The sequence below is a fragment of the Bradyrhizobium sp. USDA 4503 genome (assembly GCF_054055815.1).
In genome coordinates this window covers 5,081,175-5,191,244 of record NZ_JBSRXS010000001.1, presented here as the reverse complement: position 1 = coordinate 5,191,244, position 110,070 = coordinate 5,081,175, and the positions used below count along the sequence as shown (strand labels likewise).

Genomic DNA, 110,070 nt, shown 5'->3' with positions numbered 1-110,070 from the left:
CCCCACGGTGCCAACCCCGGATTTCGCGGAGCCTGTCATCGGGCGCGCGCTCGCGCGACCCGTTGGCTCCATCCGAGCTACCTCTTCACCTCCCCTTGGAAAGGGGAGGTCGCTTTGCTCGCAGAGCAAAGCGGGTGGGGATCTGCTCTCTCCACTTGCAGCAGAGCCCGCGGCTAACCCCCATCCCGACCTTCCCCCTTTCAGGGGGAAGGGGAAAGCACTCGTAGCCCGGATGGAGCGAAGCGTAATCCGGGAGCAGTATTACCTCATGGAGCGAACCCCGGATTTCGCTGCGCTTCATCCGGGCTACGAAATTATCGCCTTGCGGAATTACGTCGCACGCTGTTTCAGCAGGTCGTCCAGGTCCAGCCGTCGCGTGAACATCGCGAGCTTGCCGTCCGCGCTGCGCGGCCATTCGGCCTCGGGGCGATCCCAATAGAGCTCGACGCCGTTCTCGTCGGGATCGCGCAGGTACAGCGCCTGGCTGACGCCGTGGTCGCTGGCGCCGTCGAGCTCGATGCCGGCCGACAGCACCCGGTGCAGCGCGTCGGCGAGCGCCGGGCGGGTGGGATAGAGGATGGCGGTGTGGAACAGGCCCGTGGTGCCCGGCGGCGGCGGATGGCCGCCCTTGCTTTCCCAGGTGTTGAGGCCGATGTGGTGGTGATAGCCGCCGGCCGAGATGAAGGCCGCGTCCGCGCCCAGGCGCTGCTGCAGCTCGAAGCCGAGCACGCCGCAATAGAAGCCGAGCGCGCGCTCGAGATCGGCCACCTTGAGATGGACATGCCCGATCCGGGTGCCCGCGATGATGGGGGGATTCTCTGGCATGAGCGGACTCCGTTGACGTCAATGCCCCTGCCATCAGGGGCGAGGTTTCGCCACCTGATATAGTCCGGATTTGCCGACGCCGGAGCGTTCGATCCGGAAACGCAAGGTTTTAGAAAGGCGCCACGGTCCGCCGGCGTCTAGCAGAGCTCCGACAGCTCGCCGCCGGGCAGCTGGAACTCGAACGTGTTCAGCGTCATCGACACCATGGTGTAGTAGCCGCAGAGGCCGATCACCTCGACCAGGCCGCGCTGGCTCAGCACCTCGACCGCCTCGTCATACAGTGCCTTCGGCAGGCCGTGACCTTCGTGCAGCGCCTTGGCGACGTCGTAGATCACCCTGGCCTTGGGATCGTCGAACGTCGGCGTCCGGCGCACGCGAATGTCCTCGATGATCTTCGGGTCGAGGCCGCCCTTCAGCGCCAGGCGCTTGTGGGCATACCATTCGTAATGCGCGGTCCAGTGCCGCGCGGTGACGAGGATCGCGATCTCCGACAGCTTTGGGGAAAAGATCGTGTCGAAGCGCAGCACCTCGCCGAGCCGCGTCGCATGCCGTGCCATCTCCGGGCTGTTCAGCCAGGCCATCATCGGCGCCGGTGGCGCGCCGCGCTTGCCGGCGATCGACTCGTCGTAGGTTTCTTTCTGGGCGGCGTTCATTTCGCTAGGCGAAAGCAGCTTCAGCCGCATGTCCGTTTCCTCTTGTTTTTCAAGCGTTACCCCATCTCGGCGATACACCCGATCGCGCGCAGTGAGTAGCGACGCCAGAGCATGGCGCGGCCGCGAGGCATATTGAATTCGGCGGCTGCGTAGGTCTAAGGTCGAATCCAATTCGACGATTTTTTGACTGGAAACGCACCATGGCCGACCTCGAGAAATTCCGCGCGGAGACCCGCGCCTGGCTGGAGCAGAATTGCCCGGCGGAGATGCGCAAGCCGATGACCTCGGATGGCGACACCTTCTGGGGTGGCCGTAACACGAAATTCTCGTCCGAGGCGCAGCGCGTCTGGTTCGAGCGGATGTGCGACAAGGGCTGGACCGTGCCGCATTGGCCGAAGGAATATGGCGGCGGAGGCCTCGACGGCGAGGAGGCCAAGATCGTGCGCCAGGAGATGGCTGCGATCGGCGCGCGTCAGCCGCTGACCTCGTTCGGCATCTCCATGCTGGGACCGGCGCTGCTGAAATACGGCACCGAGGAGCAGAAGAAGGAGCATCTGCCGAAGATCACCGCGGGCCTGATCCGCTGGTGCCAGGGCTATTCCGAGCCGAATGCCGGCTCCGACCTCGCCTCGCTGCAGACCCGCGCGGTCGGCGACGGCGACGATTACATCATCAACGGCCAGAAGATCTGGACGTCCTACGCCAACTACGCCGACTGGATCTTCTGCCTGGTGCGCACCGATCCGGCGGCGAAGAAGCATGACGGCATCAGCTTCATCCTGTTCGACATGACCTCGAAGGGCGTGTCGACCAAGCCGATCCTCCTGATCTCGGGCTATTCGCCGTTCTGCGAAACCTTCTTTGACAATGTTCGCGTGCCGAAGTCGCATGTCGTCGGATCAGTCAATCGCGGCTGGGATGTCGCGAAATATCTGCTGCAGCACGAGCGCGCGATGATCTCCGGCATGGGCGAGCGCGGCGTCGGTCGTCCGCTCGGCCAGATCGCCGCCGACTCGGTCGGTGCGGACGCGCAGGGCAAGCTCGATGACGCGCAGCTGCGCAGCCAGATCGCGAGCTTCGAGGTCGACGAGGCCGCGCTCGCTGCCGCCGCCGAGCGCGCGGTCGATCTCGCCAAGGCCGGGCAATCGCATCCGGCGTTCTCCTCGGCGATGAAATATTACGGCACCGAGCTCAACAAGCGCCGCTATGAGATCCTGATGTCGGCCGGCGGCATCGATGCGCTGGAATGGGAGAGCGACCGCTCCAAAGGCGGCGCCCGCCCGCGCGCCTGGCTGCGCACCAAGGCCAATTCGATCGAGGGCGGCACCTCGGAGGTGATGCTCGGCATCGTCGCCAAGCGCATCCTCGATTTGCCGGGCGCGTGATCGCTGCACCGTCGTTCCGGGGCGTCGCGAAGCGGCGAACCCTAATGCGCAGTTGCGCATTGTGGAACCTCGAGATTCCGGGTTCGATGCTCTCGCATCGCCCCGGAATGACGAACTCAGACCGTTGCTTAGAACGTTAGATCGGATTTCCTATGGCCCTCGTCCTCACCGAAGAACAATCCATGCTGCGCGACAGTGCGCGCGGCCTTATCAGCGACAAGGCGCCGGTGGCGCATCTGCGCGGTCTGCGCGATGCCAAGGATGCCACCGGCTTCTCGCGCGAGCTCTGGAAGACATTTGCGGAGATGGGCTTCTCCGGCCTCCTGGTGCCGGACCAGTTCGGCGGTAGCGGGCTCGGCTGCGTCGAGGCCGGCATCGTCATGGAGGAGATCGGCCGCACCTTGATGCCGTCGCCGTTCCTCGCGACCTCGGTGCTCGCCGCCTCGGCGCTGTCGCGCGGCGGCAGCGAGGCGCAGAAGGCGCAGCATCTGCCGAAGATCGCCGACGGCTCGCTGCTGGCGGCGCTCGCGATCGATGAGGGCGCCAAGCATCGCCCGCTGCAGACCAAGTTGCAGGCCACGCGCTCCGGCAACGGCTTCAAGCTGTCGGGCGACAAGGCCTTCGTGCTCGACGGCCACACCGCCGACCTCCTGATCGTCGCGGCGCGCACGGCCGGCAGCGCCGGCGACAAGAACGGGCTGACGCTGTTCCTGGTCGATCCGAAGGCGAAGGGGCTCGCGGTCGAGCGCACCGCGATGGTCGATTCGCACAACGCGGCGCGCATCGTGTTCGACAATGTCGAGGTCAACGCCGACAGCGTGCTCGGCGAAGTCGATCAGGGCTTTGGGTTGCTCGAGGGCGTGCTCAATATCGGCCGCGGCGCGGTGGCGTCCGAAATGGTCGGCCTCTCCGACGAGGTGTTCGGCCGCACCGTGGCCTATCTGAAGGAGCGCAAGCAGTTCGGCAAGGCGATCGGCGAATTCCAGGCGCTGCAGCACCGTGCCGCGCAGCTCTACATCGATATCGAGATTACGCGCGCCGCTGTGTTGAAGGCGCTGCAGGCGCTCGACACGGACATCGACAAGGCGGCCACCGCGGTCGCGGTGGCAAAGGCCCGCGCCGGCACCACTGCGACGCTGGCCGTGCAGGAGGGCGTGCAGATGCATGGCGGCATGGGCATGACCGACCAGTTCGACATCGGCTTCTTCATGAAGCGCGCCCGCGTCTGCCAGGAGCTGTTCGGCGACAGCAACTTCCACACCGACCAGCTGGCGAGCGGCAAGGGGTATTGATCTTCGCCGCGTCATTGTTGCTACGCAACACGCTGTCATCGCCCGGCTCGCCGCCTTCGCTCAAGCTTCGGCGCGCCTGAAAGCGAAAGCCTCGTCGAAGCCTTGGCGTAGACGGGACCGGGCGTTCCAGTATTCCAGAGACGTCGGCGCTTGAGCCGAGAAGCCGCGGCGTACTGGATCACCCGCTTTCGCGCGGGTGATGACAGCGGTGAGGGCGGCTTGGCATAGGCTCGTCATTGCGAGCGAAGCGAAGCAATCCATCTCTCCACTTGTGGCGAAATGGATTGCTTCGCTTCGCTCGCAATGACGATGGAGAGTCTACCGGATCGGCGGCGCGTACTGGACGCCGCCGGCGTTCCAGAGCTGGTTCATGCCGCGCGGGATCTTCAGCTTGGAGTCGGCGCCGACGTTGCGGTCGTAGACCTCGCCGTAATTGCCGACATGGCGGATGATGCGCACCGCCCAGTCCTTGGTCAGACCGAGATCCTCGCCATAGCTGCCCTCGGTGCCGACCAGCCGCATCACCTCCGGCTTCTTCGACTTCAGCGCCTCGTCGATGTTCTTCGAGGTGATGCCGAGCTCTTCGGCGTTGATCATGGCGTACAGCGTCCACTTCACGATCATCATCCAGTCGTCGTCGCGCAAGCGCACCACCGGCGCCAGCGGCTCCTTGGAGATGATGTCGGCGAGGATCGTGTGGTCGCTCGGCTTGGCGAGGTTGAGCCGCAGCGCATAGAGCTGCGAGGCGTCCGATGTTAGCGTATCGCACTGGCCGGAGTTGTAGGCGTTCACGACGTCGTCCAGCTTGTCGAACTTCATCTCCGTGTACTTCATGTTGTTGGCACGGAAATAGTCGGCGAGATTGAGCTGCGTCGTGGTGTTGGCCTGCACGCAGACCTTGCTGCCGTTCAGGTCGAGCGCGGAATCGATGTTGCGCGAGCGTGGCAGCATGAAGCCCTGGCCGTCATAATAGGCGACCGCGGGGAAATAGAGGTCGTAATTGGTCTCGCGCGACATGCTCCAGGTGGAGTTGCGCGAGAGGATGTCGACCTTGCGGTTCTGCAGCTCCTTGAAACGCTCGCTGGCGTCGAGCGGAACGAACTTCGCCTTCGACGGGTCGTCGAAGATCGCCGACGCGACCGCGCGGCAGAAGTCGACGTCGAAGCCGGTCCAGTTACCCTTGTCGTCCGGGATCGAGAAGCCCGGCAGGCCCTTGTTGACGCCGCACAGCACGTCGCCGCGGCGGACGGTGCGCTTCAGCGTGCGGGTGTCGTAACGCTCATAGGTGATGGCGGCGGCCGCAACCAGCGCGGCGATCGCGAGCCCGATCGTCAGGCCGCCTCGAAATGTACGCATGGGTTCTCTCTCGCGAAGGATCGGGGAAATCAGGGCGGATATCGAAGGCGGGTAGAGATCAGAGTTCGGGCTTCTGCCGGATGATCACCTTGGTGCCGACCGGAACGCGGTTGTAGAGATCGGCGACGTCGTTGTTGACCAGGCGGAAGCAGCCGGAGGAAACGGCGGTGCCGATGGTGTCGGGCCGGTTGGTGCCGTGGATGCGGTAGACCGTGGTGCCGAGATACATCGCGCGTGCGCCGAGCGGATTGCCCGGGCCGCCCGCCATGAAGCGCGGCAGATAGGGCTGGCGTGCGATCATTTCCGGCGGCGGCACCCAGTCCGGCCACTCGGCCTTGCGGGTGATGCTCACCAGGCCCTGCCATTGAAAGCCTTCGCGGCCGACGCCGATACCGTAGCGGAGCGCGCGGCCATTACCCTGCACCAAATAAAGATGGCGCTCGGCGGTCGCGACGATGATGGTGCCCGGCGCCTCACTGGTCCGGTAATATACGACCTGCTTCTGCCATTCCGGGTCGAGCTCGTAGCCGTCGTCAGCAACAAGGCCGGGCTCGTCGGCGTCCGGGCGGTTTTGGGCGAAACCCTGCGACGTCGACAGCACGAGCGCGCCCGTCGCGATCAACATCCAGACCAGGTGACGAAACTTCGTCATTGAAAGCTCTCCTCGTTGGCACGCGGCCAAATGGTTGCTCCACCCGCAAATCAGGCAGCATCAAATCTCAGCGGCAGCTTGATGGCAAGCTTAGGGCCGCACCACAGGTATATCCCTGTAATGCTTCTGTTTTTTGTCATTGATTGTCGCGGCACGTTGCGCGGGCCGCCTCATTTCGGCGCGATCCAGAGTCGCAAGGCGAACGAGATCAGCGCCACGGTGCCGACGCCGCCGAGCCACAGCGCTGCGAACCACAGCAGGCGCTGACCGAGCGGCCGCTGATTCGAGCCCTCGGGCATCAGTGGTATCCGTGGCCGGGGCGCACCTTGCCGCGGAACACCCAATAGGCCCAGGCGGTGTAGCCGAGGATCAGCGGCACCAGGATCGAGACTCCGACCAGCATGAAGACCTGGCTGTTGGTCGGTGCCGCCGCCTGCCAGATCGTGATGCTCTGCGGCACGATGTACGGATACATGCTGATGCCGAGTCCGGCATAGGACAGCGAGAACAGCCCGAGCGTCAGGAAGAACGGCTGGTGGTCGTTCTTGTTGCTCAGCGCGCGCAGCAGCAGTGCGGTGACGGCGGCGACCGCGATCGGCACCGGCGCGGTGAGGATGATGTTGGGCCAGGCGAACCAGCGCTGGGTGTACTGCACGCTGAGGAAAGGCGTCGCGATGCTGACGGCGCCGATTGCGCCCAGCATCGCGACCAACAACATCCAGCTCAGATGATAGGCGCGGTCGCGCAACTCGCCCTCGGTCTTCATCACCAGCCAGGTCGCGCCGAGCAGCGCGTAGCCGATCACCAGCGCGAACCCGGTCAGGACGCTGAACGGCGTCAGCCAATCCCACCAGCCGCCGGCGTATTGGCGGCCCTCGACATGGATGCCCTGCAGGATGGCGCCGAGCGCGATCCCCTGCGCCAGTGTCGCAAGCAGCGAGCCGCCGGCGAAAGCGATATCCCATTTGTTGCGCGCCTTCTGGGTCCGCCAGCGGAATTCGAAGGCGACGCCGCGGAACACGAGGCCGAGCAGCATCGCGATCATCGGCGTGTAGAGCGCCGGCATCAGCACCGCATAGGCCAGCGGAAACGCCGCCATCATGCCGCCGCCGCCGAGCACCAGCCAGGTCTCGTTGCCGTCCCACACCGGCGCCACCGTGTTCATGATGACGTCGCGGTCGGTCTTTTGCGGAAACAGTGGGAACAGGATGCCGAGGCCGAGATCGAAGCCGTCCATCACGACATAGACGAACACGGCAAAGGCGATGATGAAGGCCCAGATCGTGGCGAGATCGATCATCGCGCGCCCTCCACGGCTGCGCCCGCCGCCGGCGTGATGCCGGCCGCGCGGGCCGGAAGATCCTTCGTCGGGCCTTGCTCGCCGGGATGCGGCGGCTGCGCCATCAGCCGCAGGATGTAGATCACGCCCGCGGTGAACACGGCGAAATAGACGATGATGAAGGCGATCAGCGACGAGCCCACCGCGGGCGCCGCCAGCGGCGACGCCGAATCGGCGGTCCGCAGCAGCCCGTAGACCGTAAACGGTTGCCGCCCGGTCTCCGTGGTGATCCAGCCCGCGAGCACCGCGATGAAGCCGGCGGGGCCCATCAGCACGGCGAAGCGATGCAGCAGCGACGACTGGTACATCATCCCCCGCCAGCGCATCAAAAGGCTGAGCAGGCCGAGCCCCATGATCAGGAAGCCGAGGCCGACCATGATGCGGAACGACCAGAAGGTGATCGGCACCGGCGGCCAGTTCTCGCGCGGCACGGTGTCGAGGCCGGCCAGCGGCGCGTCGAGCGAATGCTTCAGGATCAGCGACGACAGTTTCGGCACCTCGATCGCATACTTCACCTTCGCCTCACGCTGGTCGGGCCAGCCGAACAGGATCAGCGGCGCGCCGTCCTTGTGGCTCTGGTAATGGCCTTCCATCGCCATCACCTTGGCGGGCTGGTGCTCCAGCGTGTTGAGGCCGTGCTGGTCGCCGGCGAGGATCTGGATCGGCGCCACCAGGGTCGCCATCCACATCGCCATCGAGAACATCACGCGCGCTCCCGCCAGATGCTGGTCGCGCAGCAGATGCCAGGCGCCGACCGCGCCGACCACGAGCGAGGTGGTAAGGTACGCCGCCAGCACCATGTGCACGAGGCGATAGGGGAACGACGGATTGAAGATCACCTTGAGCCAGTCGGCGGCGACGAACTGGCCGTCGGCGTTCACGGCGTGGCCGGTCGGCGTCTGCATCCAGGAATTGGCCGACAGAATCCAGAACGCCGAGATCAGCGTGCCGATCGCGACCATCAACGTCGCCACGAAGTGCAGCCTGGGGCCGACGCGCTCGAGCCCGAACAGCATCACGCCGAGGAAGCCGGCTTCCAGGAAGAATGCGGTCAGCACCTCATAGGCCATCATCGGGCCGATCACCGGCCCGGTCTTGTCGGCAAAGGACGACCAGTTGGTGCCGAACTGGTAGGACATCACGATGCCCGAGACCACGCCCATGCCGAACGCGACCGCGAAGATCTTCAGCCAGTAATTGAACAGGTTGATGTAGACCTCGCGCCTGGTGGCAAGCCACAGCGCTTCCAGCACCGCGAGATAGCTCGCAAGCCCGATCGAGAATGCGGGAAACACGATGTGGAACGACATCGTGAAAGCGAATTGCGCGCGGGCGAGTACGACCGCATCCCAGCCTTCGAACATTACGCACCATCCGTCGTCGACCTGGCGTGGACCTTACCACGTCAGCTGTGACGACAAAGAGGGCGGATTGTCCGACTGGAGCGGGTTGAGTTTTGGCTGGATCGGCTTGGCGCGGTCCCGGTTCACCTCTTCCCGTCGGGGAGAGGTGAGCTTTCGACGCCGTTCCAGCTCAACCTGATTTCATCAGGCTTTAGCTGTTGGCATTGAGCAGCCGCGCGACGGTGCGGTCGATCTCGTCGTACTGTCCCTCGCCGGCGTGCTGGAACACGATCTTGCCGTTCTGGTCGATCACGTATTGCGCCGGCCAATACTGGTTGCGGTAGGCGTTCCAGGTCTGCGAATTGTTGTCCTGCGCCACCGGATAGAGGATGCCGTGCCGCTTCAGCGCCGCCTGCACGTTGGAGGCCGAATGCTCGAACGGGAATTCCGGCGTGTGGACCCCGATCACGACGAGGCCGCGATCCCGGTACTTCGAATAGAGCTGGGTGACGTGCGGCAGCGTGTTGACGCAGTTGACGCAGCCATAGGTCCAGAAATCCACCAGCACGACCTTGCCGCGCAGGTCGGCGAGCTTCAGTGGCTGCGAATTGAACCAGTTGCTGATGCCGACGATTTCGGGCGCGGTCTGGCTCTGTCCGGTCGTCATGGCGATCGCCCGCGGCACCGGCTGTGCCGGCGCGTCTGACTCGGTGCAGAGGCCGGGAATGACGGCGCCGCCGAGGCCAAGGCCCGTAACCAGAGCGGATACGGCAATCAAGCGCAGGGACATCGATATCTCCTTTGGGCTTACAGGCCGATCTGGCCGTTGGGATAGAACTGGGTCAGCCACGCCACGATCAGCGTGTCGTATTGCAGGTAGGACAGCGCGGCGAATGCGACGATCACGACGCCGAAGCCCTGCTGCAGGCGCGGCGCGATCCGCGCCATGCTGCGCGCGCGCGTGGTGACGGCCTGTCCGCCATAGGCAATCGCAAGCATCGGGATCGCGGCGCCGATCGCGTAGGTGACGAGCTGCAGGCTCGCCCACGCGGTGTCCTTCGAGGTCGCGACGATGGTCAGGATCGAGCCGAGCACGGGGCCGGCGCACGGCGTCCACACCAGGCCGAGCGTAGAGCCGAGCACGAAGCCGCCGAACAGGCTTTGCGACGGCGCGGCATGACCGAGGCTGCCCCCTTGTTTGGACGTGTTTTCTTGACGCGAACCGGTATCCACTTCGCTCGAAAACGCTTTGGTAGCGCCGGTGAGCCGGATCGACAGCCATTCGAACGGCGCCGGCCAGATCATCAGGAGGCCGAAGCCCGCGAGCAGCACGGCCGCGCCGGTCCGCAGCACGTTCGGATCGAAATCGAAGGCGCGCGTGATCGCGCTCAGCAGCAATGCCACCGCAGAGAATGACATCACGAAACCGAGCGCGATCATCGCGGGCCGCGCCTTGCCGGTCTGGCCTATCGATACCCCGAGCAGGATCGGCAGCACCGGCAGGGTGCAAGGGGCGGCGACGGTGGCGACACCGGCAAGCAGGGCAAGGGCAAGGCTGAGCATCGTCATCCGTCCATCAGAGCCCCGGCGCGCCAGAGGGCCGTGCCGGGTACGCCTGATGTTCTTCGCGAGGACGGTTTGGCCGTTACGGCGGGCCGGTCGCGGGCCGCGTCACGTCTGTGTGAGGCGAGGTGCACTCGGCTTCACGACGTCGCGCCAAATACAGAGCGACCCGGCTGGGGGGCATCCCGGCCGGGTCGTTGGAGGCTACTTGGGAGGTTAGAACGAAGAGGTATCGAAATCGGTTCAGTGGATTGGAGTTGGGGTTGCGTCGTTGGATATAGGTATAGAGGTCGCGTTTTTCCGGGTGATGTCGTCGATTGTTTCAATTGTTTCGTCGCCTGAATTTTTCGGCTTCGTGGACAATTGCCCGGGTCGCGTGATTTCCCTTTAAGATATTGAATTTGCAGTCTTTTATGCGGCGACGCTATCCACGCCGGCACCCCGCAGGAGGTCGGCGAGCTGCTTGCGGGCATAGAACATGCGGGTCTTCACCGTGCTCTGCGGGATCCCGATGATCTGCCCGGCCTCCTCGACCGACTTCTCATGGTAGTAGACCAGATTGATGATCTCGCGGTGAGCCGGCGACAGCTTGGCCACGCAGGCGCGGAGGATCTCGCTGGTGGTGGCGCGATCGAGCGAGGTTTCCGGCGTGTCGGCGCCGTCGGCGATCTCCAGCACGTCGTCCTGGTCGATGTCCTCATGCTTGCGCTGGCGTAGCGCGGTCAGCGCCTTGAAGCGGGCGATCGAGAGCAGCCAGGTCGAGACCTGCGAGCGGCCCTCGAATTGGGCCGCGGTGCGCCAGACGTCCAGGAACACCTGGCTCACCAGGTCCTCGGCCATCGTGGTGTCGCGCACCATGCGGAGCACGAAGCGGTAAACCCGGACGTTATGACGGGAATAGAGCGTGTGCATCGAGGTGCGGTTATTCTTGGCGATACGCGCGAGCAGCGTTTCATCCGAGGTCGCGCGAGCAGCGTCGATATGCTTCGTGGCTGCAGAGTTGATGGCGATGACGTTCGGCATGACAGGCTCCCAGTTCGCCGTTGGGCGGCGGTTCGTTGGGAGAATTGTTAGTTACGGCCCGTTTCCGGATGTCTGCGCGAAAAGCGGAAAATGGTTTCGTGAACGGGAGAATTGTTTCGTCGCCGGCCCGACTACGAAACATTCGGGACCAAAAAGCCAATAATTTCAATGCGAGGAAAATTCGAGCGGCCGGATTCCCGCCGTCGGAACGAATCCGGCTGTTATGACTTCTGGCACTGTCGGGGCTTATTCGGCCGCCTGCAGCGAGGGCGCCGCCTTTTTCGGGGCAATCCAGAACGCATCGGGCCGTTCGAACAGGAAATTGGCCCGCGCCGCCAGCGCCAGCCGCCAGATCACGAGCGAGCCGGCGACGCCGACCGCGGTCACGATCAGCGAGATCAGGCCGATGTCGTGGATGACGCCGAAGCGCAGCAAAAGGGTGCGTGATGCAGCCATCGGCAGGAAGAAAGCGAGATAGATCACGATCGAATGCTCGCCGCAGAAGCGCAGGAAGCCGAGCCAGTGCGCGCGCGTCAGCAGCGTGCCGGTCACGATGATCGCGCAGGCGCCGGCAAAGCCGAGTGCCAGCGAGACGACCGGCCATTCGCTCACCTCGAGCGCAACCAGGCCGCCATTGATCAGCGCCCAGAGCCCAAGCCCGAGCAGGGCAAGCGCAGGCCGTGCCCGCGCGCGGTCCGAGAGCGCGAACACGTAATCGGCGAGGACATAGCCGGTGTAGAAGTAGACGAAGCGGGAGCAGAACTCGTCGATCACGGTCCAGCCGGTCGCGACATGCGCGGTCTCCAGCGCTGCCGCGATCAGCCAGATCACGAGCGGGTGGACGTTGCGCGCGAGCTTGGCGACGACGAAGAAGATCGGCAGCAGATAGATGAACCACAGCGTGCCGAACGGCTCGATGAAGGACTCGAGGTATTGCAGCCCAACCTGGGCCCAACCGGTCTCGGCGGCCAGCGACGGCGCCTTGAAGCCGAACTGGATCGTCACCCAGAGCACGTAGAAATAGGCGAAGTGCATCACCTTGCGGTCGAGATAGGTGCGCCAGTCGCGATCGATCACGACCGACAGGAACAGGCCCGAGATCAGGAAGAAGTCCGGCATCCGGAACGGCTTCGCGAACATCACGACGTAGTGCATGAAGCCGGTCTGGTCGGCGGCCTTCTCGACCCCCAGCACCGAATGCATCATCACGACCATGATGATGCAGATGCCCTTGGCATAGTCGACCCAGTCGACGCGTCCGCTCGCGCCTGGGGCGGAACGATCTGTCGCAGCGGCTGTGCCGTTCGTGGTCATCTTTGTCTCGTTCCGGCGTGATCGTGCCTATCATCGGCCCGATCGGTTGCTTTCTCCTTTATTGATACAAATGGTGTGCCACCAAACCGGATCTTTCCGCGGGTTTCCCGTAGCCGGCGAATGGTCTAAGAGGCCGTGGAATCCAAGAGAAGAGACCGTTTGTTAACCATGGGACGCACCGGCCCGAGCGCCGCTGCGATGATGAAAGTCCTTGCCGCGCCAATTCGATAATCCGCTGCCGATCGACGCCGTGCTCGATGAGCTCGATCGCACGCTCGAGGGCCGCAACGCCGCGGTGCTGGTGGCGCCGCCGGGTGCCGGCAAGACCACGCGCGTGCCGTTGGCGTTGCTCGATGCACCCTGGGCGAGGGGCAAGAAGATCATCGTGCTGGAGCCGCGCCGCATCGCCGCGCGCGCCAGCGCGGAGCGGATGGCGAAGACGCTCGGCGAGCGTGCCGGCGAGACCGTCGGCTATCGCGTGCGCTTCGGCTCGAAGGTGTCGCGCGCGACGCGGATCGAGGTCGTCACCGAAGGCATCTTCTCGCGCCAGATCCTCGACGATCCCGAGCTCAACGGCGTCGCCGCGGTGCTGTTCGACGAATTCCACGAGCGCTCGCTCGATGCCGATCTCGGGCTGGCGCTGGCGCGCGACGCGCAGACCGGCCTGCGCGAGGACCTGCGGATCCTCGTGATGTCGGCAACGCTCGACGGCGCACGCGTCGGAAAACTGCTCGGCGACGCGCCGGTGGTCGAAAGTGAGGGGCGCGCCTTTCCGGTCGAGACCCGTTACGTCGGCCGCAAGGTCGACGCGCCGCTGGAGCGGCAGATGGCCGAGACGATCGCGACCGCGCTGCGTGCCGATGCCGGCTCGGTGCTTGCCTTCCTGCCGGGCGCCGCCGAGATCCGCCGCACCCAGACCTTCCTCACTGAGCGTGTGCACGACGCCTCTGTCGAGATCGTGCCGCTGTTCGGCGCGCTCGATGCCAGCGTGCAGGATCGCGCCATCGCGCCGGCGCCGAAGGGCACCCGCAAGGTGGTGCTGGCGACCTCGATCGCCGAGACCTCGCTGACCATCGAGGGCGTCCGCATTGTGGTGGACTCTGGCCTTGCGCGGGTGCCGCGCTACGAGCCAGACATTGCATTGACGCGGCTCGAGACCGTGCGGGCGTCGCGCGCCGCGGTCGATCAGCGGCGCGGCCGCGCCGGCCGCATCGAGCCCGGCGTCTGCTACCGGCTCTGGGACGAGCCGCAGACCGCGTCGCTGCCGGCCTACACCGCGCCCGAAATCCTCTCCGCCGATCTGTCCTCGCTGGTGCTCGACCTCGCGCAATGGGGCGTCAGCGATCCCGCGGGCCTTGCCTTCCTCGATCCACCGCCGGGACCGGCGCTGAAGGAAGCCAGATCGCTGCTGTCGGAGCTCGGGGCGCTCGACGGTGATGGCCGCATTACAGAGGAAGGGCAGAGCCTGCGCGCGCTGGCGCTGCCGCCGCGGCTGGCGCGCATGATCGTGGATTCCGCCCGCTTCGGTATGGGCGAGGAGGCGGCCGAGATCGCCGCGGTTCTGACCGAGCGCGGGCTCGGCGGCGACAGTGTCGATCTCGACGTCAGGCTCGACCAGTTCCGCCGCGACCGTTCGCAGCGCGCATCGAGCGCCCGCAGCATGGCGGCGCGCTGGGCCGCGCAGGTGAAGTCGGCGGTCGGCGAAGCGAAAGATCTCTCCATCGGCGTCATGCTGGCCTTCGCATTCCCGGATCGGGTCGCCAGGAACCGCGGCAATGGCAGCTTCGTGCTGGCCAACGGCCGCGGCGCCGCCGTCGAGCAGACCGCGGCGCTGGCGCGGCTGCCTTATATCGCGGTTGCCGAATTGACCGGCACGGCGGCGAGCGGCCGCATCCTGCTGGCGGCGCCGATCACCCAGGAGGAGATCGAGCAGCGTTTCGCCGACCAGGTCGAGAACGTGGAAGAGGTGACGTTCGACCGCGGCGCGATGGCGCTGCGCGCGCGGCGCCGGCGTTCGCTGCACGCGATCACGCTGTCGGAAGCACCGATGTCGCTGTCGCCCTCGGCCGAGACCGCGCGCGTCTTCGCCGACGGGCTCATCGCGGCCGGGCTCGACCGGTTGCCGTGGTCGAAGCACTCCAAGCAATGGCGCGACCGTGTCATGTTCCTGCGCAAGGCCGAGGACGAGAGCTGGCCCGATCTGTCCGACACCGCGCTCGCCGCGCGTGCCGACGACTGGCTGGTGCCGGCGCTCTACGACAAGACCGCGCTGAAGGACCTGTCCGCCGGCGACCTGTCGGACGCGCTGATGGCGTTGCTGCCGTGGGAATTGCGCGCGCGGCTCGATCGCGAGGCGCCGACGCATTTCGAGGCGCCGACCGGAACGCAGCTCGCGATCGATTACGAGGCCGAGCAGGGCCCGACCATCGCGGTGCGGCTGCAGGAGCTGTTCGGGCTCAACACCCATCCCTCGATCGCCAAGGGCGCGGTGCCGCTGGTGCTGGAACTGCTGTCGCCGGCACAGCGGCCGGTGCAGGTGACGCGCGATCTGCCCGGCTTCTGGCGCGGCAGTTACGCTGCGGTGCGTTCCGACCTGCGCGGCCGCTATCCGCGCCATCCCTGGCCGGAAGATCCCGCCAGCGCGATGCCGACCAGGCGCGTGAAACCGCGCGGCACGTGACGGGTCGCGAATCTCATGCATCGCCGTCATTGCGAGGAGCGATAGCGACGAAGCAATCCATCGTTCCGCGCATGCCGCACGATGGATTGCTTCGCTTCGCTCGCAATGACGGGCATAGACCCGCACCATCCGGGACGTAACGCTGGCGAGCGTCCGCAAACGGTGGTTAGATTTGCGCGCTGGGATGGGATCACGGGCTCGCAGTTTGGGGAGGTCACCGTGGAGATCAAGAACGCATCGCCGTCGCTGTACAACGAAGACTTGGCGCCGGCCAAGGAACGCAACTGGGGCGCCTTCAGCATCTTCAACGTCTGGACCTCGGACGTGCATAGCCTGTGGGGCTATTATCTCGCCGCCAGCCTGTTCCTGCTCTGCGGCAGCTTCGTCAATTTCATCCTCGCGATCGGCGTCGGGTCGCTGGTGATCTTCGTGCTGATGAGCCTGATCGGCAATGCCGGCGTGAGGACCGGCGTGCCCTATCCGGTGCTGGCGCGCGCCTCGTTCGGGGTCTGGGGCGCCAACATTCCAGCGCTGGTCCGCGCCGTCGTCGCCTGCTTCTGGTACGGGGCGCAGACCGCGGCGGCCTCGGGCGCGATCGTTGCGCTGCTGACGCGCATCGACAGCTTCAAGGCGTTCCACCAGTCCAGCCATATGCTCGGCCATTCCACGCTCGAGGTGATCTGCTTCGTCGTGATCTGGGCGCTGCAGCTCCTGATCATCCAGCGCGGCATGGAAACGGTGCGGCGCTTCCAGGACTGGGCGGGACCTGCGGTGTGGTTGATGATGCTGATCCTTGCGATCTATCTGTGCATCGCGGCCGGCGGCATCTCGCTCACCGCGCCGATCCCGCAGGACGTGCTGCTGGAGAAGACCAAGGAGGCTGGCGTACCCGGCGTGCCCGGCTCGTTCCCGGCGCTGTGCGCCGTCGCCGCGACCTGGATCACCTATTTCGCCGCGCTCTATCTCAACTTCTGCGACTTCTCGCGCTATGCGCCCGATGCAGCCGCGCTGCGCAAGGGCAATATCTGGGGCCTGCCGGTCAATCTGATCCTGTTCTCGCTGGTCGCCGGCGTCACCACGATCGCGGCGTTCAACGTCTATCACGAGGTGCTGCTGCATCCCGACCAGATTTCGGCGAAGTTCGACAGCTGGTTCCTGGCGCTGCTCGCGGCGGTCACCTTCGCGGTGGCGACGCTCGGCATCAACGTCGTCGCCAATTTCGTCTCGCCGGCGTTCGATTTCTCGAACGTGTTTCCGCGGCATATCGACTTCAAAAAGGGCGGCTATATCGCGGCGCTGATCGCGCTGGCGCTGTATCCGTTCGCGCCCTGGGAGGGCAGCGCCGCCTCGTTCGTCGGGCTGATCGGCGCGACGATGGGACCGATCTTCGGCGTCATGATGGTCGACTATTACCTGATCGCCAAAGGCCGTGTGAACGTGCCGGCGCTGTATCAGGAGAACGGCGAATATCGCTTTCAGAACGGCTGGAACGTCAGCGCGCTGATCGCCGCCGGCATCGGCGCGCTGTTCTCGTCGGTGCTGCCGAACTTCACCTCAATCCTTCCGGCGTGGTGGGCGGTCTATGGCTGGTTCTTCGGTGTCGGGATCGCGGGCACGGTCTATTACGCGCTGCGCGTTGCGATGCCGAGCCCGGTCGCCAGGACGGCCTGAGAGACGGCCTGAGGGCCGGAAATTGCGGCCCTCGTGGGCGACCGACGTCATTCGGCCGCCCCTTGGGGCTCGCATTAACCCTTCGCTCATCCTTTTCGCCAAAATGGCAGGCTCGTGCCGCCGCCCTCGCTCGCGGCGGGGCGGGCGGCGTGGTGAAATTGCGTGTTCGGTTTTCCGAGTATGGTGTCATGCGTAACCTGATGATTTTCGCGGCCATCCTGATCGGGCTGGGCACCTTCATGGCTCAGATGGCCAGCAAGATGTCGCCCGCCGCCGCGACCACCACAAAGCAGACCATGGCCCCAGCCGTCACGGTGGCGCAGGCCAGCGCCCGCACGCTCAGTATTGCGCCCGATCCTCGCGGTCACTTCGCGACCGACGGCCGGATCGACGGCCAGCGCATCAACTTCATGGTCGACACCGGCGCGTCGGTGGTAGCCCTGAACGAAACGTCCGCGGCACGCTTCGGCCTGCGTCCGGTGCCGGGCGATTACACCTCGCGCGTCACCACTGCCAACGGCACCATCAAGGCCGCGCGCGCCCGCATCGCCATGATCGAGATCGGCGGCCTCACCGTGCGCGACGTCGATGCCCTGGTGCTGCCCGACGAGGCGCTGTCGGAAAACCTGCTCGGCCTGTCCTTCCTGTCGAAGCTGAAGCGCTTCGAATATGCCAACGGCAAATTGTTGCTGGAGCAGTAAGGCCGATTGGCATCAAAGCCTATCCAAGTCTTCCGCTGGATGTCTTCCTCCGTGATGCGCATCGTCTCCTCAGAACGGCAGAAATTCCGCCGAAACTGAGGAAGGCGGACACACAAGTCGCCGCGAGGGAATTCAGTGCGCTGCTTGTTCACATTTTGGGAATGAGAGCGTAGTCGAGTCGATCTTCGCGACGGCGCGGCATTTGCGCCAGACGTTCGCGGGCAACGTCAGACCTGAGGCGCTTTCGCAGAGCGTCGCGCCGATCTCCCGCCGTGCTCACTGTAAATCCTTACTGCACTCTCTGATATAGCCGGGCGGGTCGTCGACATTCGGGCAGCGCACGACCTGAACGCAAAAGACTTCATCACCGTGTTTGAATATCGAGACTTTTCAACGCTCGCCTCTCTCCGTCGGTTTCCCGGTAATAGCTATGCCTAGGCCGGCATCGTCACCCGATAGCGACACCTCATCTTCCCCAAAAGGAAAAACGGATAGACACTCTTTCGGCACATCAATCCATTGCCCATTGTGTTCAATGCGCATCGACCGTTCCAAGCCTACCCCAAACCCCTTCTTTTCCAGGTTTCGGTCGCAAACTGCCTTGAGGGTGCGAAGTTCGATCTTCGCAAGATCCCCGCCTTGTTGATTTTTGAAAGTCAAAGTCACGACACCGGCTTACACCAGGGGCCCGAGTTTGCCTTGCATACCGTTGAATTGGCGAGCAGAAGGCATAAGGCTCCGGCGAGCACGAACATTTTCATCGGCATGACTCAATATTTGTATCGATTCCAATCAGGCATTCTCGACCCCGTTGGCTTGCCGTGAAGCCAATACAGATAGCTCCCATCCCAAGATCCAACCCACGCTCGATAATCCGGAGTTTTCTGCGAATAAGCCTTCGCATTGTCTAGATCTCCATCAATCTCGTGCTGATCATCCCAGTGCATGTGCCGACGTGCCACCGCACCGCTGTCGCCAAACCCCACACCACCGCCCAGCGCTCCGTCTTGGAATCCGCGCGCTATCTGATCGTAGTAATATAGTCCGCCGCGCTTATGATTTCCACGCCCAGTTCCGGGATAAAACCCCTGCTCTTGGTCTCTTCCGGGTAATATTGGGCACCAAGGTCTATCATTTCCTTACGGGCAGCGTCCCATGCGCGCTCCGCGCTCTCGAAACCGATCCCCGCATTGCGGCTCGGAAAGTCGCCACCTTCGGCGCCGCCAAAGCGCTTGATGCCAGCGACGCCACCCGATCCGCTGGGGCTGTTGCCAGTCGCCGGCCCGTTGACGCCGGGCTGACCGGCTGCTGTCGCAGGCTGCTGCGGCTGGGGTTGCGCTGGTTGAGTCGGTGTCGGCGGCTGCTGAATCTGCGCCTGTTGAGTTACGCCATCCGCGGCGAACGGGTCGTGGTCAACGGGAACGAGCGAGTAGTCATCGAAATCCGGCTGATGGTCCACCGGCACCAGAAAGTAATCAGGCATTGATCATCACCTACAGATATTGCGGGCATCTGCGGGCGAGCGCGTGCGGCGCGCCTCGCGGAGAGTGCTGGGTTGGCTTTAGATGTTTGAAGCCAAGTGCTTGAAGGATGGCTTGCGCAATGGCGCGGAAGTGTCGCTTCCGGTTCGGCTTGCAAATCGTCTTCGCCGGACGCCCGCCTGTCGGCGGGGGCGGCCTTGGCCGTCAGCCAGTTCGGCTCGCTGCGGTGGCCGATTTCGGCGCGCTGCTGGGTCGGAGCGATTAGCGGTCAAGCAGCGCGTAGGGCGCAACAGCGCGGCGTATTGCGCCGGCGTGCAAGTATTGGCCGACGCCAAATCTGGCGCAATTATTAGCCACCAGCCCCAGTCTCTGCTTTCGCCCGGCCCGCGCATTCGCTAAAGGCTGCGACGATGTTTTTCTGCATACGACCATAAGGCCGAACCATGTTTCCCAAGCCGAAATCCGCGCTGGTTCCGAACACCTATGCCTTCGAATCCGAGCCGATGGTGAAGCCGACCGGGTTTCGCGAGTACGACGCGCGCTGGCTGTTCAACAAGGAAATCAACCTGATGGGCGTGCAGGCGCTGGGCATGGGGCTCGGCGCGCTGATCGCGGAGCTCGGCGTCCGCCAGGAGATCGTCACCGGTCACGATTTCCGCGGCTATTCCGCCTCGATCAAATACGCGCTGATCTCGGGGCTGATGGCGGCGGGCTGCAAGGTGCATGACATCGGGCTCGCGGTGACGCCGATGGCCTATTTCGCGCAGTTCGATCTCGACGTGCCCTGCGTCGCCATGGTCACCGCCTCGCACAACGACAATGGCTGGACCGGCGTCAAGATGGGCGCCAACCGTCCGCTCACCTTCGGTCCTGACGAGATGTCGCGGCTGAAGGCAATCGTGCTCAACGCCGAATTCAACAACACGGCCGGCGGCTCCTATCAATTCCACGAGAATTATCCGGCGCGCTACATCGCCGACCTCACCAGCCGGCCGAAGCTGAAGCGCAGGCTGAAGGTCGTCGCGGCCTGCGGCAACGGCACCGCGGGCGCGTTCGCGCCGCAGGTGCTGGAGGCGATCGGTTGCGATGTGATCCCGCTCGACACCGAGCTCGATCACACCTTCCCGAAATACAATCCGAACCCCGAAGACATGGAGATGCTGCACGCGATCCGCGATGCGGTGCTGGCGCACAAGGCCGATGTCGGCCTCGGCTTCGACGGCGACGGCGACCGCTGCGGCGTGGTCGACAACACCGGCGAGGAGATCTTTGCCGACAAGGTCGGCGTCATGCTGGCGCGCGACATGTCGGCGATCAATGCCAACGCGCAGTTCGTCGTCGACGTGAAGTCGACCGGGCTGTTCGTGACCGATCCCGTCTTGCGGAAGCAGGGCGCGAAGACGGTCTACTGGAAGACCGGCCATTCCTACATGAAGCGCCGCACCAATGAGCTGGGCGCGCTCGCCGGCTTCGAGAAGTCGGGCCACTTCTTCTTCAACAAGCCGTTCGGCCGCGGTTATGACGACGGCCTGGTGTCGGCGATCGCGATCTGCGAAATGCTCGACCGCGCGCCCGGCAAGTCGATGGCCGACCTGAAGAACGCGCTGCCGAAGACCTGGTCGTCGCCGACCATGTCGCCGCATTGCGCCGACGAGGCGAAGTACGGCGTCGTCGACGCTGTCGTGAAGCACTTCGAGACGCTGAAGCAGAACGGCGGGAAGGTCGCGGGCCAGAACGTCCGCGACCTCGTCACCGTCAATGGCGTGCGCGTCACGGTCGAGGACGGCAGCTGGGGCCTGGTGCGCGCGTCCTCGAACAAGCCGGAGCTCGTGGTCGTGGTGGAAAGCCCGGTCAGCGAGCGACGCATGCACGACATGTTCGAGGCGATGGATGCCGTGCTGCGCACGCATCCCGAGGTCGGCGAGTATAATCAGAAGATTTGAGCTGGGTGCTCCTGGGTCGTCATTGCCGGGCTTGACCCGGCAATCCATCTCGGAAAAGCTTTCTTGAAAATCGATGGGCACGCGGGTCAAGCCAGCGTGCGACGGTCGGTGTCCGCAGCTTCACGCCGCCCGCAGCGAGGCCAGGAAGCGGTCCAGCTCGGTCTTCAGCCACTCCGATTGCGACGACAGGCCGTTGGCCGCATCGAGCAGTTGTGCGGTCGAGCTGCCGGCCTGCTCTGAGGCGCGGTTGACGTTGAGGATGCCCTTGTTGACGTCCCGCGTGCGATCGGCGGCCTGCTGCAGATTGCTGGAAATCTCGCGGGTCGCCGCGCCCTGCTGATCGACGGCGGCCGCGATCTCGCCGGAGACGTGGTCGATCTCCGCGATCGTGGTGCCGATGCTGCCGATCGCGCTGACGGCAGCACCCGTCGCGCTCTGGATGTCCTGGATCTGGGCCGAAATCTCCTCGGTCGCCTTGGCGGTCTGGTTGGCCAGTGCCTTGACCTCGCTTGCGACCACGGCGAAACCGCGGCCATGCTCGCCGGCGCGCGCCGCTTCGATGGTTGCGTTCAGGGCGAGCAGATTGGTCTGGCTGGCGATGCTCTGGATCAACGTCACCACCTCGCCGATCTTCTGTGTGCCGGCGGCAAGGCCTTCGACGACGCTGTTGGTGCGGCGTGCCTCGTCGGCGGCCTTGGCGGCGATCCGCGCCGAGCGCGTCACCTGCTCGGCGATGTTGTTGATCGAGGCCGTCAGCTCCTCGGTCGCGGACGCGACGGTTTCCACATTGCTCGAGGCCAGCGTCGATGCGGAGGCGGCGGCGGTGGCCTGGCGGATGGTTTCCGCGTTGCTGCCGTTCATCGTTGCCGACAGGTCCTGCATCGCGCTCGCCGCCACCGCGACGGCCTCGACGACCTCGCCGATCTTGCGCTCGAAGCCGGCGGCGAGCTCGCGCCGCGCGGCATCGCGATCGTGCTTGGCGCGTTCGGCCTCGATGCGCTCGGCGTTGGCGCGCGCCTCGGCGGCACCGGCGGCCTCGGCCTCCGCCGCCTTCTGCGCCGACGTCCTGAACAGTTCGGCAAGCGTGTGCGCGAGCCAGATCAACACGCCGGCCTCGATCAGCAGGATCACGGCGTGGAGAACGACGCGACCGAAATCGGCGCCGCCGGGATAGATCGCGGCCGGCAGGATGAAATTCAGCGTCAGGTGGTGCAGGGCAACCGCCAAAGTGCCGGCGACGATCGGCCGATAGTCGCAATAGGCGACGAGGCACGCCAGCGCGGCGAAGAAGTACATGTGCATGTCGACCTGCCAGCGGTGGCCCGCGAACTGGTAGACCAGCATCGACACGCCGGCCATCAGGGCCACAGCAACGATCAGGCGGGTTGAAACGCCGTTCCCCGAGACGCGCCACGACAACGTCGCGGCCAGCGCCATCGCGACCATGAAGCCGGCCGGCATCAGCCAGTCGGTGAGCAGCGTGATGCCGACGATGATCGCGATCGGAACGTGCAGCCAGAGCACCACGAGCAGGATCTTGCTGGCCGTCTCGCGCAGCGCGGCCATTTCATCGCCTTCGAAGGTCATCCCCAGCCCCCAGATCGTCATCCGCCGTGAAGCAGCCGGCGATCGCCTGCGGATCCATGGTCAGCAAGGCGCCGGCCTCGTACAGCCGGCCCAGCCCTCCATTGCGGTCAGGCCGCACCACCAGCAGGGCCGGGATCGCGGTCATCCGAACGATCGACGCATCGGCGGATGCGGCGGCCAGCAGCGCGCGCTCGGCGCGCCACCATGGCGGAAAGGCCACGGCCACCACGTCGCTGCCCGCACGCACCTTTAGCGACAGCGTTGCGACCGCGATCCAGCTCGCGATCAACAATGCGGCCGCGCCCAGCCAGGCAGGCCGTCGTCTCGCTGGGATGATCTCCCCCGGCTCCATCGCAGCAGGATACCGCTGCCGGCGCTAACTTCAGGTAAATACCGAACCGGCGAACTACCTGGGAGCGTATCGACCTATCGTGTGGGGTGTGCGGCGGCGCTTACGCCGCGGGCACCGGCAGCGCCGTCACCGACTTGATCTTCTCCATCGCGAAGCGCGAGGTGACGTTCTTCAGCGGCACGGCACTGATCAGCTTCTTGTAGAAGACGTCGTAGGCCTGCATGTCCGCGACCACGACGCGCAGCATGTAGTCGACGTCGCCGGCCATCCGGTAGAACTCCATCACCTCGGGCATGGCGCTGACGGCGTCGGCGAATTTGCGCAGCCAGGCTTCCGAATGGTCGGCGCTCTCGACCGAGACGAACACCGAAATCCCGAGGCCGATCTTGTTCTGGTCGACCAGCGCCACGCGGCGCAGGATCACGCCGTCGGCCTCCAGCCGCTGGATGCGCTTCCAGCACGGCGTCGACGACAGGCCGACCCGGTCGCCGATCTCGGCGACGGAGAGCGACGCATCCTCCTGCAGCACGGTTAGAATCTTGCGATCGATCGCATCGAGGCGGCGGCTGTTGTCATGAAGCTGAATGGCGACATCGGTCATAGAAGAAAGTTCCATATGGAGGTTCAATATCCCTCATATAGAGAAGAATCTTCCAAATCAAGCGATTCGTGGCGGCTCAGGCCGGCCTGGCGTCGGCGTGCTGACCCAAAAACTCTTCAACTTCAGTACGTTGCGGTGCGGCATAAGCACCCCCGAAGCGGGTGCATTTCAGCGCTGCAGCGGCCGAGGCGAAGCGGAGCGCGTCCCGTAGCGGCTGTTTCTCGGTGATGGCGAGGGCGAAGGCCCCGTGGAAGACGTCGCCGGCCCCGAGCGTGTCGACGGTATGGACCGGGAAGGCCGGGGTTTCCTCGAGCTCGCCGTTCTCGTTGAGCCAGATCGTGCCCATCGGCCCGCGGGTGCCGGCCAGGAAGGAGGGGGTGAGCTTGGCGAGCTTGTGCAGCGCCTGGCCGTCGTCGGTGACGTCGGCGGTCTCCTGCAGCGGCTCGCTGGAGAACACCAGGTGGGAGGAGGCGGTGAGCAGCCCCTCCCGCATCGACATCGCGCGGTCGACGTCGACCACCACGGGGATACCGCGCTTGACCGCCTCGGCGCAAAGCTCGGTGCAGAACGGCGCGCAGCGGCTCTCGGTCAGGATCGCCGCGCAATCCTCCAGCAAGAGTTCGGTCGGCGGCAGCTTGACCTTCCAGAGCTCCGGATCGCGGAAGGTGACGATGGTGCGTTCGCCGCTGTCGTCGATCATGATCGCCGAGATCGGGGTGACCAGGTTCGGCATGTGGATCAGATGATTGGTCTCGATGCCTTCCTGGGCGAGCTTGTCGAAGATGTAGCGGCTCGAGGTCTCCTGCGAATCGCCCATCGGTCCGCAGATCGAAGCGCGCCCGCCCAGGCGGACGATGCCGATGGCGGCGTTCAGCGCATTGCCGCCGCAGATCTCGTCGAAATGCGTCGCGTTCTCCTTGGAGCCGCGCGCCGGAACGCTGACGCGAAAGGTCAGGTCGCGCACCGGCAGGCCGATGCAGAGGATGCGGGGCGGGACTTTCGGGGCGCCGTTCTGAAAATTCATGCGGGGATCCGTCGCAATGGTTCCGTTACTGCCAGAACTGTGTCCAGCTTTAATCGGCAGAACGATGTCCGGTTCCCGCTATTTGTCCAACGGGTTCTGGTGATGCACCCAGCGGCCGAGCAGATGATGGGCAATCGCGAACGGATGCGGGCCGGCGAGCCCTTCGGGATGCTGGCGCTTCAGCATCAGCGACGCCTCGGCATGGTCGAACCAGCGCGCATCTTCCAGCTCGGTGCGGTCGACCACGATGTCCTCGTTGGTCGCGCGCGCGGTGCAGCCGATCATCAGCGATGACGGATAGGGCCAGGGCTGCGTCATGTAGTAATTGACGTCGGTGCAGCGGATGCCGGACTCCTCGAAAATCTCGCGCCGCACGGCGTCCTCGATGGTCTCCGCGGCTTCCACGAACCCGGCGAGGCAGGAATACATGCCGGGCATGAACTGCTTCTGCCGTCCCAACAGCACCTTATCGCCATACGTGACCAGCATGATCACCACCGGGTCGGTGCGCGGAAAGTGCTCGGCCTTGCAGCTCGGGCATTCGCGCTTCCAGCCGCCGTCCTTCATCGCCGTGCGGGTGCCGCAGTTCGGACAGAAGCCGTGGCGCTGATGCCAGGTCACCATCGATTTCGCCATCGCGATGGCCGAGAGCTGCTCGGGCGGCACCACGCCCTGCATCGCCATGCCGCGCAATTCGGTGATCGCGACGTCGGCGCGTCCGACCAGCTTCTCGGCCGCCTGCGGCGCGATCCCCATGCCGAAGATCGGCGCGGCGTTGCGCAACCCCAGGAAGATCGTGCCGGGATTGGCGCCGTAGCTGCGGGCTTCCTCCAGCGACAGCAGCGCGCGGGCGCCGCCGTCCTCCTGCTTCACGACCAGCGAGTCGCGATAGATCACATAGGCTCTGGCCTCGCGGTGGCCTTCCAGCGCGAACAGCTTCTCGTCGTTGGTGCGCAGATGCGCGGCGCGGTCCAGCACGTGGGTGACGAAGGCCGGCTGGCCGAGCGGAAATGAATCGAATGCAGACATTGAATGTTCAACCCAACCAGATCTTGCGGCGAAGCGCGCTGATGAAATTCTGCACTTCCTCGGCGTCATGCGCCAGCGGCGGCATCACGCCCCAAACGGGACGCGGCCATGCAGCGTCGCTGGTGCGGCGCGCGATGATGTGGACGTGCAGCTGCGGGACGAGGTTGCCGAGCGCGGCGACATTCAGCTTGTCGCACTTGGTGACCTCTTTCAGGGCCCGCGAGACGCGGGTGATTTCCGTCATCAGCTGCGCTTGCGCGACCTCGTCTAGGTCGATGATCTCGACCGCGCCGTCGCGCCGCGGCACCAGCAGCAGCCACGGATAATGCGCATCCTTGATGACGAGCACCTTGCACAGCGGCAGGTCGCCGATGTCGATGGTGTCTTTCTTGAGCTGCGAATGCAGCGACCAATTGGAGGCGGGCATGGGGGGCAAATAATGCCTTTCCGTGTTCCCAGACAAGCCCCGCAAAGCCAGCCTTACAAAGCCGGGTCAGGCCGCTTGCTTTCCGGCGGTTTTGGCCCCAAATAGGGATCGGGAGATTGGCGGTGGACGAGCCACTCGCCAACCGGGTCAGGTCCGGAAGGAAGCAGCCCTAACGAGGTCCGGATCGGGTCGCTCGTCAGTCTCCTACCTGTTTTTCCGAGCGAATCGCGCTGGAATGGCGGTCTCCGCGCCCGGCGCTCGATTTTGGCTCCTATCCGCACGCCGGCTGAAGAGACAATTCCCAAGTTGCGGATCGATGCATGAATGACGCTGGCGACCCCTCCCATCCGTCCGACGGCGCAGGCAAAGGGAGCCTTGACGGCGGTTTCGATCTCGGCGGCGCGCCGGACGCCGCAAAACCCTACCGCGTTCTTGCCCGCAAATACCGCCCCTCCAGCTTCGAGGACCTGATCGGCCAGGAGGCCATGGTGCGCACCGTCTCGAACGCGTTCGAGACCGGGCGAATTCCGCAGGCCTGGATCCTCACCGGCGTCCGCGGGGTCGGCAAGACCACCACCGCGCGCATCCTCGCCCGCGCCTTGAACTACGCCAAGCCGGACGGCTCGGTGCAGGGGCCGACCATCCACATGCCGGACCTCGGCATCCACTGCCAGGCGATCATGGAAAGCCGGCACATGGACGTGCTGGAGATGGACGCCGCGTCCCACACCGGGGTCGACGATGTCCGCCAGATCAATGACAGCGTGCGCTACGCGCCGGCCAGCGCGCGCTACAAGGTCTATATCATCGACGAAGTCCACATGCTGTCGACGGCGGCCTTCAACGCCTTCCTGAAGACGCTGGAGGAGCCGCCGGAGCACGCCAAGTTCGTGTTCGCCACCACCGAAATCCGCAAGGTTCCGATCACGGTGCTGTCGCGCTGCCAGCGCTTCGATCTGCGCCGCGTCGAAGCCGACGTGCTGATGAAGCATCTCGGCAACATCGCGGCCAAGGAAGGCGTCGAGGTCGAGCCCGAGGCGCTCGGCATCATCGCGCGCGCGGCCGAGGGATCGGTGCGCGATTCGCTGTCGCTGTTCGACCAGGCGATCGCGCATGCCGCGGGCAACGTAAAGGCCGACGCGGTCAGGCAAATGCTCGGCCTCGCCGACCGCACCCGCGTGATCGACCTGTTCGAACAGCTGGCGCGCGGCGATATCGCCGCCGCCTTCGCCGAATTCCGCGCGCAATATGACGTGGGCGCCGATCCGGTCGTGGTGCTGTCCGACCTTGCCGAGTTCGTCAATTTCGTCACCCGCGTGAAGTTCGTGCCGGGGACGGCCGACAATGTCGCGTTCGGCGAGACCGAGCGGGTGCGGGCGCGCGAGTTCGCCGCCAAGCTGTCGATGCGGGTGCTGTCGCGGATGTGGCAGATGCTGCTCAAGGGCATCGCCGAGGTGCAGACCGCGACACGCCCGGCCGCTGCCGCCGAAATGGTGCTGGTGCGGATTGCCTATGTCGCCGATCTGCCGACGCCGGATGAGGCGATCCGGATGATCGAGCAGAATGGCGGTGGCGCTGCGCCCGCGACGTCGGGTTCCGCCGCGTCGTCACCGTCACGCGGCGCACCGAGCTCGGCGATGTCGGCCATGCCGTCGGCGCCGGTGCGCACGCCGCAGGCCGCGCCGCGCGGCGATCTCGCCGCGCGTCCGCAGATGGCAGCGCCGGTCGCCGATGCCGCGCCGGCGCTGCGGATATCAAGCTTTCCGCAACTGATCGCGCTCGCCGGCGAGAAGCGCGACATCATGATGAAGAGTGCGCTGGAAGCCGATGTGCGGCTGGTGCGCATCGAGGACGGCCAGCTCGAGATCGCCCTCGAGCCGAAGTCGCAGCGCGCGCTGGTCACCGATCTGTCGCGCAAGCTCGAACTATGGACCGGGCGGCGCTGGACCGTGATCATCTCCAACGAGGCCGGCCAGCCCACGGTGCGCTCGCAGAACGAACTGGCGCGCAGCGAGCACCAGCGCGCCGCCGAGGCCGATCCGCGCGTGCAGGAGGTGCTGGCGCGCTTCCCCGGCACCAAGGTGGTCGAGGTTCGCCGCCTTGCCGCCGAGGTTCCGGTTTCGGATGCGTCAGGCGAAGACCCGATTGAAACTTCCGACAGCGACGACGATTGATATTTGGCTATAGGGACGCACGCATGGCTGATTTTCTCGGCATGATGAAGCAGGCAGCGCAGCTGCAATCCAAGATGCAGGAGATGCAGGAACAGCTCGGCAATGTCGAGGTCGAAGGCATCTCCGGCGGCGGCCTGGTCACGGTGCGCATGACCGCCAAGATGGAAGTGAAGGGCATCAAGATCGATCCGTCGCTGATGAAGCCGGAGGAACGCGAGGTGCTCGAGGATCTCCTGGTCACCGCGCATGGCGATGCACGCCGCAAGGCCGAGACCGCGATGCAGGAGAAGATGATGGCGCTCACCGGCGGGCTCGGCCTGCCGCCGGGATTTGGTCCGACTTAAATGGCTGCAAGCGTTGCCGGCCCCGAGATTGAACGCCTGATCCAGTTGCTGGCGCGGCTGCCGGGCCTCGGGCCCCGTTCGGCGCGGCGCGCGGCGCTGCATCTGATCAAGAAGCGCGAAGCCCTGATGACGCCGCTGACCGCGGCGCTGCAGGTCGCGATCGACAAGATCCAGGTCTGCAAGACCTGCGGAAACATCGATACACAAAACCCCTGCACCGTGTGCACCGATCCGCGCCGCGATCCCTCGATCATCGTCGTGGTCGCTGACGTCGCCGACCTCTGGGCGCTGGAACGCGCCAATGCGACCAATGGCCGCTATCACGTGCTCGGCGCAACGCTGTCGCCGCTCGACGGCGTCGGTCCGCAGGATCTCACCATCGATCAGCTGGTGGCACGCGCGCATGCGCCTGAGGTCAGCGAGATCATTTTGGCGCTCAATGCGACCGTCGACGGCCAGACCACCGCGCATTACATCACCGACCTGTTGTCGGAGGCCAATGTGCGGGTGACGCGGCTGGCGCATGGCGTGCCGGTCGGCGGAGAGCTTGATTACCTCGATGAAGGTACGCTATCTGCAGCCATGCGGCAGCGGACGCTGTTCTAGCGCGCGATGCTGGCGCCGAGCACGCGTCAGGCGCCAAGCGATCGGTCACAATCCGAAAAGATCGCACCAAAACAAAATGGTAGGGTGGATGCCGATTCGGGGACGGTCATTCACGCTCTGACGAATCAAGATACGGAACCACTGACAATGACGGCACACCGATTCGGCGTACGCTTGTTCGGCGTACGTTTGGGCTTTGCGCTTCTGACGGCAACGTTCGCCGCGCCTTGCGCGCTCGCGCAGCAGGCCGACGCCCCGCAGAAGCCCGGCAAGATGATCCACGCCGGCGACGTGCTGTCGGGAGAGCTCGGTGTCATGAAGGTGCGTGACGCCAAGAACCGCGGCAAGCGCGTCGCGACCTACCAGATCACCAGCGAGCCGCGCCGCCTGCCGCCGCCGAACGGTCTGTGCAATCTCGAGACCGGGCCGGAAACCTTCCAGCTGATTCCGACCAACGACGCCCAGGCCGCGCAACTCAAAAGCCTCTCCGGCAAGGAAATCTCGGTGAGGGTCGACGAAGTCGCCTGCGCCAAGGACGCCGGCGAGATGAGCGAAGCCATCGTCACAAAGTGGAGCGTAGTGGCGAAGTAGGATCGTGCCTCGGTTACGGTGTCATCGCCTGGATGCGCGGGTAATGACACCGCGCTGTTTCTTGAGTTGCGACCCATCCTCATCGTCGTCCTGGCGAAGGCCAGGACCCATAATCACCGGCCTTGCTTGTCGGATGGATCGTGGCCTCGACATCGCGCAACAATTCGCATTTGGGGTAATGGGTCCTGGCTTTCGCCAGGACGACGCGCGGAGAGAGTGGTTCCGCCGCTTCCCCGCTGAATTACGGACGCCTCCGGAATACAGGGCGGATTCACCCGGTCAAGCCGGGCTACAGGCGACTAAACCCGCACCGGCCCCAGCTCGTCGAAATGCCCGCGCCGCTGCAGCCAGGCGAGCAGGATCAGGCTCGGGATCGCGACCAGCACGCAGATCACGAAGAACATCTGCCAGCCGACGGCCTTGGCGACATAACCGGCGCCTGACGACAGATAGGTGCGGCCGACCGCGGCGAGCGCCGTGAGCAGCGCGTACTGGGTCGCGGTGTGCAGCGGATTGCGGCACAGCGCCGACAGATAGGCGACGAAGATCACGGTGCCGATCGCGCTGGTGAAATTCTCCGCGGTGATCGCAAGCGCGAGCGCCCATTGATCGACGCCGACATGGGCGAGCCAGGAGAATGAGAGATTGGCGACCGCCTGCAGCACGCCGCCGATCCAGAGGCTGGTCGCGAGCGAATAGCGCCGCGCCACGAAGCCGCCGGCAAAGCCGCCGATCAGGGTCGCGGCAAGGCCGACGCCTTTCACGATCGCCGCGTAATCGACCTTGGAAAAGCCGATGTCGATCACGAACGGCGCGGTCATGGTGCCTGAAAACGCGTCGGTGAACTTGAACAGCACCACAAAGGCGAGCGCCGCGAAGGCGTCCTTGCGGCTGAGGAACTCGGAGAACGCGCCGAGCGCGGCATGTAGCACGCGTTCGGCCGCGTTCTGCGCATGCGTCGCCGCCTCCGCGCCCTTCGATTGCGTCGGCTCGGTCGCCGCAAGCGCGGTGACGATGCCGATCACGACCAGCGCGGCCATCACCACATAGCCCCACATCCAGGCCGACAGGCGCACGAGGCCAGCGGACTCGAAGCCGCTGACGATGAACAGCGCGCCTGCGGTCGAGACCAGCATGCCGACGCGGTAGGCCGCGACATAGGACGCCATGCCGGCGGCCTGCTCGCTTTCAGGCAGGCTTTCGACGCGGAAGGCATCGACCACGATGTCCTGCGTCGACGATGCGGTTGCGACCAGCAGCGCGGCGAAGGCCGCGAACCACGGCGATCGCGCCGGATCGGCCATCGCCAGCACCAGGATCGCCGCGATCAGCAGCAGCTGCGAGAACAGCAGCCAGCCGCGGCGGCGGCCGAACATCTGCGTGAACAGCGGAACATGCAGCGCGTCGACCAGCGGCGCCCAGAGGAATTTCAGCGTGTAGGGCGTGCCGATCAGCGCCAGCAGCCCGATGGTGCCGAGATCGACCCCGGCCTCCTTCATCCAGACCTGCAGCGTCGAGCCCGACAGTGCCAGCGGCAGCCCCGAGGAGAAGCCCAGCAGCAGCACGATCAGCACCCGCGGCTGCAGATACACCGCAAAACTGTCGCGCCAGGAGGTGGCGGCGGGGGGATTCTTTTCCGATTGGGTCGCGGTCACTTCGGGCGCGGTCATGTCCCTCTGTTAGCAGATTCGACCGCAGCTGCCTTGGCTCCCTCTCCCCGCTCTTTCGCGGGGAGAGGGTTGGGGTGAGGGGCTTTCTCAGCGAATTATGACGGGTGCAATGTGCGGAAGCTCCCCCTCACCCGAAATTCGCGCGATGCGCGAATTTCGACCTCTCCCCGCAAGCGGGGCGAGGTGGCTACTCCCCTGCCTGCAGCTTGCGCGGGGCGGGGAACAGGTCGGGGGCGGGCTTGACGAAGCGGGGGACCTCGATCGGGGTCTCGGACTTGCTGAAGTCGAGTTCCTCGATCCGGCCGGCGCGTTTCTCGATCTTGTCGGCGGAGATCAGGATCTGCCTGACGTCCTCGTTCACCTGGCCGAAATGGGTCTGCAGCTTGAGCACGCGATCGCGCAGGCGGCCGAGGTCGTCGCCGAGATGCATCACCTCGTTGCGGATCTGGTCGGCGGCGTCGCGGATGCGGGCGTCCTTCAGGATCTGCTGCATCACCTGGATCGCCAGCATCAAGAGCGAGGGCGATACCAGCACGACGCGCGCGCGATAGGCCTTCTGGATCACGTCGTCGAAGCCGTCATGGATCTCGGCATAGACCGATTCCGACGGCACGAACATCAGCGCGGTGTCCTGGGTCTCGCCAGGGATCAGGTACTTCTCCGCGATGTCGCTGACATGCTTCAGCACGTCGGCGCGCAGCCGCTGGCTGGCGAATTTGCGCTCCTCGTCGCTGCGCGCATCGTGCAGCGCGGTCATGGCCTCGAGCGGGAATTTCGCGTCGATGCAGAGCGGGCGCTGGTCGGGCAGAAACACCACGCAGTCCGGCCGCTTGCCCGACGTCAGCGTGTACTGGAACTCGAACGAGCCCTTCGGCATGCCGTCCTGGACGATCGCCTCCATCCGCGCCTGGCCGAAGGCGCCGCGCGATTGCTTGTTGGCGAGCACGTCGCGCAGCGTCGTCACCTGGGTGGTGAGCTCGTTGAGGTTCTTGTGGGCGTGGTCGATGATGCCGAGCCGCTCGTGCAGCACGCGCAGCGAATCCATCGTGTTGCGGGTCGATTGCTCCATCGACTGGCCGACCCGGTGGGTCACCGAATCGAGCCGCTCGTTGACGGCGCGGGCCATCTCGGCCTGGCGGCCGGCCAGTGCCTGCGCCATAGTATCAACCTTGGCATCGACCCGCCCGGAGGATTCGCTCTGGGCCCGCAGCATGTCGGCGAGGCGCTCCTCCAGTTCGTCGGCGCGGATGGCCTGGGCCATTGCGAGTTCCGCGCCGCGCTGGCTGGCGCGTGCGATCACCAGCGCAATGGCGAACAACAGGATCAGCGCCAGCGCCCCAAGGCCGATCAAGGCGTCGGAGACACGGACGGGAAGGTCGCCAATCGTGAGGAGAATCTCGTTCATGCCGGCAGTTGTAGCCGATTCGCGGCCCGGCGCGAACGAAGAGGGAACGCTTATGGGAAATGCATCCCTGATTTTCCGGGTTAATGCGGAGTGAAGAAACGTGGTTAACGTTGTCCTAACGGGTTCCTGAGCGCATTGACCCCATGAAGTCAGCAGCTTAAATCGCCGCCATGGCATTAAGAGAAATTATCATCCTGCCGGACAAGCAGTTGCGGCTGGTGTCGAAACCGATCGAGAAGGTGACGCCGGAGATCCGCAAGCTGGCCGACGACATGCTCGAGACCATGTATGACGCGCCCGGCATTGGGCTGGCGGCGATCCAGGTCGCGCAGCCGCTGCGGCTGATCACCATGGACCTCGCCAAGCGCGACGAGAACGGCGAGACCACGGCGAAGCCGCGCGTCTTCATCAATCCGGAGATCATTGCGCGTTCGGAGGAGCTGTCGGTTTACGAAGAGGGCTGCCTGTCGATCCCCGAATATTACGAGGAGGTCGAGCGGCCGGCGCGGGTACGCGTGCGATTCACCGATCTCGACGGCACGGTGCATGAGGAGGATGCGGAAGGGCTCTACGCCACCTGCATCCAGCACGAAATCGATCATCTCAACGGCGTGCTGTTCGTGGACTATCTGTCGAAACTGAAGCGCGACCGCGTCTTCAAGAAATTCGAGAAGGCCGCCAAGCGCGCGGCGGAGTAACGCCGCATATTCTCGGAAGAAATCGATCGCATGCCTCTCCGCCTGATCTTCATGGGCACGCCCGATTTCGCGGTGCCGACGCTGCTGGAGCTCGTAGCCCATGGCCATGAGGTCGTGGCGGTCTACACCCGCGGGCCGAAGCCGGGCGGGCGGCGCGGCCTGCAATTGCAGCCGACGCCGGTCGAGCAGGAGGCGCGCCGCCTCGGCATTCCCGTGCTGACGCCGAAGACCCTCAAGACCTCGGAAGCGCTCGAGGAGTTTCGCGCGCATGACGCGGATGCCGCCGTCGTCGTCGCCTATGGCATGATCCTGCCGCAAGCCATTCTCGACGCGCCGAAGCTCGGCTGCTTCAACCTGCATGCCTCGCTGCTGCCGCGCTGGCGCGGCGCCGCGCCGATCAACCGCGCCATCATGGCTGGCGATGCCGCGAGCGGCGTGATGGTGATGAAGATGGATGTCGGCCTCGACACCGGGGACGTCGCGATGGCCGAGCGGCTGCCGATCACGGACAGCATGACGGCATCCGACCTGCACGATGCGCTGGCGCCGCTCGGTGCCGACCTGATGGTGCGCGCGATGGGCGCGCTCGGGCGCGGCGGCTTGCAGCTGACGAAGCAGAGCGAAGGCGGCGTCACCTATGCGGCCAAGATCGAGAAGGCCGAGGCGCGGATCGACTGGACACAGCCGGCGCATATGGTGCTGCGGCACATTCACGGGCTCTCGCCGTTTCCCGGCGCCTGGTGCGAGCTTGCCGGCGAAGGCGAGCCGGTGCGGCTGAAGATCCTGCGCTGCGAGCTGGCGAAAGGCTCGGGTGCACCGGGCGATGTGCTCGACGACAATTTCGCGATCGCCTGCGGTGACGGCGCGATCCGGATCCTCGAACTGCAGCGCGCCGGCAAGGCGCCGATGAAGGCGGCGGATTTCCTGCGCGGCACGCCGCTGAAGCCGCCTGCGCGACTCAGCTGATGCCCCGCTACAAGCTCACCATCGAATATGACGGCACGCCGTTCTCCGGCTGGCAGATCCAGGACACCGCGCCGACCGTGCAGGGCGCGCTGGAGGCGGCGGTCAAGGCGATCTGTGGCGAGAACGTGCGCGTCTATGGCGCAGGGCGTACCGATGCCGGAGTGCATGCGCGCGGCCAGGTCGCGCATTGCGACATCGCCAAGCATTTTCCGCCCGGCCGCTTTCGCGACGGGCTGAATGCGCATCTGCGGCCCAATCCGATCGGTGTGCTCGCGGCTGACATCGTGCCCGACGATTTCGAGGCGCGGTTCTCCGCGACCAGGCGGCACTATCTCTATCGCATCACCAACACGCGCGCGAACCTCGCGCTCGACATCGGCCGCGTCTGGCGCGTGCCGCGCGCGCTCGATGCTGACGCGATGCACGCCGCCGCGCAGCGCCTGCTCGGCAAGCACGATTTCACCACCTTCCGCGACACCGAGTGCCAGGCCAAATCGCCGGAGAAGACGCTCGATCAGCTCGACGTCACCCGTGATGGCGCCGCCATCAACATCGTGACGTCGGCGCGCTCGTTCCTGCACAGCCAGGTGCGCTCGATGGTGGGCTCGCTGGTGTGGGTCGGCGAGGGTCGCTGGAGCGCCGACGATCTTGCCGGTGCGCTCGCCGCCCGCAACCGCGCCGCCTGCGGCTCCGTGGCGCCGCCGGACGGGCTCTACCTGATGCGGGTGGATTACTAGGCGGTGTGAATGATCTTGTAGGATGGGTAGAGCGAGGCGAAACCCATCATGTGCGTCGCGATTCGAGGTAATGGGTTTCGCTGCGCTCTACCCATCCTACAGACTGTATCTGGTGCGAGTGGATACTAGTGGCCCCAATCCCTACTGTGCATGGGGTTGTTTTCGATGTTTTTGTCCAGCCGCGCGGCTGGCCTACCCGAAATACCGCTCCAGCACGCCCCGATAGATCCGCGTCAGCTTCTCCAGATCAGCCACCGGCGTGCGCTCGTCGACCTGGTGCATGGTCTGACCGACCAGGCCGAATTCGATCACCGGGCAATAGCTCGAGATGAAGCGCGCATCCGAGGTGCCGCCGGAGGTCGATAGCTCCGGCCTGCGGCCGGTGACCTCCTCGATCGCGGCGACCGCGAGGTCGGTGAACGGGCCGGGCTGGGTGACGAACACGTTCGAGTTCGAGGGTTGCCAATCGATATGGGCGCGGATCCGATTGCCGCAGGCTTTCGCCAGCCGCTCATCGACGATCTGCCGCAGGCTCTCCTGGGTGTGGTTGTCGTTGTAGCGGATGTTGAACTTCGCCCGTGCCTGGCCGGGGATCACGTTGGTCGCGGTATTGCCGACATCGACGGTGGTGAATTCGAGGTTGCTGGCCTGGAACTGCGCGCTGCCGTGATCGAGCGGCTCGTCGCTCAGCGCCACGATCAGCCGCGAGATATCAGGCACCGGATTGGAGGCGCGGTGCGGATAGGCGACGTGGCCCTGCACGCCCTCGACCACCAGCGTGCCGGACTGCGAGCCGCGCCGGCCGATCTTGATCATGTCGCCCAGCACCTCGACATTCGAGGGCTCGCCGAGCACGCAATGATCGAATGTCTCGCCACGCTCGGCGCACCATTTCAACAGCTTGACGGTGCCGTTGATCGAGACGTCTTCCTCATCGCCGGTGATCAGGAAGGAGATCGAGCCGTTGCCATTCTCTTGTGGCTTGCCGCCGTGGTCCTGCAGATATTGCAGCACCGCGGCGACGCTGCAGGCGATACCGCCCTTCATGTCGACGGCGCCGCGGCCATAGAGATAACCGTCCTTCACCTCGCCGGAGAACGCGCCGAGCGTCCACGCGGCTTCATCGCCAGGCGGCACGACGTCGGTGTGGCCGGCGAAGGTGATATGCGGCGCCGAGGTGCCGATGCGCGCATAGAGGTTGTCGATATCGGCGGTGCCGGGCTCGGAGAAGGTCACGCGGTGGACTTCGAAGCCTGCGGCTTTCAGCAGGTTTTCGAGCACGCCAAGCGCGCCGGCGTCGGCCGGGGTGACGGAGGGGCAGCGAACGAGATCGCGGGTAATCGAGACGGCATCACTCATGCGCCTCGCTTAACACGTCACACGGCGGGTGGACCAGCTTTGTGCGGCACGATATCGAGCTCGCTCTGCTGATCCCAGCCGCGCGCGGAGCGCGACCCGCTGTCGCGGCCTTGCCGCACATGGGTTTTCCCAAGCGGATTGGGGCCGTAGCGATTGGGGTAGCTGGTGCCGCGCAGAAAGGCGAGCTCGACGAAGCCCCAGACGTAAAGCACGAAGACGATCAGGCCCGCGGCCGTCACCCAATAGGATTCATCGGAGAGCCGGTCCGAGAACTGGCTCATGAGACCCGGGATCGCGAAGAACGGGACCATCCACCAGCCGCTCTTGTCGCGGTCGTGCAGGCGCTTGATCGAGACCGCGACATAGACCCAAACGAACAAGAACGTTCCGCAGGCCTTGACCAGCAATGCCGGCAATCCGGCCCAGCTCAGCGATTTGTAGCTGTCGGGGTCGAAGGCCCGGAAGATGTCGTCGACATTGAAGCTGAACCCGTTCTTGCCACCGAGGCCGGCCGAGACCGCCAGTAAAGCCAGGAACATCATCCAGCAGACGATGATCAGCCCTGCGAGCCAGAATTTGGCCCGGTTGACGCGGCCCTTGAAGCCGAACAGGTAATTGGCCCAGTCCATGAAAATAAGCTCCGGGCTGCGGCAATTCTTCGCGGCCCGGAGATATGTCGGCGTCGGATCGAAATTGGTTCGATCAGTCCAGACCCGTCGTCCTGAGGTGCGAGCCTTGCGGCGCAATTGCGCCGCTGGGCGAGCCTCGAAGGATGCACGGCCCCGCTGGTGGCCGTCGACCCTTCGAGACGCCTGCTTCGCAGGCTCCTCAGGGTGACGGTGATGGACTGATCTCGCGGCGAAAAAGCGATCAATCCCGCAGCAGCTCGTTGATGCTGGTCTTGGCGCGGGTGCGCTCGTCGACCCGCTTGACGATCACGGCGCAGGCGGTGGCAGGTCCCGGCTGGCCGTTCTTCAGCGGCTTGGCCGGCAGGGTGCCGGGCACCACGACGGCATATTCCGGGACCTCGCCGACGAAGATTTCGCCGGTCTCGCGGTCGACGATCTTGGTCGAGGCGCCGAGGAACACGCCCATCGACAGCACCGCGCCCTTGCGCACGATCACGCCCTCGGCGACCTCCGAGCGCGCGCCGATGAAGCAGTCGTCCTCGACGATCACGGGCTCGGCCTGCAGCGGCTCGAGCACGCCGCCGATGCCGACGCCGCCGGAGATGTGCACGCGCTTGCCGATCTGGGCGCAGGAGCCGACCGTCGACCAGGTGTCGATCATGGTGGCTTCATCGACATAGGCGCCGAGATTGACGAAGGAGGGCATCAGCACGACGTTGCGGGCGATGAAGGCCGAGCGGCGCACGATCGCGCCCGGCACGGCGCGGAAGCCGGCGTCGCGGAAACGGTTCTCGCCCCAGCCCTCGAACTTCGACGGCACCTTGTCCCACCACGATGCCTTGCCCGGGCCACCCGCGATCTGACCCATGTCGTTGAGGCGGAAGGACAGCAGCACGGCCTTCTTCAGCCACTGATTGACCTTCCACTTGCCGCTCGTCTCGCGCTCGGCGACACGGGCCTCGCCCTTGTCGAGCAGCTCCAGCGCGTGGTCGACCGCCTCGCGGACCTCGCCCTTGGTCGAGGTCGAAATGCCTTCGCGGGCGTCGAACGCGGTGTTGACGGTGGTTTCGAGGGCGGACAGCGACATCGGGACAATCCTTGGCGTATCGGGGATTATGACGGGATTTTGCGGGGCTTTTTCGGAATTTGGGGCCGCGGAGTCAAGGCAAACTCCTCCGTCGCCGAGTGGTCTCTCTTCCGTCGTCCCGGCCAAGCGAAGCGCGAGCCGGCAACTGTTATGTTGGTTTGGTCTGCAGGTACGGCTTTCGGTCTCGCATCATGGCATTGAGGACCGTCAACAGCTTCCTGGCGACGGCGATGAGGGCGAGTTTGGCTGGTTTTCCGGCCTGTCGCAGTCGTGCATAGAAGGCCTTGAACGGATCAGCCCTGCGAATTGCGTTGAGGGCCGCCATATAAAGGGCGTCACGAACGCGCTTTCGGCCGCCCGCAATTTTGCGCTTGCCGCGGAAGGCGCCGCTGTCGACGTTGAAGGGAGCAAGGCCAGCAAGCGCTGCGAGTTGTTTCGGTCCGACCCGCCCGAGTTCCGGCATCTGGGCGATGAGCTGCATGCAGGCCACCGGACCCACGCCGGGCAGCGAACGCATTAACTTCGCATCGTCCGCGATCTCCGCTTCGGCTTTAATCAAGGCGCCGATGTCGGCCTCGATCTCGGCGATCTCGCTGTCGAGGACCTCGATGAGGCGGCCAATGCGTTCGGCCATTGCACGATCGTCGGCCTCGCTGCGCCGGTTCTTCTCCTGGGCGCGCATGAGGACCAGCTGATCCCGCCGTTTTGCAAGCCTCGCCAAGGCGCCCCGTGCAGGATCGGCGACCTGCTCGGGGGCGGGCTGCATGGCCCGCGCAAAGGTCGCCAGCATCCGCGCATCGATCGGATCGGTCTTGGCCAGCAGGCCGCTAGCCCGTGCAAAGTCGCGGGCACGGGCCGGGTTGATCCGTGCGAACTGGATCCCGGCCTGACGCAGCGCCTCGCGCAGCGCGAGGTCATAGATACCCGTCGCCTCGAAGACGACCAGCACATCGCATTGCCAACGCGCCACCTGCTGTGTGATGGCCTGTGTCGCGTTGGCAATGCGCCTCGGCACGCCGTCAGCCTCATCAAAGATATCGAGGTGCTTCTTGGAGATGTCGATTCCGACGTAACGAAGAGCTATGGTCACGGTGCCTGTCCCTGTGATGCGAGGTCTGTTGCTGCAGCCTCGTGCAACTGTTCAGGTTGATAGATGGAACGGGCGGGAGACCGAGCCGGCTCACGGCGTCAAGCGCCAAGGACCCAACGGCTTCCCGCCCACCCACATCCTGACAGACTTCCAAGACACAGGGACCCATAACCACAAATGCCCGTGTTGCGGCACGCTGGTGCCACGGCGCGTAGCCAAGCGCAGATTGGTGGTTATGGGTTCCGGCTTTCGCCGGGACGACACCTGTTGAGAGGCTACGGCTTCAGCTGCTGCAGGAAGCCGGTGAGATCATCCGTGACATGGTCGACATGGGCGGCGTCGCGGCCTTCGAGCTCCCAGGTCTCGCGCACCACCTCCTGGCTGCCGTCGGGCACGACGAGCACGGTGGTCATGCCGAGCTCATGCGGCACCACCAAATTGCGCGCGAGGTCCTCGAACATCGCAGCCTTCGCCGGATCGACGTCGTGGAGCCTGAGGAACTTCTGGTAGGTCTGCGGTGCCGGCTTCGGCTCGAGATCGGCGGCGATGATGTCGAACACGCCGTCGAAATGGTTGCCGATGCCGAGCCGGCCCAGCACCGCATCGACATGGTCGACCGAGCCGTTGGTCAGGATCAGCTTGCGCCCCGGCAGTTTTGCGATCGCGGCTCCCATCGCCGGATTCGGCTGCAGCGGCGAGTGGTCGATCTTGTGCACATAAGCGAGATAGTCGTCGGCCTGCACGCCGTGCTCGGTCATCATACCGCGCATCGTGGTGCCGTAGCGCAGGTAGTAGTCCTTCTGCAGCCGCCGTGCTTCCTCGGGAGAGATCTTCAGCCAGTTGCTGACGAACTCGCCGATCCGCGCATCGACCTGCTGCCACAGGTTGACGTGATGCGGGTACAGCGTGTTGTCGAGGTCGAACACCCAGGTCTCGACATGGCTGAAGCTGCGGGGAGTATTCATTGTGGCTCTCCACTTGTCAGCGTGAACGTCGTTCCGCCCTCCGCCGTCGTCCTGGCGAAAGCCAGGACCCATACCGCGGAATCTATCAATGTGGCACGGTGCTCGTCGTTCTTCGCCAAACGCAGTCTTGTGGTAATGGGTCCTGGCCTTCGCCAGGACGACATCGATGTTTGCGGCCTCATTATCTTCATCACGGCATCGCAAAGCGCAGCGTCTTGCCGCCGCTGGTCATGTCGACGGTGGTGAAGCCGAGTGCGGCGAGGCCGCGGGTGCTGCAGTCGCCCTGTTCGTTGATCTCGAACTTGCTTTCGCGGGTGCAGAGCTGGACCCCGCCGCCCCAGTTCAGCGGCTTGTCCCCGATGCGGATGGCCCGGTTGTCGTTGTCGACCGCTTCAGCAAACGAATAGATCTGCTTCGGCGTGCCTGACACGTCCGGATGCAGGCACTTGCCGGGGTCGATGCGATACCAGCCGCGGCTGGTCACCACCTTGCCGTCGTCGGTTGCAACCGCGGCCATCACCTTGTGCGGCGTGTCGTTGCACCAGGTCAGCCCCGATGGCGACGGCTTCTGCACGGCATCGATCATGGTGGCGAAGAAATTCGGCGACTGCACGATGTCGCTGGCGAGCCCGCGGCTCTTCAGGAATGCCGCCAGCGCACTCTGGGTCTTCGGCCCGTCGACGCCGTCGATCGGCGCGGCATCGTAGCCCGCGATCACCAAGAGGCGCTGGATGCCGGCGAGGCGCGCCTGCTCGTCGTCATATTCGCTGTCTTCGGCGAGATAGGCGACCAGATGGCCGTCGTCGGTCTTGGTCGGCGTGATCTGGGTGAATTGCGCGGACATCTGGCCGGAACGGCATTGTCGCGCGGCGGCGATCACGAAATTGTCCTGCGCCACGCAGAGCGTGTCGGTGCCGTTCTGCGGGATCGGCGAGGCGCCGTAGACGCCGAGCGCCCGCGCATTGAGCAGCACGCGGTCGGCGGTGAGCGCGCCCTGCACCACGACCCGGCAGGTCGCGGGATCGATGCGGAACCAGCCGCGTGTCGCGGTCGCGGCCTTGTCGTCGATGCCGATCGCGGCCTCGATCACATAGCTCATGCGGTTGCAGAGCTTGAGATCGGCATGCGCCGGCGCCGACGAGAACAGGAACGACACCAGCGCGGCGGGCAGCGACATCGCGAGCCGCGCCGGCAGCGACCGGCGAGGAATCCTCGCCGTGTGTCCCGCGTCTGCCATTACTTGTGGATCAGCGTGCCGGTGCCCTGGTTGGTGAAGAGCTCGAGCAGCACCGCGTGCTGCGTCTTGCCGTCGATGATCACGACGCCCTGCACGCCCTGTTCGAGCGCGTAAATGCAGGTCTCGACCTTCGGGATCATGCCGCCGGAAATCGTGCCGTCGGCGATCAGCTTGCGGGCTTCCTTGATCGACAGGTCCGGAATCAGCTTCTTGGACTTGTCGAGCACGCCCGGCACGTCGGTCAGCAGCAGCAGGCGCTTGGCCTTCAGCGCGCCCGCGATTGCGCCGGCGAAGGTGTCGGCGTTGATGTTCAGGGTCTGGCCGTCCTGCGAGGTCGCCAGCGGCGCCAGCACCGGGATCAGCTCATAGCCGATCAGCTGATTGAGCAGCGTGAGGTCGACCTTTTCGGGATCGCCGACGAAGCCGAGATCGATGGCCTTCTCGATGTTGGAATCCGGGTCGACCATGGTGCGCGTCGTCTTCGACGCCTTCACCATGTTACCGTCCTTGCCGGAGAGGCCCACGGCCTTGCCGCCCGCCTCGTTGATGTAGCCGACGATCTGCTTGTTGACCGAGCCCGCCAGTACCATCTCGACGATCTCGATGGTCGCGGCGTCGGTGATGCGCAGGCCCGCGGCGAATTCCGACTGGATGCCGAGGCGCTTCAGCATGGTCGCGATCTGCGGCCCACCGCCATGCACGACCACCGGATTGATCGCGGTCTGCTCGAGCAGCACGATGTCGCGCGCGAACGCCTTCGCGGTGTCCTCGGCGCCCATGGCATGGCCGCCATATTTGATGACGATGGTTTCCTCGTCATATTCCTGCATGTGCGGCAGCGCCTCGGACAGGATGCGGGCCTGATCGAGCGGGCTGATGTGCTGGTCGGTCATGGGGCTGGTCTCGTCGTCAGCGGAGGGGTGGCGCGGTTCTATCTGATTGACGGGCAGGGCGCAAAGCGGCTGACCCTCTCCCCTTGTGGGAGAGGGTGGCTTCGATGCAACGGCATCGAAGCCGGGTGAGGGGTCTGTCTCCGCGGATAGAGACCCCTCATCCGGCGCGGATTGCATCCGCGCCACCTTCTCCCACAAGGGGAGAAGGAAGTATGGCGGTCATCACCGCTTCGGCCACACCGCCGCGACCGCCAGTACCAGCCAGCTCAGGATCAAGAGCGTTCCGCCGGTCGGCGCAGCCATCGGAAACAATCCATGGCCGGCATATTGGCGCAGCACGAGGTCGCCCGCGAACAATGACGCCGCGATGACGAAGCCGGCCGCCGCCACGACTGCGAGCTTCGCATGGATGATCGCGCGATCCGCGACCGCGATGGTCGCGACGACGGCGGGTGCATGGAACAGCAGCATCGAGGATGCCGCCGCCAGCCGCGTGGCGTCGGGCAGATGGGCTGCGGCCGCCGCCAGCATCACGCCGCAAGCGCCCATGATGGCGGCAAGGCCGATCAGGAAGCGGGATGCGCCGCTCATCGGCGCCGTTCCTCGATCAGGCGCACCATGGCGGCACGCAGCTCCGGCATGCCGTCGCCGGTGCGCGACGAGGTCACCAGCACTTCGGGGAAGGCGGCGGGATGTTTTGCGAGCGTTGCTGACGTGTCGGCGATGACGGTCTTGAGTTCGCCGGCCTTCACCTGATCGGCCTTGGTCAGCACGACCTGATAGCTCACCGCGGACTTGTCCAGCGTCTTCAGCACGTCGAGATCGACGTCCTTGATGCCGTGGCGCGCGTCGATCAGCACGTAGACCCGCGCCAGTGTCGCGCGCCCGAGCAGGAATTTGTGGATCAGCGCCGTCCACGACGCCACCTTGGTCTTGGGCGCCGAGGCGTAGCCGTAGCCGGGCATGTCGACCAGGCGGAAGCCCGCCTTCTCCGGCCCCTCGAAGAAGATCAGCTCCTGGGTGCGCCCGGGCGTGTGCGAGGTGCGAGCCAGGTTGCTGCGGCCGGTCAGCGCGTTGATCAGGCTCGACTTGCCGACATTGGAGCGGCCGGCAAAGGCGACCTCGAGGCCGGCCATCGGCGGCAGCGTCTCGATCGAGGGCGAGGCCCAGATGAAGCGCCAGTCGCCGGCGAACAGTTTCCGGCCTTGCTCAATTAGCGCCGCATCGGGTTCGGTGCTCATGCGAAGGATTCCATCTCGTCGCGGCCAGACAAGGGCCCAAGGCGGGTCCTTGGCGTAGGACGACCCGGCCATCCAGGTCAACGTCCAGAGCCTCGGTTCTGGCCGTCCTCCAATATGTCGATGCCCGGCACAAGGCCGGGCATGACGTGGTGACGAAGCGCCGTTGCTGGAAGCTACGTCGCCTTCTTTGTCTCAGTCGTCACGCTTTTTTTTTGAAACGTCGACTTCAGATTGTCGAACAGCTCCACCTTCACGCCGTTGCGCCGCATGATGTAGCTCTGCTGCAGCACCGACAGCAGGTTGTTCCAGGCCCAGTAGATCACGAGACCCGCCGGGAAGCCGGCCAGCATGAAGGTGAAGATCAGCGGCATCCAGTCGAAGATCATCTTCTGGGTCGGATCCGGCGGCGCCGGATTGAGCTTCATCTGGACCCACATCGTGATGCCCATGATGATCGGCCAGATACCCATCACCAGATAGGCGCCGAAATGCGGTCCGAGCAGCGCGATCGGATCGAACGGAATGAGGCCGAACAGCGTGAACAGATTGGTCGGATCAGGCGCCGAGAGGTCCTTGATCCAGCCGAAGAACGGTGCGTGCCGCATTTCGATGGTGATGAACAGCACCTTGTAGAGCGAGAAGAACACCGGGATCTGCAAGGCGACGGGAAGACAGCCCGCGATCGGGTTGATCTTCTCCTTCTTGTAGATCTCCATCATCTCCTGCTGCTGCTTCACGCGGTCATCAGGATAACGTTCCTTCAGCGCCTGCAGCTGCGGCTGCACCGACTTCATCTTCGCCATCGAGGCGTAGGACTTGTTGGCGAGCGGGAAGAACAACAGCTTCACGATCACGGTCACCAAGAGGATCGCGATGCCGAAATTGCCGACCAGGCGATAGAACCAGTCGAGCGCCAGGAACATCGGCTTGGTGATGAAGTAGAAATGGCCCCAGTCGATCAGGAGATCGAAATGGTTGAGGCCGAGCTGCTTGTTGTAGCCGCCGAAGCCGACCAGCGGGAAGTTGAGGCCGACCGTGGCGGCCTCCTTCGCGCCGGCGAACAGCCGCCCGTTGGCAACGCCGGTGCCGCCGATCGGAATGGTCTGCGCGCCGAGCATGTAGTCGGTCTGGTAGCGCTTGTCGCCGGTGGTGAAGCGGGCGCTTTCGAGCGTTGCGGTGGTCTCCGGCAGCAGTGCCGTGGCCCAGTATTTGTCGGTGATGCCGAGCCAGCCGTCGGTGACCTTCGTGAACACGATGCCGCGCGAATTTGCGCCGGTTGAGGTCTTGGCCTCGTCGATGTTCTTGTAGCTGAATTCCTGCAGGCCGTGTTCGCCGAGATAGCCGATCGGGCCTTCATGCAGAATCGCGTAGCCGGAGACCGGCGGCTTGCCGCCGCGCGAGATCAGACCGAACGGATACAGCGTCACCGGCGCGCTGCCTTGATTGATGACCTCGTCCTTGATGCTGAAGAGGTAGCGATCGTCGATCGAGATGGTGCGGCGGAAGGTCAGGCCCTGGCCGTTCTCGTATTTCAGAATCACCGGGGTGCTCGGCGACAGGGTGTTCGATCCCTCCTGCTGCCAGACGGTTTCGGCGTTCGGCGTCTTCACCGATGAGCCGTTGGCGGTCAGCCACAGGAACTCGGCGTAATAAGGCTCGGCCGTGCCCGACGGGGAAAGCAGCACGACAGCCGGCGATTTGGGATCGACCGTCTCGCGGAACTGAACCAGCGCCAGGTCGTCGATCCGGGCGCCCTTCAGCGCGATGCTGCCGGTGACGCGCGGGGTCTCGATCTTGATGCGCGGGCCGGAGGCAAGCACCGTCTCGCGGCTCGCGACCGGAGCGTCAGCAGCAGGCGCGCCGGGAGCCGGAGAGGGAGTCGCCGAGGTACCCGGAGCGGTGCCGGGAGCAGCACCCGGAGTCGCCTGCGGCGCCGGCTTCTGCAACTCCGCCTGGCGCTGCGCCTCGCGCTGCTTCTCCATCTGCGGCACATTGTAGAAATATTGCCAGGCGATCAGGACGAGGCCGGACAGAATGACGGCAAGGATCGTGTTGCGGTTGTCGGACATCTCTTAGGGTCTCGTCATTCCATTCGGATTGGGCGCGCTCTTGTTACCCGCCTTGTTGGTACCCGTCTTGTTATTACCCGTGTTGGGCGCAGGCCGGTCGAGGCGGCGCAGCGCCGACCGCAGGTCGTCAAGCATGGTCGCAAAGTCGCGGGTCAGCGCGTCACGACGGCCCACTAGCACATAATCATGGTGCGGCCGCATGAATACGGCGTCGACCTGTCTCATCACTTCGCGAAGCCGGCGGCGGATGCGGTTGCGCTCGGTCGCGGTGCCGTTCTTCTTGGTGACGGTATAGCCGACGCGGATCGGGCCCTGATCGTCGCGGCGGCGGCCCTGCAGCACAAAAGCTGTGGTGTTCGCCCGTGCGCCATTGGCAACGGCGAGGAAATCCGCCCGCTGCCTCAGCCGATCCATAATGGGTATCTCCGGAGAGGAGACGTCCGGGCTCAGGCGCTCAGGCGCTTGCGGCCACGCGCGCGGCGCGCAGCGAGGACCTTGCGGCCGCCGGCCGTGGCGAGACGGGCGCGGAAGCCGTGACGGCGCTTGCGCACCAGTTTGCTGGGTTGATAAGTCCGCTTCACGGGTAATTCTCCGCTGACCGGGCAATTTGCCGTTGTATTGAGATGGAGTCCGGTGATGCTGGCGGGCCCAAACGAGCCGTTGACGGCCCCAAAGAGCCGCCCCCGGGTCAAGAACCGGGCCATCGCGGACAGTTGGCGCGGCTTATAAGGGAGCGCCCTGTTTTCGTCAATGTCACAGGCCGTCGCAAAAAGGGTTCTTCGAAACGTCGTAATTGGGGCGAATATATCTGATTTCGCGGGGTATTTGACGGTATGGAGACGCTTTGGGGCGTTCGGGGAACCGCCCACATTAGCGATCCGTAATTTGACCGGCTTGGGGGCCGGGCCCCATCTTCCGACCCCTAAGCCAAACAAGGCCTTATCTTGTGGCTCTAACTGACGATCAGGCGACCGCGCAGAAGCAGCGGCCCAAGCCGTCCCCCCGGCTCGGGCTGTCGGGCAAGCTTTTGCTGCTGACGATTCCCCTGGTGATGATCGCCGGGCTCCTGATCTACGTCCCGGCCATCGCCAACTTCCGGATGAACCGGCTCAATGACCGCCTGGCCGCCGCCAATACTGCGGCGCTGGTGCTCGATGCCGCCCCGTCCGGCCTGGTGCCGGATTCGCTGGCGCGGCAGATCCTGACCAGCATCGGCGCCCGTGCCGTCGCCATCAAATTGGGACAGCAGCGCAGGCTGCTCGCCAGCGCCGATTTGCCGGCGGCGATCGACCATGACGTCGACATGCGGACCATGACGGTATGGTCGGCGATCGTCGATGCCTTCGAGATCATGCTGGAGCACGGTGACCAGACCATCCGCGTGGTCGGACCCGCGCCGGGCCAGGCGCAATTCATCGAGGTCGTGATCGACGAGAAGCCGCTGCGGCAGGCGATGTACCGCTTCTCGCGCAACGTTTTGGTCGTTGCATTGTTGATCGCCGGCCTGACCGCCGGTCTGGTCTATCTGGCGCTGCATTATCTGTTCGTGCGCCCGATGCGGCGGCTGACCGCGAGCCTGGTCGGCTTCCATGAGAATCCGGAGAGTTCGGCGCGAATCATCGTGCCGAGCCAGCGCGGCGACGAGATCGGCGTTGCCGAGCGCGAGCTGTCCGACATGCAGCGCGACCTCGTCTCGATGCTGCATCAGAAGAGCCGGCTTGCCGCGCTCGGGCTCGCCGTCTCCAAGATCAACCATGATCTGCGCAATCTGCTGGCGTCCTCGCAATTGCTGTCGGACCAGCTCGCCAGCGTGCCCGACCCGCGGGTGCAACGCTTTGCGCCGAAATTGTTGCGCTCGCTGGAGCGCGCCATCGCCTTCTGCCAGTCGACACTGTCTTATGGCCGCGCGCAGGAGGCGGCGCCTGATCGCCGCGCCATCATGGTGGAGCCCGCGGTCGCCGAGGTGCGGGAGTCGGCCGGGCTTGCCACCGATGTCTCGATCACCTGGATCAGCGCGATCGAGCGCGGCCTGACCATCGACGCCGACCCGGACCAGCTGTTCCGCGTGCTGCTCAATCTGGTGCGCAACGCGGCGCAGGCGCTGGAAACCCGGCCCGCAGGTGACGGCGGCGCGCAGCAGATCCGCATCACCGGCCGCCGCGAGGGGACGGTTGCGATCATCGAGGTCTCCGACACCGGTCCGGGCGTCCCGACCAAGGCGCGCGAGCATCTGTTCGAGGCATTCCAGACCTCCGGCCGCCCCGGCGGCAGCGGACTCGGCCTTGCCATTGCCGCCGAGCTGATCCGGGCCCACGGCGGCCACATCCACCTGGTCGAGGGCACGATCGGCGCCACCTTCCGGATTTCGATCCCGGATCGTCCGGTGGAACTGCTGTCGGTCCGCAGCGAGCGGGCGAGGGCCTGAGGCCGTTCCGGTATTCCGGGGCGGCCAAAACTGCGGCCGAAATTGGCGTTTCCAGACCTTGCCAACCGGACCCGGAGCCTGTAGCTAGAGCGCTCTTTCGCGACGTTCCGGGCCTCCCGGGACCATGCGGGCTCAAGCCCACCCGCGAAAATGCGCCCGTAGCTCAGCTGGATAGAGCATCAGACTACGAATCTGAGGGTCGGACGTTCGAATCGTTCCGGGCGCGCCAATAAAATCAAAGGCTTGGCGCCCGCCGACCAAATCGTGGAAATCCGATAGCTACCACCTAGCTACCACGCGGCCCAAAGCTCAATCGCCGCCCGGCCCGGAAATTCCCCGCGCATCATTTCTGGCGAGCGCAGTTTCACACGTCGCCCTGTGAATAAGCAGGATAGCGGTGGAATGACTCGCGGATCAGTTGCGGTTCCGGGTAAATTGCACTCGGGACGCGGAGATTCGGGTCCTCATGAAAAAACCGGGCTCACCCTCCCCAGAGCAGACCCGGCTTTCTTGTCCTTCAACCCATGCGGGCTCAGGCAGCTTGAGGTCACCACGTGGTGATTCGCAAGTCAAGCTTAGGCTCCGAAATTGGAGTAACTACCATTACGCACAAAACTAAACTGGAGTCGGCAGAAGCCGTCATTTGCTGGCATCTGAGCGCTCTCGGCTATCATCAGCATGAGATCGCTGCGGTGTTCAAAGTGAACCAGCGGTGCGTGCATGAAGTGCTGCGCGAGAAGAAGCATCTCGGTAGCAGACAACTCGCGCAACTTTCCATGGCGAGTTAACGACAACGGGGCGGTCTGCGGGCCGCCCTTATTCCCCCTTCAATAATTGGAATTTTCCACGTGAGCACCCATGGCTGATGCGTCGATATGGCCCGTGGTCGTGGGTGGCCTTATGACAGGGCTCTTCGCACTAGGCGGAATTGGAGTGGGCATGGTGGGAACGGCCCGCCGTGATGCAGCGCAAGAGCGTCGCGAAGCTAAAAAGCGGCGGGCTGACAAGTTCGAAGAATTGGTGGCTGCGGTTTACGAGTTCGATCACTGGCTCGAAGGAGTCCGAAACCGTCGCGCCTATGGCGAAGACATCCCAGAAACAGTTTCGCCCTTTGCCAAGGTACAATCCATTACGTCGATCTACTTCCCGCGCTTCTCCGGATTGGTCACGGAATTAGACATCGCTGCAAGTCAGGTGGGAGTTTGGATAGCCCAAGCCGCACACAAGCGGCTTAGCAAAGACATCGCCAATTTAAACGATGGACAAGTCGAAGCGTACGAACCCTATGCGCAAAAACGTGAGGCCTTGCTCGGCGCGCTGAATAAACTCGCCCGCGAAGAATTTCAGTGAGATCACCAATTCTGGAATTTTCTACGTCGTGCCGGAAGCCCCAACTGCCAACGCCGCGCATAAGCCTGGTGACAAAGCAGGTAATTCTTCTCGCCGCGTGGCTTTCGGTCCCACCATTCGACCCCGTTATTAGTCTGGGCAGTTCTTCGTGAAGCGGACCACCCCCGGGACGGGATTGGCACGACATCAGCGCCCAATTGCATCAAGGGCGTCGGTGTCAGTTGATCCAAAATACCGCCAGGGCACTTCAGGTTGCGCGGATTGAAACGCAACCATTGGGTGTTGTAAGGTTTCGCATATTTTTAGTGCTTTAGGTGGGGGCAATGGACAAGCCGGTAAACGACACGCTGTTAAAGCCGGACATGTTGGCCGTGCTGTCGCGGACCCATTTGCAAGTCAACCTTCACGGCTTCCTTCTGCCCGTCTTCGAAGCCATCTCGAATGCGATGCACAGCATTGAAGAAGCATTCGTGGACCGCACCAATGCAGAGAAGGAAGGGGTCATCACTGTCAGGTTCCAGGACTGGACGAACCCCAACAAAATCGTCGTGTCAGTCTCGGACAATGGGGCTGGACTTACCGAAGAAAACTATCGCTCATTCAAGACGCCCTTCAGCGGCTACAAGTTGCGCCAAAAGGGGCGCGGTTTCGGCAGATTCATAGGATTCAAAGTCTTCGCGCGAGTCGTGTATCAGAGCCGCTTTTCGTTTTTTGGAAAGAGCGAGGTCAGGTCGTTTCGCTTTGATATCACGCAGAAGGAAGAATTTATTGTCCAAGACAATCAACCTGACTTTGACGGCGCTGGTCTCACGGTCACGTACGATCAACCGCTAACCAATTGGCACGATCTAATCGCAACTCTAAATGCAGACGACATAGCGGGCGAGATCGGCGCGCACTTCCTGCCATATTTTCTTTACCGCTGGCTGCCGCAAATCGTAATTCAGTTTGACGACGAGAAACCCATTGATATTCGTAGCCGCTTTCAAGGCATGTTCAAGCAGTTTGCGGCAGGGACCATCGTCTGCGACATTGACGGCGCTCCCGAACAACTTTCGTACTCTTTGGCAAAGCTGGCCCGCACGCAGCAATTCAAGAACCACTGCCTGCTGTTGTCCGCTGCTGACCGTATAGTCGGGTCACCGCGCGATCTTACGAACAAGATCGGCCAACCGTTCTTCATAGGCGAAAACAACGAGCGCTACGTCGTGATCGCGGTGGTCCGTGGGGAAGCGTTCGAAAGCCGTCTAAACGACTCGCGTACAGGCATAAACCTAAGCCCTCGCACCGTCGAAGATGTTGTCTCGCACATAAGCGACGTGATCCAGCACGAAGAGCACACTCAAATTGAGAAGATCAAAACCGACCAATCGGCAGAGTTGGTAGAGGCCCTGCGCGAGAATCCAATTTTGAAATTGGGATTGCGAGGGAAAACGGTCTCAGATTATGTTGCTGCCAAGCCCAACAATTGGAAGCCGGAACAATTCATCTCCGATCTGGCAATCGAGCGCTTTCGCGCAACCGCCGATCTAACCAAGCAAATTGTTGCTGCCGCCGCTGACGTCGACAACTATGAAGCTACAATCAAACAAATTGTCGCCAAGATCGATGCGAGCAAAAAAGAAACGCTTGCGGAGTACGTCATACATCGGAAAAACATAATTGCATTGGTGGAAGCTGCGCGACGCTTCCAAGGCGACGGCAAGCACGCGCCCGAAGATGCAATTCATGAATTGGTCTTCCGTCGCTTTTCAGACAACGCAAGCGTTGACTACTTCGAGCATAATCTTTGGTTGGTCGATGATGCGCTAGCATTCCTGCCCTACGTCTCCAGCGATCGTACTCTGCACGGCAGCCGCCGGCAGAAGGGTGATAAAGTCTCGGATTTGTTTTTCTTCGATGACAGCATGATTTTGGGTGACAACGATGGCACCACGTTGACCATCGTTGAATTCAAACGACCGAGCCGGAATAACTACGTCTTTGGCATTGAGAAGAACGATCCGGTATTGCAAGTAATCAATACGTTAGACAAGGCTGTCGCGGAGGGTGGCATAACTAAAACGGATGGCACATACTTTTCTTTTGCGAACGTCGTGCGCAAGTTTGCTTTCGTGATTGCCGATCTGACGCCCTCGTTGATTGATGTCTTAGACAAGCATGACTTTCACAATGGCTGGAATCCAAAGGTCTTTGTTCGTTATCGCGAAAGGACGGCGATCTTCATCCAAGTGTTTGGGTACGACACGCTAGTTGAGAACGCGAAGAAACGTAATCAAGCGTTCTTTAAGGTGTTGCTGGACGAATGATGGGGTAAGCCGGAGGGCGTCCGGATGATGCTAGCGCGCATCCCTGAGTGACTGCCGGTTTTGCCGCTATCCTGAGCAATCAAGAGGCATGGCGGGGGGAGTTGGTGGCTGATCCATTTACAATTCGCATTTTCGTTCCGGACGGCAATCCAGAGGGTTTGCGCATCATCGACCGGATGAACTGGACTGGACTTGGCATCGCGTTTCCACGCGAAGATTGGCCAAAGATCAAAACCCGCGCCGAATTTTCGCGTTCAGGAGTTTATATCTTAGTTGGCCGCGTCACCGATGACGATCTGCCAACAATTTACGTCGGCCAGGGTGATGTCGTTCGTAACCGAATTGACAGCCATTTTGCCAACAAGGAGTTTTGGGGATCGGCGGCGGTTTTCGTATCCAACGCGACTGGTGGTCTAAATCGTGCTCACGCCACATGGTTGGAATATGCGCTGATTCAGCGCGCACAACAAATTAGCCAAAGCCATCTCGAAAACGGTGTCGAGCCGCAGGCGCCCCAGCTTTCCGAAGCGGAGCGCGCCGACACGCAAGCGTTCCTGCGGGAAATGCTGCAAATCCTGCCATTGATCGGCTTGACTTGCTTCGAACAGCCGAAGGCCGTTGCGCTTCCGAAGACGCATGCTGACAATGCCACAGCGCCGACTGTTCCCGATGAACCGGATACGGTTATCGTTCCGGCTCAACAGGAAGGCTTTGAACGGGTCTTCATCGGTCAGAATGCGTGGTATGCGATTCGCATCTCGGGCGGGATGCTGCAAAAGATCAAATACATCGCTGCTTATCAAACGCAGCCCGTATCGGCCATCACGCATCTTGCGCCTGTCGAGCGTATCGAACCATACGGAGAAAATGGGAAGTACAAGCTCATATTTTCCGAACCAGCGAAGCCAATTGGGCCAATCCCGTTTGGAAGTGCGCCGTCGGGAGCAATGCAGGGACCGCGGTACACGACGAGAGCAAAGCTACTTTCTGCGAAGTCGATCAGCGATCTTCTAGCAAAAGAATAGAGGCGAAGCGCCTTCACGCGACCGCCTGTAAAGACTTGACAGCCTCGCTCATCCGTATATGGCCGCCTTGAGGGACACGTGGAGCGCGTTTTCGCTATGACCAGTTTGGCTGAAGTTATTATCTGCGCGGCTGTTCGCGCCTCCAATGGAAAGGTCGTCAGAGGCGATCGGCACAATGATGCTATCCGTGCACTTCAAGCGATGGATGGGTATGAAGGCGAACATCCACGAGGGGAAGATCAGGGGTTTGTCACCTCAACAAGCAGATTTGTAAATCGACAGGAGGCCTATCGGTTGCATTTCCCCGATAGGGCAGAACCAGATGAACTTCGCAGCGACGATCTGTACTAGAAATTCTAGCGCCGCATGGGAGCTTCTTAAGTGCTGTTGGCCGGCTTTTCCGTAGTTGAATGGTTTGATGCATCCGATGACTGGTCCCAGATCCCCATGCTAATGGGGTTCTTCGGCGTCATAGTTCTTGCAGTTAAACTAATCCCACACGTTGCAGTACGGGTGCTTCCAGATGACGCAGAAGCACCATCACGCAGTCGGCGAGGGCCTTCAGCTTGGAAATGGCTGCTCGGGACTTACTTGTTGGCGGTCGCGGGCGTGGCGCTCTACCATTTTGGCGAACTTAAAGATGCCTTTGTTAAACCGATACGTGAGCTAAAGAACTCGCAATGCGAGGCTAGGTGGGCGCATAGTGGAATGCCCGCACGGTACAGCGATGGCGTCGGCTGCATGGTCGATGTAGATGGCAGATGGTTGCCGGAATCTAATGTTCAGGTCAGCCCGACTTCCAATCATTAGGTCGCGATGAGGCGTCAGCGGCGCTTGCGAGCTGGGGGCGCTATTAGCTCGAACGGTTCGACATTCAGCGCCGTTGCCAGCTTCTGGAGGATCTTCAGGCTAGCGTAGAACGCCCCTTTTTCAAGCTGGCTCAAATAGCTGCGGCTCACCTCTGCCTCATAGGCCAGATCGTCCTGCGCGAGCCCCTTCTCGGCGCGCAGACGGCGTAGGTTGGCAGCCAATATGTCCCGCAGGTCCATTGCCAGAATGGACCCCGCTTGTTCAAAATACGCACCTCGATATATTGAACAAAACCAAAATCTATTCGATGCTCGCGAGACTGGGGACGCCTGCGGGAGGGGTCGGTGCTTGTGCGATTTCGAGGCTTGCGACACATGGCAGCCGGTGCCGCCTTGTTAAGCGCATGCGTCACTACTCGTGTGGAGGGCGCTGAAATCAGGCCGTCAGCTGCAGGCGACTTGGTATTAGAGGGGCCGATTGTTGCAGGTGACTACGAAAAGCTGCGATCGGCCCTACTAGACCCCTACAGCAGTAATTCGGACTTGTTCTTGGCGTCTCCGGGCGGCGATCTCGCCGAGGCAATGAAGATAGGGCGTCTCGTTCGACGCATGAAGATCTCAACAACAGTCCCCACAGTCGAAGAGCGCAGTAATATTAGAGACAAGATTATTGCACGGCACAATTTGAGGGACTCGCAAAATTATGTTTGTGCAAGCGCTTGCTTTTTCATCTTTGTCGCTGGGATACACCGCGAGACCGTCTTTATCGGGCCACCCAATCTAAGCATCCACCGCCCTTTTCTTTCAAGGGACGATCTAATCAGATTAAGCAGTGATCAGGCGATAGACGCGGTTACGGGTAGTAGGAAAGCCATTGAGGCCTACCTTAGCCAAATGAGTGTTCCGCTAAAGTATGCGGATCGAATGTTTTCGGTCCCACCTGACCAGGCATATCGAGTTACGGAAGAGGAATTCGACGCTGATTTTGATGGCTTCATCACTGAGTTGAAAGATTGGGTTGACGCTCAGTGCGACAAGAGAACGGACGAAGAGAAGCAAATCTATAAGCAATTTAAAGATCGCAGTCCTATGCAAATGCCATTTGCGGCGCAGGCGACCATGAAAGAGATAGAACGGAAGTACGAACATCAACTAAAATGCGAAATGGGACTTCGCGAACGCCTCGCCCTCTCCGGCTACAGGGCTGAACTATCGCGGTAACAATTAGGCGCGCAGTTTAAAAGCCCCTCCAAAAGAGTCCTTTGCTCCCGCTTGATTTTGTGGTTACGGTTGCGCCGGGCGGGGAGTGCAATGATTAAACGAATTGTAACGGCAGTTGCGTCGCTGACCGTTGCGGGCTGCGCAGCTAATTCTGGCGTGGCACCGCTAGGTGCAGATACGTTTGTGGTGTCGCGGCAGGCGGCTACTGGGTTCTCCGGGTCCGGCAACTTGAAGGCTGAAGCGCTCACAGAGGCGGGACAGTACTGTGCTGCGCAAAGCAAAAGCTTGTTGGTTGTAAATACCAAGGAGGCTGCCCCACCTTACGTCATGGGGAATTTCCCCAAGGCTGAAGTCGAGTTTATGTGTCTCGTTCCCGGCGACCCTCGCTTATCCCCACCTCCGATCCAAACAACTAGGCCGCCGTCAAAACCAATTCAGGCTGATGCGCATCGGTAAGCGTCCAGCATCACCGACCGAATGAGAATGGTGATAACCGCTCGCCAAATGCTCGGTCCGCTCGAATCGAGGTCGCGACCCAATTTCGGAAATTTTTGCATCGGGCCGAAAGCGCCTATGGGCGAATGTAGCCTGACGAATTTTTGGCCCCGTCCCCATGGTAAGCTAATCCAGAGTAGCCGCCCGAATGTCGTGGAGCACGGCAAGCGTCATGTCGTTCACGCCACCCTTCCGGCTCTTCACCATTTCCATGTATACGCCAAGCGCATCGGGAAATTGTCCCGGTAGCAGTGCGTCGCTTTCCTCAAGGCAGTTGATGAGCACTTGGAATGCCGCGACCATGGCGGCGCCATAGGCAGCGATGACTTCGCCTTCGGGGGTCAGCTTTCCCTTGGGCATTGGGTCCTCCGTTCAAAAACTTCTGCTGGAGACACTTCATACGTGCGCCTGGAGCTGTCCGCGCGGGTTAGGGGCGCTTGCGCGCAGCGAAGGCGCGATCTACCTCGATGTCACGTCCCTGAGTCATGCCCACGGGACACACCCTAACGAATACCGTGGGGTCCAGCGTATTCGTGCACATTGCCTTCAGGCGGGTATAGCTGGGAGCTTCTGCATATGCGCAAGCCTCCGCATCATTCTCCGCAAGGCAGGCCTTCTTGGCGTTGCTAATCGAATTAGTCACGACGAAATCGTCTGCCATGTAAGCGTCTATGGCGATGCTTCTCGCGCTCCATGCCGCGGCTACCACAACGACTACCGCAGTCAGCCCGATCAACCACCGCTTTCTCATCATCGTATTCACGTCCCCGACTAAACCGATGCTTCCCGCGCGGGAGTTTGGACATATTCCAGAAAATTTACACGTTGTGTTAGAAGGGGCAATGGGAAGTCGCGCGAGGGATTTTTGGACCCACAGAGGTGCCATTTTAGACTTGCCCGATTAGGTGCACCCTTAACTAGAAGAGGATGAAGATGGTCGATCGTTATACAAAAGCAGTGCTCACCGTTATTGCCACATGCTTGGTGGTCATAGCGGCACGTGGGACATTCCCAGACAAAGCTGTCGCGCAAACGGGTCCTGTGCATGTGATTGTGGATCAGGTCGCATCCTACGCCTTGCAATACGCGGGTCCGCTTCAAGTGCGGCAGTGATAGCCGCCGCACTGGCTTGGGGTCGCTCCCCCGCGCATTGCACGAAAGTTAGGACTTTCGCAATCTCGTTGAGGTTGATGCGACAATCGGCTCGCCAACTTTGCGCTGCAGGTTGCGGTATCGGGGACGTACTGTTTCGCTAGCTGGAATTTCCGTGCCAGGCGCCTGTCACCTCATGGGTCCGCTCCGGTTAGTCTTTCGGAAGCTTGCTTTTCGACATCGCGGCCTTTTCGGCATTTTCCACGGCGAGCAGGTCATGTGCCATGACGTGTTCGCGCCCGTGACAATGTTTGTATTTTTTGCCGTCATCGCATGGGCACGCCGAGTTACGACTTGGAAATCCCGCCGTGTTCATTCGCCGCACGACCGATGGTCCTCCGAACGATAGGCTTTCCGCAGAAAAGAAGCCGACACCCGTGCTACCTGAGCCATAAACTAATCCTTCGCGATCAACCTTGAGCCCGACATCGCATTCACGGACAGTTATCTTTGTTCCCGCTATAGTTGTTCCATTCGGCATTGTTACCGAAAGGGGCTTGCCCTCTCGACACGAGATAAAGGTGCCTCGATGGTACATATAGAGCCGCTCGATGATTAATTTGCTGGGCGGTTCCGTCCGTATGACCAGTATGATATCGCCCAGACCACGTCGGATTATTATCTTCCCACCTTTCGTTTCAACGTCCCAATTCTCCACCGGGCTTTGCCATTCATTGTCTACTATTCTCAGAATGGTATTGCCGTTTGGATCCGTCAAAAGCGCGTTGATGGTGAAAGGCATGTGGGCTTCGGCGGGGGCTGAAATCGAAAAAATCTTGGTGCCGAATATTTCGATCAATGTCTCTACGTCAGTCGCGCTGAGTTCTCCGATCAAAATTTCCGGTGGGGTCGTTCCGATATCGAACTCCTCAAATGAAAAGCCCTTTTGTTTGCATTTGGGGGCCTTCCGTGCTGAAGCGATTGTTTCGTTTGAAAGATACCCGCGTGTCTTCTTCGCGTGGCAGGAAATGCAAAGCAAAATAATGCCTTCGGGATCGTGTTTGGTCGCATCGGCAAACTCGGGATCGAAGTGCTCATAGTCGTAAATTGCCTTACCGCACACTACACAGCCGAAGCCGTCGCGCTGCCTTACGGCTCGCTTTACCTCGGCAGGAATATCGCGGTTCAACCCATGTCGGTTTTGCATTGGGACTATGATCTCTCAAGGGTTCATTCGTAAGATTCAGGAAATTTGCACGTCGTGCCGGAGGCCTCACTGCCGACGCCGGGCCGACGAATTTTGGCCCTACCCCCGGGGGTGGCACCCAGCCCGGGCGGGATCGCGCTAGGACTGGAGCGCTCGCCAGATGGTGGCCTCGCCCACGGCATACTCCCCGGCAAGCTGGGCCATGGTCTCGCCCGCGGCGTAGCGGTCGGCAATGCGTCGGCGCTGCGAAGCATCCAGCCGGGGCTTGCGGCCGAAGGCAGTGCCCTTGGCCTTGGCGCGGGCGATGCCTTCCTCGGTGCGGCGCTGGATGAGGCCGCGTTCAAAATCGGCGATCCCTGACATGATGGTGAGCATCAGGCGGCCTACGTCGGTGGTGGTGTCGCACCACGCTTCGCCGAGCGAGACAAAGCCCACATCGATCAGGGAGAGGTCGTGGAGGATGTTGTGCAGATCGCGGGCCGAACGGGCCAGCCGGTCCAGCTTGGTCACCACAACGGTGTCGCCGGGAGAGAGCGCCCGGATCAGCCGCTTGAACTCGGGGCGGCCATCGGTGGACTTGCCGGAGGCCTTCTCCGAGTAAACCCGTTCGCATCCGGCCCGGCGAAGGGCCTCCACTTGGGCGGTGTAGTCCTGGCCCTTGGTGCTGACGCGGGCATAGCCATATCGCATCGCCTGATCCCCCATTTCGAAATGCAGAGTTATGAAAGAATAAACCCGCGACCAATCAAGGGCAATTGGTTTCTTTCATAACTGTACACTTTCGGGGGATTGGCTTATTCGCCTTCGGCCTCGGCTGCCCGGAATTCAATCACCCGAGCCGAGCGATCCCGAGCGCCTTCTAGCCGAGCCGCAAAGCCCTCGTTGGTGTTGCCGGAGCTAGTGCCCTTCTTCGGATAGAGGAATGGCAACAGGGCGATGGCCGCACGCATCTGTTTGCCGGTGATCGTGGGATCACCACGCACCGCCCGCATTAACACCTCCTTGGCGTCGGCCTCCAGCAACTGCGGGCTGGGCTCGGGTTCGATCACTTCAATCACTGGCCGCTCCAACATCGATTCAATCGGTGGCCGGAATCTGTAGTCACTCACCTTGCATTCTCCTCTCATCTCTCCCCCCACCACCTGAACCATGGGAGGTTATTTGAACCATAGGAACCAAGTGAACCATCTGAACCATATGGTTCAAGTCAGTAAGGTCAGGGGATTTCCCTATGGCTTGGTTGGTCGCTGAACCACGTGCTTTATGTGGTTCAATGTGGTTCATGTGGTTCAGCAGGGTCAGGCCCCGGCGAAGCTCGCTCAGTCATCGGCGGCCTTTCGCTCGGCGGGAGTGCGCAGTCGCATCCCGAGCCATGCGCGGGGTTGGCCGTGGCCGCGGGGGCCGGTGACGACGCCTTCGAACCCGGCGACCCCAACGAGCTTCTTGCCGAAGTTGCGTTCGTTGGTGAGCTTGGCGAGCGTGATGTGGCCGTGCTGGAAGCACCAGCTTTCGAACATGGTGTAGGCCTTCGCCTTCACCACAGTGCCCCCGGGATCAGGCACGAAGTTTTCCAGCGCCATCGCCGCGAATGGATCGCTCGCCGCGATCACCTCACGCTCAAGCACGCTGGCGCTGGCGGGCTGAATGAAGTGGCCACGTTCGCATAGATCGCCATAGGCCCGGACGCACCGAACCGCGATGCCGGATAGTTCGGCCTCCAACTTTGCGCGTAGGTTCACGTCCTCGCGCCCGTAGAAGCTGACCGGGAATGGAAGCTTGATGAACCGCGACGGCAGCACCCCGGTTGGATCATTCAGGTTCGGCACCTCGTTGGAAACAATCATCAGTTTGAGCCGAAGCTGGCCGTGCCATGCGGCCTTGTACATCCGCCCGATCGTCACGGTGTCCTCGCCGATGATGTTGAGCAGCAATTCGGCGCTGGTGTGAGAGAGGCCGCCCATTTTGAGATTTGCGCCAAACACCTCGCTCTGTTTGAACCGAACATCCGCAAACACGCCAACTCGCTTGCCGATCAGGCACTCGGTCGATTTCTCGCCCCGCGCCCACGTGTTGAAGCTAAGGCCCACGTAATTCGGATCACCCACCAGCCGGCGCAACACATGGGAGATGGTGCCCTTGCCGCTGCGCTTGGGGCCGATGAACATCGCGCCCTTTTGGAAGCAGGTTTCCTCGGTCATGCAGTAGCCCATGAACTCTTCGAGGAATTGCACACTTTCCTCGTCGCCTTCGAACACATCGAAGAGGAACGTTTCCCACGTCGGGCACTTCGCGTCCTCGTTCCAATCGAACCCGAGTGCGTTGTGAACCCAAAGGTCTGGCGTCAGCGGCCGAACCTCTTCCGTGAGCATGTTCACAATGCCATTCTTGAACACCACCCAATCCTTTGCGCTCTCGCGGGTGCCGAGCCAGGTTGGCGGTTGGCATTCGAGGCCCAAGGCAAGCTGGCTCTTCAGGGCATCAATCATGTCGCTGACGTTGCGGGGCTTCGGCTGAAACCGCACCAGTTCATCCCCCGAACGCTTCCGCGCACCATCGAGGAAGGCATACACTTGCCCCCGCATCAATTCATCGGGGACAGGTTCATAGACGTGACCGCTCCAGCGATAGAACGATCCCTGCCAATGCCAAAGCACGCAATCATCGCCGACCATGCAATGCCGCTGGATGAATACCCCGGCGTTGTCGTATGGCGCGTTGGGATTGAGGGTTGGCCCGCTGGGAGGCTTTGGCTTCGCACTCGCGTCGGCTTCGCTATCGGCCTTCGCGGTGAATGAGAGCACCTTTGCATCAGTCATCGCCCGGCCTCCCCGCATGCTTTGATGGTCCGCCCAAGCACCGAGGCAATTGCTTGTTGGCGACGTTCTGGGGGCACCTCCGCGAGGCGCTGATCCCAACGCCGCTGGGCTTCACTGCGCTTCGGCCGGGGTGCGATCCGACCCACTGGCCGCGTCGCGTCGATTGCGGCTTTGCGTTCTGGGGTCATCGGCCTTAGTCCCTCTGCACCGGGCTGCGACGGCGGCCATCGCCTACAATGTCCCCAACCGGAACGTTCGCCCCGGTCATCTCCCGGAGCGCGACCTTGGGCATGGCGAGCCGAGCCGAGTAGTCGGTGGGGGCAACCCGAACCGGACGCGGGGCAACCTCAACGTCTTTGCCTGCCCAGAGCTCAAGTTCGGTGATGCGGCGTTCAGCGGCGGCAAGCCGAGCGAGGATTTCATCGGTCATTGTTCGCTCCCGCCATGGCGGCCCTGCGAGCCTGTCCGCTGCACGGTGCGACCGCCGCCGGGGCCAGTGGTGCCCTTGGTGAGTTGATTGCCGAGCGGTACCGAGATCGGACCCGGCACCTTTTCAGGGCCGCGAGTGGTGATGCGTTGAATGCCTGTCATGGCGGCCGATGCCGGGCTCACGCCTTGGGCGGGTTTGCCGGTCTTGATCCCGACGTTGCGGTTTTTGTTCATCCCCACGCCGCCCCCGCTCTTTGCGCGGCCTGCGGATTGCATCTTTGATTGCGAACCCCCGAAGCCGGGGAAGACAGACTTAGACATGAATCATCCTTTCTTGGGTTGCACGTTCGGGCCGTATTGAATGGTGCGCAGTAGCTGATCGCTCTGCGGTTCGATCCAGCGCACCATCTGGTCATAGGCGGCTTGGTCCATCGCCTTGGCATTCAGTGGCATGGGCAGCGGAAGCCGTGTGCCCTGCCACTGCGGATAGGTTGGCACCCCGGCAATGCGGGCGGCTTCGGGATCGTCGATCCATTCGATGACGGTGCCAGCGGGGACCAACAGCGAGCCACCATTGCAGGGCCAATCGCCAAGCAACATAAATCGCATCAGTTCAGCCCTCCCTCGTGCTTGAACTCCCGCCGATAGTTTGGGGAGGATTGGATTTTGAGCAGTTGGATTTGGGCGTGCTGCCGGAAGCGGACATCGGGGCAGCGTTCGCTGATGCACGCCAGCGTGGCCTCAATGATCGGCTCGGCGTTTTCGAGATGCTCAAGCGGTGCCGTGGCGTAGTAATCCCAGTGCTGACGGCACACGCATGCGGGCCATCGGTGGCAACGGTCAGGCCGCGTCATCGCTGCCTCCCTTCGGGCCAACCGCGTCGGGCTCCCAGTTGCACGCCGTCATGTCGGGCAGTGCATCGACGCATTCTCCCAAGGGGCGCTCTGGCGGAAGCGAGGCCAAATCGGCGGACCACGCAGGCCCCGGCAAGTTGTGGCCATAGGGCTTGGCCTCGGCCCCAACCACTGGCGCGGGCTCAGGGTCGGCGACGTTGCGATGTTGGGCCATCTGGAAATAACAGGTGGGTTCGGGCGAGCCCCGGGATTTGCCGACTGGGTTGGCGCTCATGATGCTTGCTTCTCCTTTTGAGGTTGCTGTTGGCGATAGAAGGCGAGTGCCTTGCTGCGCTCTGCCGACCACCATTCGCGATTGCACTGTGGCGAGCAGAACCGAACCTTGGCCTCGCGAGGAATGAAGGCAGCACCGCAATGGTCGCAGTGCCTTTCGTCGGTCATGGGCGGGGTCTCCTTTCTCGATTGTTTGAACCATTGTATCAACTTATGGTTGAAAGTAAAGTTTCATCGCGATTTTCGCACGCTAGATCAATGGGTTGTGTTTGTTTCTGGAAAAACGAAGGCCTCGGAAGCGGCGAGGCAAAAAAATAGGGGCGGTTAAATTGTCCGCCCCTAAAGAAATGCTCGATCAGATAGTTATTTGGTGGTCACGCTGAACACTCTCGAATGAACTTAGCTTGGTTCTCCTCCGAGAGCTTGTTAAAGGCGGCCTTGAACCGGGCGTATTCCTTCTCGCTCTCGCTCTTCTCGTTTTTGTATCTCTCGACGGTGACGTGAGAGACGCCAAGCTTGCGGGCGATCTCACGACTTGGGGCATTGGGATATTGGGCGATGTAAGCCTTGATCCGTTCCGCCTTCTGCTCTGCGGTCAGATGACGCCGCGCTCCGTTCTTCGCATTGGAGTACGCTTCTGCTTCTGCCTCGCCGAGAGTGAACAGAAGAAAGTTCTCCTTTGTGAACTTGTGCCCCACGGCGAGCCCAGCCTTAAGTCGATTGCGGCCGTCGAGGATCATCACGGGATTGCCGAACAACACGATTTGTTCGTTTGGTAGAAAGCCACGATCAGCGATTGAGGCTTTCAGGTTCTCGAAGTCATTATCACTCGCCATAGGAAACTCAGCCGCGATTGGATGAGCGCGGAGTTTGGCGAGGTCTGGCATAAGCGGCGCGGGGATCAATTGGGGTTGAGTGGTCATCGGCTGGCCTCCGAAGTTGAGTGGCGAAGCCGGGCGGCGATCCAAGCTTCGAGATCGGCGGGGCGATAGCCGATCCGGCGACCGAGCTTGGCGAAGGGAGGCCCATCGCCACTCACGCGCCAGCGTTCAAGGGTTCGTTCAGATAAGCGCAAGGCCATAGCTGCCTCACGCTGCGTTAACAGCGTCATCTGGATTGCTCCGAATGTTAGAGGAAGCTGGCAGGCGAGCCCTACCCTTATCGGGATCAGAGGGCTTTCGGGGCGTCACCCCACCCTGTCAGTCCCCCAACAGCGGAGGACGCCAAGCTGGCAGCTAATATAGCGCCAAGAGACGCCAAGCGCTACCCGACAGTAGCCGCCACAACCCGCCGCAAGGTGACAGAGCGAGGGCGGCGAACGATGGCGGCGACATGAGCGGCCCAACGGTCAAGCGCGGTGCGCATCTCTGCGGAATAGCGGGCGAGATTGTAGACTCCGGCGACGCCCGCCTTGTGCCCGCTCACATGGTTCAACACGGCTTCGACAATATGCGGTAGGACCCCGAGCCGATCAGCAAGGCCAGTGGCGACGGTGCGCCGAATATCGTGAACCCGAAACGGCGGCATTGCGGTGGCCTCCGGATCGGCCTTCTTGCGCGTCGCCAATATGCGAGCGTCTAGCGCCGCCTTGGACTTCGACCAACCCGAGAAGCCCCGTTGCGGGTCATCGGCGCGCCGAGGCCCATCGCCGAAGACATGGTCCCGGGAGTTGCGCCGGTCCGGGAGCAAGGCCAGCGCAGAGGCAGAGAGCGGCACAATGTGCTCTCGGTGGTTCTTCGTCCTGGCCCCCGGCAAGGTCCATAAGGCGGAGCCCTCGGCTTCGGCGATCTCGGGCCATGCCATGCCACCGACTTCATCCCGCCGTTGGCCGGTCAGGATCAGCACTCGGACGATGCGCCCATAGTCGTCATCGCCGCATGCAAGCCAGACTTCGCGAAGTTCGGTATCCGAGAGAACCCGATCCCGACTGCGAGGCTCAGCCGAACGATTAGTGCCGCTCACCGGATTGGCCGGAATGTCTAACCCTTCACGGATCGCCCAATTGAACATAGCGCTCAGCGCAGCACGAGCATGACTCGCGGCAACGGGGCCTTGGTTTTCGGCGATCTCAGCAAGGCGCGATGCGACATGGCGCCGGTGGATGTGAAATACAGAGGTGGTGTGCAGGGGCTTCCAAGCGATCAGCAAATGCCGTTCTGTTTCGATGTAGCTGCGCGGCTTCTGCTTCTGCTTCGCGTGCTTCAAATATCTTTCGGCAATCTTGAATAACGTGTCGGCCGCTTGCAGTGCGGATTGCTTTTTTTCATCCGCAGGGTCTTTGCCGCCCGCGACTAGCCCGAGCAACCGCTTGGCTTCCCGGCGCGCCTTCTCGGGGGTCCACGGTGAGCCATGCGGGCCGATTGTGTAGAAGCGCGCATGCTTGCGGCCCGCGACCCGATACTTCACCAGATAAATTGGAGTGCCGCGCTGGCGGCGAACGCCGAAGCCCCGCACTGCCTCACGGTGTCCCGCATCCCAGATGGACGCGCCCGCAGCGAGGGCTTCCACAGCGGTCTTGGTGATGTTTCCCGATGCCATATGTGCCCCGCCTAGCTACCGCCTAGCTACCACCATAGCGCAAAATCCGAAGTGGCCCAAGGTAACCATGGCGGCTTGAGCATTTGAATTCATTTAGATTTTGCGGCTTGTGGCGGGCTGTGCGTAGCCCTGTCGGCGCTGCGGCTCAGACTACGAATCTGAGGGTCGGACGTTCGAATCGTTCCGGGCGCGCCATTTTACGACAGGGCGCGGTACCACGCCCTTCCCGCGGTGGCGCCCGCGTCACGAATGATTCCGGCGTCGTGCGGCTCGCCAGGCCGTTAGCCGCGGAATCCAGCGCGGGACATTGGCCCGGAAATCCTCGTACTCCGTTCCGAACATACGAACGAGCGCCGGCTCCTCGTACCCCACGACAAACGCGTGGAAGGCGAGCCACACCAACACCGTACCCAAGAAGGCGCTGGTCGCCGAACAAGACCGCTTGGCCCAGAATGACGGCGACAAGGGCAACGTAAATAGGATTGCGCACATAGCGATAGAGACCCGTCACCACGAGGTTCTGCGTCAGTGCGACCGGCGCCGGTGTGCCCAATCCTTGCAGCGCAAAGCGTGCAAACGAGTCGACAAGCCTGGGTAGACCGGCGGCGATCAACAGGATCCCGACGGCGCGCGTCGCGTCGAGATCGAAGAAGGGCGGCCGAAACTCCCAACGCGTAATCCACCAGGGAACGAGCCCCGCCATCGAGCTGGGCGCAACCGCAAAGAAGAGGGCAGAGCCCAATACCGCGATCGTTTTCGGCATGGGCACCTCCTTTCCGTCCTGTCGCAAGGCGGTCGGCAAAATTGAACCGTTGCATCATAGCGCCACGGCGAACACGTAGTGCCCATCTTCATCGGCCACGGCGCGCCATTCACGCAAGCTCCCATTGGTTCGGGCAGCTGATGCGTGCTCGTCTTCAGTAGAGCATCCCCAGACACTTCTGGATCGATTGCGTTCCACTGCACTCACACAGCCCGTGGTCACAGTTGGAGGGCGCTGTGGGTGTCATTGGCTTCCCTCCTCAATCCTCAAGAGCCCGGTAAACCGACGCGCGGCCAATCTTGAGCGCCTTCGCGATAGCGGACGCTCCCATGCCTTCAGCCTTAAGCGCCTTTACTTTGGCGGTGTCGATGGACGCTTTGTGGTCTTGGTAGACCCCGCGTGCCTTGGCCTCCGCGATACTCTCAAGCTGCCGCTCTTTGCGGAGGTTGGTCTCGAACTCGGTGAACACACCGAGCATGTCCAGGAAGCGCTTGCCCGCTGCTGTGCTGGTGTCGATGGGTTGCTCTGTATAGCCCCTCAGGGATGCACCACGCGCCTTCACGGTGCGCACAATGTCCTGCGGGCGGGCGCGGGGTTCGCTTCAGCGGGCTATCGCCGCACCGGATCGGAGACCGGCCCGGAAAAATGCGCCCGCGCGGGCCAGAATCGGGCCGAAGACGAGGGCCGCCCCGTAAAAACCCTGCTTGCCCCCGCCGGAGCGTTGAGAAAAAATAAGCTTTTTTAGCCTATAGGCACAGAAATGTTTTTATTCTTATTGTCTGTCCTTTTGAACCGGCGAGTCATCCCTCATGCAGAGTGACATCGCAAACGCCGTATTTTATGCGGCCGTGTTTCTGGGCATCGTCTACACCAGCCGCATCCTGGAAAAAAGATGGCCGATTGCGGACGTTCCCTACGCCGAGTTTCGTGATGATTGGCTCGCGGTGATCGTGAGCCTCGGGTTGTCGTCCATGCTCGCTCCGATCGCGGCGATCACCGCGGGCAAGATTGCGAGCTATACCGGTCTCGGTTGGATCAAGCTGCCGACCGACGGTTACTGGTGGTACGTGTCACTCGCAATCATCGTGGTTGCATTCGATCTCTACAAGTACACGTATCATCGCCTCCAACATGCGATCCCCTTTCTATGGGCGATGCACTCGTTCCATCACAGCGCGAACGGCGTCACGTTCATTACCGGCGGCCGGCATTTCTGGCTGGAGCGGGTGTTGTCCGACGCCTTTCTTCCGATCATGGCGATCCTGTTCCGCATCCCGCCGGACATGGTGATCGCGGTGGGATTTATCTTCTTCATGCCCGATGCGTGTGCCCATCTCAACGTCCGCATTCCGCTCGGTCGGTATGTGACATGGATCAACAATCCGCAATGGCACCGGATCCATCATTCGGTCCTTCCCGAGCACAGGGACAAAAATTTCGCTGCCTGCTTTCCGTTTCTCGACATTCTGTTCGGCACGGCCTGGATACCGAAGCCGGGCGAATATCCTGCAACGGGCCTCGTGCCGGCTGAGCGCGTGGACATCATCAACAGTGTGATCTGGCCAATCCGGCATCTTCGGCATTACTGGCATCGGGAGTCTCGGAATGAATTGGGTTAAGGGTCTTTTGGTGCTCCTCGCTCTGCTGCTGGGTTACGCCGACCTTGAGTCGACGAATGTGATCCTGAGTCTCGGATTGGGTGAGTTGAACCCGTTCATGCATCTGGCGCAGACATGGTTCGGTGTCTGGTGGCTGGTGCCCAAGCTTGGCTTGACGTTCGTGGTCACGTGGCTGCTTTGGCGGAGCAACAACGTTTACAACATCGCTCTCGTCGTCGCGTTCTGCTCCACGCCTGTCCTGAACAATCTCGTCATCATCGCGGGCACGAACTGAATCAATCCCTTCGCCGGTTGCCGCAATCGGCGACGTCAAGAGGATCAGCGATGTCGGACAGGTTCGTTGTCGCCTGCATGGTCTGCTGTGCCCTGATCCTGGGGGCTCCGGGGGCGACCGTGCACGCGCAGACGCCGTCGAACTGCAAGGAGCCGCAGACCGGCACCAGCCGCGTCCCGATGCTGTCGCCGCCGCTGGCCAATGTGGTGACGGGCACGGGACGGCTGCAATTCTACTCCGCACCGAATCTGCACTGTCCGATCCGCGGCGTGTTCGTCATTCCGAATGACGCACTGATCGCGTATGCGCAAACCAGGGATGGCTGGTCGTCGGTGATGTATCTCAATCCGGGGACGGGCAACGACGTCTCGGGTTGGGTGAGATCGGCGAGACTGAAGGTGACCGGAACCGTCGGACCGAAGTAGCGTGCCACCAGGATCGCGGCAGGCGGCTTCCCGCACCGCACCTGACGCTTCAACCAAAATCGCATCGCGCTTCAGGGCGTCAATGGATCGCCGCGTACATGATCTTCTCCTCGGTGGCTTCGAGCGCGGAGAATTCCTCCACCACCTTGCCCTGGCGCGAGACCAGGATGCGGTCGGACAGCGCCATGATCTCGGGCAGATAGGACGAGATCACCACCACCGCCTTGCCTTCGTCGGCGAGCTGGTTGATCAGCTCGTGGATCTCGACGATGGCGCCGACGTCGACACCACGGGTCGGTTCGTCGAAGATGATCAGCTCGGGCTCCTGCACCAGCGATTTGGCGATCACCACCTTCTGCTGGTTGCCGCCTGACAGCTCGACCACCTTGGCCTCGTCGCCGATGGCGCGAACCTTGAGGCGCTGGGTCCAGGTCTTGCCGACCGAATTGGTCTCGCGCCGCGACAACATCATGCGGCCCCCGGGAAACTTGGAAAGCAGGCCGAGATAGATGTTGCGGGCGATCGAGGCGGTTTCGAAGAAGCCCTCGACCTTGCGATCCTCGGTCACATAGGCGATGCCGGCCTTGACCGCCGGCGCCGGAACCCGGTAGCGCACTGGCTTGTCGTGCAGCAGTATCTCGCCGCCGTGGAAGAAGTCGCGCTTCAACACGCCGGAGACGATCTTGAAGGTCTCGGTGCGGCCCGCGCCGACCAGGCCGAACACGCCGGTGATCTGCCCGGCAAACACCGACAGCGAATTGTTCTTCACCATCGGCGCCATCTTGAGGTTCTGCACCGCGAGCACGCGCGCACCGGCCGGCCGGACGCTGGTCTTCCGCGCGCCATACAGCGTGTTGGAGAGGTCGCGTCCGACCATCGCCTGTACGATCGCCGCGCGGTCGAATTTCGCGGCGTCGTCGGTGATGACGTGCTTGCCGTCGCGCAGCACGGTGATGCGGTCGGCGAGCAACAGCGCCTCTTCCAGCGCGTGCGAGATGAAGATGATCGAGACGCCGCGCTTCTTGAGGTCACGGACCAGGTCGAAGAAATACTTCTTCTCTTCCGGCGTCAGCGACGCGGTCGGTTCGTCGAAGATGATGACCTTGGCCTTGTGCAGAACCGCACGCGCGATCTCCACCATTTGCTTCTTGGCGGCGCCGAGCCCGCTCACGGTGGCGGTCGGCGTCACGTCGAAATTCAGCGATTGCAGGAATTGCTGGGCGGCGATGTAGATGCCGCGCAGCCGGTTGTAGAATTTCTCCTGCCCGAGGAACAGGTTTTGCGCGACCGTCATGGTCGGCACCAGGCTGTTCTCCTGGAACACCATGGCGATGCCGAGATTGCGCGCCTCCAGCGGCGTCCGCGGCGCGACCTCCGCGCCATCGACACTCATGCCGCCGGACGTCAAGGTCACGACGCCGGCCATCACCTTGGTCAGCGTCGACTTGCCGGCGCCATTCTCGCCGACCAGCGCGTGAATCTCACCGCGGCGCAGATCAAAGTCGACGCCCTCGATGGCGGGCACGCCCGCGTAAAGCTTGGTGGCCTTGCGCAGGGACAACACGGTGTCGCTCATGAGCCTGTCTCCTCGGCGAGCCCGGCGAGGGGCAGTTTCAGCACGCGGCCCGGTCCCTTGGCGATCAGCACAAGGTCACCGCCCAGCTCGAGCGCCGCGACGATGCCGTGATTGATGCCGTCGACCCGGCTGTGCAGCGAATACTTTGGCTTGCCGTCCTCGCTCAGCCGGATGACGAGGCCGTAGGAGCGCGGCGGCGCCCACGGCTTGATCACGCCCATCGTCTTGATGTGGGCGCCCTGCATCGGCTCCTTGAACGAGAACCCCGAGCGCAGCCGCGGCGCCACCCAATAGGCCGGGTCGATCTCGGCCATCATGCGGCGCCGGTAGGCCGGCTCGCGCAGTACGAACTCGATCAGCTGGGTGCGTGCGGTGAATGCGGTGAGCCAATAGCCGCCGCCCGCGGCCTTCGACAGCCGCGACGGATAGACGGGCAAATGGCCGAGCACGACCTGCAGCGGCCGTCCGTTCGAGACGAGGACGAGGCGATGCCGCCAGCTCTCGCTGACCAGCACGCCGTCGCCGCGTGCGCAGGCGCCGAAGGCGTAGCCGAGCTTCGAGGCCAGCGGCTGCGCCGATTTGGTCTTGGGGTCGAGCCGGAACACGCGGCCGCTCCGGTTGAGCTCCATCAGGTCGCGCGCCCAATCATCGATGCCGCAGGTCACCGAGCCGTCGGTTGCGATCAGGGTCCCGTCGCCGGCCTGCGTCAGCGCGTTGATCGAGTTGAAGACGGCGTCGCTGAACGTCACGCTCGGCTCGCCCGACGAGGGATCGGCGTAGAGCCGCACCTCGCGGCCGCCGAGCGCGACCGCGATGCCGCCGCCGGTGAGCGCGCAGAGCGCCGAAATCGGCTGCTCGAAGCTGCGCAGCTCGGCCGCGCCGCCGCCGTCGAGGCGCAGCAGGCGCCGGCCGTCGGCGACATAGAGGTTGCGGCCGTCGGTTGCGAGATCCTCTAGCGCCTCGCATTCCAGCAAGGTCGTCGCCGTCTCCAGCTTTTGATTCGGCTTGAGCGCGCCGTCGAACGACGGCACGGTGATGGTGGCCTCGCCACGGCCGAGAAAGCGGTTGGCGAATTCCCTGACGGCCGCGATCACGACAGCTTCCCCCAGCGCTTGTCATACTGCACGAAGTTCGGGTCCGCGTTCTCCAGCTTGTAGCGGCCGATCCGGTTGTTCATGATGCCGCCGAGATAGAGATAGCCGCGATGCTCGCGCATCGAGGTGATCATCGGATGGTTCTCGCCGTGCAGGTCCCAGAACGATTCGAGGATCTTGCCCTGCTCGTTGAACTTGACCACGCAGCCGGTGTTGATGTTCGGGAACAGCCATTCGTCGACCGGGACGCGCTTGGCCATGCGGCGGCGGAAGCCCGGCATCTTCCAGGCGAGGTCGAGCGAGGGGCTGCGCATGCCGACCAGCGCCAGCCAGTAATTGCCGTCGGAGGCGAGATTGATGTTGTCGGGATAGCCCGGCAGATTGTCCATCACCACCTCGACCTGGCCCTTCTTCGGCCCCGCGAACCACAGCCGCTTGATCGAGCAGCCGAAGGTCTCGGCGAACAGGATCGACTGGCCGTCGCTGGCGACGCAGATGCCGTTGGGGAATTTGAGGCCGCGCAGTGCCGTATGCGTGGCGCCGGTCCTGGTGTCGTAGCAGATGATGCGGCCGTTGCCGCGCGCCTCGAGGCCGTCGATCGGCCATTCGTCCATCTCGTAGCGCACGGTCGCTTCGGAGAAGAAGATCAGGCCGTCGTCGGTGATGTCGAGGTCGTCGGCCAGCCGCAGGCGGCTGTCGTCGTTCACCGAATGCATGCTGCGGTTGGTCTCGTCGGTCGCCTTCTCCACGGTGCCGTCGGGCGTGATGCGGTAAAGGCCCATGCCGCCGATGCAGACATAGAGATTGTCCTGCCGGTCGAACGCCATGCCGAGCGGCTGACCGCCGATATGGGCGAACACCTCCATGCGCTGATAATCGGGCGCATGGAAGCGGATGATGTCGCCATGGCGCGAGCCGGCGTAGAGATTGTTGTTGCGATCGAGGATCACGTCCTCCGGCGCCTCGATGCGGCCGAGGCCGATCAATTCGACGTCGCGCAGCTTGTCGTTCTGCTCGAACGGGCCGCCCTGGCCGATCTCGGTGGCCGGCGGCGGCGGCAGCGCATGATAGGTCGGCGCGACATAGACCTTGCTGATGATGCGGGTGCGGTTCTTCTGCCAGCGGATGTCGACCATCGCTGCGACCAGCAGGATGCCCGCCAGCGCCATGCGGTTGATGCCGCCACGCGCATTGAGCGTGGTCAGGCCGTTGGTGATCAAGAGCACGATCAGCACGCCGACCAGCGATTTTGCGACCGAGCCCTTGCCGCCGCCGAGCGTGATGCCGCCGAGCACGGTCGCGGTCAGCACGATCACCTCGAGGCCGACGCCGATATCGCCGCCGACGGTGCCGAGCCGGGCCGCGAAGAACAGCGCGGCGATGCTGGTCAGCACGCCGCTTGCGACATAGCAGAGCGCGATGGTGCGGCGGACCGGAATGCCGGAATTGTAGGCGGAACGGCGCGAGCCGCCGATCGCGGTGATGTGCCAGCCCGGGCGCAGCCGGGTCATGAAGATATGGCCGAAGATGGCGATCGCGATGTAGACGATTGCGACGCTCGGAATGCCGAACACGTCGCCGCCGCCGATGAAATTCCAGGACGGGATGTCGGGGAAGGCCGCGGCGATCGAATTGGAGTAGCGTTGGATCAACAGATCGAACGCCGAGCGGTAGATGATCAGGGTGATCAGCGTGGTGATGAAGGCGCGCAGCCTTAAGTAGCCGATCAGGACGCCATTGACGGCGCCGAGCAGTGCACCGCAGACGAGGGTGGCGACGACCACCGCGGGCACCGGCCAGTTCAGCACGTCGAGCAGATAGAGCGCGCAGAAATCCGTCAGCGCGAAGATCGAGCCGACCGACAGATCGATGCCGCCGACGATGACGACCAGCGCCATGCCGAGGCCGATAAAGCCGATTTCGCCGGCCTGCCGCGCGGTGTCGGCAAGGCTCGACGGCGACAGGAAGTGATCGATGGAACGGCTGAGCGCGAAGCCGACGATCAAAAGCAGGATCACCGGTATTGCGGTCTCGGTCCAACGCTTGGACAGGATCTCGCCGAGGAGATGATCCGGCCAGTAGCGGTAACGCAGGCTCGTCAGGGTGTCGCGCATCGGCATTCCAGCAAGGCGTTCGATTTGGGAAAATCGACGTCCCGGGTGAGATCGCCCGGGACGTCGAGCGGGAATGGTTCGACTATTTTTTCAGGTCACTGAGATTCCAGCACGCGGTCTGGCTGTCCGCGTTCTCTTTGGTGATCGGAATCAGCGTCGTGTATTCCGACCCCTTGATCGAGCCGGCCTTGGCGCCCGACGACAGCAGCCATTTGATCGTGCCGGCCATCTGCGCGGCCTGGGTGGGCACGTCGTAGCTCATGTTGAGATCGAACGCGCCGGACTTCACCAGCTCGCAGGCGCCCTTGCGCTCGCCGCCGCCAGAGGTCGCGACGAACACCTTGCCGGTCAGGCCGGCTTCCTTCACCGCAGCGGCGGTGCCGATGTCCATGCCGTCCCAGAAGCCGACGATGCCGCAAAGATCAGGATTCTGCTTCAGCACGGTCTGGGTGATCGCCTTGGCCTTCGCGGCATCCCAGTCGGCCGCCTGGCTCGAGACCACCTTGATCTCCGGATGCTTGGCGAGCACGTTCTCGACGCCCTTGAGCGTGTAGGCGCTGGCGGCCGCCGAGAGCGCGCCCTGCACGATGGCGATCTTGTTCGACTTGCCCTGGCAGGCCTTCACCACGGCTTCGGTGTCCCGCTCGCCGATCTCGATCCAGTTGGCGCCGACAAAGGCCGACGAGCGATAGGCCGATCCCATGTTGATCTGGATGACGTAGATGCCTTCGTTCTCGGCGCGCTGCAGCAACTTGGCGTAGGTCTGCACGTCCGGATTGTGGATCACCATCACGGCCGGCTTCTCCGAGATCAACGAGGTCACCGCCTGCGCGCCGGCATTGGTGTTCCAGTTGGGATCGCGGATTTCGAACTTCACGCCGAAGGGCTCGAGCTCCTTCTTCATGCCGGCGTACCAGCCTTCGGTGAGGTCGAAGTTCATGGCGACCGGAACGTAGGCCACCGTCTTGCCGGCGAGAGCTTCCCTGAACGGCTTCTGGAACGGCTCGTCCAGGCCCTGCTGGGCCAGAGCCGGGGCGGCGATGGCGGCAAGCCCAAGCGCCGCGGCGATCACCTTTGCAGTGCTGACAGCGTATTTCATTGCTTCCTCCTTGGTCGTGATTGAATGTTCTTGTGGCTTGGTTCAGATGTCGCCCTGCTGTGCCGTTTCTTCGTTGCGCGGATTCAGGAATGAATCCGTGATGACGGCGAGCAGCAGGACGACACCCTTGACGAGATTTTGTCCGGCGTAGGAAATGTCCATGATGGTCATGCCGTTCAGCATGGTGCCGATCAGCAGCGTGCCGATGATGACGTTGAGGACGCCGCCGCGGCCGCCCGACAGGCCGATGCCGCCGAGCACGACGACGAGGATGACGTCGTAGATCAGGGTCGAATTGAAGATGCGGGTCGGCATCGAGTTGACCGATGCCGCCATCACGAGGCCCGCGAAGCAGCCGATCAGCGCCGCGACGACGTATTGCAGCACGATGATCGGGCGCGAGGGGATGCCGGTGACGCGGGCGGCGTAGGGATTATCGCCGATCGCGTAGATATAGGCGCCCCAGCGCGTCTGGCGCAGCAGGAACGCGACCACGACGCAAGCGATCGCGAACATCACGATCGAGGTCGGGATGCCGAGGATGGTGCCTTGTCCGAGCCGCTCGAAGCCTTTCATGCCGTCGCTCCACTGCACGACGTCGAGCTGAAACAGCGCGGCCTGCCCGAGGCCGGCGAGCAGCAGGCCGGTCGCCAGCGTCGCAAACAGCGAAGGGACCTCGGCATAGGCGATCAGCCAGCCGTTGACCAGGCCGAACGCGATCGTGAGCAGCACCGCCGTCGCGAGCGCGGCCGGCAGCGAGTGGCCGTTCTGCACCATCTGCAGCACGAGCCCCGGCGGCACCGCGAGGGCTGCGATCAGCGAGATGTCGATGCCGCGCCCGATCACGACGATCGCCATCGCAAGCCCGAGGATGCCGAGCACCGCGACGTTCTGCAGCAGCGTCAGCATGTTCTCCGGCGTCAGGAAGCCGCGCAGGAAGATCGAGAACGCCAGGAACAGCACGGCAAAGACGGCGAAGACGATCTCCTGTTGATTGAACCGCAATCGCTTCATTGCCTCGTCCTTCCTTGCGTCTATAGGTGCGCCGTCTGCCTGGATCTGGTGCGGGAGCCGGTCGCGACACGGCCGGGCCGCGTCCTGGCTGCGACCGCAGCGTCGACGAATGCGCCGACGGTGTTGATGTAGGCCTCGATCGAGGTGCCGCGTCTGCGGTACTTGGCGCGCTTGACGTACCAGTCCTGCAGCAGCGGCTTGATCAGCGAGGCGGTCAGCGTGACCTGGTCGATCGCAAACACGCCGCTGGCGACGCCCTGCTTGAGGACCCCGGCGATGATCTTCTCGGTCATCACCTCCATCTCGATGGCGCGCTGGCGCTCCGCCGGCGGAAACGACTTCGCTTCCATGAAGCAGAACACGAACCAGGGCTGCATCGCCTCGCTCATCCGGACATGGGTCGCGATGATCCAGTGCAGATGCTTGCGCGCATCCTGCTTCACGTCCGCGGGCGGCGAGTTGAGGACCTCCGCCACCGTCTCGGCGACCTCGCCGAGGATCATCGACAGCAGCGTCGGCTTGCTGTCGAAATACGTATAAAGGCCGCCCATGCTGAGGCCCGAGGCCTCCGCGAGCTGGCGCAGCGTGGTGGCGTGAAAGCCGTGCTTGTTGGAAAGCGTGAGCGTGGCGCCGATGATGCGCGTGAGATTCGGAACGGCGAGATGAGTTTTCTGGACCCGGATGGAATCCCGATGACGTTCGAGGATGCGTGCGCAAAGCACGTCCATCGCGAACGCATTCGCCGTCCCCGGTCGCTGACGCGCGAGACCCACGTTGCCTCCCTGGCTATGCTCCCGGACCATTTCATTTTGTTGCTGGTCCGGGCTGGGGCTTTACGCCCTTGCGTAATTCCTAGCCCACGAAATGGCGCCCGGAAAAGGGGGATGATGAAATTTTCTGAGAGAGCGCTCGCTCGTTTTTTGGTCCGCAGCCGTGTTGCCCGGCCTGGGCGCGTCGTCGTTCCGGCCATCGTCGGGAACTTTGCGCGCTGAAAGCACAGCACAAATTCCAGGTAGTCTGGTCGACCAGTACGCCGGTTAGACGGGCGTCACATTCCGATGATGGGCGTGTGGGAAGCTCAAGAGCGCAACGGCTTGCTGATTCGATGCGAAAATCTGACGTGACGTGCCCCCATTGCCAGGCCGGCTATCGCCGGATCGAACTGACGTCGAAAGGCGGCGCCGCGGGTGAGTTTCGTTGCCTGGTGTGCGAACACATCATCGAGCTGATGGATGGTTCGACCGACGTCGCCTTTCGGCTGACCGTGCAGCCGGGCAAGACGTCCTACGCCTACTAGCGTTTTCGGTTCGCGTGAAGGACTCGTGCTCAAACACAGGGTAGCAGCGCCGGTCGGTGGCGCCATGCTCAACGCTGCTGCGGCAGGTTGACCTCGCTCCTTCGCGCCTCCTGGCTGCGGCGCTCGGCTTCGCCGTCCGATCGGGACAGCATGCCGATCGCCACGATCGCTGCGGCAAAGCCGGCCGCGGCGCCGACGCCGAGTGCCCAGCGCGGGCCGAGGTGATCGGCGACCCAGCCGACGATCGGCGCGCCGATCGGCGTGCCGCCGAGCGCAACGCCGAGCCGCAGCGCCATCACCCGTCCGCGCATCGCCGGCTCGGTCGAGAGCTGCATCAGCGCGTTCGAGGTGTTGGTGACGGTCAGCGCGGCGACGCCGATCACGGCCAGCGCCGCGGCGAACAGCCAATAGCTCGGCGCCAATGCGGCGAGCGTGCAGCCCAGCCCGAAGATCGCGGCACCCAGCATCAGCGAGCCGAAGCGCGGCTCCTCGCGGCTCGCTGCCAGCAGCGCGCCCGACATCGTTCCGAGCGCCATTATCGACGACAGCAGGCCGAAGCCGCGCGCATCGGTGTGGAACACGCCAACCGCCATGGTGGAAATGAAGATCGGAAAGTTCAGTCCGAAGGTCCCGATCAGAAACAGCATGATCAGCGTCGCCCTGAGATCGGGCCGCGACCAGACATAGTGGAAGCCCTGCATCACGCTGCCCTTGGTACGATGGGCGCGCGCGTTCGGGCGCAGCTCGGAGGTGCGCAGCAGGGTCAGCGAGGTCAGCACCGCCAGGAACGATGCGCCGTTGAACAGGAATGCCCAGCCGGTGCCGACGGAGGCGATAATCAGGCCGGCGACGGCGGGGCCGATCATGCGCGCGGCGTTGAACGAGGTCGAGTTCAGCGCGATCGCATTCGACAGATTGGTATCGCTGACCAGTTCGGCGACGAAGGTCTGTCGCACCGGGGCATCGAGCGCCGCCGCGCAGCCGGACAGGAACGCGAAGGTGTAGACGTGCCAGAGCTGCACCAGCCCGGTGACGGTGAGAATGCCGAGGATGAGTGCGAGCGCGCCCATCGTCGCCTGGGTCGCCATCAGCAGTTTGCGCTGGTTGAAGTGATCGGCGGCAAAGCCGGTCCACGGCATCAATAATAGTTGTGGCCCGAATTGCAGCGCCATCACGATGCCGACGGCGGACGCGCTGTGATTTGTCAGCTGGGTGAGAACCAGCCAGTCCTGCGCCGCGCGCTGCATCCAGGTGCCGATGTTGGATACCAGCGCGCCGGCCGCCCAGACCCGGTAGTTGAAGCTCGCGAGCGATCGAAATACGCGTCTCATGTTCTCTGAGGTTCATTCCCGCCGTGAAACCGCCCGAACCGCCGCGCCAGGAACAGGCCGATCAGAAGACCGCCGAGCCCGAGCGCTGCAACGTCGCTGGTGGTTCGCAAGCCAAAGTCGCCGACGCGGCAGACCAGAAGATATCCGACCGCGAGGTTGAAGAAGCCCCACACGATGTTGACGGTCGATGAGGACAGGCCTTCGCCGGGCGGTTTGGCGAACGGGCTCTGGAACGCTTCGCCCATCATGCCGGCGACGACGTGGGGGATCGCATTGGTGAGAAAGACGCCGCCGAAGAAATAGGCGACGAGATCAAGCCAGTTCATGCGAGTTGGTCCTTTCAACGAGATCGATGATCGCCTGCGTCGAGCCGGTTTCGCCAAGCCGCGGGAACACGTGCTCGATGCTGTATTCATGTGCGTGCGACCGCGCATCGGTCATGGCGTCGATTGCGAGCGTGACGTTGAAGCCCGCCTCATAGGCCTGTCTCGCCGTCGATTCGACGCCGCCCGCGGTGGCGACGCCGGCGATCACGACTTGCGTGACGCCGCGCGCTCTCAGCAGGCTTTCGAGGTCGGTGCTGGCAAATGCGCCTCGCGTTCGCTTGGTCACAACGATGTCGCCGGTCTGTCGGTCGAGCTCCGGAATGAGATCGGTCCATCCGTCGGGAAGCGGGCCGCCAAATGGATTTCCAATTGGATTTCCAATTGGATTTCCATGGCGCGGCGCCTGCTCGGTTCGTCCCGGCGAGCTGCCGTCGACATTGACCAGCGCGACCGGCAGACCGTGCCGTCGGAACGCAGTGCCAAGCGCGGCCGCGCGAGCCACGATGTCGCCGATCGGATGGGCGAAGGGCCAGCCCATGAGGCCGCTTTGTAGATCGATGACGATCAATGCGGTGATCGGATCGAGCGTCGTCAGGGCCATGGTCGTTACCTTTCTCGCAAGCTGTCGCGGCGCAGCCGGCCTCAATCCTCGACCAGCCGCTTCAGCAAGCCGACGGCGGCGGCGAGTTCGTCCTGCTCCCGCGCCGACAGCCGCGCGGCGATGGTGCGCGACAGCCAGTCCTGCCGCGCGGCGCGGCCGGTGCGCAGCCGCTCGCGGCAGCTATCGGTGAGCGACATGATGGTCTGCCGGCCGTCGTCCGGATCCGGCGCGCCGCGGACCAGGCCCGCAGCCTCGAGCGCCGATATCGCCGAGCTCATCGATTGCGGACGCATACCCTCCGATCGCGCCAGGCTGGACACGGTCGCGGGGCCATCCTTTTCGAGGCGAAGCAGCACCGCGACCTGGGAAGGCGGGAGGTCCTCGCGCTGACCCTGCTCGCGAAGCCGCCGCTTCAGCCTTCCAATCAACAGGCGAAGATCTTCGGCCAGCGCGGATGTGCGCGCCGAGCCGGGGCGGGCCGGTACATTGCTCATGCCCGATCAGATAGCATATATGAAGGTAAACTGTAAAGATTATCTTCGCAGTTTATCTGCATACGTGTCCTGCTGCAGCCCGCCGGCTGGTTTGACGCTATTCGCAGCCGGAATCGGCGCGGCACGCGAGAGCGTCCGCGCACATGTGACGCCGGCCAAGCTTCAACGGAGAAATGCTGGACGGTGAGGGCTTCGAGCGCCTCAGCGCAATGGCGCGCGCTCACTCGGGCGCAGCGTCGCTGCTTGCCGCGGCCTCGTACATCTCGCGCGCGCGCCTGGTCACGGCCGCATAGCGCGCCGTTGCGCTGAGGCTCATCAGGCCGGCGCGCACCAGTCCGAGAATGGCGCGTCGGGAGTGGAACGGCCCCGTCTTGCTCGCGGCATATCCGCGCGGATAGAGCTGCAGGCGGCCGGCGAGCGCTTCCTGCAATGCCATCTTCTGGGTTGCGCTCAGGCGCCGGCGCCGCGCGGGCTTGCTTGCTTCCGCCAGCATGCGCAGCTCGATGCCCGACGGTTTCCGTGGTGCGCCCTTCATTGTCAGCTCACATTCCGGCCGACTGGCGCGACCTTTCGCGAGGCCCGGCGCCCGGCCGGCATCGCCATGGACGCCGGCATGTGGCACATCATGGCTTGCGCTGTTGCTCATTCGTGAGACAGAACCGCATTTCGAGCAGCCGTGGCATCTGACGAAGGTCAGGACCGGTTGTGACGAAAGTCATATTCGTTTGCGACCGCTGCCGGCTTACGCCAGAGTGGGCTGCTCGCTGAGTTGATGGGCAACGCATGATCGATCTGAGCGCGGATTTGCTTGCGGCCGCAGAAGCCGACGTCATCGGTCTCGCCGTCATCGGCGCCGATCGAAGCATGCAGCGGAAGATCGGCCGGCTGGTCGAGTGGCTTCCCGCAACCGGCGTCGATTGCTGCGAGTGTGTGTTGCTGGTCGGCATGGAGGCCGAGCTGGCGGCGCTTGCCAGCGGCCAGCGGGACATGATCGCGCTGGCCGGTGTGCGTGGCGCGTCGCCTGACATCACGCAGCCGATGACGGCGGTCGTGCTGTGGAACGGCGCGCAGTCGCATTACTTCGTCATCGCCATGCCGGATTTTGCCGGCCGTCAGGTCGAAACGCTGCTCGGCAGCGAGCGCCGCGCCCGGCGCCTGATGGAGCAGCAGCTCGAGGCGGCGAGCGCGGAGGTGCGCTTTGCCTCGCTGGCGCGGACGCGGCTGCGGCTGGCTCGCGATCTGCACGATACGCTGGTGCACTCGATCGTGGCGCTGCTGACCCAGATCCGGCTGATCCGGCATTATTTGTCGGCCGATCCCGCCCGTGTGGCGGACAGCCTCGCGACAGCTGAAGATGCGGCCGCGAGCGGCCTGAACCGCGCCCGCGAAGCCATCGACCGCCTGCGCACGCCCGACGACCTGAAGCTTGATCCCGATGTCGAGGGGCTGCTCAGCGACTTCGCCGCGCGCAGCGGTGTCAGGGTGTCGATCCAGATCGACGAAGCGGCGCGCTCCGGCCTGCGCGATTGCGGCCTGACGGTTCAGCGCATCCTCAGCGAGGCACTGCGCAATGTTCAGACGCATGCGCGGGCGCGCCGCGTTTTCTTTCACGCCTTCGACGAACCGGCCGCGGTCGGCCGCAAGCTGATTGTCGAGATCCGCGATGACGGCCGCGGCTTCGATCTCGCGGTCCCGACGCCAGGACATTTCGGATTGATTGGCATGGCCGAATTTGCTGAACTTGTCGGCGGCAGCTGCGCGGTGGAGAGCGCGCCCGGGCAGGGAACGCTGGTCCGGATCTCGCTCCCCGTGGCGGTGCCGCCGGCAGCGTCAGCCGGCGTGCTGGCCGATTGAATTCGTTGCCGCGCATGCAACGCGTTTTCGAGAGGATGACGGAAAGCCCGTGAGCAGAATTGAGAAGATACGGGTGCTGATCGCCGAGGATCAGACGCTGATCAGGGAAGGTATCGCGACGCTGCTCGCCCAGCAGAACGACGATTTCGAGATCCTGCCCGGCGCGGCCGACGGCGAGCAGGCCATCGAATTCGCGCGGCGCTATCGGCCGGATGTCATCCTGATGGACCTGCAGATGCCGCGGGTCGACGGCATCGCCGCGACCCAGCGGATTCTCCGCGAATTACCTCAGACCCATATCGTGGTGCTGACGACGTTCGAGACCAACGACCTGATCTTCGAGGCGGTGAGCGCAGGCGCCAAGGCGTATCTCTTGAAGGACGCTAGGATGGAGGAGATCGCCTCGACGATCCGCGCGGTCATCAACGGTCAGTCCGGGCTTTCGCCCGGCGTCGCCGCGCGCATCCTCGACGAGTTCAAGCGGCTGCGCGGCCCGCGCGTCTCGGCGAAGCTGCCGGTTCGCGACGGGCTGACGGCGCGGGAGAATGAAATTCTTACGCTGATCGTCGAGGGCAAGAGCAACACCGAGATCGGCGAGCAGCTGCATTTGGCCGAAGGAACCGTGAAGAACTATGTCAGCACGATTCTGGAGAAATGCCAGGTCAAGAACCGTACAGAACTCGCAATAAAGGCAATAACTTACTAGAAATAATTGGCCGCGATCGCACAACCACGCGGTTGATCCGGCTGAGATTGCTCGCCTTTCTCTGGGCCGCGCCCGCAAAATTGGCTATAGGGTTGTTTCGGATTTGCTTTTTGACACCGCAGGTCCGGATTGCGCGGCTACGAGTAAGCGGGAAATGACCATGAAGGGTATCGAGCGCCAGACCAAAGGTACGGACGGACCGGCGGACGCTGCGGCGGCCGGCAACGGCGTGGATCCGGCGGCGCATGGCATGGCGGCGATCGATCAGGTTCGCGACCTGCTGTTCGGCGGCGCGCAACGTTCGCTCGAGACCAACCTCTCGGGTCTGCGCGAGGAGATGCAGGCATCGCTCAAGCAGATGCAGGCGGACTTCACTAACGAGCTCACCGCGCTTTCTGCGCGGCTCTCCGACCTCGAGCGGGATACCGAGCAGAAGCGGCTCGACTCGCTGAAGGATGTCGGCGCGGCGATCACCCAGCTCGGCTCGGTCATCAGCGGATTGGGATCCGGCCGCACGGGCAAATAGCATGGCAGCTGCTGCCGGCCAGAACCGCGAGATCGAGCAGCTCAAGACATTGCTGTTTCAGCCCGAGGCGACGCGTCTGACGTCGCTGGAGGCCGACCTCGACTCGCTGCAGCGCTATGTCGGCAACGCCGACCGCCTGGAGACGGCAACCGCGGGCATCCTGGTCGAGGCGCTGGAGCGCGCCGAGGTCAACCGGCCGCGCGAGCTCGCCAGCGCGATTGCGCCGGTCGTGGTCTCGGCGATCCGCAGCGAGATCAAGAACTCGCGCGAGCAGATGATCGAGGCGCTCTATCCGATCGTCGGCCGTCTGGTCAGCGCCGCGGTGGCAAATTCGTTCAGGGAGCTGGTTGCCTCGCTCGAGCAGCGCATCAATGCGTTGACCTCGGCGCAATTGTGGGTCGGCCGCGTCAAATCGCTGGTGACGGGACGCCCGATCAGCGAATTCGTGCTCGCCGATCAGCCGCCGCAGATCAACCGGCTCCTGATCATCGAACGCGGCAATGGCCGCCTGATCGCGGACTGGAAGCGCGATGCGACCGCCGACGAACGCGCCGACCTGCTCAGCGCGATGGTCGCGGCGATTCTGGAATTCTCCGTGCAGGCGCTGGCCGGCGAAGGCAATCTGCAGACGCTCGATTTCGGCGGACGGCAGCTCGCGCTGCGCGCCTCGCCCCGCTTCATCCTGGCGGCGGAGTGCCTGGGACCGCTGCGGCCCGCCGACAACGCCAGGATCAACTCGTTGTTCTTCGATGCGATCGAGCGCATCGACCGCGGCGCGGATTGCGACGGGCCGATGCTGGCGTCGCTGGCTGCCGCGATCGAGACCGACGATACGCCACGGCGGATCGCGAGCCGGCGCGGCAAGGTGATCCTGTTCGCCTTGCTCGCGGCCGTGGCCGCGCTGCTGCTCTGGCTTGCCGCGACATCGGTGACGCGCGGCCTGTTGGAGCGGCGGACCCAGGCGGCGCTGGAACAGCTCGCCGCAAAGCAGCCGTTGCTGGCCTCGTTCCCGCTGCGGCTCGACTTCGATCACGGCAGCCGAAGCGTGGCCGTTTCAGGCATCGAGCCGAGCCAGCTGGAAACCGCGCCGTTGATCGATGCGCTCGCCGCGGCCGCGGCACCGTACAAGATCGTCAACCACATCGGTCTGGTGTCCGCACCCGAGCAAATCGCGGCATCGCAGGCCGGCATCGCGGGCCTGCAGCAGAGCCTGACGCGCCTGCAGGCGAGCCTCGACCAGATGCGCGAGGCGATCGGTGCGCAGGCGAAGTCGGGCGACCAGAAATATGTCGCCCTGACCGAGCAATATGACAGGCTCGGCGAGCAGTATGCCAAATTGGCCGAGCAATATTCGAAGCTGCAAGCCGTCGCCGACGGTCCGGCGGCGCGGCTCGACCGCTTCATCGCCACCACCGCGATCTTCTTCGCGAACAATTCAGACGAAGTCCTCGACAACGACCAGGCCGAGCAGCAGCTGCGCGAACTCGCCGGACTAATGGCGAACAACGATCTCAGGCTGCGCATCGTCGGCTATGCCGATCAGAGCGGCACGGAAGGCACCAACCGGACGCTGGCGCGCAAGCGAGCCGAGCAGGTCCAGCGCAGGCTGACTGCGCTCGGGGTCGATCCGTCGCGGCTGATTTTGGTTTCGCGCGCGGCGACGATGCCGATCACCGACCGGGTCGACGCCACCGTCGGCGGTAATCGCCGCGTGGCGTTCGAGACGGTCTATCGAGGCGAAGTGGCCCGCTGATGCTCACCGCGAAAGTCATGCTGCTCGGCGATATGGGGGTCGGCAAGACGTCGATCCTCTATCGGCTGATCTACAACCGGTTCGAGGGCCAGTACAAATCGACGCTGGGCGTCGAGATCCTGAGCTACGACGTGGCGCCGGCGGATGCTCCGATGCGCCTCGTGCTGTGGGACACCGACGGCGATTTCGGCACGCAGATCTTCGACACGGTCTATGTCACCGGCGCATCCGCCGCCATCATCGTGTCCGACGTCACGCGGCCGCAGACGGTGACCCGCATGGTGGAACTGGTCCGCGGCTTCGAGGAGCGCTTCCCGGGCCGGCCCTACCGGGCGCTGCTGAACAAGATCGACTTGCCGGAAGCCGCGGGCAGCGCGGGCGCGATTGCCGGGCTTGCGAAGTCGAGCGTCAAATCGGTCAGCGCCAAGACCGGCGTCGGCGTCGCCGAGAGCTTTGTCGAACTCGCCCAGACCATCCGCCGCCGCCAGCTCTAGCTAGCGACAACGCGCACACGTCTGTGTCAGCCGCCCCGACTTCTCGGGGCTGGCGAATCGGGCCGGGACGGCTGACTTCATCGCACGTGGGGCGTACGATGAAAGGCTCTCGCGCAGCCGCAGAAAGCCGCACGCTTTCTCCGCCGACAGCACCACGCCGTCCCACACTCCGATAGTGACGATGGTCATCTTCCGCTCGGCCAATGGCCTGCCTATCGTCCGCCCCGTCACTGGAAACAGCCACGGGACGAACGGTGTCTCGGGCGCACGGAGCGAGAGATCATGAGCATTTTTGGAAGCATCATGGGTGCAATCTTCGGCCACGGCGCCCAGGCCAAAACCGCTGAGAGCACAACGGCGGCTGCGCCCGGCGCAGCGCCATCGACGTCGACGTCTGCATCTGCTGCGCCCGGCACGGCGGCGCCACAAACCGTCGACGTCGCCGCGATCGTCGACAAGGCGGCCGCGGCGACCGGCGAGAAGCTCGACTGGCGCAGCTCGATCGTCGACCTGATGAAGGCGCTCGGCCTCGACAGCAGCCTTGCGGCGCGCAAGGAGCTCGCGAAGGAGCTGCACTACACCGGCGACACCAGCAACACCGCCACCATGAATGTCTGGCTGCATCAGCAGGTGATGGCGAAGCTCGCCGCCAATGGCGGCAAGCTGCCGGACGACATCAAGACCTGACGTCCCGCCTCCAGCCGCGCGCGGCGCTCGCGCCCGCGCGGTTCCGAACGATGTGTATTGCGTGAGGAGCAGTTGCGATGACCTCATCTCATCCTGCCATCCTGAACAGGCCGCGCGCTGGTGTGGTGCGGTCCGCCGTATTGGTCGGCGCGGCACTCGGATCCGTCGCGCTGGCGCTCGGCATCGATGTCGCCACCGCCCGCGCGGATAACGCCCGCGACGAGCCGCGGCCGGAAAATGCGAATGTGCAGCGCGCCGCGCAGAACCCGCCGCCGGCGCGGGTCATCCTGCCGGCGCCATGGGAGCAGGCCGCGCCTGCTCAGCCGGTCGCGGCGCCCGCGAAGCCGGCCGATCGCAAATAATCCTTCGCCCCCCTTGGAGCGGTCGGCGACCCGGTCGCCGGGCCGTGCCACGGCATTCGTTTGGAAAACAGGAGATCACATGCTGAAGGAATTCAGGGAATTCGCCATGAAGGGCAACGTCGTCGATCTCGCCGTCGGCGTGATCATCGGCGCGGCGTTCGGCGCGATCGTCTCGTCGATGGTGGCCGATGTCATCATGCCGATCATCGGCGCGATCAGCGGCGGGCTCGACTTCTCCAACTATTTCACGGCGCTGTCGAAGTCGGTGACGGCGACCAACCTGGCCGATGCCAAGAAGCAGGGCGCGGTGCTGGCCTGGGGCAACTTCCTGACGCTGACGCTCAACTTCCTGATCGTCGCCTTCGTGCTGTTCATCGTGGTCCGCCTCATGAACCAGCTCAAGCGCGAAGCGCCCGCGGCGCCGGCCGAACCGCCGAAGCCGACCAAGGATCAGGAGCTGCTCACCGAGATTCGCGATCTCCTCAAGTCGCGCGCGTAGCGATCGCGCCTCGTATCGCGCGTACAGCCCCAGCTCTGGAGCCTAGCCATGCCAGATCAGGTCAAGCTGCCCCGAAAATTATCGCAAGAGCCCGGTGGTGCAGAGCCGCTGCGGCCGAGCCATCGGCGGGTGATCGAGGAACTCGACCGCTGGGCCAACAGTCCCGGGCTGCAGCCGCCGAGCGATGAAGAAAAGCCGGACGACGACAAGCGCTAGGCGGCCATAACCTCGCACGACCGGATCGCGGCTGTTTCGGTCAAGCCCGCCGGGCCGTCGCGATCAGCGCGGTCGACGGAATCGCGAAGCTGTCGCCGACCCGCCTGCGCTGGATCTCGGCGCGGAAGGCGCGCGCGACTGCGGCGCTCTGGTCGGCATCGAGCCCGCTCCAATGCGGCATGAACTCGAACAATTTGTCGACGTCGGCGGGATTGGCGACATTGAGCTTGAAGTCGTGGGTGATCTCGGCAATCGCCGGATCGGAGAAGCCGGCGGCGATGAGCGCAGCGGCGAGGCGGTCGGGGTCGGCGAGCTCGGCGAGGCCCGTGCACGGCATCGGCGTGACATTGTCGGGATAGAGCCGCCGGATGATCTGCGAGAGCAGGAGATGCACGGCGGCGCCATCGGCGCTCTTCCAGACCGCAATCGCCGCCGATCCGCCCGGTCGCGTCACCCGCGCCATCTCGCTGAGGCCGGCGCGCCAGTCCGGAAACAGCATCACGCCGAATACCGACACAGCCGCGTCGAACGCGGCATTCGGCAGATCGAGCGCCTGGCCGTCCATTTGCCGCGCCTCGATATTCGCCACACCATGCGCGCGGACCCGCGCCACCATGCCGGCGGAGAAATCGATCGCGGTGACCTCGGCTCCGGTGCGGGCGGCGGCCAGCGCCGCGGCGCCCGTGCCGGTGGCGACGTCGATCACCCTGGATGACGGGTCGATCGGAAGCGTTGCGACCGCGGCGTCGGCGAACAGCGTCGTGAACGGCTGCGACTGCGCCTCATAGGCGGCGACCATTTTGTCCCAGTGCGCGGGATCGTTGTACGGCAGAGGTTTCGCCTGCTCACTTGACTGCATGAATCTGGTCCTCGAGATTTTGTTTGTGTTTGGCGAGCCGGCGATTGAAATCTTTCGCGAGCGCATCGAGCGTCACCGCGCCGAGCCGCTTCAGGAACAGCGCCTCGACCTCGCGAAACGTGTCTCCGAGCGCGTCGTTGACGGCCTGTTCGACCAGGCAGCCGGGATTTTCCGAGCGATGGCCCATCGCGACGATCGTGGGCGCGCCCACCGCGCGATAGATGTCGGCAAGCGTGATGTCGGAGGGATCGCGCGCCAGCGTCCAGCCGCCGCCATGGCCCTTCTCCGAATGCACCAGACCCTGCTCGCGCAGCCCCGCCATCACGCGGCGCACCACCACAGGGTTGGTGGCCATCGCCTGCGCAAGTTGCTCCGACGTCACCGGCTCGCCGGCCCCGATCATGTGGAGCAGGCCATGCAGGACGCTCGACAGGCGGCTATCACGTATCATGTAACTTCATATGTTACATGAAGCGGCGGCCGTCAAGGGGGCGATGGTCTGTCGCCCTCCTACCTCCCCTTGAAAAGGGGAGGTCGCTTTGCTCGTCAGAGCAAAGGGGGTGGGGATCAGCTCGCTCCACTTGCAGCGTCGTCTGCGGCTGACCCCCATCCCGACCTTCCCCCTGAAAGGCAGGGGTGTCCGGGGAATGATTCACTGTGTCGCGGTGCATGCTCGGCAGGACCGAGGCAAATCGGTCTTTTCTGGTTGTCGAGACACAGAGGGCCGAGCATGCGATATCGCGGTAGCATTTTTGGAAGGCTGCTTGAACCGATCAATCGACGGCAGTTTCAGACGGTTGTGGATCGTCTGGACGGGGATGCCTACGACAAGTCGTTCAGGAGCTGGGATCATCTGGTGGCGCTGATCTATGCCCAGCTTAGCGGCCACAGCAGTCTGCGCGGGGTGGTGACTGGCTTCAACGCCAATTCGCAGCATCACTATCACTTGGGAACCGGCAAGCTGTCGCGCTCGACGTTGTCCGATGCCAATGCCCGCCGTCCGATCGGCATTTTCGCGCAAACCTTTGCGGCGCTGTCGGCGATGGCGCGTCGCCAGCTGCGGAGTGAAGGCATGGAGATGGTGCGTCTGATCGACGCCAGTCCGATCCCGCTCGGCAAGGTCTGCAGTTGGGCGACGTGGAACGGCCGCATCCGCGGCATGAAGCTGCATGTCGTCTACGACCCAAGGAGCGATGTCCCGACCTGCGTCGAGATGACGGCCGCGAACGTCAATGACATCGAGATCGGCCGACAGACCCCAATCCAGCCCGCCACCACCTATGTGTTTGACAAGGGCTATTGCCGTTTCGACTGGTGGCAGAAGATCAATGATAGCAAGGCTTTCTTCGTTACCCGGGCGAAGACGAGCATCCGTCTTCGCTCGCTCAGGCATCGCGCCATCCGCAAGCGTAACGGGGATGGCTTCGAAATCCTTGCCGATGACGAGGTGAAGCTCACCAGCAAGGGCGATTCGCGCCTTCCAATCCCGCTCCGCCGCATCAAGATCAGACGCGAGAAAGGCGGCAAGATCACACTCCTGACCAACGACCTTGCCCGTAGCGCCGTCGAGATCGCCGCCCTCTACAAGAGCCGATGGCAAATCGAGCTGCTGTTCCGCTGGATCAAGCAGCATCTCGATATTCGCAAGTTCCTCGGCGCCAACGACAACGCGATCCGCCTTCAGGTGCTCGCTGCGATGATTGCCTACCTGCTGCTGCGCATCGCCGCTCACACCAACTGCATCAAAATGCTCCCGCTCAGGTTCGCCGAACTCGTCGGCCAGCTCCTGCTCACGCGTCGATCCCTCGCTGCCATCGACAAACCTCCGCCCATCAACCCCAGCCGTCGGAAATCAACCATCTCACCTGACCAGATGGAGCTCCGCTATGCCTGAATTTCCCCGGACACCCCTGCCTTTCAGGGGGAAGGAGAAGAGATCAAGGACCTGCACCTGGGCTTTGATTGTTCAACCGAGATTCGCGTGCCGGATTTCGCGGCGTCGCCCGTTTAATCCGCATCGGGGTCGTTGGCAGGGGCGGTATCGTGGGCAGCGTGGCGGTCGATCGGATGTTGCGGGATGCGGTGGCGCATTATGGCGCGGGCCGCGCGGCGGAGGCCGGCACGCTGTGCGGCGACATCCTCACCGCCGATCCCGACCATGTTCCGGCGCTGCATCTGTCCGCCGTCATCGCCTTCGTGACCGATCGTGTCGCGGAAGGTGCTATGCTGCTGAACCGGGTCTTCAACCTCGATCCGGACCATGCACCGGCCTTCGCCACGCTCGGCGATGCGCTCGCCGTGAAGGGCGAGCACGAAGGCGCGGTGGCGGCGTTCGAGCGCGGCGTGACGCTGCGGCCGCAGGATGCCGGCCTGCACATCAAGCTCGGCGTCGCATTGTGCGATCTGTCGCGCTTCGATGAGGCCGAGACCGCGTTCCGCCGCGCGATCGCACTCGATGGCGGCCTGACGCGGGCGCGGTTCAACCTCGCCGTCGCGCTGGCCGGGCAGCAGCGGCCGGTCGAGGCGGAGCAGGCCTATCGCGAGGTGATCGCGCGCGATCCGGTCTACCGCGGCGTTTGGCTCAACCTCGGCAATGTGCTGAGCGATCAGAAAAGGCACGAAGCGGCCGCCACGGCCTATCGCCGCGGACTTGCCACGGATCCCGACAATGCCGGACTGCATTGCGGCCTTGGCGCGGCGCTCTATCGCCAGGGCTTGCTGGAGGACGCAATCCTGCACTACCGCCGGGCGATCGCACTCGAGCCCGGCAACATTGCGCCGCAGCGCCTGCTGGCGATGGTGCTGCACGAGGCGGGCGAGCGCGAGGAGGCTGTCCGCATCTATCGGCAGGTCTCGGCCCGCGACCCGTCCGATCACGTTATCCTCAACAATCTCGGCGCCGGCCTGTTCGAGCTCGGACAGGTCGACGACGCCATCGCCTGCGCCGAGCTCGCGCTCGCGCTCAAGCCGGACTACGCCGCCGCGCACACCAATCTCGGGATCATCTTCGAGGCGCAGAATCTGGTCGAGGCGGCGGTCGCGGCGCATCGGCGCGCCATCGAGCTCGACCCGCTCTATGCCAAGGGCCACGCCAATCTTGCGGTCGCGCTGCGCAACGCCGGCGAAATCGACGCCGCGCTAGTGGCCTCGCGCCGCGCCATCACCCTCGATCCCACGCAGCCACTGGCGCATTACAACCACGCCCATTTCCTGCTGATGAACGGCGAGTTCGAGGAGGGGTTCGAAGAGTATCAGTGGCGGCGCAAATCCAAGATGCTCAGCGACGGCGATCCGGTGTTCGACGAGCCGGAATGGCAGGGTGAGCCGCTGGCGGGACGCACGCTGCTGCTGTTTGCCGAATACGGGCTCGGCGATGCCATCAATTTCGTCCGCTATGTGCCGATGCTGGCGGGCAGGGGCGGCCGGATCATCCTGCAAGTGCAGCCGGCGCTGGTCGCGCTGCTGCGGCCGATGCTGCCCGATGTCGCGGTGTTCGCGCGCGGCGAGCCGCTGCCGCCGTTCGATCTGCAACTGCCGCTGCTGAGCCTGCCGCGGATCTTCCGCACCACCGTCGAGACCATTCCTGCAGCGATATCCTATCTGCGGGCGGATGCCGTCAAGCTCGCGCGCTGGCGCGAGGCGCTCGCCGGCGTGACCGCGCTGAAGGTCGGCGTGGTCTGGGCCGGCAATCCCAGGCACAAGGGTGACCGCCAGCGCTCGCTGCCGGCGGACGCCGTGCTGCCGCGGCTGGTCACATCAGGCGTGCAGCTGTACAGCCTGCAGAAGGAGCCGCGGCCGGACGATGCTCCGGTGCTGCGGGGCCTTGGCGCCGACATCATCGACCTCGCGCCGACGCTCGGCGATTTCGCCGACACCGCGGCGGCCGTCTGCGCGCTCGATCTCGTCATCGCCGTCGACACCTCGGTGGCGCATCTCGCCGGCGCGCTCGGCCGCCCGGTCTGGATGCTGTGTCCCTATGCGCTCGACTGGCGCTGGCTGCGCGATCGCGCCGACACGCCCTGGTATCCGACCATGCGGCTGTTCCGCCAGGACAGACCGCAGGCCTGGGATCGCGCGCTGGCGCGCGTGTCGGACGAACTCGCGCGGCTCGCCGGCGGCGAGCGCGAGTTGCTATTGCCGGCACGTTTAGTGCGTTGACCGGCCATCACCCCGCACTCATCCCCTGCGCGCCGCCGAGCAGCTTCACGTTGAGCCGGCCGCCGTCGAACAGCATCTCGTTCAGCGCTGCGCCGATGTCGTCAGCAGTGACATCCTGGCCTCCCCCGCGGGCGATGCTGGCCTGAGCGATGCGGCGCATCAGCTCCTTGATGAATGCGGCGCTGACCCCGGCGGTGCGCTGCACCGCTGCGTCAACCACGGGCGGTTCGAGCGGCAGGCCCTTGCCGTACAGTCGGATCAGCTTGCCGCGCCCGGTCTCGTCGGGCACCGGCACCTCGATGGCCTGGTCGATGCGGCCGGGCCGGCCGGCCAGCGCGCCTTCCAGCTCCTCGGGCCGGTTGGTGGTCAGCACGAACAGGATGTCGCAGTCCTCCTTCAGGCCGTCCATCTCGTTGAGCAGCTTGTTGAGCAGCGATTCTTCGCACGGTCCGCCCATGTCCTCGCGGTCGCGTGCGATCAGGTCGACGTCCTCGATCACGACCATGGTCGGCTGCAGCAGCCGCGCGAGGCTCATATAGGCGCCGAGCAGGCCGACCTGCTCGGCGGTGATGATCAGTGTGGTGTGATCCGGCAGGTTGGTGGCGAGATAGCGAATGGTGTGGGTCTTGCCGGTGCCGGGCGGGCCGTAGAGCAGGATGCCCTTGCGGGTCGACTGCCCGAGCTTGCGCAACAGATCGCGGCTTTCGACGAAGTCGAGCACGTTGCGGTCGAGCAGCCGCAGCGTCCGGTCCGGCAGGATCACGTCATCGCGCGCGACCGTCGGCAGGCGATGCACGGTCACGCCGCGGGCGCGGCCGCGATAGTCGGCGGCATCCTCGAGCGACAGGATCTTGCCGCGATAGGATCGTGCCGCGTGCACGGCCGCTTCCAGCTCGGCAAAGGTCCGCTGCACCAAGGCGTTTCCGGCGACGCCTGCGGGCACCGCGAGCTCGATCCGCAAGCCCGGCTCGGTCTGATAATCACGATGGTAGCTGAGCAGCACCGCGTAGCGCAGCTCTCCGGTTTGGCATAGCCACAAGCCATTGGTCAGGCATTTCACCGACTCAGGCTCGCCAACGTCGACGTCGTGATACTGCGGCGGCGCGATCGGCGGCGCGTTGCGGCTGTTCTCCATCAGCGAGGCAATCGCGAGGGTCTCATAGCGGTGTTGCTCATGAATGCCGAAGAAATGGATCGGCACATCGAACAACCTGTCGATCGCGATCTGAACGTCCGCTCGCATGTGACCGGGAAATTGTCGCGACCGGGTCATGATCTGATTGCGCGGCGTCCCGGCAAAATGCCAATCGAGCGCCATGAAGGCATATCTGAACTCCTCGCTCGGTAGATTTTCCGAGCTTGCCCGCGCGGCGATCAGGCAGTTGCCGCACAGGCAGACTGTCCGGCGGATGAGAAACACGTCGGTGACGGGCTCCAGCGCGCCACAGAGATCGCACGGCCGGGCCGCGTCGGCGGCCGATGCGGTGATCAGCAATGGATGCCCGTTGTTGCGGATCAGCTGTTGGGCGGACTCCAGCAGTGCCTTGGCCACCGTCGCGGGATAGGGGCCGCATGCGAATCCGTTCTGGGCCTCGATTCGCGCGGTGACGGCAACAGCCTCTTTCCGGGACTTGCCGAATACCGTGCGCAGCAGGTTGCGCATGAATTCTATCGGTGTCTCGTCGTCATCATGGATGAAGAGCCTGACCGGACCGTTCTCGGCAAAAACGTCGTGCATGAAACCCCCGAAACGCAATTGGGAACAAAAGAACAAAGTAAGAACATCACGGCGGCTCCTGCGCGTCAAGCGAAAGATTCTGCGGTCTCACCCCTGACGTGTAGTGAGCCGGCCGGGAACGCGCACTGGAAGTGTAAACGCGGCTCAACGCCTGTGACGATTGTGTTGCGGCAAATGCCAAGAGATGGCCGTCACAGCGGCAAACTTCCGACACACCATCGGGGCGAAAAGGAGTATCCGACATGGCGCGAGCGCGAGAGCAGATTCCTCCCAAGGGTTTGCGGTCGCGCAGTTATTTTATGAGGCCCTCGTGTCGCACAAACTTCGCCTTGCGCTGCTTCTCGTCTTCACCTTGTTCGTCTCTCCCGCGCTGGCGCAGCCGGCCGCCAAGCCGGCGCCGCCGCAACCCGCTACCGGCGACGCGCTGACGCCCGAGCAGGCGAAACGTGCGCTCGACACGCTGCAGGACGACAAGAAGCGCGGCGAGATCATCAACACGCTGCGCGCCATCGCCAATGCCTCGCCGCAGGCGGCGGCCCAGCCGGCGCCTGCGCCGGAGCAGCATTCGCCGATCCCGCTCACCGCCGACAGCCTCGGCGCACAGCTGTTGCTGATGGTGTCCGAGCAGGTCGGCGAGATGTCGCGCGAGGTCGCCGACGTCGCGCGCACGCTGACGCATTTCCCGGCGTTCTACTACTGGTTCGTGCGTACCGCCAACGATCCGGTCGCCTATGGCCTCCTGATCGATATCGCCTGGAAGCTGGCGCTGGTGTTCGGCTGCGCGCTGGCCGCCGAATGGGTGGTGTTCCGCCTGATCAAGCGGCCGGTCGCGTTCCTGGAAGCGCGGCTGCCGCAGACCGCGCGCATGCCGGTGCAGACGCTCGCCATCGTCGATCCGCCGTCGTCGGTTGCCGACGTCACGCCGGCGCCCGAGTTGCAGCGGCGCCGGCTCAGCCTGGCGCGGGCCTGGCAGTCGCTGGTCCGGCTGCCCTTCGTGCTTGGGCGCCTTTTGCTCGAATTGCTGCCGGTCGTCGTGTTCGGCGGCATCGCCACCGCGCTGCTCGGCACCGAGATCGGCGATCAATCGACCACGCGGCTCGTGATCCTGGCCGTCGTCAACGCCTACGTGTTCTCGCGCGTCCTGATTTGCGCGGTGCGCGCGCTGGCGGGGCCGTTCGGCCTGTTCCGCGTCCGTGCCGAGACCGCGGCCTATATCGAGATCTGGGCCCGGCGCATCGTCGCCGTCGGCGTCTCCGGCATCGCCTTTGCCAATGTCGCGCTGCTGCTCGGGCTGCATCGCGCCGGCTATGCCGCGCTGATCCGGCTCGTGATGCTGGTCGTGCATCTGTTCGTCGTCGTCATCATCCTGCAGTGCCGCCGCCAGGTCGCCGACGCCATCCGCGCGCCGGCCGATCGCACCGGGCTTGCGGCGCGAACGCGCAACCGTCTCGCGGCGCTCTGGCATGTGCTGGCGATCGCGCTCGACCTCGCGCTGTGGGCAGTGTGGGCGCTCAACATCCGCAACGGCTATTCGCTGCTGCTGCAATATTTCGTCGGCACTGTCGCGGTGCTGCTGGTTACCCGCCTCGTCACCATGGTGGTGCTGAGCCTGATCGATCGCGGCTTCCGCATCAGCCCGGAGCTGATCCAGCGCTTCCCGGGGCTGGAGACGCGCGCCAACCGCTATCTGCCGCTGCTGCGCAAGGTGGTCACGGCGGTGATCGCCTTCATTGGCTTCGTCGCGCTGCTCGAGGTCTGGGGCGTCGATGCCATCGTCTGGTTCTACGGCGGCCAGATTGGAAGCCGCCTGATCTCGGCGCTGGTGACGATCGGCATTGCCGCGCTGGCCGCGGCCGTGATCTGGGAAGTCGCCAATGCGCTGATGGATCGGCAGATCGAGACCCTGTCGCGCGACGGGCATTACGCCCGCGCCGCGCGCTTGCGCACCTTTCAGCCGATGCTGCGAACCGCGCTGTTCTGCATGATCGTCGCGGTGGTCGGCCTCACGGCGCTCAGCGAGATCGGCGTCAATGTCGCGCCGCTGCTCGCCGGCGCCGGCATCGTCGGCATCGCGATCGGCTTCGGCTCGCAGAAGCTGGTGCAGGACCTCATTACCGGGCTGTTCCTCCTGATCGAGAACACCGTGCAGGTCGGTGACAACGTCACGGTGTCGGGCCTCTCGGGCGTGGTCGAGAACGTCTCGATCCGCACCATGCGGCTGCGCGCCGGCGACGGCTCGGTGCACGTCGTGCCGTTCAGCGCGGTGACCACGATCACCAACTCCAGCCGCGGCGCCGGCAATGCCGCGGTCAGCGTCAACGTGTCCTACAAGGAGGACACCGACCGCGCCGGCGAGGTGCTGAAGGACATCGTCGCCCAGATGCGCCAGGAGACGGCGTATCGCGCATTCATTCGAGGCGACCTCGAATTGTGGGGCGTCGACAAGGTCGACGGCTCGGTCGTGACCATCGTCGGCCAGATCCGCTGCACCGATAGCGGACGCTGGGCGGTGCAACGCGAGTTCAACCGCCGCATGAAACGGCGCTTCCAGGAGGAGGGCATCGAGATCGCCTCGATGGGCCAGACCATCCTGATGCAGCTTCCTCCACCCTCCGAGCCCGATACCAACGCCCAGCCGCGCCGCGCGGCGGGCTGATCCGGCGCTCCGCTTCACCTCGCCCCGCTTGCGGGGAGAGGTCGAATTCGAGTGAAGCTCGAATTCGGGTGAGGGGGAGTCTCCGCGAGAGTATCTGCTTCCGTGTGTGCGAAGGCAGCCCGAGCCAACCAGCGGGAATGCTTGCCGGCGCGTCTCATGGTTGCGACACGTCTCGCGACGGTGAGACGCCGCCAGCCTTGCCAAGCCCGCTGACCGGCGCGCAGCCGGCCGAAATCCGGCCGTTCTCACCCATTCCCTGCGACTTCCTCCGCTGGCACAGCGCTTGCTGATCGTCATGCAATGCGCGGCAAGACGCATTGCACGACTGAACCCAACGCGAAGGAAGGAAACGCACATGGAGCTTGGATACTTCACCATGCCCTCGCACCCGCCGGAGTGCGGATTGAAGGAGGGCCACGACTGGGACCTGCAGACGCTGCGCTGGCTCGACGAGCTCGGCTACCAGGAAGCCTGGATCGGCGAGCATCACACCGCACCCTGGGAGCCGCACCCGTCGCCCGACCTGCTGGTGGCGCAGGCGCTGCTGCAGACCAAGAATCTGCGCATCGGGCCCGGCGGCTTCCTGCTGCCGTATCATCATCCCGCCGAGCTCGCGAACCGCGTTGCGATGCTCGATCATCTCTCGAACGGGCGCCTCAACTTCGGCGTCGCGGCCTCGGGCCTGCCCAGCGACTGGGCGATGTTCAATGTCGACGGCATGTCGGGCCAGAACCGCGACATGACCCGCGAGGCGCTCGAGATCATCCTGAAGATGTGGTCCGAGCCGGGACCCTGGACGCACAAGGGCAAGTACTGGACAGTGAGCAAGCCGGACACGATGTTCGACTTCCTCAAGCCGCACATCAAGCCGTTGCAGGGGCCGCATCCGCCGATCGGCGTCGCCGGCCTGTCGAAGAATTCGGACACCTTGAAGCTCGCCGGCGAGCGCGGCTTCATCCCGATGAGCCTCAACCTCAACCCGGCCTATGTCGGCAGCCACTGGGATTCGGTCGAGGCCGGCGCCGCCAAGACCGGCCGCAAGCCGAGCCGCAAGGACTGGCGGCTGGTGCGCGAGGTGTTCGTGGCGGATACCGATGAGGAGGCGTGGAAGCTGTCGACCGGCGACATGATGGGCCGGATGATGGGCGAGTACTTCCTGCCGCTGCTCGGCCATTTCGGCTTCAAGGACTATCTGAAGCACGCGCCCGACGTGCCCGACAGCGACGTCACCGTCGAATATTGCGCACGCCGGAATTGGATCGTCGGCTCGCCCGCGACCGTCACCGAGAGGATCGAGAAGATCTACCGGGAGGTCGGCGGCTTCGGCGTCCTCTGTGTGTTCGGCTTCGACTACAAGCACAAGCCGGAAGCCTGGCGGCACTCGCTGGACCTGCTCAAGAACGAGGTGATGCCGCGGCTCAAGCATCTCGGAGCCGAGTTCGAGAAGGCTGCATGACAGCTGCGCGGGGTGCGGGGCTTGCCTCGCACCCCGCCTCGCATATCTTGAACGAAGTGTTTTTACCGAAGCATGATCCGGCGGATCATGCTCAGACAGGGTTTGCGGCATGACGGTCGACGCACAGAGTTTCAAGCAGGCGATGCGCCATTGCGCGGGCGCCGTCGCGCTGGTGACGGTCGGCTCGGAGACCGGGCAGCGCACCGGCCTGACCGTGACCTCGGCCTGCTCGCTGTCGGACAATCCGCCCTCGGTGCTGGTCTGCGTTAACCGTAACGCCAGCGCGCATCAGCGCATCCGCGAGGAGCGCCATTTCGTCATCAACTTCCTGAACGAGGACCACGCGCTGCTGGCGCTGACCTTCTCCGGACAGAAGGGCGTCAACGGCGACGACCGTTTTGCGTTTGGGCGCTGGACCACCGGCGCCACCGGCGCCCCGGTGCTGGAGGATGCCGTCGCGGCGTTCGACTGCGTGCTGGCGCAGGAGCTCGAGACCAAGACCCATTCGATCTTCATCGGCGAGGTCCAGCACGTCCGCGCCGCGACCACAGTCGACCCGCTGATCTATCTGCGCTCCGGCTTCCAGAGCGTGCGCAACATCCATGATCCGGTCGAGCTCGGCGACGTCGATGCGCGGCGTGTGAGCTGGAACGAATTTTCCTGAAACGTACTGACATCTGCGAGGCGGACGGGTCCAGGTACCCGATCCTCTCTCAATCGTTTGAGAGCTGTCGGGCTGCGTCGCCTTGAGGGCGCAATGCTGACGACCCGTCTTGCACGCGTTTGATGGCTTTGGCCCGGCCGTGCGACCGCTGGCCGAGCCAACGCTCATGTGAGGCGTCGCTGTCCTTGCCGTGGTCCCGCGGACGCTGCGCTGCTATGACCCCGGCGTTCTCACGACCAGTTTGATGTTCAGAAGATTGACCCCCTTGAAGGGGTTCGGCGCGCTTTCGATCGTTCCTGTGCCCGTTGCATTCGCATAAGCGCCCGTGCCCGAAAGGATCGTATATTCGCCGTTTGATTTTCCGTCCTTGATCGCGCCGGTGTAACGCGCGGTGATCGCGCCTTCCTCGAACGTGTAGGTGCTGTAACCGTAATAGGAGCCCGAGCCCTTCAGCATGTCTCCTGAATGGACGAACTCCTTCACCCCGATATGGCCATCACTGAAGATGGCGACACCAAAGAACTTGCCGGAAACGACCGTCTGCCCCTCGACGTTTGCTGCCTCGATGACCTTGACGTCGACAGGCTTGGTGACGAGCTTGAACTCGAGCACCTTCTCACCCGCTAACGCGGTCGACCCCGCAACGACGATTGCCACGCTGGAAACGAAAAAGGTGATAAAATTCCGCATAGACTCCTCCTGCGTTTGCTGAAATCAAATCAAGGAGTGCACAGCGGGCTATACGTCATGCCCAGCATTTGCGTTGCAGCACGAAAGAGAGCCCGCGGTTATATCCCGGCAGCGGCCGAAGCTTTCGGTACCCCAGCACGCTGGCTGGAACGCACGCATTAGTCTACGCGACGGTAGGAGGTTCAGCAAGCGTAGACACCAACGGCTCATGCTCGTCAGACGACGCATCGGATGACAGGTTCCGCGACATCAGAACAGCCGTGGCATGCTATAGTGTGGTTGCTTGCGGGAGAGCGATCGAGGAGGTAGCGCGACGTACCCATGACGATTTCCGCCGGCAAATCCGGCAAGCATGTCTCAAGAAACCTCGTTACCGACAAGGAGTATCACCATGAAGATCGTTGTGATCGGCGGTACCGGACTGATCGGCTCAAGGACCGTTGCCATTCTGCGCCAGCGCGGCCATGACGTCGTCGCCGCCTCGCCGAAGAACGGCATCAACGCCATCACCGGCGAGGGGTTGAAGGAGGCGCTGGCCGGCGCGGCCGTGGTGATCGACCTCGCCAATTCGCCCTCGTTCGAGGACAAGGCGGTGATGGAATTCTTCGAGACCTCCGGCCGCAACCTGCTGGCGGCGGAGAAGCCGGCCGGCGTCAAGCACCATGTCGCGCTGTCGATCGTCGGCACCGACCGCACGCCCGAGAACGGCTACTTCCGCGCCAAGGTGGCGCAGGAGAAGCTGATCGAGGCGTCCGGGATTCCCTACACCATCATCCGCGCGACCCAGTTCATGGAATTCGTCGGCGCGATCGCCGATGCGGGCGCGGTTGGAAACACCGTCAGCCTCTCGCCCGGCCTGTTCCAGCCGATCGCGGCGGAGGACGTGTCCGCGCTCGTCGCCGATATCGCGCTCGAGCCGCCGCGCAACGGCATCGTCGAGATCGCAGGTCCCGACCGCGCGCCGTTCAACGAGATCGTGGCCCGCTACCTGAAGGCAAAAGGTGACCCGCGCGAGGTGGTGAAAGACCCTGACGCGCTTTACTGGGGCGGCCGGGTCGAGCAGCACTCGCTGGTGCCGCTCGGCGAGGCGCGCCTCGGCCGCATCGATTTGAACGAATGGCTGCGCCGCGCGCGACCGGCGGCCTGACGGTATCGGCTATTTGAGCCACACCAGCAGTGGGACGGGTGCGCGTCCTTCGCAGGACAGCGTGCCCTCGTAATTGCGCGTCTTGCGGGCGCTGTAGGTGCAGGGCGCGCCGTCCAGCACCAGCTCGGCGGTGACCTGCGAATCCGCGCCCGTGATTTGCAGCTTGATTTCTCCGGCGCGTTCGTCCGGCCCGTCCTGCGTGCAGATGCCCACATGCTTCATCTTGAGCGGTCCGGAGAATTGCCTCGGCGCGCCCGGCGCGCTTTCGGTGAGATGTCCGGTCAGCTCCCATTCGCCGAGCACGCCGGCCTGGCCGAGGATCTCCATCGCACTGAGTGTCGGTGTGTGGCAAAGCGTTAGCGCAACGGCGCCGAGCAGCGCCGCACCGCCGTTGCGCCATGTCGCCCGTGGCATCACAGCTTGCTTCCGGTAGTCTGGCGCAATTCGATCAACTCCGGCCGCGACAGATCGGCATCCGCGGTGAGCCGGGCAATCTGATCAGCGCATTCCCGGATCTTGGCCTGATCGCCGGCCGCCTTGGCGCTCTTGACCATGCCGAGATAAGTCGCCAGCCGGTTGGGCTCCTTCTTGAGCACGGCTTCATAGGCGGCGAGCGCCTCCCTGGCCATGCCGCGATCGAGCAGCATCGCCGCGTAGAGCTCGCGCGCCGGCGCCAGCGGTCCCGGCGTGACGGGGTGCTTCTCGGTCTTGTCTTCCGCCTCCGCGGCGGCATTCATCGCGCTGAGCGCATCGTCGTATTTGCCTTCCGCGTACAGCACCCAGGCGCTCGCGATCTGCTGCTGGATGTCGACGATGTTGGACCAGTAGGCGTCCTTGGCGTCCTTCAACTTGTCGCACAGCTCGATCAGCTTGGCGACATCGGCTTTGGCGGCGGCGGGGTCACCGGAGCGCGCGGCGCCGACCGCGCGGGCGAAATAGGTGATGGCATCCGCATAGGCGTATTTGGTGGGATGCACTTGAAGCGCGGCGGCACCCTTCCAGTCGCCGCGTTCGAAGACATAGCGGGCCTGGCTTGCCGCCACCGCGAAGGGGCCTGCGAACCGGTCGAGCTTGAACTGGAGCTTGCCGAGCTCGTCGATCACAGCACGTGCCTCCTTGTCCTGGCCGAGCTGGAGATAGGCATAGACCAGATAGTCCATCGCGTGCGCCTGGTCCTGCTGTTCGCCGTCTTGCTTGGCGATGCGCGCGGATTCCTTGTTCGAGGCGATCGACTCCTTCCAATAGCCGACGCGCGTGAAGATGTGCGACGGCATGTGCTGGGCATGCGGCGCGTGTTCGGCGATCTTGGCATAGCGCATCGCCGCGGGGAGGCCCTTCTCCGCGAGCGCCGGGTAGTCGTAGAGATGGATCAGATAGTGGGCGATGCCGGGGTGCTCGGGCTGGCGCTTGAAGATCGGTTCGAGCAGCGCCGCGCCCTTCAGCTGGTTGGCGTAGGTCTTGTCGCCCGGCGAGGCCGCGACGTTGAGCGTGATCGCATAGGCGATCTGCGCCTCGTCATCGTCGGCATAGTGCATCGCGACCTGCTCTTCGGCGGCGAGGAATCGCTGCACGCGGGTGCGGTGATCGACCTTGTCGTAGTCGACATACATCGCCGCGATCGCATCGATGTATTCGCGCTCGCGCGGGGTGCCGGCATTCAGCGCCTGGCCTTTTTTCGCAGCTTCAAGGCCGAGCGGAAGGTTTTCCGGCGGCGGCGGCGCGTGCGGATTGTAGAGATAGCTGAGCGCGATGCCCCAATAGGCGATGGCGCATTGCGGGTCGGCCTCCAGCGCCTCCTCGAAGGTGCGTCGCGACGCGCTGTACCAGAACGAATGCTGATACAGCATGGCGCGATCGAACAGCTCCTGCGCTTCGGGCTTGCAGGATGTTACAAAATGGACTTTGCCCAATCGTTGCTCAGTGGAATCCGAGGCGGCAGGCTGCGAAATGGTCGCGGCAATGAGGCCAACGACCACAGCGAGGGGAAACCGTGTCATGGGACCCGCTCCGTGGCGTTGAAGGCGAAAACCGTACGATATCACCTTTCCCGCACCGCCGGAACAGCAGGGGCCGTTCTGGTCTAGCTGTCCAGCGCGATCCCTAACGCCTTGATCTTCCGGTACAACGTCGCGCGGCTGAGCCCGAGCGCCTTGGCCGCGTCCGTCACTCTTCCGTCATTGGCGCGCAATGCATCGATGATCGCGGTGCGCTCGCTCGCTGTGTGATCGGCCTCCGCGCCGCGTGCGCTGAACGGCGGCAGATCGAGATCGGCCTCGGTGATGACGCCGTCCTCCGCGGTGGCGCCGGCGAGCCGCAGCACGTGGCGAAGCTGGCGCATGTTGCCGGGGAACGGATAGGCCATCAGCTGCGCCCAGGCGTCGGCCGCGATGCGGCAGTGCGGCGCTTCCTCGTCGGCGATCTGTGCGATGACGTCCTTGCGGTCGGCACGCTCGCGCAACGCGGGCAGGCGGATCTCCATGCCGCGCAGCCGATAATACAGATCGGAGCGGAAGCTGCCGTCCTCAGCCATCCGCGCCAGGTCGCGGTGCGTGGCGCTGATCAGGCGGATGTCGACCGCGACAGGCTTCAGCGCGCCGAGCGGCCAGACCTCGCGGTTTTCCAGCACGCGCAGCAGCCTGGTTTGCAGCGAAAGCGGCATGTCGCCGATCTCGTCGAGGAACAACGTGCCGCCGCTGGCTTGCACGATCAGCCCCTTCGATCCCTCGCGCCGCGCGCCGGTGAAGGCGCCGGCTTCGTAGCCGAACAGCTCGGCATCGATCAGGCTCTCCGGCATCGCTGCGCAGTTCAGCGCGACGTAGTTGCGGCCGGCGCGATTGCTCGCCGCATGGATGGCGCGCGCGAACACGTCCTTGCCGGCGCCGGTCTCGCCATGCAGCAGGATCGGCAGATCGAGATTGCCGACCGTCATCAGCCGCTTCACGCCCTTGATCAGCACGGGATCGCGGCCCGCCAGCCGGTGCAGGCCGGAAAACTGTCCGGCCGGCTTTTCGCGCGGCGGTGTGGATGGCAGGCGCGGCGAACGCGCCCGCACCGGCGGCGCCAGATGGCCGCGTCCCCACGGCGTGCCGTCGGCGCGGCGCAGCGCGACCTGCTCGTCCGCGGCCCGTGTCGCGCGATCGTCGAGTTGAATAAGATGCGACAGGTCGATGCCGTCGTCGATCATCGCATCGGTCAGGCCGAACGCCGCGCGCGCGGTGCGGCAGGCGCCGACGACACGGCGGTCGTCGTCATAGGCCAGCATGCCGTGCCCGTCGCCGGGCAGCATCGCGATCCAGGAGGCGCGGTAGCGCCGGCGGAAGAACGACTGCTCGATCCGCCGCGTCGCCTCCGTGGTGACGGCGAGCGCCAGCTCATGCGCGCTGCGGCCGAGGTCGCTGCGGCACGAGGTGATGTTGACGGCGCCGGCGAGCCGCCCGGCATGATCGAACAGCGGCGACACCGCGCAGGTGAACATGTGCCACTGCTCGCGGAAATGTTCGTCGCCATGCACCAGGATGGGCCGCTGCTCGGCGAGCGCGGTGCCAAGCCCGTTGGTGCCCTCGAACGTCTCGGCGAAGTTCGAGCCGGTGTAGATCTTCCACTCAAGGAACATCCGCGCGTAGTCGCCCCCGGGCAACCGGCTCACCAGCATGGTGGCGTTGGGGTCGGCGAGATTGACGCAGTAGCCGGAATCGTGGAGCACGCGGGCGAGGTCCTCGAGCTCGGGGATCGCGACCTGGATCAAATCCTCCATCGGCTCGGCGATGTGCCGGATCTCGGCCTCGGTCAGGGTCTGCGGCGGCCCGCGCCGGGCCGGATCGAGGTTGTGATTGACCAGGCAGCGCCGCCAGGACGCGGCGATCCGCGTCTCGGTGTCGACGCCGGCCACCTGGTTGGCCGCCGACAGAACACGGGCGACGTGATTTGAGGCCGAAAGGTTGGCCATCCAGAGGTCTCCACCCCTAATTTTCCGCGAAGTCTGGCAGTCCGCGGCCGAATGTCAATTGGCCGACGGCGTCGCGGGACTCTTACCTCCCCTTGCAAAGGGGAGGTCGCTTTGCTGATGAAAGCAAAGCGGGTGGGGATCTGCTCTCTTGCAGCATCGCCTGCGGCTGACCCCCATCCCGACCTTCCCCCTTTCAGGTCCTTTCAGGGGGAAGGAGAAGGCGGATCGCAGCCCGAGTGGAGCCAACGGGCTACGGGGATGACTTCACCTCGCCAGCGGTGAAGAGCACGAACGAACGCCCTACCGCCTTGTACGTGCCGTCGAACGCAAACTGCGCGCCTGCCGGCTGTTCCGGCGCGTTGGTGTCGAGCAGCCGCGACCAGCGCGGTCCGGCTGACGTCGGCGGCAGCTTGAAGTCGACCTCGCCCTCGTAGCTGTTGAGGATGACAAGCACAGTGTCGTCCTCGCCCTCACGCGCGATCGCGGTCTTGCGCGCGCGGCCGTCGAGCACGACGCCGAAGCATTTGATCCAGCCGGTGCTCCAGTCGGCCTGCGTCATCTCGGCGCCTGTCGTGCTGATCCAGACCACGTCGCGAATCTCGAGTTGGGGATCGCGATCGCCGGAGAGGAAGCGGCTGCGGCGCAGGATCGGGTAGTCGCGCCGCAGCTTGATCATCCGCTTGGTGAAGGCGAGCAGCTTCCCGCCGTCGTCGGAAAAATTCCAGTCGAACCACGAGATGTCGTTGTCCTGGCAGTACGCATTGTTGTTGCCGCGCTGGGTGCGGCCGAACTCGTCGCCGCCGAGCAGCATCGGCGTGCCCTGCGAGGCCAGCAGCGTCGCCAGCATGTTGCGCTTCTGCCGTTCGCGCAAAGTGCGGATATCCGGATTGGAGGTCGGGCCCTCGGCGCCGCAATTCCAGGAGTGGTTGTCCGACGAGCCGTCATTGTTGTGCTCGCCGTTGGCCTCATTGTGCTTGTTGTTGTAGCTCGCCCAGTCGTTCAGCGTGAACCCGTCATGGGCGGTGATGAAGTTGACGCTGGCCCAGGTGCGGCGGCCCTCGTGGTTGAACACGTCGTGCGAGCCGAGCAGCCGCGGTGCCAGGCTGCCTGGCGCCGCCTCGCCGCGCCAGAAATCGCGCACAACGTTGCGGTATTTGTCGTTCCACTCCGCCCAGCCCGCCGGGAAGCCGCCGACCTGGTAGCCGCCGGGGCCGCAATCCCAGGGTTCGGCGATCAGCTTGACGGTCGCGAGCAGCGGGTCCTGGTTCATCGCCTTGAGGAAGCCGGACTGCTCGTCGAAGCCGTAGACCTCACGTGCCAGGATGGTGCCGAGATCGAAGCGGAAGCCGTCGACATGCATGTGGCCGGCCCAGTAGCGCAGGCTGTCCATCACCATCTGGATCACCCGCGGATGCGACAGGTTCACCGTGTTGCCGGTGCCGGTGTCGTTGATGTAGTAGCGCCGCTTGTCCGGCAGCAGCCGGTAATAGCTCGCATTGTCGATGCCCTTGAACGACAGCGTCGGGCCGCGCTCGTTGCCTTCGGCGGTGTGGTTGTAGACGACGTCGAGAATGACTTCGAGGCCGGCGCCATGCAGCCGCGACACCATCTCCTTGAATTCGCGCAGGCTGTTCGGCACGTCGGCGGCGTAGCGCGGATCCGGCGCGAAGAAGCCGATGGTGTTGTAGCCCCAGTAATTGGTGAGGTGCTTGTCCAGCAGGTTGCTGTCGTTGATGAAGGAATGCACCGGCAGCAGCTCGACCGAGGTGATGCCGAGCGCCTTGAGATGGTCGATCGCAGCGTTCGAGCCGAAGCCGGCATAGGTGCCGCGCAAATGTTCGTCGATGCCCGGGTGCTGTTTGGTGAACCCCTTGACGTGGGTCTCGTAGACCACGGTCTCGTCCCAATGCACGTCCTGCCGCTGCGCCTCCTGGACCCAGTCGAAATTGGGATCGACCACCACGCATTTCGGCATGAACGGCGCGCTGTCGCGCTCGTCGAAGGTGAGGTCGTCGCCGCTCTCCATCTTGTAGCCGAACACCGCCGGATTCCAGGTCAGGCTGCCGGCATGGGCGCAGGCGTAGGGATCGAGCAGCAGCTTGTTCGGGTTGAAGCGGTGGCCGCCGTCCGGCTGGTAGGGACCGTAAACGCGATAGCCGTAGAACGTCCCCGGCTGCACGCCATTGATGAAGCCGTGAAACACCTGGTCGGTATATTCGGGCAGCTCGAAGCGGTGCGTCTCGCGCTCGCCGTCGAACAGGCAGACCTCGACCTTGGTCGCGTTGGCGGAAAACACCGCGAAATTGGTGCCGTGGCCGCTCCAGTGGGCGCCCAGCGGATAGGGCAGCCCCTCCTCAATGACGTAATCGGACATCGGTCCCCCAAGGCCCCTGACAGGCCGTCAGATCAATCTGCAACAAACGCCGCCGCGCGGGAAACGTTGCATGGGCTAGTTTAGCGGCAGTTACGCTTGGTTCGTATGACGCGGGCGGAACGAGATGCAAGGCTCGGCAAGAGATGTCGCGAGAATGCGGTCGTATGACTCTCTGCCACAATCTCGATGTCGTCCCGGGCAAGCGCTGCGCGACCCGGGACCCATAACCACGAAAGCAAATTGGCTTGCAAAGCTGGAGCCACAGCGTGCTTCGACAACGCAACTCCGTAGTTATGGGTCCCGGCCCCCGTGTGCAATTGCGCACTAAGCCGGGACGACAGCGGAGGGCTTGTTGAGTGCAATGCTAAATCAGCCGCATGCCCTTGAAGCTGGTATGCCCGTTCTTGCCGACGATGATGTGATCGTGCACGGCAATCCCGAGCGGCTTTGCGATGTCGACGATGGCTTTCGTCATCTGGATGTCGGCCTGCGACGGCGTCGGGTCGCCGGACGGATGGTTGTGCACCAGGATCAGCGCGGTGGCGGACAATTCCAGCGCGCGCTTGATCACCTCACGCGGATAGACCGGGGTGTGATCGACGGTGCCGGTCTGCTGCACCTCGTCGGCGATCAGCTGGTTGCGCTTGTCGAGGAACAGGAGGCGGAACTGCTCCTTGTCGGCGAACGCCATGCCGGTGCGGCAATAGTCGATGACGTCGTTCCAGGACGACAGCGCGATGTTGCGCCTGATCTCGCCCTTGGCGATCCGGCCGGCGGCTGCGGCGAGCAGCTTGATCTGGTTGATCGAGGCATCCTTGACGCCCTCGACCTCGCGCAACCGCGCCACCGGCGCGTGCACCACCTCGGCGAAGGAGCCGAACTTCTTCAACAGCGCCTTGGCCAACGGCTTGGTGTCGCGGCGCGGGATCGCGGCGAACAGCGCCATTTCCAGCAGCTCATAGTCGGTCAGCGCGTCGGGACCGGCCGCATAGAAGCGCTCGCGCAGCCGTTCGCGATGGCCGTGATAATGTGGCGTCTCGTCGGGCTGATCGGGGCTGTCACTGGCTTTGGCGGGCATCGGCTACAACCATGCCGTGCTCGCGGCGATTTGCAAGAGCCGATGCAACTGCCGGGTTTGCCACGATGCTTCGGGCGAATTACCGTCGGCGGCAACGGTTCGAGAGCAAGAGGGGGAGGGCGGCGTGACATCATTCAAGGTGATCCGCTCGCGCGCGGAGAAGCGCAAGGGCGGGCCGAAGGCGCTGGAGAAACTGCTGCGGCCGCCGGCGGGCGCCAAGGCGCTGGCAAAGCTCAGCGACGACCGCGTGCTGGCCGAGATGACCAGGCGCGTGTTCTGCGCAGGCTTTGCCTGGAGCGTGATCGACGCCAAATGGCCGGGCTTCGAGGAGGCGTTCCTCGGCTTCCAGCCCGCCAAGCTCGCCTTCAAGCCCGACGAATTCTGGGAGAAGCTCGTCAGCGACGCCAGGATCGTGCGCAACGGCGCCAAGATCATGTCGGTGCGCGACAACGGCCGCTTCGTGCAGGAGATCGCGCGCGAGCACGGCAGCTTCGGCAAATTCCTTAGCGCCTGGCCGTCATCGGATGAGGTCGGACTGCTGGAGCTATTGGCCAAGCGCGGCAGCCGGCTCGGCGGCAACACCGGACAGATGCTGCTGCGCTTCCTCGGCTGGGACGGCTTCGTCACCTCGCGCGACGTCGTCGCCTGCCTGCGCGATGCCGGCCTCGATATCGCCGAGGAGGTCAAGTCGAAGCGCGATCTCGCCAAGGTGCAGGCGCAGTTCAACGCCTGGGCGGAGGAGACCGGACTGTCCTATCTGCATCTGTCGCGGATCTGCGCGATGTCGATCGGAGAGAACCACACGCCCGAGGAGATCATCGAGCGCACGCGCAGCGATTATTGACGAGGACGGTTACAGCTGAACCCGATTAGACCTGAACCCACGGCTTCTCGCCATGGCGTTCGGACAGCGTGAAGATCTCGACGCCGTCGGCGGTGACGCCGACCGAATGCTCGAACTGCGCCGACAGCGAACGGTCGCGGGTCACCGCGGTCCAGCCGTCGGACAGGATCTTCACATGCGGCTTGCCGAGATTGATCATCGGCTCGATGGTGAAGAACATGCCGGGCTTCAGCGGCGCGCCTTCGCCGGGGCGGCCGATATGGATGATGTTCGGCTCGTCGTGGAACAGGCGGCCGAGGCCGTGGCCGCAGAAGTCGCGCACCACGCTCATGCCCTGCGGCTCGACATAGCTCTGGATGGCATGGCCGATATCGCCGGTGGTGGCGCCGGGCTTCACCGCGGCGATGCCACGCATCATCGCCTCATAGGTCACCTCGATCAGCCGCTCGGCCTTCCGCGCGATGGCGCCGATCGCATACATGCGGCTGGAGTCGCCGTACCAGCCGTCGACGATGAAGGTGACGTCGACATTGACGATGTCGCCTTCCTTCAGCGGCCGGTCGCCCGGCATGCCGTGGCAGACCACGTGATTGATCGAGGTGCAGGTCGAGTAGCGATAGCCGCGATACATCAGCGTCGCCGGATAGGCGCCGTGGTCGAAGGCGAACTTGCGAACGAACTCGTCGATGACCGAAGTCGGGATGCCCGGCTTGACGATGTCGGTGAGCGCATCGAGGCATTTCGACACCAGGGCGCCCGCCTTGCGCATGCCGGCAAAGCCGCTCGGTCCGTGCAGCTTGATCTGACCGGTCTTGCGAAGCGAGGTGTCGGTGGCGTCGATATAGCTCATGGGCGGGCTGTTTCTGCGGGCAAGGGGCTGATTTCAGGCCCTAATTTAATGATCGGCGCGCCCGGCGCAAGCCAAGGTTGGGCATGGGGACATGCCCAAACGGCTTGATTTTCAGGCCATATCCGGAACAGCGGCCACCGCTGCGGCGAAAAGACCGCGCTCAAGCGCTAATTGGAGACCTCGACCACGCTCTCGACCGGCAGCGCGCCGCCGCGGATGCGGAGTTCCCGCACCGGGTAGGGCACCCTGATCCCCTCCTGCTTGAAGGCGTCCCACAGCGACAGCATGACGTCGCTCTTCACATTGTCCATGCCGTCGGGGTCGGCGATCCAGAAGGTCAGGGAGAATTTCATCCCGGCCTCGGCGAACTCGGTCAGGATGCAGTTCGGCGTCCGGCCCTTGGTGGCGCGCGGATGGGCCGCCGCGGTCGTGATCGCGAGCTTGCAGACCTGCCGCGGATTGGCGTCGTAGTTGGTGGAGAAGGCGATCTTCACCAGCGTGTTCTTGTCGGTATAGGTCCAGTTGGTGACCTTCTGCGTCACCAGGTCCTCGTTCGGGATCAGGAACTCGCGGCCGTCGCCGGCGGCGACCGAGATGTAGCGGGTCTTCATCGCGCTGATCCGGCCCGAATTGTCGCCGATCGTGACGAGGTCGCCGGGCTTCACCGATTTGTCGACCAACAGGATCAGGCCGCTGATGAAATTGGCGACGATCTTCTGCAGGCCGAGACCGATGCCGACGCCGGCCGCGCCGGTGAACACCGCAAGCGCCGAGAGGTTGATGCCGACCGCGCCGAGCGCGATCACGATCGCCGTCACCATCAATCCGATGCGGATGATCTTGACCAGCAGCACCTGGATCGACGGCGTCAGATCGGTGGCGCGGTTGATCCGGCTCTCGGCGAAATTGCCGGCGAGGTTGGTCAGCCACAGCGCCACGATCAGGAGCGCGCCGGCCTTGATCAGCAGCAGCGGCGAAAGGCGGAGGCCGCCGACCACGACCGCATATGCATCCAGCGTGTCGGCCGCCCAATCGAGCTGGCCGATGATGCTGAGGGCGGCGACCACCCATGCCGCGATCGAGACTGTTTTCACGATGAAGGCGTTGTCGATCACCGAGGTGACGAGGCGGATCACCAGCCAGGCCAGCGCCAGCTTGGCGGAGACCGCGATCAGATAGCTGCGGCTCGGCCAGGTCGCGTGCCACATCACGATGCGGGAGATGATCATCAGGACCGCGAACACGGCGGTGGAAGCGCTCTTCACCATCACGCGGGCGAAGTGCCGGAGCGGCAGCGGCCAGCGCATCGCCAGCGACGACATGTCGACCCGCGCATGAATGGCGGTGTCGGCGGCGTAGGCGAGGCCGGCGGCGGCGAGGATGATGCCGAATTGCAGATAGAACCAGGGCGAGGCGACCTCGGCGCCGACCGAGCGCGCCGCCATTTGGATCGATTCGAGGACGTCCTTCCAGTTCATGTCCATCGGCAAAATCTCAACTCGAAGCGCGGGTCAGCCAAATGTGATTCGAATGCCCCGCGAGAATCCCACAAAGGCGCACACGCGACCATCGATACAACACAGTGTCGGGGCGACCTAGGGCTGATGAGACCGGGCACATTGCCGCTTATGTCAGAAATCG

108 protein-coding genes, 2 tRNA genes, 1 other RNA gene and 2 pseudogenes are annotated in these 110,070 nt (G+C 63.9%); 42 read left to right on the top strand and 71 right to left on the bottom strand.

All coding sequences use genetic code 11. The features are described 5' to 3' along the window. Positions 1-330: 330 nt before the first annotated feature. Together ACVMIH_RS25000 and ACVMIH_RS24995 are read right to left on the bottom strand one after the other, a co-directional pair. The gene (locus tag ACVMIH_RS25000; protein WP_057018998.1) at positions 331-825 is read right to left on the bottom strand and encodes a VOC family protein; all 495 of its coding nucleotides are present in this window, start codon (positions 823-825) and stop codon (positions 331-333) included. Positions 826-962: 137 nt separating this feature from the next. Next, positions 963-1,508, bottom strand: a complete 546-nt coding sequence (locus tag ACVMIH_RS24995) for a carboxymuconolactone decarboxylase family protein (protein ID WP_456782856.1) — start codon at positions 1,506-1,508, stop codon at positions 963-965. Between the two features lie 170 nt (positions 1,509-1,678). Here ACVMIH_RS24995 and ACVMIH_RS24990 point away from each other — a divergent pair, with 170 nt between their 5' ends. Both ACVMIH_RS24990 and ACVMIH_RS24985 read left to right on the top strand, forming a co-directional pair. Then, the gene (locus ACVMIH_RS24990) at positions 1,679-2,863 is read left to right on the top strand and encodes an acyl-CoA dehydrogenase family protein (protein WP_456854555.1); all 1,185 of its coding nucleotides are present in this window, start codon (positions 1,679-1,681) and stop codon (positions 2,861-2,863) included. Between the two features lie 152 nt (positions 2,864-3,015). After that, positions 3,016-4,155 carry an acyl-CoA dehydrogenase family protein gene (locus ACVMIH_RS24985; RefSeq protein WP_456782855.1) on the top strand — a complete coding sequence of 380 codons (1,140 nt, stop codon included), beginning with the start codon at positions 3,016-3,018 and terminating at the stop codon, positions 4,153-4,155. Positions 4,156-4,473: 318 nt separating this feature from the next. Here the strand turns inward: ACVMIH_RS24985 and ACVMIH_RS24980 are convergent, their stop codons facing one another. The 9 genes from ACVMIH_RS24980 to ACVMIH_RS24940 form a co-directional block, all read right to left on the bottom strand. Continuing rightward, the gene (locus ACVMIH_RS24980) at positions 4,474-5,511 is read right to left on the bottom strand and encodes an amino acid ABC transporter substrate-binding protein (protein ID WP_141339963.1); all 1,038 of its coding nucleotides are present in this window, start codon (positions 5,509-5,511) and stop codon (positions 4,474-4,476) included. 58 nt (positions 5,512-5,569) lie between these two features. Beyond that, the gene (locus ACVMIH_RS24975) at positions 5,570-6,163 is read right to left on the bottom strand and encodes a L,D-transpeptidase (RefSeq protein WP_057018994.1); all 594 of its coding nucleotides are present in this window, start codon (positions 6,161-6,163) and stop codon (positions 5,570-5,572) included. Between the two features lie 170 nt (positions 6,164-6,333). Further along, on the bottom strand, positions 6,334-6,462 hold the full coding sequence (locus tag ACVMIH_RS24970) for a DUF2474 domain-containing protein (protein ID WP_156436394.1): 129 nt from the start codon (positions 6,460-6,462) through the stop codon (positions 6,334-6,336). Continuing rightward, positions 6,462-7,463 (bottom strand): cytochrome d ubiquinol oxidase subunit II, encoded by a 1,002-nt coding sequence (gene cydB, locus ACVMIH_RS24965; RefSeq protein ID WP_456863731.1) that lies wholly within the window; start codon positions 7,461-7,463, stop codon positions 6,462-6,464. The genes ACVMIH_RS24970 and cydB overlap by 1 nt, the downstream gene beginning before the upstream one ends. After that, on the bottom strand, positions 7,460-8,866 hold the full coding sequence (locus ACVMIH_RS24960) for a cytochrome ubiquinol oxidase subunit I (protein WP_057018992.1): 1,407 nt from the start codon (positions 8,864-8,866) through the stop codon (positions 7,460-7,462). Before ACVMIH_RS24960 ends, cydB begins: the two co-directional genes overlap by 4 nt. Before the next feature lie 190 nt (positions 8,867-9,056). Beyond that, on the bottom strand, positions 9,057-9,635 hold the full coding sequence (locus tag ACVMIH_RS24955; protein ID WP_310881109.1) for a thioredoxin family protein: 579 nt from the start codon (positions 9,633-9,635) through the stop codon (positions 9,057-9,059). Between the two features lie 17 nt (positions 9,636-9,652). Beyond that, complete coding sequence (locus ACVMIH_RS24950) at positions 9,653-10,408, bottom strand: cytochrome c biogenesis CcdA family protein (protein ID WP_456866551.1); 756 nt, start codon at positions 10,406-10,408, stop codon at positions 9,653-9,655. 411 nt (positions 10,409-10,819) lie between these two features. Next, entirely contained in the window at positions 10,820-11,431 is a 612-nt protein-coding gene (locus ACVMIH_RS24945) for a sigma-70 family RNA polymerase sigma factor (protein ID WP_057018990.1), read from the bottom strand. Between the two features lie 246 nt (positions 11,432-11,677). Continuing rightward, entirely contained in the window at positions 11,678-12,745 is a 1,068-nt protein-coding gene (locus ACVMIH_RS24940) for an acyltransferase family protein (protein ID WP_057018989.1), read from the bottom strand. Positions 12,746-12,956: 211 nt separating this feature from the next. On the opposite strand from ACVMIH_RS24940, the gene hrpB reads away from it, so the two are divergent. The 3 genes from hrpB to ACVMIH_RS24925 all read left to right on the top strand — a co-directional run bounded on the left by hrpB (position 12,957) and on the right by ACVMIH_RS24925 (position 17,797). Beyond that, positions 12,957-15,425 (top strand): ATP-dependent helicase HrpB, encoded by a 2,469-nt coding sequence (gene hrpB / locus ACVMIH_RS24935; protein ID WP_456863728.1) that lies wholly within the window; start codon positions 12,957-12,959, stop codon positions 15,423-15,425. Positions 15,426-15,644: 219 nt separating this feature from the next. Further along, positions 15,645-17,096, top strand: a complete 1,452-nt coding sequence (locus tag ACVMIH_RS24930) for an NCS1 family nucleobase:cation symporter-1 (RefSeq protein ID WP_456863725.1) — start codon at positions 15,645-15,647, stop codon at positions 17,094-17,096. Positions 17,097-17,296: 200 nt separating this feature from the next. After that, positions 17,297-17,797, top strand: a complete 501-nt coding sequence (locus ACVMIH_RS24925) for a TIGR02281 family clan AA aspartic protease (protein ID WP_076834957.1) — start codon at positions 17,297-17,299, stop codon at positions 17,795-17,797. A 390-nt stretch (positions 17,798-18,187) separates the two neighbouring features. Here ACVMIH_RS24925 and ACVMIH_RS24920 read toward each other — a convergent pair whose 3' ends face one another. Both ACVMIH_RS24920 and ACVMIH_RS24915 read right to left on the bottom strand, forming a co-directional pair. Beyond that, positions 18,188-18,463, bottom strand: coding sequence for a hypothetical protein (locus ACVMIH_RS24920; protein WP_253588641.1), 276 nt, complete (start codon positions 18,461-18,463; stop codon positions 18,188-18,190). Positions 18,464-18,818: 355 nt separating this feature from the next. After that, positions 18,819-19,280: a hypothetical protein gene (locus ACVMIH_RS24915; protein ID WP_456863722.1), complete on the bottom strand. Its 462-nt coding sequence runs from the start codon at positions 19,278-19,280 to the stop codon at positions 18,819-18,821. Positions 19,281-19,721: 441 nt separating this feature from the next. Between ACVMIH_RS24915 and ACVMIH_RS24910 the strand changes: the two genes are divergently transcribed. Then, positions 19,722-21,221 (top strand): phosphomannomutase/phosphoglucomutase, encoded by a 1,500-nt coding sequence (locus ACVMIH_RS24910; protein ID WP_456863719.1) that lies wholly within the window; start codon positions 19,722-19,724, stop codon positions 21,219-21,221. A gap of 120 nt (positions 21,222-21,341) precedes the next feature. Here the strand turns inward: ACVMIH_RS24910 and ACVMIH_RS24905 are convergent, their stop codons facing one another. The 6 genes from ACVMIH_RS24905 to ACVMIH_RS24880 form a co-directional block, all read right to left on the bottom strand. Next, positions 21,342-22,808 (bottom strand): methyl-accepting chemotaxis protein, encoded by a 1,467-nt coding sequence (locus tag ACVMIH_RS24905; protein WP_456863716.1) that lies wholly within the window; start codon positions 22,806-22,808, stop codon positions 21,342-21,344. Then, positions 22,789-23,100 (bottom strand): hypothetical protein, encoded by a 312-nt coding sequence (locus tag ACVMIH_RS24900; protein ID WP_245311643.1) that lies wholly within the window; start codon positions 23,098-23,100, stop codon positions 22,789-22,791. Before ACVMIH_RS24900 ends, ACVMIH_RS24905 begins: the two co-directional genes overlap by 20 nt. A gap of 160 nt (positions 23,101-23,260) precedes the next feature. Beyond that, on the bottom strand, positions 23,261-23,761 hold the full coding sequence (locus ACVMIH_RS24895; protein ID WP_016848075.1) for an Lrp/AsnC family transcriptional regulator: 501 nt from the start codon (positions 23,759-23,761) through the stop codon (positions 23,261-23,263). A gap of 76 nt (positions 23,762-23,837) precedes the next feature. Beyond that, positions 23,838-24,785, bottom strand: coding sequence for a sugar kinase (locus ACVMIH_RS24890; protein ID WP_057018982.1), 948 nt, complete (start codon positions 24,783-24,785; stop codon positions 23,838-23,840). A 78-nt stretch (positions 24,786-24,863) separates the two neighbouring features. Further along, complete coding sequence (gene nudC, locus ACVMIH_RS24885; RefSeq protein WP_057018981.1) at positions 24,864-25,814, bottom strand: NAD(+) diphosphatase; 951 nt, start codon at positions 25,812-25,814, stop codon at positions 24,864-24,866. 7 nt (positions 25,815-25,821) lie between these two features. Next, positions 25,822-26,241, bottom strand: coding sequence for an HIT domain-containing protein (locus tag ACVMIH_RS24880; RefSeq protein ID WP_253588645.1), 420 nt, complete (start codon positions 26,239-26,241; stop codon positions 25,822-25,824). A 111-nt stretch (positions 26,242-26,352) separates the two neighbouring features. Between ACVMIH_RS24880 and ffs the strand changes: the two genes are divergently transcribed. The 5 genes from ffs (at position 26,353) to ACVMIH_RS24855 (ending at position 29,956) form a co-directional block, all read left to right on the top strand. Continuing rightward, positions 26,353-26,449, top strand: an RNA gene (gene ffs / locus ACVMIH_RS24875) — signal recognition particle sRNA small type. 112 nt (positions 26,450-26,561) lie between these two features. Then, positions 26,562-28,415, top strand: coding sequence for a DNA polymerase III subunit gamma/tau (locus tag ACVMIH_RS24870; protein WP_456863712.1), 1,854 nt, complete (start codon positions 26,562-26,564; stop codon positions 28,413-28,415). A gap of 23 nt (positions 28,416-28,438) precedes the next feature. Further along, positions 28,439-28,759 (top strand): YbaB/EbfC family nucleoid-associated protein, encoded by a 321-nt coding sequence (locus ACVMIH_RS24865; protein ID WP_028335943.1) that lies wholly within the window; start codon positions 28,439-28,441, stop codon positions 28,757-28,759. Further along, complete coding sequence (gene recR, locus ACVMIH_RS24860; RefSeq protein ID WP_028335942.1) at positions 28,760-29,365, top strand: recombination mediator RecR; 606 nt, start codon at positions 28,760-28,762, stop codon at positions 29,363-29,365. A 147-nt stretch (positions 29,366-29,512) separates the two neighbouring features. After that, positions 29,513-29,956: a hypothetical protein gene (locus tag ACVMIH_RS24855; RefSeq protein ID WP_456854580.1), complete on the top strand. Its 444-nt coding sequence runs from the start codon at positions 29,513-29,515 to the stop codon at positions 29,954-29,956. A 299-nt stretch (positions 29,957-30,255) separates the two neighbouring features. Here ACVMIH_RS24855 and ACVMIH_RS24850 read toward each other — a convergent pair whose 3' ends face one another. Both ACVMIH_RS24850 and ACVMIH_RS24845 read right to left on the bottom strand, forming a co-directional pair. Then, complete coding sequence (locus tag ACVMIH_RS24850) at positions 30,256-31,626, bottom strand: AmpG family muropeptide MFS transporter (RefSeq protein ID WP_229192583.1); 1,371 nt, start codon at positions 31,624-31,626, stop codon at positions 30,256-30,258. 187 nt (positions 31,627-31,813) lie between these two features. After that, positions 31,814-33,031 carry a DNA recombination protein RmuC gene (locus ACVMIH_RS24845; protein ID WP_456854581.1) on the bottom strand — a complete coding sequence of 406 codons (1,218 nt, stop codon included), beginning with the start codon at positions 33,029-33,031 and terminating at the stop codon, positions 31,814-31,816. Between the two features lie 170 nt (positions 33,032-33,201). Here ACVMIH_RS24845 and def point away from each other — a divergent pair, with 170 nt between their 5' ends. The 3 genes from def to truA are packed head-to-tail and all read left to right on the top strand — an operon-like array spanning position 33,202 to position 35,432. Then, on the top strand, positions 33,202-33,729 hold the full coding sequence (def, locus tag ACVMIH_RS24840; protein WP_038385628.1) for a peptide deformylase: 528 nt from the start codon (positions 33,202-33,204) through the stop codon (positions 33,727-33,729). Positions 33,730-33,759: 30 nt separating this feature from the next. After that, positions 33,760-34,695 (top strand): methionyl-tRNA formyltransferase, encoded by a 936-nt coding sequence (gene fmt / locus ACVMIH_RS24835; RefSeq protein ID WP_456863709.1) that lies wholly within the window; start codon positions 33,760-33,762, stop codon positions 34,693-34,695. Continuing rightward, positions 34,695-35,432 carry a tRNA pseudouridine(38-40) synthase TruA gene (truA, locus tag ACVMIH_RS24830; protein WP_456863706.1) on the top strand — a complete coding sequence of 246 codons (738 nt, stop codon included), beginning with the start codon at positions 34,695-34,697 and terminating at the stop codon, positions 35,430-35,432. The genes fmt and truA overlap by 1 nt, the downstream gene beginning before the upstream one ends. A gap of 192 nt (positions 35,433-35,624) precedes the next feature. On the opposite strand, the gene dapE is transcribed toward truA, so the two are convergent. From dapE to rpmH, 12 genes are all read right to left on the bottom strand, one after another. Beyond that, positions 35,625-36,791 carry a succinyl-diaminopimelate desuccinylase gene (dapE, locus tag ACVMIH_RS24825; RefSeq protein WP_456863703.1) on the bottom strand — a complete coding sequence of 389 codons (1,167 nt, stop codon included), beginning with the start codon at positions 36,789-36,791 and terminating at the stop codon, positions 35,625-35,627. 17 nt (positions 36,792-36,808) lie between these two features. Then, positions 36,809-37,420 (bottom strand): DUF805 domain-containing protein, encoded by a 612-nt coding sequence (locus ACVMIH_RS24820; RefSeq protein ID WP_253588649.1) that lies wholly within the window; start codon positions 37,418-37,420, stop codon positions 36,809-36,811. Between the two features lie 241 nt (positions 37,421-37,661). Beyond that, a complete protein-coding gene (dapD, locus tag ACVMIH_RS24815; protein ID WP_028335932.1) occupies positions 37,662-38,507 on the bottom strand; it encodes a 2,3,4,5-tetrahydropyridine-2,6-dicarboxylate N-succinyltransferase in 846 nt (281 codons plus the stop codon). Between the two features lie 148 nt (positions 38,508-38,655). Continuing rightward, positions 38,656-39,597 (bottom strand): IS110 family RNA-guided transposase, encoded by a 942-nt coding sequence (locus ACVMIH_RS24810; RefSeq protein ID WP_456863700.1) that lies wholly within the window; start codon positions 39,595-39,597, stop codon positions 38,656-38,658. A 275-nt stretch (positions 39,598-39,872) separates the two neighbouring features. Continuing rightward, positions 39,873-40,562, bottom strand: coding sequence for a pyrimidine 5'-nucleotidase (locus ACVMIH_RS24805; RefSeq protein ID WP_456863697.1), 690 nt, complete (start codon positions 40,560-40,562; stop codon positions 39,873-39,875). Positions 40,563-40,752: 190 nt separating this feature from the next. Beyond that, a complete protein-coding gene (locus tag ACVMIH_RS24800; RefSeq protein WP_456866548.1) occupies positions 40,753-41,739 on the bottom strand; it encodes a DUF1036 domain-containing protein in 987 nt (328 codons plus the stop codon). A gap of 59 nt (positions 41,740-41,798) precedes the next feature. Then, positions 41,799-42,692 carry an acetylglutamate kinase gene (gene argB / locus ACVMIH_RS24795; protein WP_016848093.1) on the bottom strand — a complete coding sequence of 298 codons (894 nt, stop codon included), beginning with the start codon at positions 42,690-42,692 and terminating at the stop codon, positions 41,799-41,801. Between the two features lie 222 nt (positions 42,693-42,914). Then, positions 42,915-43,283, bottom strand: a complete 369-nt coding sequence (locus ACVMIH_RS24790) for a DUF423 domain-containing protein (RefSeq protein ID WP_456782842.1) — start codon at positions 43,281-43,283, stop codon at positions 42,915-42,917. Beyond that, positions 43,280-43,933, bottom strand: coding sequence for a ribosome biogenesis GTP-binding protein YihA/YsxC (gene yihA / locus ACVMIH_RS24785; protein ID WP_028335928.1), 654 nt, complete (start codon positions 43,931-43,933; stop codon positions 43,280-43,282). The genes ACVMIH_RS24790 and yihA overlap by 4 nt, the downstream gene beginning before the upstream one ends. A 173-nt stretch (positions 43,934-44,106) precedes the next feature. Beyond that, positions 44,107-46,002: a membrane protein insertase YidC gene (gene yidC, locus ACVMIH_RS24780; RefSeq protein ID WP_456863694.1), complete on the bottom strand. Its 1,896-nt coding sequence runs from the start codon at positions 46,000-46,002 to the stop codon at positions 44,107-44,109. Positions 46,003-46,005: 3 nt separating this feature from the next. Continuing rightward, on the bottom strand, positions 46,006-46,416 hold the full coding sequence (gene rnpA, locus ACVMIH_RS24775) for a ribonuclease P protein component (protein WP_057018968.1): 411 nt from the start codon (positions 46,414-46,416) through the stop codon (positions 46,006-46,008). A 32-nt stretch (positions 46,417-46,448) separates the two neighbouring features. Continuing rightward, positions 46,449-46,583: a 50S ribosomal protein L34 gene (gene rpmH, locus ACVMIH_RS24770; RefSeq protein ID WP_008542748.1), complete on the bottom strand. Its 135-nt coding sequence runs from the start codon at positions 46,581-46,583 to the stop codon at positions 46,449-46,451. 365 nt (positions 46,584-46,948) lie between these two features. Here rpmH and ACVMIH_RS24765 point away from each other — a divergent pair, with 365 nt between their 5' ends. The 6 genes from ACVMIH_RS24765 to ACVMIH_RS24740 all read left to right on the top strand — a co-directional run bounded on the left by ACVMIH_RS24765 (position 46,949) and on the right by ACVMIH_RS24740 (position 53,111). Beyond that, positions 46,949-48,427: a sensor histidine kinase gene (locus ACVMIH_RS24765; RefSeq protein ID WP_456863691.1), complete on the top strand. Its 1,479-nt coding sequence runs from the start codon at positions 46,949-46,951 to the stop codon at positions 48,425-48,427. A gap of 152 nt (positions 48,428-48,579) precedes the next feature. Beyond that, positions 48,580-48,656 (top strand) — tRNA-Arg (locus tag ACVMIH_RS24760). A 325-nt stretch (positions 48,657-48,981) separates the two neighbouring features. Then, entirely contained in the window at positions 48,982-49,215 is a 234-nt protein-coding gene (locus ACVMIH_RS24755) for a hypothetical protein (protein WP_456863688.1), read from the top strand. 151 nt (positions 49,216-49,366) lie between these two features. Beyond that, on the top strand, positions 49,367-49,777 hold the full coding sequence (locus tag ACVMIH_RS24750; protein ID WP_456863685.1) for a hypothetical protein: 411 nt from the start codon (positions 49,367-49,369) through the stop codon (positions 49,775-49,777). A 323-nt stretch (positions 49,778-50,100) separates the two neighbouring features. Continuing rightward, entirely contained in the window at positions 50,101-52,086 is a 1,986-nt protein-coding gene (locus ACVMIH_RS24745; RefSeq protein ID WP_456863682.1) for an ATP-binding protein, read from the top strand. Between the two features lie 47 nt (positions 52,087-52,133). Continuing rightward, positions 52,134-53,111, top strand: coding sequence for a GIY-YIG nuclease family protein (locus ACVMIH_RS24740; protein WP_456863679.1), 978 nt, complete (start codon positions 52,134-52,136; stop codon positions 53,109-53,111). 824 nt (positions 53,112-53,935) lie between these two features. Here ACVMIH_RS24740 and ACVMIH_RS24735 read toward each other — a convergent pair. Next, on the bottom strand, positions 53,936-54,160 hold the full coding sequence (locus ACVMIH_RS24735) for a helix-turn-helix domain-containing protein (RefSeq protein ID WP_057018963.1): 225 nt from the start codon (positions 54,158-54,160) through the stop codon (positions 53,936-53,938). Positions 54,161-54,295: 135 nt separating this feature from the next. On the opposite strand from ACVMIH_RS24735, the gene ACVMIH_RS24730 reads away from it, so the two are divergent. Beyond that, complete coding sequence (locus ACVMIH_RS24730) at positions 54,296-55,141, top strand: hypothetical protein (RefSeq protein ID WP_456863676.1); 846 nt, start codon at positions 54,296-54,298, stop codon at positions 55,139-55,141. Between the two features lie 621 nt (positions 55,142-55,762). Here the strand turns inward: ACVMIH_RS24730 and ACVMIH_RS24725 are convergent. The 13 genes from ACVMIH_RS24725 to ACVMIH_RS24665 all read right to left on the bottom strand — a co-directional run bounded on the left by ACVMIH_RS24725 (position 55,763) and on the right by ACVMIH_RS24665 (position 64,845). Then, positions 55,763-55,996 carry a hypothetical protein gene (locus ACVMIH_RS24725; RefSeq protein WP_456863673.1) on the bottom strand — a complete coding sequence of 78 codons (234 nt, stop codon included), beginning with the start codon at positions 55,994-55,996 and terminating at the stop codon, positions 55,763-55,765. Positions 55,997-56,939: 943 nt separating this feature from the next. Then, positions 56,940-57,935: an SEC-C metal-binding domain-containing protein gene (locus ACVMIH_RS24720; RefSeq protein ID WP_456863670.1), complete on the bottom strand. Its 996-nt coding sequence runs from the start codon at positions 57,933-57,935 to the stop codon at positions 56,940-56,942. 138 nt (positions 57,936-58,073) lie between these two features. After that, positions 58,074-58,625 (bottom strand): recombinase family protein, encoded by a 552-nt coding sequence (locus tag ACVMIH_RS24715; RefSeq protein ID WP_456863667.1) that lies wholly within the window; start codon positions 58,623-58,625, stop codon positions 58,074-58,076. A 104-nt stretch (positions 58,626-58,729) separates the two neighbouring features. Further along, positions 58,730-58,993: a hypothetical protein gene (locus ACVMIH_RS24710; RefSeq protein WP_456863665.1), complete on the bottom strand. Its 264-nt coding sequence runs from the start codon at positions 58,991-58,993 to the stop codon at positions 58,730-58,732. Positions 58,994-59,254: 261 nt separating this feature from the next. Next, on the bottom strand, positions 59,255-60,751 hold the full coding sequence (locus ACVMIH_RS24705) for a DNA primase family protein (RefSeq protein WP_456863662.1): 1,497 nt from the start codon (positions 60,749-60,751) through the stop codon (positions 59,255-59,257). 193 nt (positions 60,752-60,944) lie between these two features. Beyond that, complete coding sequence (locus tag ACVMIH_RS24700; RefSeq protein ID WP_057018956.1) at positions 60,945-61,181, bottom strand: hypothetical protein; 237 nt, start codon at positions 61,179-61,181, stop codon at positions 60,945-60,947. Further along, complete coding sequence (locus ACVMIH_RS24695) at positions 61,178-61,501, bottom strand: hypothetical protein (RefSeq protein ID WP_456863659.1); 324 nt, start codon at positions 61,499-61,501, stop codon at positions 61,178-61,180. The genes ACVMIH_RS24700 and ACVMIH_RS24695 overlap by 4 nt, the downstream gene beginning before the upstream one ends. 3 nt (positions 61,502-61,504) lie before the next feature. Next, positions 61,505-61,789 (bottom strand): hypothetical protein, encoded by a 285-nt coding sequence (locus ACVMIH_RS24690; RefSeq protein WP_456863656.1) that lies wholly within the window; start codon positions 61,787-61,789, stop codon positions 61,505-61,507. Continuing rightward, on the bottom strand, positions 61,789-62,034 hold the full coding sequence (locus ACVMIH_RS24685; protein ID WP_456863653.1) for a hypothetical protein: 246 nt from the start codon (positions 62,032-62,034) through the stop codon (positions 61,789-61,791). Before ACVMIH_RS24685 ends, ACVMIH_RS24690 begins: the two co-directional genes overlap by 1 nt. A 270-nt stretch (positions 62,035-62,304) precedes the next feature. Next, positions 62,305-62,475 (bottom strand): hypothetical protein, encoded by a 171-nt coding sequence (locus ACVMIH_RS24680; protein WP_456863650.1) that lies wholly within the window; start codon positions 62,473-62,475, stop codon positions 62,305-62,307. A gap of 206 nt (positions 62,476-62,681) precedes the next feature. Further along, the gene (locus ACVMIH_RS24675; RefSeq protein ID WP_456863647.1) at positions 62,682-63,230 is read right to left on the bottom strand and encodes a hypothetical protein; all 549 of its coding nucleotides are present in this window, start codon (positions 63,228-63,230) and stop codon (positions 62,682-62,684) included. Beyond that, positions 63,227-63,418, bottom strand: a complete 192-nt coding sequence (locus ACVMIH_RS24670) for a helix-turn-helix transcriptional regulator (protein WP_456863644.1) — start codon at positions 63,416-63,418, stop codon at positions 63,227-63,229. The genes ACVMIH_RS24675 and ACVMIH_RS24670 overlap by 4 nt, the downstream gene beginning before the upstream one ends. Positions 63,419-63,570: 152 nt before the next feature. Then, entirely contained in the window at positions 63,571-64,845 is a 1,275-nt protein-coding gene (locus tag ACVMIH_RS24665) for a tyrosine-type recombinase/integrase (protein ID WP_456863641.1), read from the bottom strand. 121 nt (positions 64,846-64,966) lie between these two features. On the opposite strand from ACVMIH_RS24665, the gene ACVMIH_RS24660 reads away from it, so the two are divergent. Beyond that, positions 64,967-65,040: transfer RNA gene (locus tag ACVMIH_RS24660), tRNA-Arg, on the top strand. A 289-nt stretch (positions 65,041-65,329) separates the two neighbouring features. Here ACVMIH_RS24660 and ACVMIH_RS24655 read toward each other — a convergent pair. Together ACVMIH_RS24655 and ACVMIH_RS24650 are read right to left on the bottom strand one after the other, a co-directional pair. After that, positions 65,330-65,548, bottom strand: a pseudogene (locus ACVMIH_RS24655) (isoprenylcysteine carboxyl methyltransferase); the annotation flags it as partial. 319 nt (positions 65,549-65,867) lie between these two features. Beyond that, positions 65,868-66,188, bottom strand: a pseudogene (locus ACVMIH_RS24650) (recombinase family protein); the annotation flags it as partial. Positions 66,189-66,417: 229 nt separating this feature from the next. Between ACVMIH_RS24650 and ACVMIH_RS24645 the strand changes: the two are divergent. The 3 genes from ACVMIH_RS24645 to ACVMIH_RS24635 are packed head-to-tail and all read left to right on the top strand — an operon-like array spanning position 66,418 to position 67,926. Further along, on the top strand, positions 66,418-67,227 hold the full coding sequence (locus ACVMIH_RS24645) for a sterol desaturase family protein (protein ID WP_225161513.1): 810 nt from the start codon (positions 66,418-66,420) through the stop codon (positions 67,225-67,227). Beyond that, a complete protein-coding gene (locus tag ACVMIH_RS24640) occupies positions 67,214-67,501 on the top strand; it encodes a DUF5658 family protein (protein WP_225161514.1) in 288 nt (95 codons plus the stop codon). Before ACVMIH_RS24645 ends, ACVMIH_RS24640 begins: the two co-directional genes overlap by 14 nt. Positions 67,502-67,551: 50 nt before the next feature. Beyond that, positions 67,552-67,926 (top strand): hypothetical protein, encoded by a 375-nt coding sequence (locus ACVMIH_RS24635; protein WP_057018949.1) that lies wholly within the window; start codon positions 67,552-67,554, stop codon positions 67,924-67,926. Positions 67,927-68,005: 79 nt separating this feature from the next. On the opposite strand, the gene ACVMIH_RS24630 is transcribed toward ACVMIH_RS24635, so the two are convergent. The 6 genes from ACVMIH_RS24630 to ACVMIH_RS24605 all read right to left on the bottom strand — a co-directional run bounded on the left by ACVMIH_RS24630 (position 68,006) and on the right by ACVMIH_RS24605 (position 75,551). Further along, complete coding sequence (locus tag ACVMIH_RS24630) at positions 68,006-69,502, bottom strand: sugar ABC transporter ATP-binding protein (RefSeq protein ID WP_456863638.1); 1,497 nt, start codon at positions 69,500-69,502, stop codon at positions 68,006-68,008. After that, a complete protein-coding gene (locus ACVMIH_RS24625; protein WP_456863635.1) occupies positions 69,499-70,596 on the bottom strand; it encodes a hypothetical protein in 1,098 nt (365 codons plus the stop codon). Before ACVMIH_RS24625 ends, ACVMIH_RS24630 begins: the two co-directional genes overlap by 4 nt. Then, entirely contained in the window at positions 70,593-72,716 is a 2,124-nt protein-coding gene (locus ACVMIH_RS24620) for an ABC transporter permease (RefSeq protein ID WP_456863632.1), read from the bottom strand. The genes ACVMIH_RS24625 and ACVMIH_RS24620 overlap by 4 nt, the downstream gene beginning before the upstream one ends. A 76-nt stretch (positions 72,717-72,792) precedes the next feature. After that, positions 72,793-73,809 (bottom strand): sugar ABC transporter substrate-binding protein, encoded by a 1,017-nt coding sequence (locus tag ACVMIH_RS24615; protein ID WP_057018945.1) that lies wholly within the window; start codon positions 73,807-73,809, stop codon positions 72,793-72,795. A 42-nt stretch (positions 73,810-73,851) separates the two neighbouring features. Further along, a complete protein-coding gene (locus ACVMIH_RS24610; RefSeq protein WP_057018944.1) occupies positions 73,852-74,823 on the bottom strand; it encodes an ABC transporter permease in 972 nt (323 codons plus the stop codon). 20 nt (positions 74,824-74,843) lie between these two features. Continuing rightward, a complete protein-coding gene (locus ACVMIH_RS24605; protein WP_176936742.1) occupies positions 74,844-75,551 on the bottom strand; it encodes a TetR/AcrR family transcriptional regulator in 708 nt (235 codons plus the stop codon). 392 nt (positions 75,552-75,943) lie between these two features. Between ACVMIH_RS24605 and ACVMIH_RS24600 the strand changes: the two genes are divergently transcribed. Continuing rightward, positions 75,944-76,120, top strand: coding sequence for an MJ0042-type zinc finger domain-containing protein (locus ACVMIH_RS24600; RefSeq protein WP_309249307.1), 177 nt, complete (start codon positions 75,944-75,946; stop codon positions 76,118-76,120). 68 nt (positions 76,121-76,188) lie between these two features. Here the strand turns inward: ACVMIH_RS24600 and ACVMIH_RS24595 are convergent, their stop codons facing one another. The 5 genes from ACVMIH_RS24595 to ACVMIH_RS24575 all read right to left on the bottom strand — a co-directional run bounded on the left by ACVMIH_RS24595 (position 76,189) and on the right by ACVMIH_RS24575 (position 79,407). Beyond that, the gene (locus ACVMIH_RS24595) at positions 76,189-77,451 is read right to left on the bottom strand and encodes an MFS transporter (protein WP_456863629.1); all 1,263 of its coding nucleotides are present in this window, start codon (positions 77,449-77,451) and stop codon (positions 76,189-76,191) included. Further along, positions 77,448-77,777: a hypothetical protein gene (locus ACVMIH_RS24590; RefSeq protein WP_253588658.1), complete on the bottom strand. Its 330-nt coding sequence runs from the start codon at positions 77,775-77,777 to the stop codon at positions 77,448-77,450. The genes ACVMIH_RS24595 and ACVMIH_RS24590 overlap by 4 nt, the downstream gene beginning before the upstream one ends. After that, the gene (locus ACVMIH_RS24585; RefSeq protein ID WP_456782832.1) at positions 77,764-78,378 is read right to left on the bottom strand and encodes an isochorismatase family protein; all 615 of its coding nucleotides are present in this window, start codon (positions 78,376-78,378) and stop codon (positions 77,764-77,766) included. The genes ACVMIH_RS24590 and ACVMIH_RS24585 overlap by 14 nt, the downstream gene beginning before the upstream one ends. A gap of 41 nt (positions 78,379-78,419) precedes the next feature. Beyond that, on the bottom strand, positions 78,420-78,872 hold the full coding sequence (locus ACVMIH_RS24580) for a MarR family winged helix-turn-helix transcriptional regulator (protein ID WP_057018938.1): 453 nt from the start codon (positions 78,870-78,872) through the stop codon (positions 78,420-78,422). A gap of 220 nt (positions 78,873-79,092) precedes the next feature. After that, on the bottom strand, positions 79,093-79,407 hold the full coding sequence (locus ACVMIH_RS24575) for a hypothetical protein (RefSeq protein ID WP_225161524.1): 315 nt from the start codon (positions 79,405-79,407) through the stop codon (positions 79,093-79,095). A gap of 248 nt (positions 79,408-79,655) precedes the next feature. Between ACVMIH_RS24575 and ACVMIH_RS24570 the strand changes: the two genes are divergently transcribed. The 9 genes from ACVMIH_RS24570 (at position 79,656) to ACVMIH_RS24530 (ending at position 85,969) form a co-directional block, all read left to right on the top strand. Beyond that, entirely contained in the window at positions 79,656-80,726 is a 1,071-nt protein-coding gene (locus ACVMIH_RS24570) for a sensor histidine kinase (RefSeq protein ID WP_057018936.1), read from the top strand. Positions 80,727-80,775: 49 nt separating this feature from the next. Further along, positions 80,776-81,432, top strand: coding sequence for a response regulator transcription factor (locus tag ACVMIH_RS24565; RefSeq protein WP_028335911.1), 657 nt, complete (start codon positions 80,776-80,778; stop codon positions 81,430-81,432). Positions 81,433-81,592: 160 nt separating this feature from the next. Continuing rightward, positions 81,593-81,958, top strand: coding sequence for a hypothetical protein (locus ACVMIH_RS24560; protein WP_233442850.1), 366 nt, complete (start codon positions 81,593-81,595; stop codon positions 81,956-81,958). A 1-nt stretch (position 81,959) separates the two neighbouring features. Beyond that, a complete protein-coding gene (locus ACVMIH_RS24555; RefSeq protein WP_316398012.1) occupies positions 81,960-83,711 on the top strand; it encodes an OmpA family protein in 1,752 nt (583 codons plus the stop codon). Continuing rightward, positions 83,711-84,205 (top strand): GTP-binding protein, encoded by a 495-nt coding sequence (locus ACVMIH_RS24550; protein WP_456863625.1) that lies wholly within the window; start codon positions 83,711-83,713, stop codon positions 84,203-84,205. Before ACVMIH_RS24555 ends, ACVMIH_RS24550 begins: the two co-directional genes overlap by 1 nt. 282 nt (positions 84,206-84,487) lie before the next feature. Continuing rightward, positions 84,488-84,892 (top strand): DUF3597 domain-containing protein, encoded by a 405-nt coding sequence (locus ACVMIH_RS24545; RefSeq protein ID WP_456863622.1) that lies wholly within the window; start codon positions 84,488-84,490, stop codon positions 84,890-84,892. A gap of 77 nt (positions 84,893-84,969) precedes the next feature. After that, positions 84,970-85,254 (top strand): hypothetical protein, encoded by a 285-nt coding sequence (locus tag ACVMIH_RS24540; protein ID WP_229192794.1) that lies wholly within the window; start codon positions 84,970-84,972, stop codon positions 85,252-85,254. A 79-nt stretch (positions 85,255-85,333) separates the two neighbouring features. Further along, the gene (gene mscL / locus ACVMIH_RS24535) at positions 85,334-85,753 is read left to right on the top strand and encodes a large conductance mechanosensitive channel protein MscL (RefSeq protein ID WP_076834941.1); all 420 of its coding nucleotides are present in this window, start codon (positions 85,334-85,336) and stop codon (positions 85,751-85,753) included. A gap of 48 nt (positions 85,754-85,801) precedes the next feature. After that, positions 85,802-85,969: a hypothetical protein gene (locus ACVMIH_RS24530; RefSeq protein WP_168857300.1), complete on the top strand. Its 168-nt coding sequence runs from the start codon at positions 85,802-85,804 to the stop codon at positions 85,967-85,969. 40 nt (positions 85,970-86,009) lie between these two features. On the opposite strand, the gene ACVMIH_RS24525 is transcribed toward ACVMIH_RS24530, so the two are convergent. Both ACVMIH_RS24525 and ACVMIH_RS24520 read right to left on the bottom strand, forming a co-directional pair. Continuing rightward, complete coding sequence (locus ACVMIH_RS24525) at positions 86,010-86,828, bottom strand: class I SAM-dependent methyltransferase (protein ID WP_456854608.1); 819 nt, start codon at positions 86,826-86,828, stop codon at positions 86,010-86,012. After that, a complete protein-coding gene (locus ACVMIH_RS24520; RefSeq protein ID WP_456854610.1) occupies positions 86,815-87,279 on the bottom strand; it encodes an Rrf2 family transcriptional regulator in 465 nt (154 codons plus the stop codon). The genes ACVMIH_RS24525 and ACVMIH_RS24520 overlap by 14 nt, the downstream gene beginning before the upstream one ends. Positions 87,280-87,558: 279 nt before the next feature. On the opposite strand from ACVMIH_RS24520, the gene ACVMIH_RS24515 reads away from it, so the two are divergent. Further along, positions 87,559-88,722 carry an IS4 family transposase gene (locus ACVMIH_RS24515; RefSeq protein ID WP_456864466.1) on the top strand — a complete coding sequence of 388 codons (1,164 nt, stop codon included), beginning with the start codon at positions 87,559-87,561 and terminating at the stop codon, positions 88,720-88,722. Between the two features lie 173 nt (positions 88,723-88,895). Beyond that, a complete protein-coding gene (locus tag ACVMIH_RS24510) occupies positions 88,896-90,986 on the top strand; it encodes a tetratricopeptide repeat protein (protein WP_456866545.1) in 2,091 nt (696 codons plus the stop codon). Positions 90,987-90,993: 7 nt separating this feature from the next. On the opposite strand, the gene ACVMIH_RS24505 is transcribed toward ACVMIH_RS24510, so the two are convergent. After that, positions 90,994-92,724 (bottom strand): ATP-dependent Clp protease adaptor ClpS, encoded by a 1,731-nt coding sequence (locus ACVMIH_RS24505; RefSeq protein ID WP_456863619.1) that lies wholly within the window; start codon positions 92,722-92,724, stop codon positions 90,994-90,996. Positions 92,725-93,034: 310 nt separating this feature from the next. Here ACVMIH_RS24505 and ACVMIH_RS24500 point away from each other — a divergent pair, with 310 nt between their 5' ends. The 3 genes from ACVMIH_RS24500 to ACVMIH_RS24490 all read left to right on the top strand — a co-directional run bounded on the left by ACVMIH_RS24500 (position 93,035) and on the right by ACVMIH_RS24490 (position 97,500). Further along, positions 93,035-95,380: a mechanosensitive ion channel family protein gene (locus ACVMIH_RS24500; protein WP_253588666.1), complete on the top strand. Its 2,346-nt coding sequence runs from the start codon at positions 93,035-93,037 to the stop codon at positions 95,378-95,380. A 355-nt stretch (positions 95,381-95,735) separates the two neighbouring features. Beyond that, on the top strand, positions 95,736-96,836 hold the full coding sequence (locus ACVMIH_RS24495) for an LLM class flavin-dependent oxidoreductase (RefSeq protein ID WP_076831185.1): 1,101 nt from the start codon (positions 95,736-95,738) through the stop codon (positions 96,834-96,836). A 109-nt stretch (positions 96,837-96,945) separates the two neighbouring features. Next, positions 96,946-97,500: a flavin reductase family protein gene (locus tag ACVMIH_RS24490; protein WP_057018925.1), complete on the top strand. Its 555-nt coding sequence runs from the start codon at positions 96,946-96,948 to the stop codon at positions 97,498-97,500. A gap of 213 nt (positions 97,501-97,713) precedes the next feature. Here ACVMIH_RS24490 and ACVMIH_RS24485 read toward each other — a convergent pair whose 3' ends face one another. Then, positions 97,714-98,190: a hypothetical protein gene (locus ACVMIH_RS24485; protein ID WP_057018924.1), complete on the bottom strand. Its 477-nt coding sequence runs from the start codon at positions 98,188-98,190 to the stop codon at positions 97,714-97,716. A gap of 391 nt (positions 98,191-98,581) precedes the next feature. Between ACVMIH_RS24485 and ACVMIH_RS24480 the strand changes: the two genes are divergently transcribed. Next, a complete protein-coding gene (locus ACVMIH_RS24480; RefSeq protein ID WP_057018923.1) occupies positions 98,582-99,337 on the top strand; it encodes an SDR family oxidoreductase in 756 nt (251 codons plus the stop codon). Positions 99,338-99,346: 9 nt separating this feature from the next. Here the strand turns inward: ACVMIH_RS24480 and ACVMIH_RS24475 are convergent, their stop codons facing one another. The 5 genes from ACVMIH_RS24475 to radC form a co-directional block, all read right to left on the bottom strand. Next, complete coding sequence (locus tag ACVMIH_RS24475) at positions 99,347-99,751, bottom strand: hypothetical protein (protein ID WP_057018922.1); 405 nt, start codon at positions 99,749-99,751, stop codon at positions 99,347-99,349. Continuing rightward, positions 99,751-101,334 (bottom strand): tetratricopeptide repeat protein, encoded by a 1,584-nt coding sequence (locus ACVMIH_RS24470; protein WP_057018921.1) that lies wholly within the window; start codon positions 101,332-101,334, stop codon positions 99,751-99,753. Before ACVMIH_RS24470 ends, ACVMIH_RS24475 begins: the two co-directional genes overlap by 1 nt. A gap of 83 nt (positions 101,335-101,417) precedes the next feature. Continuing rightward, on the bottom strand, positions 101,418-103,283 hold the full coding sequence (locus tag ACVMIH_RS24465; RefSeq protein WP_057018920.1) for a sigma-54-dependent Fis family transcriptional regulator: 1,866 nt from the start codon (positions 103,281-103,283) through the stop codon (positions 101,418-101,420). Between the two features lie 250 nt (positions 103,284-103,533). Further along, entirely contained in the window at positions 103,534-105,657 is a 2,124-nt protein-coding gene (glgX, locus tag ACVMIH_RS24460) for a glycogen debranching protein GlgX (RefSeq protein ID WP_456863614.1), read from the bottom strand. Positions 105,658-106,021: 364 nt separating this feature from the next. Continuing rightward, complete coding sequence (radC, locus tag ACVMIH_RS24455; RefSeq protein ID WP_057019521.1) at positions 106,022-106,735, bottom strand: RadC family protein; 714 nt, start codon at positions 106,733-106,735, stop codon at positions 106,022-106,024. A 124-nt stretch (positions 106,736-106,859) separates the two neighbouring features. Between radC and ACVMIH_RS24450 the strand changes: the two genes are divergently transcribed. Further along, entirely contained in the window at positions 106,860-107,579 is a 720-nt protein-coding gene (locus tag ACVMIH_RS24450) for a DNA-3-methyladenine glycosylase I (RefSeq protein WP_057019520.1), read from the top strand. Between the two features lie 25 nt (positions 107,580-107,604). Here ACVMIH_RS24450 and map read toward each other — a convergent pair whose 3' ends face one another. Together map and ACVMIH_RS24440 are read right to left on the bottom strand one after the other, a co-directional pair. After that, entirely contained in the window at positions 107,605-108,429 is an 825-nt protein-coding gene (gene map / locus ACVMIH_RS24445) for a type I methionyl aminopeptidase (RefSeq protein WP_016844429.1), read from the bottom strand. A 167-nt stretch (positions 108,430-108,596) separates the two neighbouring features. Next, positions 108,597-109,913, bottom strand: a complete 1,317-nt coding sequence (locus tag ACVMIH_RS24440; RefSeq protein ID WP_057019519.1) for a mechanosensitive ion channel family protein — start codon at positions 109,911-109,913, stop codon at positions 108,597-108,599. Positions 109,914-110,070 lie beyond the last annotated feature (157 nt).

What these genes read in the sequence shown, in the direction of transcription:
- ACVMIH_RS24630 (WP_456863638.1), bottom strand. Translation starts at nt 69,502, where the DNA reads ATGAGCGACACCGTGTTGTCCCTGCGCAAGGCCACCAAGCTTTACGCG.
- ACVMIH_RS24905 (WP_456863716.1), bottom strand. Translation starts at nt 22,808, where the DNA reads ATGACCTTCGAAGGCGATGAAATGGCCGCGCTGCGCGAGACGGCCAGC.
- ACVMIH_RS24945 (WP_057018990.1), bottom strand. Translation starts at nt 11,431, where the DNA reads ATGCCGAACGTCATCGCCATCAACTCTGCAGCCACGAAGCATATCGAC.
- ACVMIH_RS24475 (WP_057018922.1), bottom strand. Translation starts at nt 99,751, where the DNA reads ATGCCACGGGCGACATGGCGCAACGGCGGTGCGGCGCTGCTCGGCGCC.
- ACVMIH_RS24705 (WP_456863662.1), bottom strand. Translation starts at nt 60,751, where the DNA reads ATGACTGATGCAAAGGTGCTCTCATTCACCGCGAAGGCCGATAGCGAA.
- ACVMIH_RS24555 (WP_316398012.1), top strand. Translation starts at nt 81,960, where the DNA reads ATGGCAGCTGCTGCCGGCCAGAACCGCGAGATCGAGCAGCTCAAGACA.
- ACVMIH_RS24695 (WP_456863659.1), bottom strand. Translation starts at nt 61,501, where the DNA reads ATGTCTAAGTCTGTCTTCCCCGGCTTCGGGGGTTCGCAATCAAAGATG.
- ACVMIH_RS24495 (WP_076831185.1), top strand. Translation starts at nt 95,736, where the DNA reads ATGGAGCTTGGATACTTCACCATGCCCTCGCACCCGCCGGAGTGCGGA.
- ACVMIH_RS24990 (WP_456854555.1), top strand. Translation starts at nt 1,679, where the DNA reads ATGGCCGACCTCGAGAAATTCCGCGCGGAGACCCGCGCCTGGCTGGAG.
- ACVMIH_RS24680 (WP_456863650.1), bottom strand. Translation starts at nt 62,475, where the DNA reads ATGACCGACGAAAGGCACTGCGACCATTGCGGTGCTGCCTTCATTCCT.
- rnpA (WP_057018968.1), bottom strand. Translation starts at nt 46,416, where the DNA reads ATGGATCGGCTGAGGCAGCGGGCGGATTTCCTCGCCGTTGCCAATGGC.
- ACVMIH_RS24745 (WP_456863682.1), top strand. Translation starts at nt 50,101, where the DNA reads ATGGACAAGCCGGTAAACGACACGCTGTTAAAGCCGGACATGTTGGCC.
- ACVMIH_RS24645 (WP_225161513.1), top strand. Translation starts at nt 66,418, where the DNA reads ATGCAGAGTGACATCGCAAACGCCGTATTTTATGCGGCCGTGTTTCTG.
- ACVMIH_RS24845 (WP_456854581.1), bottom strand. Translation starts at nt 33,031, where the DNA reads ATGAACGAGATTCTCCTCACGATTGGCGACCTTCCCGTCCGTGTCTCC.
- ACVMIH_RS24735 (WP_057018963.1), bottom strand. Translation starts at nt 54,160, where the DNA reads ATGGACCTGCGGGACATATTGGCTGCCAACCTACGCCGTCTGCGCGCC.
- ACVMIH_RS24545 (WP_456863622.1), top strand. Translation starts at nt 84,488, where the DNA reads ATGAGCATTTTTGGAAGCATCATGGGTGCAATCTTCGGCCACGGCGCC.
- ACVMIH_RS24440 (WP_057019519.1), bottom strand. Translation starts at nt 109,913, where the DNA reads ATGGACATGAACTGGAAGGACGTCCTCGAATCGATCCAAATGGCGGCG.
- def (WP_038385628.1), top strand. Translation starts at nt 33,202, where the DNA reads ATGGCATTAAGAGAAATTATCATCCTGCCGGACAAGCAGTTGCGGCTG.
- ACVMIH_RS24610 (WP_057018944.1), bottom strand. Translation starts at nt 74,823, where the DNA reads ATGAAGCGATTGCGGTTCAATCAACAGGAGATCGTCTTCGCCGTCTTT.
- nudC (WP_057018981.1), bottom strand. Translation starts at nt 25,814, where the DNA reads ATGTCTGCATTCGATTCATTTCCGCTCGGCCAGCCGGCCTTCGTCACC.
- ACVMIH_RS24880 (WP_253588645.1), bottom strand. Translation starts at nt 26,241, where the DNA reads ATGCCCGCCTCCAATTGGTCGCTGCATTCGCAGCTCAAGAAAGACACC.
- ACVMIH_RS24940 (WP_057018989.1), bottom strand. Translation starts at nt 12,745, where the DNA reads ATGACCACGAACGGCACAGCCGCTGCGACAGATCGTTCCGCCCCAGGC.
- cydB (WP_456863731.1), bottom strand. Translation starts at nt 7,463, where the DNA reads ATGATCGATCTCGCCACGATCTGGGCCTTCATCATCGCCTTTGCCGTG.
- ACVMIH_RS24790 (WP_456782842.1), bottom strand. Translation starts at nt 43,283, where the DNA reads ATGAGCGGCGCATCCCGCTTCCTGATCGGCCTTGCCGCCATCATGGGC.
- ACVMIH_RS24925 (WP_076834957.1), top strand. Translation starts at nt 17,297, where the DNA reads ATGATTTTCGCGGCCATCCTGATCGGGCTGGGCACCTTCATGGCTCAG.
- ACVMIH_RS24570 (WP_057018936.1), top strand. Translation starts at nt 79,656, where the DNA reads ATGATCGATCTGAGCGCGGATTTGCTTGCGGCCGCAGAAGCCGACGTC.
- ACVMIH_RS24485 (WP_057018924.1), bottom strand. Translation starts at nt 98,190, where the DNA reads ATGCGGAATTTTATCACCTTTTTCGTTTCCAGCGTGGCAATCGTCGTT.
- ACVMIH_RS24615 (WP_057018945.1), bottom strand. Translation starts at nt 73,809, where the DNA reads ATGAAATACGCTGTCAGCACTGCAAAGGTGATCGCCGCGGCGCTTGGG.
- ACVMIH_RS24720 (WP_456863670.1), bottom strand. Translation starts at nt 57,935, where the DNA reads ATGCAAAACCGACATGGGTTGAACCGCGATATTCCTGCCGAGGTAAAG.
- ACVMIH_RS24865 (WP_028335943.1), top strand. Translation starts at nt 28,439, where the DNA reads ATGGCTGATTTTCTCGGCATGATGAAGCAGGCAGCGCAGCTGCAATCC.
- ACVMIH_RS24800 (WP_456866548.1), bottom strand. Translation starts at nt 41,739, where the DNA reads ATGTCGCTGCCCGCCGCGCTGGTGTCGTTCCTGTTCTCGTCGGCGCCG.
- ACVMIH_RS24525 (WP_456854608.1), bottom strand. Translation starts at nt 86,828, where the DNA reads ATGCAGTCAAGTGAGCAGGCGAAACCTCTGCCGTACAACGATCCCGCG.
- ACVMIH_RS24665 (WP_456863641.1), bottom strand. Translation starts at nt 64,845, where the DNA reads ATGGCATCGGGAAACATCACCAAGACCGCTGTGGAAGCCCTCGCTGCG.
- truA (WP_456863706.1), top strand. Translation starts at nt 34,695, where the DNA reads ATGCCCCGCTACAAGCTCACCATCGAATATGACGGCACGCCGTTCTCC.
- ACVMIH_RS24505 (WP_456863619.1), bottom strand. Translation starts at nt 92,724, where the DNA reads ATGCACGACGTTTTTGCCGAGAACGGTCCGGTCAGGCTCTTCATCCAT.
- ACVMIH_RS24750 (WP_456863685.1), top strand. Translation starts at nt 49,367, where the DNA reads ATGGTGGGAACGGCCCGCCGTGATGCAGCGCAAGAGCGTCGCGAAGCT.
- recR (WP_028335942.1), top strand. Translation starts at nt 28,760, where the DNA reads ATGGCTGCAAGCGTTGCCGGCCCCGAGATTGAACGCCTGATCCAGTTG.
- ACVMIH_RS24575 (WP_225161524.1), bottom strand. Translation starts at nt 79,407, where the DNA reads ATGAAGGGCGCACCACGGAAACCGTCGGGCATCGAGCTGCGCATGCTG.
- ACVMIH_RS24850 (WP_229192583.1), bottom strand. Translation starts at nt 31,626, where the DNA reads ATGACCGCGCCCGAAGTGACCGCGACCCAATCGGAAAAGAATCCCCCC.
- ACVMIH_RS24895 (WP_016848075.1), bottom strand. Translation starts at nt 23,761, where the DNA reads ATGACCGATGTCGCCATTCAGCTTCATGACAACAGCCGCCGCCTCGAT.
- ACVMIH_RS24960 (WP_057018992.1), bottom strand. Translation starts at nt 8,866, where the DNA reads ATGTTCGAAGGCTGGGATGCGGTCGTACTCGCCCGCGCGCAATTCGCT.
- ACVMIH_RS24995 (WP_456782856.1), bottom strand. Translation starts at nt 1,508, where the DNA reads ATGCGGCTGAAGCTGCTTTCGCCTAGCGAAATGAACGCCGCCCAGAAA.
- ACVMIH_RS24855 (WP_456854580.1), top strand. Translation starts at nt 29,513, where the DNA reads ATGACGGCACACCGATTCGGCGTACGCTTGTTCGGCGTACGTTTGGGC.
- ACVMIH_RS24805 (WP_456863697.1), bottom strand. Translation starts at nt 40,562, where the DNA reads ATGAATACTCCCCGCAGCTTCAGCCATGTCGAGACCTGGGTGTTCGAC.
- ACVMIH_RS24595 (WP_456863629.1), bottom strand. Translation starts at nt 77,451, where the DNA reads ATGAGACGCGTATTTCGATCGCTCGCGAGCTTCAACTACCGGGTCTGG.
- ACVMIH_RS24675 (WP_456863647.1), bottom strand. Translation starts at nt 63,230, where the DNA reads ATGACCACTCAACCCCAATTGATCCCCGCGCCGCTTATGCCAGACCTC.
- ACVMIH_RS24950 (WP_456866551.1), bottom strand. Translation starts at nt 10,408, where the DNA reads ATGCTCAGCCTTGCCCTTGCCCTGCTTGCCGGTGTCGCCACCGTCGCC.
- ACVMIH_RS24870 (WP_456863712.1), top strand. Translation starts at nt 26,562, where the DNA reads ATGAATGACGCTGGCGACCCCTCCCATCCGTCCGACGGCGCAGGCAAA.
- ACVMIH_RS24685 (WP_456863653.1), bottom strand. Translation starts at nt 62,034, where the DNA reads ATGACGCGGCCTGACCGTTGCCACCGATGGCCCGCATGCGTGTGCCGT.
- ACVMIH_RS24820 (WP_253588649.1), bottom strand. Translation starts at nt 37,420, where the DNA reads ATGGACTGGGCCAATTACCTGTTCGGCTTCAAGGGCCGCGTCAACCGG.
- ACVMIH_RS24620 (WP_456863632.1), bottom strand. Translation starts at nt 72,716, where the DNA reads ATGCCGATGCGCGACACCCTGACGAGCCTGCGTTACCGCTACTGGCCG.
- ACVMIH_RS24915 (WP_456863722.1), bottom strand. Translation starts at nt 19,280, where the DNA reads ATGCCTGATTACTTTCTGGTGCCGGTGGACCATCAGCCGGATTTCGAT.
- ACVMIH_RS24520 (WP_456854610.1), bottom strand. Translation starts at nt 87,279, where the DNA reads ATGATACGTGATAGCCGCCTGTCGAGCGTCCTGCATGGCCTGCTCCAC.
- fmt (WP_456863709.1), top strand. Translation starts at nt 33,760, where the DNA reads ATGCCTCTCCGCCTGATCTTCATGGGCACGCCCGATTTCGCGGTGCCG.
- ACVMIH_RS24700 (WP_057018956.1), bottom strand. Translation starts at nt 61,181, where the DNA reads ATGACCGATGAAATCCTCGCTCGGCTTGCCGCCGCTGAACGCCGCATC.
- ACVMIH_RS24490 (WP_057018925.1), top strand. Translation starts at nt 96,946, where the DNA reads ATGACGGTCGACGCACAGAGTTTCAAGCAGGCGATGCGCCATTGCGCG.
- ACVMIH_RS24985 (WP_456782855.1), top strand. Translation starts at nt 3,016, where the DNA reads ATGGCCCTCGTCCTCACCGAAGAACAATCCATGCTGCGCGACAGTGCG.
- ACVMIH_RS24560 (WP_233442850.1), top strand. Translation starts at nt 81,593, where the DNA reads ATGAAGGGTATCGAGCGCCAGACCAAAGGTACGGACGGACCGGCGGAC.
- ACVMIH_RS24980 (WP_141339963.1), bottom strand. Translation starts at nt 5,511, where the DNA reads ATGCGTACATTTCGAGGCGGCCTGACGATCGGGCTCGCGATCGCCGCG.
- ACVMIH_RS24975 (WP_057018994.1), bottom strand. Translation starts at nt 6,163, where the DNA reads ATGACGAAGTTTCGTCACCTGGTCTGGATGTTGATCGCGACGGGCGCG.
- ACVMIH_RS24465 (WP_057018920.1), bottom strand. Translation starts at nt 103,283, where the DNA reads ATGGCCAACCTTTCGGCCTCAAATCACGTCGCCCGTGTTCTGTCGGCG.
- argB (WP_016848093.1), bottom strand. Translation starts at nt 42,692, where the DNA reads ATGACCGACCAGCACATCAGCCCGCTCGATCAGGCCCGCATCCTGTCC.
- ACVMIH_RS24910 (WP_456863719.1), top strand. Translation starts at nt 19,722, where the DNA reads ATGTTTCCCAAGCCGAAATCCGCGCTGGTTCCGAACACCTATGCCTTC.
- mscL (WP_076834941.1), top strand. Translation starts at nt 85,334, where the DNA reads ATGCTGAAGGAATTCAGGGAATTCGCCATGAAGGGCAACGTCGTCGAT.
- ACVMIH_RS24510 (WP_456866545.1), top strand. Translation starts at nt 88,896, where the DNA reads ATGTTGCGGGATGCGGTGGCGCATTATGGCGCGGGCCGCGCGGCGGAG.
- ACVMIH_RS24725 (WP_456863673.1), bottom strand. Translation starts at nt 55,996, where the DNA reads ATGCCCAAGGGAAAGCTGACCCCCGAAGGCGAAGTCATCGCTGCCTAT.
- ACVMIH_RS24515 (WP_456864466.1), top strand. Translation starts at nt 87,559, where the DNA reads ATGCGATATCGCGGTAGCATTTTTGGAAGGCTGCTTGAACCGATCAAT.
- yidC (WP_456863694.1), bottom strand. Translation starts at nt 46,002, where the DNA reads ATGTCCGACAACCGCAACACGATCCTTGCCGTCATTCTGTCCGGCCTC.
- ACVMIH_RS24540 (WP_229192794.1), top strand. Translation starts at nt 84,970, where the DNA reads ATGACCTCATCTCATCCTGCCATCCTGAACAGGCCGCGCGCTGGTGTG.
- ACVMIH_RS25000 (WP_057018998.1), bottom strand. Translation starts at nt 825, where the DNA reads ATGCCAGAGAATCCCCCCATCATCGCGGGCACCCGGATCGGGCATGTC.
- ACVMIH_RS24580 (WP_057018938.1), bottom strand. Translation starts at nt 78,872, where the DNA reads ATGAGCAATGTACCGGCCCGCCCCGGCTCGGCGCGCACATCCGCGCTG.
- ACVMIH_RS24470 (WP_057018921.1), bottom strand. Translation starts at nt 101,334, where the DNA reads ATGACACGGTTTCCCCTCGCTGTGGTCGTTGGCCTCATTGCCGCGACC.
- ACVMIH_RS24670 (WP_456863644.1), bottom strand. Translation starts at nt 63,418, where the DNA reads ATGACGCTGTTAACGCAGCGTGAGGCAGCTATGGCCTTGCGCTTATCT.
- yihA (WP_028335928.1), bottom strand. Translation starts at nt 43,933, where the DNA reads ATGAGCACCGAACCCGATGCGGCGCTAATTGAGCAAGGCCGGAAACTG.
- radC (WP_057019521.1), bottom strand. Translation starts at nt 106,735, where the DNA reads ATGCCCGCCAAAGCCAGTGACAGCCCCGATCAGCCCGACGAGACGCCA.
- map (WP_016844429.1), bottom strand. Translation starts at nt 108,429, where the DNA reads ATGAGCTATATCGACGCCACCGACACCTCGCTTCGCAAGACCGGTCAG.
- ACVMIH_RS24890 (WP_057018982.1), bottom strand. Translation starts at nt 24,785, where the DNA reads ATGAATTTTCAGAACGGCGCCCCGAAAGTCCCGCCCCGCATCCTCTGC.
- ACVMIH_RS24635 (WP_057018949.1), top strand. Translation starts at nt 67,552, where the DNA reads ATGTCGGACAGGTTCGTTGTCGCCTGCATGGTCTGCTGTGCCCTGATC.
- ACVMIH_RS24585 (WP_456782832.1), bottom strand. Translation starts at nt 78,378, where the DNA reads ATGGCCCTGACGACGCTCGATCCGATCACCGCATTGATCGTCATCGAT.
- ACVMIH_RS24690 (WP_456863656.1), bottom strand. Translation starts at nt 61,789, where the DNA reads ATGCGATTTATGTTGCTTGGCGATTGGCCCTGCAATGGTGGCTCGCTG.
- ACVMIH_RS24590 (WP_253588658.1), bottom strand. Translation starts at nt 77,777, where the DNA reads ATGAACTGGCTTGATCTCGTCGCCTATTTCTTCGGCGGCGTCTTTCTC.
- dapE (WP_456863703.1), bottom strand. Translation starts at nt 36,791, where the DNA reads ATGAGTGATGCCGTCTCGATTACCCGCGATCTCGTTCGCTGCCCCTCC.
- ACVMIH_RS24715 (WP_456863667.1), bottom strand. Translation starts at nt 58,625, where the DNA reads ATGCGATATGGCTATGCCCGCGTCAGCACCAAGGGCCAGGACTACACC.
- ACVMIH_RS24640 (WP_225161514.1), top strand. Translation starts at nt 67,214, where the DNA reads ATGAATTGGGTTAAGGGTCTTTTGGTGCTCCTCGCTCTGCTGCTGGGT.
- ACVMIH_RS24730 (WP_456863676.1), top strand. Translation starts at nt 54,296, where the DNA reads ATGGCAGCCGGTGCCGCCTTGTTAAGCGCATGCGTCACTACTCGTGTG.
- ACVMIH_RS24530 (WP_168857300.1), top strand. Translation starts at nt 85,802, where the DNA reads ATGCCAGATCAGGTCAAGCTGCCCCGAAAATTATCGCAAGAGCCCGGT.
- glgX (WP_456863614.1), bottom strand. Translation starts at nt 105,657, where the DNA reads ATGTCCGATTACGTCATTGAGGAGGGGCTGCCCTATCCGCTGGGCGCC.
- ACVMIH_RS24550 (WP_456863625.1), top strand. Translation starts at nt 83,711, where the DNA reads ATGCTCACCGCGAAAGTCATGCTGCTCGGCGATATGGGGGTCGGCAAG.
- ACVMIH_RS24605 (WP_176936742.1), bottom strand. Translation starts at nt 75,551, where the DNA reads ATGGACGTGCTTTGCGCACGCATCCTCGAACGTCATCGGGATTCCATC.
- ACVMIH_RS24970 (WP_156436394.1), bottom strand. Translation starts at nt 6,462, where the DNA reads ATGCCCGAGGGCTCGAATCAGCGGCCGCTCGGTCAGCGCCTGCTGTGG.
- dapD (WP_028335932.1), bottom strand. Translation starts at nt 38,507, where the DNA reads ATGTCGCTGTCCGCCCTCGAAACCACCGTCAACACCGCGTTCGACGCC.
- ACVMIH_RS24955 (WP_310881109.1), bottom strand. Translation starts at nt 9,635, where the DNA reads ATGTCCCTGCGCTTGATTGCCGTATCCGCTCTGGTTACGGGCCTTGGC.
- ACVMIH_RS24480 (WP_057018923.1), top strand. Translation starts at nt 98,582, where the DNA reads ATGAAGATCGTTGTGATCGGCGGTACCGGACTGATCGGCTCAAGGACC.